The sequence below is a fragment of the Citrobacter sp. Cm038 genome, assembly GCF_030333105.1.
Lineage (GTDB): Bacteria > Pseudomonadota > Gammaproteobacteria > Enterobacterales > Enterobacteriaceae > Citrobacter > Citrobacter murliniae.
This window is the reverse complement of sequence record NZ_JAOWGO010000018.1, coordinates 115,344-230,686: the sequence shown is the minus strand read 5'-3', so window position 1 is coordinate 230,686 and position 115,343 is coordinate 115,344. Positions and strand designations below refer to the sequence as shown.

The following is a 115,343-nucleotide window of genomic DNA, read 5'->3' as shown; positions in this document are numbered from 1 at the left end:
GCGCATTGATTGCTTTATTCATCACCAGAAAGCAAAGGACTGCTGCCAGACCCGCAGTGCCTTTGTCACTGCGCACCAGTCCCACGGCAATACCGACGGAAAATAGCAGTGATAAGTTATCAAACACGACACTACCGCAAAGTCGCATAACGGTAAAAATAGCCTGCACAATCTCATTGTTGAGGAAAGGGTAGGTCGAAATGGTCACTGGGTTGGTAAATACGCCGCCAAATCCCAGTAACAACCCCGCAGCGGGGAGAATGGCAATTGGCAACATAAACGACTTACCCAGATTCTGTGCTCCAGAAAATAATCTGCTCATACGAATCCCTGATACTGGCGAATGAAGTTTTAATTTCACGATTAACATGCTTTAATGAAATTATTGTTCCGATCATTCGTTCACTTTGTCAACATAAGACGTTGGAATAGTGACCTTGATCACCAAAAACTTTCTACCGCCTTGAGGGAGAACGCCATGAAACGTCCATTTCATTTAATGGCAAAACCTGTTAGTTATCAGTGCAATATTGCTTGCGACTACTGTTTTTATCTGGGGAAGGAACACGGGACATTGAAACCTGCTCACCAGCAGCGCCATATGGATGAGAAGACGCTGGAGCAGTACATCAAACAGTACATCAATGCTCATCCGGGTAACGAAATTGAGTTTACCTGGCAAGGAGGGGAGCCCACTCTGGCAGGGCTACCCTTTTATCAGCGTGTCGTTGAACTTCAGCAGAAACACGCCTGCGGCAAGACCATCCGCAACAGTATCCAGACAAACGGTGTACTCATTAATGAAGTATGGGCTAACTTTCTGGCCCAAAACCGTTTTCTTGTTGGGTTGTCTATCGATGGACCCGCGTACTTACATGACCGCTACCGCAAAACACGCAGCCAGGACTCAGTATTTGAGAAGGTGATTAACGCTATGCGTGTGCTGACTCAATATGGCGTGGAAGTGAATGTACTGTGCGTAGTCAACAACGTCACAGCTGAACATCCTGTTGAAATCTATAATTTTTTGAGCCGCGATTTAGGGGCGACTTTTATTCAATTCATTCCGGCAGTAGAACAGTTACCCCTTGCACAACGCTACGGTGAACTACTGTATCCACAATCAATGGCTCAGCGTGCTGTCACTTCGTGGTCCGTTTCAGGTGAGCAATGGGGACGATTTATTATCCAGGTTTTCGATACCTGGGTACGAAGAGATGTCGGACGCGTCTTTATCCAGTTATTTGACAGCGCACTGGCCGCCTGGCTGGGTGAAAAACCTTCATTGTGCGTGATGCAATCGACCTGCGGATTCGGTCTGGTCGTAGAGCAAAATGGTGATGTCTACAGTTGCGATCACTACGTTTACCCTGAACACCGACTGGGCAATCTGCGACGCGATAATTTAGAAAAAATGGTGAACAGTAAGCAACAGCACAAATTTGGAATGGCAAAAGCACAAGTTGCTGCCCAATGTGAACGCTGTGAATGGCGTTTTGCCTGCCATGGGGGTTGCCCAAAACATCGGATTCATCCTTCAGGTAAACGCTGGCATAACCATTTGTGTGAGGGCTATCAAGCCATGTTCAGCCATATGGACCCGTATATGCAGTTTATGGCGGCGCAAATACGACGCCAGCAACCACCTGCAGCGGTAATGGATATAGCTGCAACTCTCAGCAACAAGACAACGTAATCACTCAATGATCCAAATAGAGGTAATGCATCCAGCTGGTCATGCGTAGCAAAACTTTACGCATCACGGAGACATGCGCGAAGTGGTCGGAATAGACCGCCACCTGGGCATAAATACCATCCGGTAAAGCGTCTACTTCAGCATTTGGCTCCAGCTCAATTGTCGCCAGTACGCCATCGGTGCCCGGCACAACCGTTAAAGACTGTAACGCGCCTTGTGCCTGATAAGAGCCACCAGGAACAACCGGCAAAATGCTGGTTAGCTTGCCAGAGAATACCTGGCCAGGCAGAGCATTAAACACCACCTCCGCCTCATCGCCCGGTTCAAGACGTAGCAGTGAGTTTTGGCGGAATTGCGCCACTATTTGCCGTTTTTGTTCGGGAATAAACACCATTACCGGTCGCAGCGGCAGCGCGGCAGCATAGGTGCCAGGTCGGATAAGCACCTGCGTCACGTAACCATTACTGGGCGCACGAATAACGGTCTGATCCAGATTGTATTTCGCTTCTGTCAGTTGAGCCCGCAGGCTAACAATCTGCGACTGCTCACCGTTGACCATACTGTCTAACTGACTTTGAATTTGTGCCTGTTCAGCGACAGAGCCTTTGACTAAGGCATCCTGAGCCAGAAAGTTTTGCCGGGCGTTGTCGATATCGCTTTCAGAGAACGGATTCACTCGCGCCTGGCTACCTTTCAGATAACGTTGGTAATCTTTGTACAGACGGTCACGTTCTGCAGAAACCTGGGTGGTATTGGCCTGCGCTTCGGCTAATTGCGCTTTCAAAGTCTCAATATTATGCGTTGCCGTCACCAGGTCAGCCTGTAATCTGTCGACGCGTGCCTGATAACGGACAGGATCGAGCTTAAAGAGCACCTCGCCTTTTTTAATCAACTGGTTATTTTTGTCTGTTACCTCGCTAACAATCCCAGTGACCTGCGGCGTAATGGGAATTGAGATAACGGCTTTCTGCGCGGTAAATGTGTACGGGTGGTTATAGTTCATTAATAAGATAAGTCCCGCGACAATAAACACCCCACCCAATGCTGCGGTAGCTAATGTCCACTGATTGACCGGAATTCGAAATATCTTAAATATCGCCCACGCGAACGCGACGTAGGTCAAAACAATCAACAGATCCATGATCAAATCTCCGGAAAGGTGGAGTCATCGGTTTTATTCGCCTCTGCCAGCTTTTTTTCCAGCAGAGTGATGCGCGCTGACAATGCGGCAATCTCAGGATCTGGCTCCTTTCCGGCCGGCGTGATGTGTGACTGCATTCCCCAACCCCGTTCAGGCTGGTAGAGCGTGGCCCATATCCACAGGAATGGCCAGATGACATGCAGCGTAAACAGACTCACCCACCCTGCGGTATGAATAGCGTCGGCATGTGGATGATTGCGCTTTTTCGCCATGTTATAGGGGATATCATGGATAGCGATGATTCCGTAGAACAGAACCAGAAAAACGAAGATCAGCACGCCCAATGCAAAATAGTTTAGAAACATAGCTGCCTCGGATTCACGCTAATTAGAATTTTGTATGTGCTGGCAGCCGTACGCACCCTGGCTGATATTTTGAACATAACTGCAGATAGGCATTTCCGCCATATCACAAATAAAATATTTTTTCTGGTGAGAAATTGCTCTATTTTGCGGAAAAACAGGCCAGAGAAGAATCAGCTATAGATCACATTTGGATTTATTCAAATGAAAATATCTTGCGATCAAGATCACAAAAACTCAACAAACAGAGAAATGAAAAACGTGAACTAATTCACATTTAACCGCCTTTTTTAGCGAATTCTTGCGCATCGATGTTTTTATGTACTGATATTTTGTGATCATGGTCACATTAACTAATACCACACACCCTATATTTACGTGACGCGAATCACATAAAAGCCCGTCGACTGGACAGTTGAACGATTCAGTGCCAGATTTCGCAGTATCTACAGGGTCCGGCTACCTCCTGCCGCTACATTAACAAACCTCGGGCTTTCAGCCTGCGCGATAGCAAACATAAGAAGGGGTGTTTTTATGTCATCCGATTTTAAGATCAAAGTGCAAAGCTTTGGTCGATTCCTCAGCAACATGGTGATGCCAAATATCGGCGCGTTTATCGCGTGGGGTATTATCACCGCATTATTCATTCCGACAGGGTGGTTGCCGAACGAAACGCTGGCGAAGCTCGTCGGTCCAATGATCACCTATCTCCTGCCGCTGCTGATTGGTTACACCGGCGGTAAACTGGTTGGCGGCGATCGTGGCGGCGTGGTCGGTGCTATCACCACTATGGGTGTTATCGTCGGTGCGGATATGCCGATGTTCCTCGGTGCAATGATCGCGGGCCCGTTGGGCGGCTGGGCAATCAAACACTTCGACGGCTGGGTAGACGGTAAGATCAAGTCCGGTTTTGAGATGCTGGTGAATAACTTCTCCGCTGGCATCATCGGTATGATCCTCGCCATTCTGGCATTCCTCGGCATTGGTCCATTGGTTGAAGCACTGTCCAAAATTCTGGCGGCAGGCGTTAACTTCATGGTTGTCCATGACATGCTGCCACTGGCGTCTATTTTTGTTGAACCGGCGAAAATCCTGTTCCTGAACAACGCCATCAACCACGGTATTTTCTCACCGCTGGGTATTCAGCAGTCCCATGAGATGGGCAAATCCATCTTCTTCCTGATTGAAGCAAACCCGGGTCCGGGTATGGGCGTCCTGCTGGCGTACATGTTCTTTGGTCGTGGCAGCGCTAAACAGTCTGCTGGCGGTGCGGCTATCATCCACTTCCTGGGCGGTATCCACGAAATTTACTTCCCGTATGTACTGATGAACCCGCGTCTGATTCTGGCTGTTATCCTCGGCGGTATGACTGGCGTCTTTACCCTGACTATCCTGGGTGGCGGTCTGGTTTCTCCGGCATCTCCTGGTTCTATCCTGGCCGTGCTGGCAATGACGCCGAAGGGCGCATACTTTGCCAACATCGCTGCAATCTGTGCGGCAATGGCGGTCTCCTTTGTGGTCTCAGCTATTCTGCTGAAAACCAGCAAAGTGAAAGAAGATGACGACATTGATGCAGCAACTCGCCGCATGCAGGACATGAAAGCGGAATCTAAAGGCGCATCTCCGCTGTCTGCTGGCGATGTCACCAACGACCTGAGCCACGTGCGTAAAATCATCGTAGCCTGTGATGCCGGTATGGGGTCCAGCGCGATGGGTGCCGGCGTACTGCGTAAGAAAGTACAGGATGCGGGTCTGTCGCAGATTTCCGTCACCAACAGTGCAATTAACAACCTGCCGCCGGATGTGGATCTGGTCATTACCCACCGTGACCTGACCGAACGCGCTATGCGCCAGGTTCCGCAGGCACAGCACATTTCACTGACCAACTTCCTCGACAGCGGTCTGTATTCCAGCCTGACTGAGCGTCTGGTGGCGGCACAGCGCCACAACGTCAACGAAGAGAAAGTACGTGGTCATCTGAAAGACAGCTTTGATGAGGGCGATAACAACCTGTTCAAACTGGGTGCGGAGAATATCTTCCTTGGCCGTAAAGCCACCAACAAAGAAGAAGCGATTCGCTTTGCCGGTGAGCAACTGGTGAAAGGCGGCTATGTTGAACCTGAGTACGTTGAAGCCATGCTGGACCGCGAAAAACTGACCCCGACCTACCTGGGTGAGTCCATCGCTGTACCGCACGGTACGGTTGAAGCCAAAGACCGCGTGCTGAAAACCGGGGTGGTGTTCTGCCAGTATCCGGAAGGCGTACGCTTCGGTGAAGAAGAAGACGACATTGCTCGTCTGGTAATTGGTATCGCCGCTCGTAATAACGAGCACATTCAGGTCATTACCAGCCTGACCAACGCGCTGGATGATGAATCCGTGATCGAACGTCTGGCGCATACCACCAGCGTGGATGAAGTTCTGGCACTGCTGGCTGGTCGTAAGTAAGTCCCATGGCCCGATGGCGCTAGCGCTTATCGGGCCTGCGTCCCACTCTCTCCGATGGCGGGAGAAGGTTGGGGTGAGGGGGAACGTATCGCTGTCCCTCACCCCAGCCCTCTTGGGTAAAAACATTAATGAAGGTTAATACTATGAAAGCATTACATTTTGGCGCAGGTAATATCGGTCGTGGCTTTATCGGCAAACTGCTGGCTGAAGCGGGGATACAACTGACGTTTGCGGATGTAAATCAGGTGGTCCTCGATGCCCTGAATGCCCGTCATAGCTATCAGGTTCATGTCGTCGGTGAAAACGAGCAGGTCGATACTGTTTCCGGCGTCAACGCCGTTAGCAGCATCGGCGATGATGTCGTGGAACTGATTGCCCACGTTGATTTAGTGACTACCGCCGTGGGTCCGGTGGTACTTGAGCGTATCGCTCCGGCCATCGCCAAAGGCCTGGTCAAACGTAAAGCCCAGGGTATTACCACCCCGCTGAATATCATTGCCTGCGAAAACATGGTGCGCGGAACCACGCAGTTGAAAGGTCATGTGATGAATGCGCTGGCAGATGCCGATAAAGCCTGGGTTGAAGAGCACGTCGGCTTTGTCGATTCCGCCGTAGACCGTATTGTTCCGCCTTCCGCTTCCGCAACCAACGATCCGCTGGAAGTCACCGTGGAAACCTTCAGTGAGTGGATTGTCGACAAAACGCAGTTCATAGGCGAACTGCCGAATATCCCGGGAATGGAATTAACTGATAACCTGATGGCATTTGTCGAACGTAAACTCTTCACGCTGAACACCGGGCATGCTATAACCGCGTACCTCGGAAAATTGACCGGCCATCAGACCATTCGTGACGCGATTCTCGACGAGAAAATCCGCGCAGTGGTAAAAGGTGCGATGGAAGAGAGCGGCGCGGTGCTGATCAAACGCTATGGCTTTGATGCAGCAAAACATGCGGCATACATTCAGAAAATCCTCGGTCGTTTTGAAAACCCGTATCTGAAAGATGACGTTGAACGTGTTGGCCGTCAGCCACTGCGTAAACTGAGCGCTGGCGATCGTCTGATTAAGCCGCTGCTGGGCACAATGGAGTACGCTCTGCCGCACGTTAATCTGGTCAAGGGTATTGCTGCGGCGATGCACTATCGCAGTGAAGAGGACCCACAGGCGCAGGAACTGGCGGCATTAATTGACGAAAAAGGGCCACAGGCCGCACTGGCGCAAGTGTCCGGGCTGGATGCCAACAGTGATGTGGTGGCGGAGGCGGTTAACGCATACATCGCGACCAAATGATAGAGAATCTGGCGCAGCTCAGCCTGCGCCCGAATAACAGATTGTCAGATATGCAGGCAATAATGGAACAAACGCAGGCCTTTGAAAATCGTGTGCTTGAGCGTCTGAATGCTGGCAAAACCGTACGCAGCTTCCTCATCACCGCCGTAGAATTACTCACCGAGGCGGTGAATATTCTGGTGCTCCAGGTATTTCGCAAAGACGACTATGCGGTGAAATACGCAGTAGAACCGTTACTCGACGGCGACGGTCCGCTGGGCGATCTTTCCGTCAGGTTGAAGCTTATCTACGGCCTGGGCGTACTCAGCCGCCCGGAGTATGAGGATGCAGAACTGCTCATGGCTCTACGTGAAGAGTTGAATCACGACGGCAATGAATATGCATTCACCGATGACGAAATCCTCGGACCGTTTGGTGAACTTCACTGCGTAACAGCACTTCCTCCACCGCCACAGTTTGATACCTCAGACTCGGGTTTGTACGCAATGCAAATCCAGCGCTACCAGCAGATGGTACGCTCAACCATGGTACTTTCCCTGACCGAGCTGATTTCTAAAATCAGCTTAAAAAAAGCTTTTCAGAAATAAGCGATGTCGATTTACTTTTCATCCTGCTGTGGCCGGTACAGCTGGCGATAGTACTCCAGACGCTGCAAATACAGCTGCACATTTTCCTGCGGGACTTCAGAAGGAACAACATTGCGCGGCGGTGTTTTATTCAGATACTCGCGAAAAGCCTGGCTTGACGCCATAAAATCGATGGTCTTATCAATAAGAATTGAAACGTTCTCGCCTAGTTTCGCCATAATGACCAATCCTCCATGTATTATCCGCATCCAGCCTGTGTGGCCGTTGATTTAAGTTTAGGATCAGAGAAAAGATTGTATTGAGGAAAACGTGCTTCGCGATAAACCCGCCAACAAAAGCGCCATCATTGATCTTATTACTTAAAATCCATTACCAATCAAACAACTAGTATTATTGTTAGCGATAAAATACTTGCGGCATTTGATTATTTATCTTCGATTAGTTGAGAATAATCCCGCTCTGCGCGCATACTATAGGATATTCATCCTATTTTTATCAGAAGCTATCCTATGAAAGAAGTCGAAAAAAACGAAATTAAACGTCTGAGCGATCGCCTGGATGCCATCCGCCACCAGCAGGCTGATCTCTCGCTGGTTGAAGCCGCCGACAAATACGCCGAGCTGGAAAAAGAGAAAGAAACGCTGGAAGCCGAGATCGCACGTCTGCGTGAAGTGCACGGTCAGAAGCTGAGCAAAGAAGCGCAAAAGCTGACGAAACTCCCGTTTCGCCGTGCTATCACCAAAAAAGAACAGGCAGACATGGGCAAGCTGAAGAAAAGCGTGCGCGGTCTGATCGTCGTACACCCGATGACAGAACTGGGCCGTGAAATGGGCCTAAAAGAGATGACAGGCTTTTCAAAGACCGAGTTTTGATAACAAACCGGGCAACATCCGCTTGCCCGGCCTTCCTTTCCTGCAAATTGGCCCTACCAATTCCAGCCAGTTCCGAAAACCACCTCACATTTCATTAAAATTAGCCTACAATACCGTTGCCAATAAATAACATTTGATTAACCATTCATTGTCATTATCCCTACACAACAATATTGGCAGGGCCACTTTTACACATAATGTGACCAGCAGATGAGCACAGACTCATCCCATTATGTCGGAGGCCCTCAGGAGACCTGCAATGAATCTCTGGCAACAGAACTACGACCCAGCCGGTAACATCTGGCTCTCAAGCTTGATCGCATCACTCCCGATCCTTTTCTTTTTCTTCGCGCTGATTAAGCTCAAGCTGAAAGGTTATGTCGCAGCATCGTGGACGGTGGTGATTGCCCTGTCGGTTGCCCTGCTGTTCTACAAAATGCCAGTCGATCACGCCCTGGCTTCGGTGGTGTACGGCTTCTTTTATGGCCTGTGGCCGATAGCCTGGATAATCATCGCGGCGGTATTTGTCTATAAAATCTCGGTCAAGACCGGGCAGTTCGACATCATCCGCTCCTCAATATTGTCGATTACACCTGACCAGCGCCTACAAATGCTGATTGTCGGTTTCTCATTTGGTGCATTCCTCGAAGGGGCCGCAGGATTTGGCGCTCCGGTCGCAATAACCGCCGCGCTACTGGTAGGTCTGGGCTTTAACCCTTTGTATGCAGCAGGTTTATGCCTGATTGTGAACACCGCACCAGTCGCTTTTGGTGCGATGGGCATTCCGATTCTGGTCGCGGGTCAGGTTACCGGACTGGACAGTTTTGAGATCGGCCAGATGGTAGGCCGTCAGCTGCCATTCCTGACAATTATCGTGCTCTTCTGGATTATGGCGATTATGGATGGATGGCGCGGGGTGAAAGAAACCTGGCCTGCAGTCATGGTCGCGGGCGGTTCCTTTGCCATCGCTCAGTACCTCAGCTCTAACTTCATCGGGCCGGAACTGCCGGATATCATCTCCTCTCTGGTATCACTGGTCTGTCTGACGCTGTTCCTGAAACGCTGGCAACCTGTGCGCATCTTCCGCTTTGGCGATATGGGTGCTTCACAGGTCGATCAGACGCTGGCCCGCACCAACTACACTGCCGGACAAGTTGTCCGCGCCTGGTCGCCGTTCCTGTTCCTGACGGCAACAGTAACCCTCTGGAGCGTACCGCCGTTTAAAGCGTTATTTGCACCAGGCGGCGCAATGTACCACTGGGTAGTCAATATTCCGGTTCCGTTCCTCGACAAGCTGGTTGCCCGCATGCCGCCCGTGGTGCATGAAGCAACGGCCTATGCGGCGGTGTACAAGTTTGACTGGTTCTCGGCAACCGGCACCGCCATTCTGTTTGCCGCCTTGTTGTCTATCGTCTGGCTGAAAATGAAGCCGTCCGCCGCTCTCCAGACCTTTGGCAGTACGCTGAAAGATCTGGCGCTGCCAATCTACTCCATCGGTATGGTGCTGGCATTTGCGTTTATCTCTAACTACTCCGGGCTTTCTTCAACGTTGGCATTAGCGCTGGCGCACACAGGCAGCGCTTTCACCTTCTTCTCACCGTTCCTTGGCTGGCTGGGGGTATTCCTGACAGGTTCGGATACATCGTCAAACGCGCTGTTCGCGGCCCTGCAGGCAACAGCAGCCCAGCAAATTGGTGTCTCAGATGTTCTGATGGTGGCAGCAAATACCACCGGCGGCGTAACAGGAAAAATGATTTCTCCACAATCTATCGCCATTGCCTGTGCGGCTGTGGGACTGGTGGGGAAAGAGTCTGACCTGTTCCGCTTTACCGTGAAACACAGCCTGATTTTCACCTGTATGGTGGGTGTTATTACCACCCTTCAGGCTTATGTCTTAACCTGGATGATTCCATGATTGTGATGCCCAGACGCTTGTCAGACGAGGTTGCTTCTCGTGTGCGGGCGCTGATTGAAGAGCAAAGACTGGAAGCGGGCATGAAATTGCCCGCCGAGCGCCAACTGGCCGTACAGCTGGGTGTGTCGCGCAACTCACTGCGCGAAGCACTGGCAAAACTGGTGAGCGAAGGCGTACTGCTCAGCCGTCGTGGCGGCGGGACGTTTGTCCGCTGGCAGCATGAAGCCTGGTCTGAGCAAAATATTGTTCAGCCCCTGAAAAGTCTGATGGCGGACGATCCCGATTACAGTTTCGATATTCTGGAAGCCCGTCACGCCATCGAGGCCAGCACCGCCTGGCACGCCGCAATGCGTGCCACGGTCGCTGATAAAGAGAAAATCCGGCTCTGTTTTGAAGCAACGCAAAGTGAAGATCCGGATCTCGCTTCACAGGCAGACGTTCGCTTTCATCTCGCCATTGCTGAAGCCTCACACAACGTGGTGCTGTTACAAACCATGCGCGGTTTCTTCGACGTCCTACAGTCTTCGGTGAAACAGAGTCGTCAGCGTATGTACCTCGTCCCCCCCGTATTTTCAAAACTTACGGAACAACATCTGGCGGTACTGGATGCCATTGTCACCGGGGATGCCGACGGGGCACGCAAAGCGATGATGGCGCACCTCAGTTTTGTCCACACCACGATTAAACGATTTGATGAAGATCAGGCCCGCCAGGCGCGTATCACACGCCTGCCCGGTGACCATAATGAGATTAGCAGGGAGAACAACACATGATTATTTCAGCAGCCAGCGATTATCGCGCCGCAGCCCAACGCATTCTGCCCCCTTTCTTGTTCCACTACATTGACGGTGGTGCGTATGCGGAGCATACCCTGCGTCGTAACGTGGCAGATTTATCAGAGGTGGCACTCCGCCAGCGCGTGCTGAAGAACATGGCAGACCTCAGTCTGGAAACTACCCTGTTCAACGAAAAACTGTCGATGCCGGTCGCTTTAGCGCCGGTTGGTTTGTGTGGCATGTATGCACGCCGGGGTGAAGTTCAGGCCGCCGCCGCTGCTGATGCCAAGGGTATTCCGTTTACCCTTTCGACGGTTTCCGTTTGCCCAATTGAAGAAGTCGCCCCGACCATTAAGCGTCCAATGTGGTTCCAGCTGTACGTCCTGCGCGACCGCGGTTTTATGCGTAACGCCCTGGAGCGCGCCAAAGCAGCAGGCTGCTCCACGTTGGTCTTTACCGTTGATATGCCTACGCCCGGCGCACGTTATCGTGATGCCCATTCTGGTATGAGCGGCCCGAATGCAGCAATGCGCCGCTACTGGCAGGCAGTAACTCATCCACAGTGGGCGTGGGATGTCGGTCTGAACGGCCGTCCGCACGATTTAGGCAATATCTCAGCCTATTTAGGTAAACCAACTGGCCTTGAAGATTATATCGGCTGGCTGGCGAATAACTTCGACCCTTCCATTTCCTGGAAAGACCTGGAGTGGATCCGTGAATTCTGGGATGGCCCGATGGTGATCAAAGGGATCCTCGATGCGGAGGACGCCCGCGACGCCGTGCGCTTTGGCGCGGATGGCATCGTCGTCTCTAACCACGGCGGCCGCCAGCTTGATGGCGTGCTGTCTTCTGCACGCGCGCTGCCCGCCATTGCCGACGCAGTAAAAGGCGATATCGCGATTCTGGCAGATAGCGGCATTCGTAACGGTCTGGACGTCGTGCGTATGATCGCACTGGGGGCCGACAGCGTTTTGCTGGGTCGCGCGTATCTGTACGCTCTGGCAACCCATGGCCAGGCGGGTGTGGCGAATCTGCTGAATCTGATTGAGAAAGAGATGAAGGTGGCGATGACGTTGACCGGCGCGAAATCGATCGGTGAAATCAGCAAGGACTCACTGGTACAAGAGCTTAGTAAACTTCCGATGGCGCTGGCACCGCTTGCCCATGGGGACGCGGCGTAGTGAAAATGCTATGCTGCCCCCCGCAATTAAGGGGGCAGCATGCTTAACATCGTTTTATTCGAACCAGAAATTCCGCCGAATACCGGCAATATCATCCGCCTGTGTGCTAACACCGGGTTTCGTCTGCATATCATTGAGCCGATGGGTTTTACGTGGGACGATAAACGCCTGCGCCGCGCAGGGCTGGATTATCATGAGTTTACGGCGGTGGTTCGCCATCACGATTACGCCGCGTTTATCGAAGCCGAAAAACCGCAGCGCATGTTCGCCCTCACCACCAAAGGCACCCCAGCACACAGTGCTGTGAGCTATCAGGATGGTGATTATCTGATGTTTGGCCCGGAAACACGCGGCCTGCCAGCGACTATTCTGAACGCCCTGCCAGCCGAACAAAAAATCCGTATTCCAATGATGCCGGACAGTCGCAGTATGAACCTGTCAAATGCGGTATCGGTGGTGGTGTATGAGGCCTGGCGCCAGTTGGGCTATCCTGGCGCAATATTGCGAAGTTGATTTTGAAGGATGGCGGCTGGCGCCTTATCCGACACGAATTTGCCATTTATTTTTCGAGCGTTATCGGCGCAGTCAGGTTGGACACGGACTGCGCGCAGCCACCGGAGCGTACACGCAGTACGTGAGGATGGCGAGCACAGCCCGGGTTCAAGATGAGCTCGAAATCAGATGCCGTCGCCGTACTCGAACGTATGGTGTATGCCATTGAAATGCTGATCCATATCCATAGATGGCTTATCACTGTCGGGTTTGCCGACAATCCGTGCTGGAACGCCTGCGGCGGTGGTGTGTGGCGGTACAGGCTGTAAGACGACAGAGCCTGCGCCAATCTTCGCGCCGCGTCCAACCTCTATGTTGCCGAGAATTTTCGCTCCCGCGCCAATCATCACGCCTTCACGAATTTTCGGATGGCGATCGCCCCCCGCTTTCCCCGTCCCGCCAAGCGTCACGGATTGCAGGATGGAAACATCGTTTTCAATTACCGCGGTTTCACCGACCACAATACCGGTAGCGTGATCGAGCATAATCCCGCGGCCAATTTTTGCCGCCGGGTGAATATCGACCTGGAAAGTGACTGACACCTGATTTTGCAGGAAGATCGCCAGCGCCTGTCGCCCCTGATGCCACAACCAGTGACCGATGCGGTAGGCCTGCAACGCATGAAAGCCCTTCAGGTACAGAAGTGGGGTTGAGTATTTATCAACGGCCGGGTCACGAGTGCGCACAGCCTGAATATCGCAGGCCGCTGAAGCAATCATTTCTGGATCAGCCGCGTAAGCTTCTTCCACGACTTCGCGGATAGCAATCGCAGGCATTATTGGAGAAGCAAGTTTGTTCGCCAACATATAACTCAGCGCACTGCCGAGGTTTTCATGCTTGAGCAGCGTTGCGTGGTAAAAACTGGCCAGCATTGGCTCACAGTCAGCCAGTGCCCGGGCTTCCGCTTTAATATTTTTCCAGACAATATCCAGTTCTTCACACGGCATTGCATACTCCAGAAGGTAGCAAAACGACCGACCCGTTCTATGCGGGTCGGGCCGTTATAGTAAAACAGATCCTGATAGCTAGTGGTTACTACGCTCGTCCTTGCGTGCACGACCTAATAACGTCAATGCTGCCTCGCGCGCGTTTTTTCCGCAATACAATACTTGATAAATTTCCTCGGTTATTGGCATTTCGACACCAAAACGGTGCGCCAATTCACGAACTTCTTTCGTATTACGGTAACCTTCAACCACCTGGCCAATCTTGTCCTGCGCGCCCTGCACATCCATACCCTGACCAAGCATCATGCCGAAACGACGGTTACGTGACTGGTTATCGGTACAGGTCAGCACCAGATCGCCTAAACCTGCCATTCCCATGAAGGTGGCAGGATCGGCCCCCAGCGCCACGCCAAGGCGCGACATCTCGGTGAGACCACGGGTAATCAATGCCGTACGCGCATTGGCGCCAAAACCGATGCCATCAGACATCCCCGCGCCAATCGCAATCACGTTTTTCACCGCGCCGCCAAGCTGAACACCAATGAAATCCGGGTTGCTGTAGACACGGAAGCTTTTGCCACAGTGCAGCAATTGCTGCAGATCGTCAGCAAAGGTATCGTCCGTCGAAGCCAGAGAAATCGCGGTAGGCATACCCGCCGCCAGCTCTTTAGCAAACGTTGGGCCGGAAATGACCGCCAGCGGGATAGCATCCCCCAGCGCTTCACGCGCGACGTCCTGTAACAGGCGTCCCGTTTCCGCTTCCAGACCTTTTGTCGCCCAAACCAGGCGCGCATCAGAGCGCATCAGCGGTTTGATCTGTCGCAGCACTTCGCCAAAGACATGGCTCGGCACCACTACAAGAATATTACGGCTGGCTGCCAGCGCCGTGGCTAAATCACTTTCCAGGCGCAGCGTTTCAGGAAAAGGCACATCAGGGAGGAACGCGACGTTGCAACGATCGTGCTCAAGAGTCGCGATATGTTTGGGATCATGGCCCCACAGAACAACCTGATGGCCATTTCTTGCCAGGGTGATGGCAAGAGCGGTGCCGTACGAGCCGGCACCAATCACAGTCATTGAAGCATTACTTTGGTTCATCAGGCATCCTGATGTTCTTCAGTACCTTCACCAGCCTGCTGCTGTAAATAGTTCATGAACAGCGCATCGAAGTTGACCGGCGCAAGGTTCAGTTGCGGGAACGTACCGCGTGAAACCAGGCTGGTGATGCATTCGCGGGCATATGGGAACAGAATGTTCGGGCAGTATGCACCCAGGCAATGCGCCATCTGAGTCCCTTCAATACCACTGATGGAGAAGATACCGCCCTGCTGAACTTCGCACAGGAACGCAGTTTCTTCACCCAGAGAAGCCGTTACGGTGACACGCAGCACAACTTCATACACATCATCTGCCAGTTGGGTAGATGCAGTATCAAGATCAAGTTTAACCTCTGGCTGCCAATCTTTCTGGAAAACATGCGGTGCATTTGGCGCTTCGAAAGATACATCCTTGGTATAAATACGTTGGATCTGGAAAGCCATTTCAGTGTTGTTTTGTTCTGACATGTTTAGAAAACCCTTTAGTGTTGTCCTTTAAATACTTTCTGTACGCCTTAACGCAGCAGGGGATCCAGTCCACCACGCGCATCCAACGCATACAAGTCGTCACAACCGCCAATGTGCTGTGCATCAATAAAAATCTGCGGAACCGTCGTACGGCCACTGCGCTTGATCATCTCTTCACGCTTCACGGCATCACCGTCAATCGGAAGTTCCTGGAAACTCACACCCTTGCTGTTCAACAGCGCTTTTGCGCGGTGGCAAAACGGGCAGGTTGCTTTGGTATAGATCTCGATGTTGGCCATGACTTCTCTCCGATATTACCTTACGGTGCTATTTGCCGCGAACCAGTGGCAGGTTTTCACCACTCCAGCCTGCTACGCCGTCTTTCAGTACAGATACCTGCTCAAAACCAGCTTTGATCAGTGCGGTTGCAGATTCCTGACACTGCATGCCGGAGCCATCAACCACAATGACCGGTTTGGCCTTGTGTTTTTCAAGCTCACCAAAATTATTGGCTTTGATTTCGCTTGGCAGCAGGTTCGTGGAGCCTGCGATATGACCTTTGCGGAAGTCATCGCGCTGACGTAAGTCCACAATAACCGCATCTTCTTTATTGATAAGACGCGTAGCTTCACCACGTGTGATTACCTTCACTTTCGAGGTCAGGCTTTTAAACGTAGTAAATAATACAGCCGCCAGTAACGCAATCCAGGCGATACTCAATACAGGGTGGCGACTAACAAATTGCATAATTTCTTGCATGGGGGGTAACAACTCCCGACTTAGTGATTAAAAAACAGGGAAAGAGTATACCTGCGCGTTGGCGCAAATACAGCCAGAGCGTGCATTGGATTGCATTTTTGCGGAGCGCTACCGAAAAAAAAACGTAAATCAGAGCGCTCCCCGGACCGCTCTACCCCATTATTTGATCTTCTGGGGCTATTTTATCGATTCAGCTGTAGTAAAATTACGCAATTACTTTTGTCTATTGAGTGTGAGGTTGTCGCAATGTCGGTTTCTAAAAAACCTATGGTACTGGTGATTCTGGATGGCTATGGCTATCGTGAAGACAGCCAGGATAATGCCATCTTTAATGCCAAAACCCCGGTGATGGATGCTCTGTGGGCAAAACGTCCGCATACCCTGATTGATGCGTCTGGTCTGGAAGTCGGGCTGCCTGACCGCCAGATGGGCAACTCCGAAGTGGGCCACGTCAACCTGGGCGCGGGCCGTATCGTGTATCAGGACCTGACTCGTCTGGATGTTGAAATCAAAGAACGTACCTTCTTCGCTAACCCGGTGCTGACCGACGCGGTTGACCAGGCAAAAAATAGCGGAAAAGCAGTACACATCATGGGTCTGCTGTCTGCTGGTGGCGTACACAGCCACGAAGATCACATCATGGCGATGGTTGAACTGGCTGCAGAACGCGGCGCAGAAAAAATCTATCTGCACGCCTTCCTCGATGGCCGCGATACCCCACCGCGCAGCGCTGAAAAATCCCTGCAAAAATTCGAAGAGAAATTTGCTGCACTGGGCAAAGGCCGCGTAGCGTCCATCATTGGTCGTTACTACGCAATGGACCGCGACAACCGTTGGGATCGCGTTGAACAAGCGTATGACCTGATGACGCTGGCACAGGGTGAATTCCAGGCTGATACTGCGGTAGCCGGCCTGCAAGCTGCTTATGCCCGCGATGAAAACGACGAATTCGTGAAAGCGACCGTGATCCGTGCTGAAGGCCAGGCTGATGCCGCAATGGAAGACGGCGATACGCTGATTTTCATGAACTTCCGTGCTGACCGTGCGCGTGAAATTACCCGTGCGTTTGTTAACACTGACTTCGATGGTTTCGCACGTAAGAAAGTCGTTAACCTCAACTTTGTGATGCTGACCGAATACGCGGCTGACATCAAAACTGCCGTTGCCTATCCACCAGCATCTCTGGCTAACACTCTTGGCGAGTGGATGGCGAAACACGACAAAACGCAGCTGCGTATTTCCGAAACCGAAAAATATGCACACGTCACCTTCTTCTTCAACGGCGGCGTAGAAGAGCCGTTCAAAGGCGAAGAACGCATCCTGATCAACTCCCCGAAAGTTGCTACCTACGATCTGCAGCCAGAAATGAGCTCCGCAGAACTGACCGAGAAGCTGGTTGCCGCGATTGAGAGCGGTAAATACGACACCATCATCTGTAACTACCCGAACGGCGATATGGTCGGCCACACCGGGGTGATGGAAGCGGCAGTTAAAGCAGTGGAAGCGCTGGATCACTGCGTTGAGCAGGTAGCCAAAGCGGTTGAATCCGTTGGCGGCCAGTTGCTGATTACCGCAGACCACGGCAACGCTGAGCAAATGCGCGATCCGTCTACCGGTCAAGCACATACCGCACATACCAACCTGCCAGTTCCGCTGATTTATGTGGGCGACAAAAACGTCAAAGCAGTCGAAGGCGGTAAACTTTCCGATATCGCCCCGACCATGCTGACGCTGATGGGTATGGAAATCCCGCAAGAGATGACTGGTAAGCCGCTGTTCATCGTGGAATAATCCCTCCCCATGAGGGGAAAGGCGATTAATACCATCACATGGGCCGTGAAATTGCGAAAGTTTTCAGTCAGGCCCTTGTTCTACGCCAGCGCGCTTAGCGCTGGCGTATTGTTGTGCGCCTTTTCCGCCCACGCGGACGAACGCGATCAACTCAAATCTATTCAGGCCGATATCGCGGCAAAAGAACGCGCGGTACGCCAACAGCAGCAGCAGCGCTCCACCCTCCTCGCCCAGCTTAAAGTCCAGGAACAGGCTATCGCCGTTGCCGCGCGTCAATTGCGCGAAACGCAAAATTCGCTGGTGCAGTTGAATGCACAAATCGCTGAGATGAATGCCTCAATAGCAAAACTGGAAAAACAACGCGCAGCGCAGGAGCGCAGCCTTGCGGCCCAACTGGATGCCGCGTTTCGTCAGGGTGAGCATACCGGTATCCAGTTAATCCTCAGCGGTGAAGAGAGCCAGCGTGGACAACGTCTACAGGCCTATTTTGGTTATCTGAACCAGGCGCGGCAGGAAACAATCGCCCAGTTGAAGCAAACTCGCGAAGAAGTCGATGCGCAGAAAGCCGAACTGGAAGATAAGCAGAGTGAACAACAGACGCTGCTGTACGAACAGCGCGCTCAGCAGGCTAAGCTGGAACAGGCCCGTAATGAGCGCAAAAAAACGCTCGCAGGGCTGGAGTCATCCATCCAACAGGGTCAACAGCAGTTAAGCGAGTTGCGTGCCAACGAATCCCGTCTGCGCAACAGTCTTGCCCGGGCTGAAGCCGCCGCCAAAGCACGCGCTGAACGTGAAGCTCGAGAGGCGCAGGCTGTACGCGATAAGCAGCAGGAAGCGTCACGCAAAGGCTCTACGTACAAGCCGACCGAAAGTGAAAAATCACTGATGTCTCGTACCGGCGGTTTGGGTTCACCACGCGGTCAGGCATTCTGGCCTGTACGCGGCCCGACTTTGCATCGCTATGGCGAACAACTGCAAGGTGAGCTACGTTGGAAAGGGATGGTTATCGGCGCTTCCGAAGGTACCGAAGTAAAAGCCATTGCTGATGGCCGCGTTATTCTGGCGGACTGGCTACAAGGCTACGGTCTCGTCGTCGTGGTTGAACATGGTAAAGGCGATATGAGCCTGTACGGTTATAACCAAAGCGCACTGGTCAGCGTGGGTACGCAGGTTCGCGCCGGGCAGCCGATTGCCCTGGTGGGTAGCAGTGGTGGTCAGGGCAGACCTGCACTCTATTTCGAAATTCGTCGCCAGGGTCAGGCGGTCAATCCACAGCCGTGGTTGGGAAGATAAGTTTTGCCTCAGTTTCATCGCATATTGTTCTCACTCGCCAGCCTGCTGGCATTCGCAACCCCTGTTTTTGCTGGCAAACTCGCTATCGTCATTGATGATTTCGGTTATCGCCCGCACACTGAAAATCAGGTACTGGCGATGCCGTCAGCGATCTCCGTCGCCGTATTACCTAACGCCCCACATGCACGTGAGATGGCGACCAAAGCGCATAACAGTGGCCACGAAGTCTTGATCCACCTGCCAATGGCGCCGCTGAGCAAGCAGCCGCTGGAAAAAGATACTTTGCGTCCGGAGATGAGCAGCGACGAGATTGAGCGGATAATTCGCGACGCGGTGAACAAAGTGCCGTATGCCGTCGGACTCAACAACCATATGGGCAGCGCGATGACTTCCAGCCTGTTTGGGATGCAGAAAGTAATGCAGGCGCTGGAGCGCTACGATCTCTACTTCCTGGACAGCATGACCATCGGCAATAGCCAGGCCATGCGTGCGGCTGCGGGAACGGGTGTGAAGGTCATCAAACGCAAAGTCTTCCTCGACGACACACAAAACGAGGCGGACATTCGCCGTCAGTTTAATCGCGCAGTCGATCTTGCCCGCCGCAACGGTTCCGCTATTGCCATTGGGCACCCTCACCCTTCTACAGTACGTGTCCTGCAGCAGATGGTTTATAGCCTGCCAGCTGATATTACGCTGGTGCGCCCGAGCAGCCTGCTCAATGAACCGCAGGTGGACACCTCCACGCCAAATCTGACGACACCGAAAAACGGCGCGCCTGATGCACCGCGAAATCCTTTCCGCGGAGTAAAACTGTGCAAGCCGAAAAAACCGTTAGAGCCGGTTTACGCCAGCCATTTCTTTAACGTGCTTGGAGAAAGCATCACCCAAAGCACGCTGGTGCAGTATATGCGACTGCAGTGGCAAGGCTGGCAGTAATCAGTCTTTCAGATTGAGCGTTAAATGGGCCAGTCGGCGCGGAGTCAGTGATGTATCGCGCCACTTGCTAAACCGGATGGCCCACAGAAGCACCTGATAACCCAGTTTGACGCTGCAAATATTACTCACCATGCGCTTAAACATACCAGAGGCGAAAACCTCGGCAATCATGCGCTGACGAATCTTTTCGTCAGGCTCTTTACGTATGCAATGACAAACACGCAGCGCTTCGTAAATCACCTGCTGTTTGAACTCTGGATAAATCGGGATCCGTCCGGCGTAATCATGATTCATCTTATCCAACAGACGGGTAATTTTTATGTAATGACGCTGATAGGCCAGGTTTTTCAATCCCGTACGTTTCAAACGGCTAACAGAAGCGCCGTGCAGGAAGTATTTATACAGCGGAACTTCCGTGTAGCGCGCACGTTTAGCGTTAAACATAAACTCCGTAGTCCAGATAATATCCTGATGGTGGAGGCCGGAAAGAAAAGTCAGCCCAGCGTCACGGATGGTTTGATGGCGGTAAACGCCCATCCAGACCACATGTCGCCAGCGGCGACTGGCTAACGCTTTTCGCAACCAATCCGGCCCGGTCATCACCTCGGTAGAGCGAATACGATCGGTTGGAATAGATGCCCAGGTATGGCCTGTTTCCGCAATACACCAGTCCGCGTTGCACTGCGCAACATCCAGATTGTCCTTCAGCGCCATAGTCATCAGCGTTTCGTACATTTCCGGATAGGCAATATCATCGCCGTCAACGTAAGCGATGTATTCACCTTTCGCAATCTTCATGCCGGTATTTCGCGCCGCCGAAACGCCCCCATTACGCTGGTGTAACAGATGAACGTGCGGATAACGATCCGCATAAGTCTGAGCGAGCTCCGCCGAGTTATCCGTAGAGCCATCATTAACAATAATGATTTCCAGATTTTTCCAGGTTTGCGCAATCAGCGAGTCCATACACGCAATGAACGGTTCACCCGTGTTGTAAAGCGGCATAATGACGCTCAGGAGACCAGGGGTATAGGTCATATAAAATCCTGTCAGACAGTATAATTAACGGCAATTTTAAACATATTAAGCGGCAAATGATCAGAGATAATGAGTCATATCTTTGACGGAAAATGCGCCGGACATGTGGGATCGTGCAAACAAAAAAATCCCCGGAGATTTAACGATAATAAATATCCGGGGACAACACACAGAATCCATTGAATGGATATGGTTAATCCCAGCTCAGGATCACTTTCCCTGACTGACCTGAACGCATTGCGTCAAAGCCCTGCTGGAACTCATCGATAGAGAATCGATGCGTGATGATTGGCGACAAGTCCAGGCCAGACTGGATCAGGGCCGCCATTTTGTACCAGGTTTCAAACATTTCGCGACCGTAGATACCTTTAATAAACAGTCCCTTAAAGATAACCTTTGTCCAGTCGACTGACATGTCTGACGGTGGGATCCCCAGCATGGCAATACGGCCACCATGGTTCATGGTGTCTAACATGGCGCGAAACGCTGGCGGCGCACCGGACATCTCCAGACCCACATCAAACCCTTCAGTCATCCCCAGTTCGGCCATCACATCGGTCAGATTTTCTTTCGATACATTGACCGCGCGAGTGATACCCATTTTGCGCGCCAGATCCAGGCGATACTCATTAACATCCGTAATCACCACGTGGCGTGCGCCAACATGCTTCGCTACCGCTGCGGCCATAATACCGATAGGGCCAGCACCAGAGACCAGCACGTCTTCACCCACCAGATCGAATGACAGAGCCGTATGCACGGCATTGCCGAACGGATCGAAGATAGATGCTAAATCATCGGAAATATTATCCGGGATTTTAAACGCGTTAAACGCCGGGATCACCAGATATTCTGCAAAGCAACCAGGACGGTTCACGCCGACACCAGTCGTATTCCGGCACAGGTGAGTACGCCCACCGCGACAGTTACGACAATGTCCACAGGTAATGTGACCTTCACCGGAAACACGATCGCCGATTTTAAAACCTTTAACTTCCTGGCCGATACCGACAACTTCGCCGACATATTCATGCCCTACTACCATCGGAACCGGGATGGTTTTTTGCGACCATTCATCCCAGTTATAAATGTGAACGTCAGTCCCGCAGATGGCTGTTTTACGGATTTTAATCAGCAAATCGTTATGACCGACTTCCGGTTCAGGAACGTCAGTCATCCAAATGCCCTCTTCCGCTTTCAGTTTGGATAACGCTTTCATTTCACATCCTCAGGCAATAACGCCCAGTTGTTTACCAATGCGTGTGAACGCGTCGACAGCACGCGTAATCTGCTCAGGAGTATGCGCCGCAGACATCTGGGTACGGATACGCGCCTGGCCTTTCGGAACCACCGGATAGAAGAATCCAGTAACGTAAATCCCCTCTTTTTGCAGCTCGCGGGCAAAGTCCTGTGCTACCACAGCATCACCCAGCATTACCGGGATAATGGCGTGATCGGCACCGGCCAGCGTAAAGCCAGCAGCTGACATTTGTTCACGGAACTGACGTGCGTTCGCCCACAGACGACCACGCAGTTCGCTACCTGCCTCGACCATCTCCAGCACTTTGATGGAAGCAGCAACAATTGCCGGGGCCAGAGAGTTAGAGAACAGATACGGGCGCGAACGCTGACGCAGCCACTCCACCACTTCTTTACGTGCCGCAGTATAACCACCAGATGCGCCACCCAGTGCTTTACCCAGCGTCCCGGTGATGATGTCCACACGCCCCATCACGTCACAATACTCATGAGAACCGCGACCGTTTTCGCCGACAAAGCCAACCGCGTGGGAATCATCAACCATCACCAGCGCATCGTATTTGTCTGCCAGATCGCAGACGCCTTTCAGGTTTGCAATCACGCCATCCATGGAGAAGACGCCGTCGGTGGCGATTAGCACATGGCGAGCCCCCGCTTCACGAGCTTCTTTCAGGCGAGCTTCCAGCTCCTGCATATCGTTATTGGCGTAACGGAAACGCTTCGCTTTACACAGACGAACGCCGTCGATGATTGATGCGTGGTTCAGGGCATCGGAGATAATCGCATCTTCTGCACCCAGCAGCGTTTCGAACAGGCCGCCGTTGGCGTCGAAACAGGAAGAGTAAAGAATGGCGTCTTCCATCCCCAGGAATGTAGCCAGTTTTTGCTCCAGTTGCTTATGGCTGTCCTGGGTTCCACAAATAAAGCGCACCGACGCCATACCAAAGCCGTGAGAATCCATACCCGCTTTTGCTGCCGCAATCAGTTCCGGGTGGTTAGCCAGTCCCAGGTAATTGTTCGCACAAAAGTTAATAACGTGGCTTCCGTCTGCCACGGTGATATCCGCCTGCTGGGCAGACGTAATAATGCGCTCTTCTTTAAACAATCCTTCCGCACGTGCGGTTTCCAGATCGTTCGTTAACTGCTTGTAAAAATTCCCACGCATTGCAATTCTCCAGACTGGGCAAATTTCAGCACATATTACCCAAAGCTATACGTTGATACGAGATGACGCATCATCACTTCTTTAAAATGAAGCATAAATCACGTGTACCCGCACAGCTTATCTGTGAATGGCTGAAGCCAGAGCCATGTAGTGATATGATTAGAGACATTCGTGTCTGAGATTGTCTCTGACTCCATAATTCGAAGGTTACAGTTATGATCATCGTTACCGGCGGCGCGGGCTTTATCGGCAGCAACATCGTTAAGTCCCTGAATGATAAAGGCATCACCGATATTCTGGTGGTGGACAACCTGAAAGACGGCACCAAGTTTGTGAACCTGGTGGATCTGAGTATTGCTGACTACATGGACAAGGAAGACTTCCTGATCCAGATTATGGCCGGAGAAGATTTCGGCGATATTGAGGCGATTTTCCACGAAGGCGCATGCTCCTCCACCACCGAGTGGGACGGCAAGTACATGATGGACAATAACTATCAATACTCTAAAGAGCTGCTGCACTACTGCCTGGAACGCGAAATTCCGTTCCTGTACGCCTCTTCTGCCGCCACCTACGGCGGTCGTACTTCTGACTTCATCGAATCCCGCGAATATGAGAAACCGCTGAACGTCTACGGCTACTCAAAATTCCTGTTCGACGAATATGTGCGTCAGATCCTGCCTGAAGCAAACTCCCAGATCGTTGGCTTCCGTTATTTCAATGTCTACGGACCGCGTGAAGGCCATAAAGGCAGCATGGCAAGTGTGGCTTTCCATCTCAACACCCAGCTCAACAATGGCGAAACACCAAAGCTGTTTGAAGGCAGTGAAAACTTCAAACGTGATTTCGTCTATGTCGGCGATGTTGCAGCGGTAAACCTGTGGTTCCTGGAAAATGGCGTTTCCGGAATCTTCAACCTCGGTACTGGTCGGGCAGAATCTTTCCAGGCCGTCGCGGACGCTACGCTGGCGTACCACAAAAAAGGCAGTATTGAGTACATTCCGTTCCCGGAAAAACTGAAAGGCCGTTACCAGGCATTTACCCAGGCGGATCTGACTAACCTGCGTGCTGCGGGCTATGACAAACCGTTTAAGACCGTTGCCGAAGGCGTAACGGAATATATGGCCTGGCTGAACCGCGACGCGTAAGTATGAAAATTTTGGTGATAGGCCCGTCATGGGTGGGCGACATGATGATGTCGCAAAGTCTCTATCGCACGCTCAAGGCGCGCTATCCCCAGGCGATAATCGACGTGATGGCACCTGCATGGTGCCGTCCGCTGCTGTCGCGTATGCCTGAAGTCAACGAAGCCATCGCCATGCCGCTGGGACACGGTGCGCTGGAGATCGGCGAACGCCGTAAACTCGGTCACAGTATGCGTGAGAAACGCTATGACCGTGCTTACGTGCTACCAAACTCTTTTAAATCCGCTCTGGTGCCGTTCTTTGCAGGCATTCCCCATCGTACCGGCTGGCGTGGCGAGATGCGCTACGGCTTACTCAACGATGCGCGCGTGCTGGATAAAGAGGCCTGGCCGCTGATGGTCGAACGCTATGTGGCGCTGGCCTACGATAAAGGCGTGATGCTTTCCGCCAAAGATTTACCGCAACCGCTGTTATGGCCACAACTGCAAGTCAGTGAAGGCGAAAAATCACTGACCTGTAACCAGTTCTCCCTCTCTGCTGAACGCCCAATCATCGGCTTTTGCCCTGGCGCAGAATTTGGTCCGGCGAAACGCTGGCCTCACTATCACTATGCTGAACTGGCGAAGCAACTGATCGACGAAGGCCATCAGATTGTGCTGTTTGGCTCGGCCAAAGATCATGAGGCCGGCAATGAGATTCTGGCAACGCTGAACACCGAACAGCAGGCGTGGTGTCGTAACCTGGCTGGCGAAACGCAGCTGGAACAGGCCGTTATTCTGCTTGCCGCCTGTAAAGCTGTTGTCACCAATGACTCCGGCTTAATGCACGTTGCCGCGGCGTTGAACCGACCTCTGGTAGCATTGTATGGCCCAAGTAGTCCTGACTTTACCCCGCCGTTGTCTCACAAAGCGCGGGTCATTCGTCTGATTACGGGTTATCACAAGGTTCGTAAAGGGGATGCAGCAGAAGGTTATCACCAGAGCCTGATTGACATCACTCCCCAGCGTGTACTGGAAGAACTCAATGACCTGTTGTTACAAGAGGAAGTCTGACGGATGCGGGTTCTGATCGTTAAAACATCGTCAATGGGCGATGTACTGCATACGTTGCCCGCATTAACGGATGCGCAGCAGGCCATTCCGGATATTCAATTTGATTGGGTAGTGGAAGAAGGGTTCGCCCAAATCCCCGCCTGGCATTCGGCCGTTGACCGCGTAATTCCGGTGGCGATTCGCCGCTGGCGCAAGGCCTGGTTTTCCGCACCGATTAAAGCGGAGCGTAAAGCCTTTCGCGATGCAGTTCGTTTGCAGCAGTATGACGTGATAATTGATGCGCAAGGCCTGGTAAAAAGCGCCGCGCTGGTCACGCGTCTGGCGCGTGGCATCAAGCATGGTATGGACTGGAGCACGGCACGCGAGCCCCTAGCGAGTCTTTTTTATAACCGCAAACATCATATTGCCAAACAGCAGCATGCCGTTGAACGAACCCGAGAACTGTTCGCAAAAAGTCTGGGATATGCCAAACCACAGTCACAAGGTGATTACGCAATCGCGCAGCATTTTCTGAATGAACTTAATGCCGATGCGGGACAGTATGCAGTCTTCTTGCATGCCACTACGCGTGATGATAAGCACTGGCCAGAAGCGAACTGGCGGGAGCTGATTGGCCTTTTAAATAATGCAGGCATACGCATTAAGCTCCCCTGGGGTGCTCCTCATGAAGAGGCGCGGGCCAGGAGACTGGCTGAGGGATTTGATTACGTAGAGGTTCTACCGCGAATGAGCCTGGAGGATGTGGCTCGGGTATTAGCAGGCGCTAAATTTGTCGTCTCAGTTGATACCGGATTAAGCCATTTGACTGCCGCACTGGATCGACCGAATATTACGCTGTATGGCCCGACGGACCCTGGGTTGATTGGGGGATATGGGAAGAATCAATACGCGCAGAAGAGCCATTCCGGAAAGTTACAGGATCTGGATGCCAGCGCTATCAAAGTATTGCTACTTGATATTAATTTGCTTTAATTTTAAGAGACGAATCATGCTTCGCCAACACATGTTTTCTCGCCTTATCTGCAGCATAAGAAGTAATCCATATGATTTTATATACGTACTATTTTATGCTGGGATCCTTGCAACCCTTGCAATGGTATTGGTCAACCCAGATGAAGCGCTAAAGGTATTTATTGTCTGTGCGATCCTGTCTCTACCATTGATTGGTAAAAATATTAAGCATGTGCTTAGCCACAAACAAAATCTATTTTTACCATTTATGTTGCTGCTCTTCGGTTTAGTCCAAATCATTTGGGTGGAAATCTTTAAGCAACCCGGTTCTGCTTTTACCGGCGCTTATCGTTCATACCAGAACGGCGGCAAGGTCATGATTTTTGCCGCACTGGTTATTGCCGCATTGACATCACAACCATCACGCGCAATAAAAAACCACATTGTCAGCATCTGGGTGATTATTACAGCGATTGGCCTGTATTTTTACGCTGGCTATCAGCTTGCCGGTGCCCCCGATCTTTCGACCTACCGTGTTGCACTCGGTTTTGAGCACCCAACCGGAGCGGCCTACGGCCTGACGTTTATCGCGTTATTAGCATCACAGGCGATTCTCAACCTGCGTTTAAAACATACCGTCTCACTTTACCTGCTACATTTCTTAATATCATTGGCCGTTATCATCACCACACAAACCCGGGCAGCTATTCTGATCTATCCGCTCCTGAGTATCGGTCTTTTTTTCATACACTATCGCCATAACCGCACTATATTATTAAGGGCACTGCTGGCCTTCGCGGTATTAGTCGGGCTGGCAGCGATCCCCCTGAAATCGGTTATTGAAAATCGCTACCAGAATATGATGGTTGATCTGCATTCTTATAGCCAGAGTAATAGTAATACTTCCATTGGCGCGCGATTTGCGATGCAACGAGTAGGAATTGATGCCGGCAAAGCACACTATTTGGGACAATCACTTGAACAACGTGATGCTGAAATCAAAGTATCCGCTTTACAAAATGTCTCACTGCAAGGGGCACTCGCGTATGTTGACATCCACCTGCATAATGAAGTCATTGATACGTTTTCACTTAAAGGCATCCCAGGGGTTGTTGTGCTAATCTTGCTATATAGTGCTATGTTTTTAATAGGTTACACGCAACGTAGTCCTTTACTATTCGCCATATCAGGCGCTATAGCTATCTATGGCTTAAGTGATTTATTATTATACGCTAAAGGCGAAGCCTTGAGCAGCGTTCTGACGTTATGCGTAGCAGTAATGCTGGTACCGGGTCCAACGAGAGAAAGATGCCATGATTAACGCTTCAGGTTATTTACTAAGCATTATTATACCTGTATACAATAATGCTGAGTTTATTACAGCTACGCTGACGTCTATACATCAGAGTATTACTGAAGATGTTGAGTTAATAATTATTAATGATGGCTCTACAGATTTGACTGATGAACGTATCAATGCGTTTTATCGCGAAAAAAACTGCAATAACATTAAATACATCAATAAGGAAAATCAAGGTGTTGCGATCACCCGCAACGTTGGGCTTGCGCATGCTACAGGGAAATATATTGGCTTTGTAGACAGCGATGATATCATCAGCCCAAATTATTTTTCTGTTCTTCTCCCTAAATTACGAGAAGAAAAATATGATATTGTCGAATTCAATTTAACTCGTGATATCAATAAGTTGTATCAGGCTCCATCAGATAATGAGAGCACTATAGCCCAGCATGAAATTATTTTAACTGACGACAACTACGCGCCCCTGTTACCAACATTCCGTGCCGGGCAATGGCATCTCATGACAAAGATCTTTCATCGCGACATTATCGGCGAAGATCGTTTTGAAGAACATCGCCGCTACGAAGATGTTATTTTCTGCCCTTTTCAGTATTTCAAATGTCATCGTATTTTAAAAATTGATAGCAAGTTATACTATTACCGGGTAAATGATAAAAGTATCACCGAGAATATTATCGATAGTGATGCTGATAATATCTTCTTTGCCATGAAAAAAATGAGCAACTACATAAGTAAAAATGATGAAAAGCGAGCTGTTGCTTCATTAATGATTATTAATTGTTTTTTAGAAGGGCGCAAAATTTTACGCAAAAAGAGAGGGTATTATCGCTATGACGAGGATATGATTAATAATATTCAGAATGCACTGGCTAACTGTGACACCAGAGTCGTTAAGAAAAAAATTATTTATAAAATGAAATATCCACATATTGATCGTTCCATTTCTGAATTGAGATATAAAATAATAACAGCTTGCAAAAATTTGTTTTTTGGAAAGGGAGCTAAAAATGTTTGATAAAGTAGAAAGAGTTCTCATTTGCAAGCTAAAATTTTATGGTGATGTACTGTTAATCACACCTGTAATTAACAGTATTCAGACTCGGTATCCGCACGCTAAAATTGATCTTCTTCTTTATAAAGATACCAAATCAATCTTAGCCGCTAATGAAGGTATCAACGATTTCTATCTCATTGAGAAAAAGAAAGGTCCACTGACAAGCGTAAAAAATTACATATCAATACGTCAGCAACTAAAAAAGAACCAGTACGATCTTATCATTAATTTAACCGAACAATGGCCGATTGGTGTACTTATCGCTTCGTTACACCGTCCATCTGTTGCGTTTGAACGCGACAAGAAACAATGGAACAGACTATTTTCACGAGTTACACCACTGACTGGCACACATATTGTCGAACAAAATTTATCAATCCTCAAAGGCATTGGCTTTAGCGAAACAGAACTAAAGAAAAAAATGAGTCTTCGCTATCGTCAGAATGACTATCAATATTTGGTATCTCAACTCCCGGCATTACCTACGCAAAAATATGTTGTTATTCAACCGACTGCAAGACAAGAGTTTAAATGCTGGGATGATGATAAATTTGCACACGTTATAGATCATCTGCATCAACTTGGCCTACATGTTTATCTTACCTGCGGACCAGCATTAAGTGAGCAACAGCAGGTCCAACGCATTGCTGCACTGTGTAAATTATCTCCTGACCTGACACTGGCTGGTCACACCACTTTCCTGCAGTTAGCCGCATTAATCGACCATGCCATTCTCTATATTGGTGTCGATTCGGCACCCATGCATATGGCAGCGGCATTAGGAACACCACAGGTATGTTTATTTGGTGCGACCAAATATCAACAATGGAAGCCATGGTCAGATAAAGCGATTGTGATTTGGGCTGGTGATTATCACCCTATGCCTTCCAGAAAGGAGCTCGACAGGTCAAAAAAATATTTAACATGGATACCAGAACAAGCTGTGATTGACGCTATCGATACGGTACTTCATGATAGTGATACTGACAAAGGTAATGAGAAAGAATAAATGGATAACAAAAATAACGTCATTAATATTGCTTACTGTACAGATGCTAATTATCTGGAATATGTAGCAGTGTCCATTATGTCGGTCATAATGAACAATCCAGGACAATCTCTTTCATTTTTCGTCTTTGTCTATGATGTCAATGATGAGGATATTGATAAATTACGTTCAACCAGCGAAAAAATTCAGGTTGTAAAGATCGATAAAGAAGAAATTGAAAAATATAATAACGACTTTGCAATCAAACATCTTAACCGCTCGACTTATATGCGTTTGGCCGTGCCGCGCTTACTAAAAGATAAGGTAGAGCATTTTATCTATTTAGATGCCGATACTTTGTGCTTTGATAAGCTCAATGAGATTAATAACATTGATATTAGTGATGTCATCTGTGCTGTTAGCCATGACTCGCTCGATATTCATGATAATAAAAATGCAAAACGTTTAGGTTTGCGCACTGATCACTATTTTAATGCCGGGTTCCTGTACATTAATGTAGCCAATTGGATCAAATATGATATTGAGCATAAAGCAAATACTGTCCTATTTGAACAAGGGAAATCATTACCTTATTTCGACCAGGATGCATTAAACATTGCTATGGATGGCAACGTTGCGTTTATTGATAACCGATGGAATTTTTTATTCAATTGGTTCAACGATGAACAAAGGGAGTCTTTTTTCTACAACTCAGAGTTCCTCCCTCGAATTGTCCATTTTACCGGCGGAAGAAAACCATGGTATAAGGAACATACAGGGCTTTCACAGCAACTCTATCTTTTCTATCATCATTTCACGCCATGGCGAAATACAGAATTGCGCTCATATGCACCACGTATGAGACCTACCGATTATAGGGTTTACTCTCGCCAGGAAGCCAAAAAAGGGAATTATTTCACCGCAATAAAATGGTATATGAAATATCTCAAAACTAAATTGCAATAAAAAAACTCCCTCACGGGAGTTTTTTTATTTTTGCTTTAATTTTTGTATTAAATAACCTGCATAACTTATCAGCGAGGCGAAAAATTTACCCTGTAATCGCTCATGCCGAGATTTCTTTTTATATTGTTTTGGCGTTCTGGCTGGTAACAGGGGAACATCAGCCCATGGTGATGCCTTCCATGCCTCAACAAAATACTGTGCAGAGGGGTAGTTAGCCCAAGAATTCCATGGTTTAGTTACGCCAACATAATGAATAAGGATTGTATCATCCGTAATATATTTTTTATATCGAGAAAGATCTTTGCTTTTCAATTCTTGTTTAATACCATAAATGGCGTTAAATTTTCTCGGTAAAAAAATAACTTTATTTAAAAAAATAATATTTAAAACATCCTGGTCAGGGAAAGATAGTTTATTTCTTTTATCTAACAGAATATCAAAAGCAGCATTAATAAAATTCTGTTCTTTCCACTTTTTAAGATTTGCGTAGATAACTCCAGAATTAAAATATTCACTGTTTTCTGTAACATCTCTGGCGGGACTATCATCCACATCGGTAACTACAGCGGCAACATGCTGATTAATATCAATTTGACTAAGTTCAATGAGCGAACCTTTACACATCACATCGGCATCGATATATAACAGAGAATCTATTTTTTCGCCCAAATATTCGAATGCAACAAATCTAAAGTACATTGCATGGGACCAGGCATGGCCGCTCGGCAATACTTTTAATCCTTCGGCATCCATAACATAAATTGAGATATTTGTGGAAAATTGTTTTGCTAGTTTTATAATTCTTTGTTGATAATCGTCGTCCAGATAATCTGTAAAGAGATGGAAATGTATATTTAAACCTCTATTATGTAACAGTACTGATGTCATCGAGATCGCAGCACCAAACATAAAATTTTTATCAACACCCCAGGCAATGTTAAATTCTGTTTTTTGTTCAGTGGGTGCCTGATTAAATTCAAGTATCTTTTTTATGGATCGATGACAATCAAAGTTCATTCGCTACACCTATTTAATCTTATTATCAATAAATTACAGTTAGTGTTTTCAGTGCACTTTAGGACTATGTAACTTAGTCTTTATATACATCACATGACTAAGAACTGATCGGATATATTTTCGCTGTACTCTCTCATGCCGCGATTTACGTTTATACAGTTTTGCTGTATTTGCGTTAAGTAAAGACTTTTCCGCCCATGCCGATTTTTCATAAGCGTCAATGAAGTATTTAGCTACTGGGTATTTAGCCCATTTATGCCATGGTTTAGTAACACCAACATAATGAATCAACACCGTATCATCAGTAATATAATCTTGATAGATTTCATCATTTTTATTCTGCAGTTCCTGATCCACACCGTAGATACAGTTAAAATCTCTTCTCAGAAAAATGACATTATCCACGAACAATATATTCAGAACATCCTGATCAAAATAAAGGAGTTCCTTCTGGCGCTCCTCTAAAATAGAAAACGCCTTAGTCAGGAGCTGTTGTTCTCGCCAAACATCTAAATTCGCATATACAACACCAGAATTAAAATAACCATTACTCAGCGCTGGTATACCGAGCCGGTTACCTGATTTGATACGCACTTCATCGATATCATTGATAACAGCAGCATATTCCCCACAGAAATTAACCTCAGTAAACTCTCGCAAAGAACCTTTGCATATAACATCAGCATCAAGATACAGTACGGAGCTTAATTCTGCGCTTAAATATTCAAAGGCAAAATAACGATAGTACATTGCATAAGTCCAAGCTTTCGTGCTCGGTAGCTTACGAAATGCAGCGTTATCGAAAACAAGAATCGTCACCGTCGTACTATACATTTGGGTCAGTCGATTTATGCTTTCCAGATAGTCATTATCAATATAGTCTGTTGCTATATAAAAATTGATATCGATATCAGGATTATTAACTAATACTGATGTCATTGAAATCCCGGATCCAAATAAAAAATTGCGATCGACGCCATACGCAATATTTAATTTCTTATCTTTATCGTGCGTAGAGCTGTCAATAACATGCTTTTGAATAATTACTTTTTGAAAATCAATGTTCATAATAAAATGGCCTCAAACTTTTTATGCATTTTATAGCGCTTTTCTTATTGTTCTTTGTCTTATTTTTTGCGCTTTTGTGACAGCTTGTTGAAACAATCTGGCTTCGTGGCGGAGAATTTCACGCAATGGCATTGCGAAATATACACGTAAGAAACGATAGATATCCCTGGATGTCAATCCGATCTCCAGTGAGGAGAAATAGAGCCCAATTAAATCCTTGTCACGCCAACGGCGCGGTACATGCTGACGTATTTGTGCACGATGCAGGTCAATTACAGAAAGTTTAATATCCGCGATTTCTGTTGGCATCGGCTGTTGAAGCAGAAAGTGACAGATATAACAGTCCCGATGGTTCACCCCACCACGATGCATTTTTCCGACCATCTCTGCTACACGGGTAATAATGGCCTGTTTTAAGACAAAATCAGGGCGCTCGACACCCCATCTGGCGCAAAAATCTTCAAGGCTGATTGCAGGAGACAGGTCTTCAGTGATGATAAATGACGTTCGCTCTAACGGGTTAAGTCCTTTCTGACCAAATGCAACACCGTTCATTGTATCAACATTCAGCTCTTTCAAACGGTGAATAGCTAACCATTCTCGATCTGCGCCAAGAACAGGCATGCGGAGAGAAATGAGGTTCTTCACCACTTCTTTTAGCGTGGTTCCGTGATGATATTTAAGAAAATACCCCTTACCCATCATCTCAAAACGCAGGGTACGCCGTGTTTCCAGAGCGCGGAAGACTTCACCATCCAGCTTAGACACTTCCGCGAACGGATCTTTTCCTTGCCATTGCGTGGCAAACGGTTCTTTTAGTTCAATCATTCTCAATGACCTAAAATGATATCTGCAGCCCTGTCCGCCAGGCTGAAGAGATCCTCTGTATCAGCAAAATGCCGGGCATGGCCTGCCCAGCTATTTCTCTTCTCATTATTTTGCAGCGCATCGAAAAGTGCTGTATTCAGATTTGTCTGCTCGAACGGTTCAGAAATTACCACTCCACATTGGGCGGCATTGATGTAATCGGCATATCCGCATACTTCCGTGGTTAATACAGGCAAACCTGCAACCACAGCCTCTAACAATACAATACCAGCGGCTTCCTGAACGGCAGGATGGAGCAATAAATCAGCAGCGGACATCAATTCAGCAATATCATCTCGCCCCGAGAAAAATTGTACGAGCTCTTCAATACCCAATTGGCGGGCCTGAGCACGGTAGCGATCGGCTTTATCCTGGCCTACTACCATCAATCGCGTCCGCTGGCGTATTGACTCTGGTAAAGACGCCAACGCCTGCAATGTTCTCGATACACCTTTGCGCTTAAAATCTGATCCCACTTGCAGGAGAAAAAACTGATCGCGTTGTATACCATTTTTATTCCTGACATTCTGCCTGCTGTTTTCAGGTTGCTGGCTATATTTCCGATCAGGGTAAATCCCAGGGGGAAGAATATGAAAACGCTGGTTCTCTGTTCGATAATGATGTTTGAAATCGCCAATTTGCTTGTTGGTTAACATCAATAACGCGGTGCGGGATCCTTGCTGAAATACGGCTTTTTCAAATGAAGAATAATGCCGATATCGCTGCGTCAGCTTGTAAAAAAAACCTTTTTCCCGGGCAACTTTTTCGGCATAACAGACGTCAGCTGCATAATAAACATCCAACCCCGGCATTTTATTAAACCCTACGATCCGATCAACTGGGTGCTGGCTTAAATATTGCTGAACCCACTGATAATATTGCTCATTTTTTCCATGGTTAGTTCTGGATGTTACTGGGACGAGTATAATTTCAAGCCCCTCAGGACGCTCCCCCTGCCAGCTCTGGGTAAAAACCTGAACACGGTGGCCACGTGCAGCAACCGTAAGCGCAACCCGCAGGAAATCACGTTGTAACCCGCCATAGGGAAAATACTTGTACAAACAAAAAGCAATGATCATCCATTAATATCCGCATCGCGTCGCCAGCCACACCAAACCTGATGCATAAGAGTACTGTAATCTCTGCTTGCGCTATCCAAAGATTGCCTCCCATGGCTCCGAAGCGTTGATGGCTGCTAGCTACCTGAAATTATGCAGCAGTATACCATTTATTATCACTCAATCCGAAATGAATATTTTTTAACCATATAAAAAATTTATCAATTAAAAACAATCAGATAATAAGAAACGCAATTCACCAAAAAAGTCGTACCGCACAAGACGCTAAGCCTTACAAATGGGAATATGTGCCTTTTTGATACAGTCGCAGCTAAAACAAGGCATTGCCAATTCAATCCTTTTGATACAACCTGGATAAAAATGATGGTAAAGCCATAGTTAAATACATAGAATCCCCAGCACATTCATAAGTCAGCTACTATTATGCTCGAATTGCTTTACACCGCCCTTTTCTACCTTATTCAGCCCCTGATCTGGATACGGCTTTGGGTGCGCGGACGTAAGGCTCCGGCCTATCGTAAACGCTGGGGTGAACGCTATGGATTTTATCGCCGCCCACTGAAACCTGGCGGCATCATGCTTCATTCCGTTTCTGTAGGCGAAACGCTGGCGGCGATCCCTTTAGTTCGCGCTCTGCGACATCGTTATCCCGATCTACCGATCACGGTAACGACCATGACGCCAACAGGTTCCGAGCGCGTACAGTCTGCTTTCGGTACTGACGTTCAACACGTCTATCTCCCTTACGATTTACCAGACGCACTGAACCGCTTCCTGAACAAAGTTGACCCCAAGCTGGTGTTAATAATGGAGACTGAGCTATGGCCAAATCTGATTGCTGCACTGCATAAGCGTCATATCCCTCTGGTCATTGCCAACGCACGTCTTTCTGCCCGCTCAGCTGCCGGCTATGCGAAACTGGGTAAATTTGTTAGCAGGCTACTACGTCGCATTACGCTGATTGCTGCACAAAATGAAGAAGATGGCGCACGCTTTATTACCCTTGGCGCAAGAAACAATCAGGTAACGGTTACTGGCAGTCTTAAGTTTGATATTTCCGTCACTCCGCAACTGGCTGCCAAAGCGATTACCTTGCGCCGCCAGTGGGCACCACATCGCCCGGTATGGATTGCAACCAGCACGCACGATGGTGAAGAAAGCATCATCATTGCTGCTCATCAGGCGCTATTAAATCAGTTTCCGAACCTTTTACTGATTCTGGTTCCCAGACATCCAGAGCGATTCCCGGATGCTATTAACCTCGTACGCCAGGCTGGGCTAAGCTATACCACACGGTCCTCGGGTGAAGTCCCGTCCTCAGCTACCCAGGTCGTTATCGGCGATACTATGGGCGAGCTGATGCTTCTGTACGGCATTGCCGACCTTGCTTTTGTCGGTGGCTCACTGGTGGAACGTGGAGGTCACAACCCATTAGAGGCCGCAGCGCATGCCATTCCGGTACTGATGGGGCCACATACCTTTAATTTTAAAGATATTTGCGCGCGACTGGAGCAGGCAAGCGGATTGATCACCGTTACCGACGCCACCACGCTGGTTAAAGAGATCTCTTCTTTACTGACAGATGCAGATTATCGTAGTTTTTATGGTCGTCATGCGGTTGAAGTTCTGTATCAAAACCAGGGTGCGCTACAACGTCTGCTGCAGCTGCTGGAACCTTACCTGCCACCCAAAACGCATTGAGGGTTGTCATGCAAAAACGGGCGATTTATCCAGGAACCTTTGATCCAATTACTAATGGCCACATTGATATCGTGACGCGCGCAACGCACATGTTTGATCACGTTATCCTGGCGATTGCCGCAAGCCCCAGTAAAAAGCCGATGTTTACGCTTGAAGAGCGCGTTGAACTGGCACAACAGGCAACGGCACATCTTGGCAATGTGGAAGTTCTGGGATTTAGCGATCTGATGGCAAACTTCGCCCGCGATAATCAGGCTAACATTCTGATACGCGGTCTGCGTGCGGTCGCGGATTTTGAATATGAAATGCAGTTGGCGCACATGAACCGCCATCTGATGCCCCAGCTGGAGAGCGTCTTTTTGATGCCTTCCAAAGAGTGGTCATTTATCTCATCATCGCTGGTTAAAGAGGTCGCCCGCCATCAGGGTGACGTGACCCACTTTTTACCAGAGAACGTTCATCAGGCGTTAATGGACAAGCTAAAGTAAAATGCGTTATTCAGCCTGCTGATTAACTTTATTTCTGACAGCGGCGACAATAGAACGTCGTCCGCTGGGCATGTTTAGTGGCGACAACGGGCGCACCACATGCGCGGCAGGGCTCACCTTCACGCCCATAGACTTGCAATTCTTGTGCAAAATAGCCCGGCTTACCGTCGCTTTGCAGGAAATCCTTCAGCGTCGTCCCGCCCTGCTCGATAGAGCGCAGTAAAACCGCTTTGATAACGCGCACCAGCAATTCACACTCGGCTTTTGACAGTGACGATGCCAGACGGTCAGGATGGATGCCAGCCGCAAAGAGCGACTCACTGGCATAGATATTACCCACGCCCACCACCAATTTGTTATCCATCAGCCAGGGTTTAATCGCCGTTTTCTTCTTCGCACATCTGTGCTGGAGATAATCGGCGTTGAAATCATCGCTCAGAGGCTCGGGACCAAGATGTGCGAGAACATTGTGTCCTTCCAGCTCTTTTGTCCACAGCCAGGCACCAAAACGACGAGGATCGGTGTAACGCAGGACTTTGCCATTACTCATCACTAAATCGACATGGTCATGTTTTTCTGCCGGAAGCTCTTCAGGGAGGATACGCAGGCTGCCTGACATGCCCAGATGAATGATAATCCAGCCATCCGGTAGCTCCAGCAACAGATATTTCGCACGGCGCTGTACGCTAATGACGGGTTTATCACTAAGACGATAAATTTCCTCTGATACCGGCCAGCGCAAACGACCATTCCGAACATTGGCATGCAGAATCATTGCCCCTACCAGATGAGGTTCAATACCACGGCGACTGGTTTCGACTTCAGGTAATTCAGGCATAGCATCTCCGGCTGTATATCAGGTTTTATTAATATGGGGACGGCCAGAAAACAAAAAACCCCGCCGAGGCGAGGTTTTTCGTGACATCGAAACTAAAATTATTTGATTTTAGCTTCTTTGTACAGAACGTGCTGACGGACAACTGGATCGAATTTTTTCAGTTCCAGTTTTTCCGGCTTAGTACGTTTGTTCTTCGTAGTGGTATAGAAGTGACCAGTACCAGCAGAAGAAACCAGCTTGATTTTCTCACGAATACCTTTAGCCATGATTTATTTCCTCTTAGTACTTAGTACTTTTCGCCACGGGCACGCAGTTCAGACAGAACTGTTTCGATGCCTTTCTTATCAATTACACGCATACCTTTAGCAGATACACGCAGGGTGACAAAACGCTTCTCGCTCTCAACCCAAAAACGGTGAGAGTGCAGGTTAGGCAGGAAACGGCGTTTAGTCGCGTTCAGTGCGTGGGAACGGTTGTTACCGGTCACCGGACGCTTGCCAGTAACTTGGCAGACTCGGGACATGTCTATTCTCCAAAAATCAAATTAGCTCGAGCTTCGTATGGGGTATTGGCGCCTCGTCAGGCTTCTCAGCCCGGTTATCGCAGTTCAATACTCTTAATCGTTCATACTGCATCATCATTGGACGCCGAATGAATGATCTCATGTATTCGCGAACTCTCGATTGCCAGGCCCAAATGCCAAACCCGAGATTCTCAAAGGTGGCGTAGTATACGCTGAGTCAGCGATGTGCTCAAGTCCCGAACAGACAAAGATCCCGATGGATCGCGTAAAGTGCGCTAAATCCAACCACGTTCCGCAAAAGAAACGTACTCTCCACGCCCAATTACAAGATGATCAATCACCCGGATATCCATGAACTGACAGCATTTCACCACACGCTCGGTGATGAGTTTATCTGCTTTGCTCGGCTCTGCACACCCCGAAGGGTGATTATGTGCAAGGATCACCGCTGACGCATTCATTTTTATCGCCTCACGGACAATCTCTCGCGGATGCACCTCTACGTGGCTAAGCGTACCGGAAAAAAGTTTGCTGTGTTTAATTACGCGATGCTGAGCATCCATAAAGATCACCAGAAAGATCTCCCGCTCCTCTTCCGCAAGCTGACTTTGCAGAAATTCTCTCGTCATTTCCGGGCTAAGTAGCGCCCTTTCCTCAATCACACGCACGTTGTAGTAGCGCCTCGCCAGTTCGGCAATCCCCTTGAGTTGCGCATACTTCGCCACGCCAATACCCTGAACGTGACTAAACTCCATGTAATCTGCAGACAAAAGGCCATAAAGCGAATCAAAATGCTGAAGCATTTCTTTCGCCAGCGTGAGTACATCAGTACCGCGTAATCCGGTGCGTAAAAAGAGCGCTAGTAGCTCAACATCCGTAAGAGAACGTACTCCCAGCTTCATCATCTTTTCCCGGGGCATCAAACATCCTGTATTTTTCATGCCTCCCTCCTTTGGCGTCAGTATGGTGGCATAACGCCAACAACGAATCGACGCTCAGTTCTCACTTCTTCGTAGCGCCTCGCAAAGTGGATCGCGGTCAAAAGCACGACAAATGGTGGATTGTGATAAAATATCCGCCTTCTGGTGTAACCCAACAGGAAAGATCATGATGAGCCTGGCCGGTAAAAAAATCGTACTTGGCGTCAGTGGCGGCATTGCTGCATACAAAACCCCTGAGCTGGTGCGTCGTTTACGGGAGCGTGGCGCAGACGTCCGCGTGGCAATGACCGAGGCGGCAAAAGCGTTTATTACTCCCCTGAGCTTACAGGCGGTTTCGGGCTATCCCGTTTCCGATAGCCTGCTTGACCCCGCAGCAGAAGCCGCGATGGGCCATATTGAACTGGGAAAATGGGCAGATTTAGTTATTCTTGCCCCCGCTACGGCAGATCTGATTGCACGCGTCGCCGCAGGCATGGCTAACGATCTGGTTTCAACGATCTGTCTGGCAACACCAGCGCCTGTTGCCGTTCTGCCCGCCATGAACCAACAGATGTACCGTGCCGCTGCTACGCAACACAATCTGGGGATTCTCGCCTCACGTGGATTACTCATCTGGGGGCCAGACAGCGGCAGCCAGGCATGTGGCGATGTCGGCCCTGGGCGCATGCTGGATCCGTTAACGATTGTCGATATGGCTGCTGAACATTTCTCATCTGTCAACGATCTGCAACATCTCAACATCATGATTACGGCTGGCCCGACACGTGAACCACTTGATCCTGTACGTTATATTTCCAACCACAGTTCAGGGAAAATGGGATTTGCCATCGCAGCAGCAGCGGCAAAGCGTGGTGCAAACGTCACGCTGGTATCGGGTCCCGTTACGCTATCAACCCCCCCCTTTGTACAGCGCATAGATGTGATGACAGCGCTGGAAATGGAGGCCGCCGTACAATCTACGGCACAACAGCAGCATATTTTTATCGGCTGCGCCGCAGTTGCTGATTACCGGGCAGAAACCGTCGCCAGTGAAAAAATCAAAAAGCAGGCCACGCAGGGTGATGAATTAACAGTAAAAATGGTCAAAAACCCGGATATTATCGCTGGCGTTGCCGCACTGGATGCTAATCGTCCTTTTGTCGTTGGATTTGCCGCAGAAACGAATAATGTGGAAGAATACGCCCGGCAAAAACGTATTCGTAAAAACCTTGATATGATCTGTGCAAACGATGTTTCACTGTCTACTCAAGGGTTTAACAGCGACAGCAATGCATTACACCTTTTCTGGCAGGATGGAGATAAAGTCTTACCGCTTGAGCGCAAAGAACTCCTGGGCCAATTATTACTCGACGAGATCGTGACCCGTTATGATGAAAAAAATCGACGTTAAGATTCTGGACCCGCGCGTAGGGCAACAATTCCCACTCCCGACGTACGCAACTTCTGGTTCTGCTGGACTTGACCTGCGCGCCTGTCTGGATGACGCCGTAGAGCTGGCACCTGGTGCAACGACACTGGTACCGACCGGATTAGCCATTCATATCGCCGATCCCTCGCTGGCGGCAGTGATGTTACCGCGCTCCGGACTGGGTCATAAGCACGGCATTGTGCTGGGCAATCTGGTCGGTCTGATTGACTCCGACTACCAGGGACAACTGATGGTGTCCATCTGGAACCGTGGTCAGGATAGCTTCACTATTGAGCCTGGTGAACGCATTGCACAAATGATCTTTGTACCAGTCGTGCAGGCTGAATTTAATCTGGTGGAAGAGTTTGAAGCCACCGATCGTGGCGAAGGTGGCTTCGGCCATTCCGGGCGCAAGTAACCCGTAGAGAAGTATCCCACAGCGCAATAACGCAATAACAAACCGCAAACAGCAGTTTGCGGTCGCTGTGTGGATGCCTGCCTGGCAAGTGCTTATTTTCAGGGGTATTTTGTAACATGGTAGAAAAGCAAACTGCGAAAAGGAATCGTCGCGAAGAAATACTTCAGTCTCTGGCGCTGATGCTTGAATCCAGCGATGGAAGCCAACGCATCACGACAGCAAAACTGGCGGCCTCTGTTGGCGTTTCCGAAGCGGCATTGTATCGCCATTTTCCCAGCAAGACCCGCATGTTCGATAGCCTGATTGAGTTTATCGAAGATAGTCTGATTACCCGTATCAATTTGATTTTAAAAGATGAAAAAGACACAAGCGCACGTCTGCGTCTGATCGTACTGCTGATTTTAGGTTTTGGTGAACGAAATCCCGGCCTGACGCGTATTCTGACCGGACACGCGCTCATGTTTGAGCAAGACCGCCTGCAAGGTCGTATTAACCAGCTTTTTGAGCGCATTGAGGCGCAATTGCGCCAGGTTCTGCGAGAAAAAAGAATGCGTGAGGGCGAAGGTTACGCTGTGGATGAAACGCTGCTGGCCAGCCAGTTACTGGCTTTCTGCGAAGGTATGCTGTCTCGCTTCGTGCGTAGCGAATTTAAATACCGTCCAACGGACGATTTTGACACCCGCTGGCCGCTACTGGTTGCTCAACTGCAATAACGTCTTAGCCAGACTGCGGCGTTGCCTTATCCGGCCTACTGCTTTGTAGGCCAGGTAAGCGCAGCACCGCCGGCGATTAAACCCCAAACTCTTCGCGATACGCCCGCACAGCGGCCAGGTGTTCCGCCATTTCAGGCTTCTCTTCCAGATACGCAATCAGGTCTTTCAGGGTAATTATTGAAATCACCTTGCAGCCATAGTCACGCTCTACTTCCTGGATTGCAGAAATCTCACCACGACCACGTTCCTGGCGATCAAGAGAAATCAGTACCCCAGCCAGCGTCGCACCATTGGCCTGGATTATCTCCATCGACTCGCGAATCGCTGTACCGGCGGTGATCACATCATCCACCAACATCACTCGACCCTGTAGTGCACTGCCTACCAGGTTTCCACCTTCGCCGTGGGTTTTCGCCTCTTTACGGTTAAAGCAGTACGGCAAATCTTTATCGTGGTGTTCCGCCAGCGCAACGGCCGTGGTAGTGGCAATAGGAATCCCTTTGTATGCGGGGCCAAACAGCAGATCAAAATCAATACCGGAATCCACAAGCGCTTCAGCATAAAAACGACCTAACAGTGCCAGATCGCGCCCGGTATTAAACAGCCCGGCGTTGAAGAAATAGGGGCTCTTGCGCCCGGATTTCAGCGTAAACTCGCCAAACTTTAGTACCTGCTTGCCAAGCGCAAACTCAATAAACTGGCGCTGATATGGTTTCATGGATTCGCTCCTCTTTTCACTTTCATCATTTACGAAATCTGCAGACAAAAAAAAGGGCGACTACGTCGCCCTTAAAATCAATTTTCTAACGCCGCCTTCTGCGTCGCTACAATGGATTCGATCCCCCCTCTGGCCAACGCCAGTAGGGTGAGTAGTTCTTCATGGCTGAACGGTTCACCTTCTGCAGTACCCTGCACTTCGATAATGCGACCATCTTCAGTCATCACCACGTTCATATCGGTTTCTGCCGCAGAGTCTTCAACATACTCCAGGTCACAGAGCGCTTCGCCATTAACAATACCTACTGAGACCGCAGCGACCATCCCTTTCATTGGGTTGGTTTTCAGTTTACCGCTCGCCACCAGCTTGTTTAGCGCGTCAGCCAGCGCAACACAAGCACCTGTAATCGATGCGGTTCGCGTGCCACCATCTGCCTGAATAACATCGCAATCCAGGGTAATAGTAAATTCGCCGAGAGTCTTCAGGTCAACGGCTGCACGCAGCGCACGTGCAATCAGACGCTGTATTTCCATGGTACGGCCACCTTGTTTACCCTTCGCCGCTTCACGTGCGTTACGGGTATGAGTGGCGCGAGGCAGCATGCCGTATTCGGCGGTGATCCAGCCCTGGCCCTGGCCTTTCAGAAAACGCGGAACGCCTTCATCAATAGAGGCAGTGCACAGCACTTTAGTATCACCAAATTCGACCAGTACGGAGCCTTCAGCGTGTTTTGTATAATTACGGGTCAGGGTGACAGGACGCACCTGATTGGCACTACGACCGGCTGGACGCATGATAAAATCTCCGACTTGAAACGAATGTGGCTGCGCATTATACGGACTTCCGACGGTTATTCCTATCCTGACAAGACGTGGATGGCTATAATCCTCCCATCTCATCTTTAAAAACAGGAACGTCTATGATCCGCAGCATGACCGCCTACGCCCGGCGTGAAATCAAGGGTGAATGGGGTAGCGCCACCTGGGAAATGCGCTCGGTAAACCAGCGTTATCTGGAAACCTATTTTCGCCTGCCGGAGCAGTTCCGTAGCCTTGAACCTGTTGTACGCGAACGTATCCGCTCACGTCTGACGCGCGGTAAAATCGAATGCACACTGCGTTTTGAGCCTGACGCCAGTGCGCAAGGTGAGCTGATTCTGAATGAGAAGCTCGCTAAACAGCTCGTTACCGCCGCAAACTGGGTCAAAATGCAGAGCGATGAAGGTGAAATTAATCCGGTTGATATCCTGCGTTGGCCGGGTGTAATGGCTGCCCAGGAGCAAGATCTGGACGCTATTGCCGCCGAAATCCTCGCCGCACTTGACGGTACGCTGGATGACTTTATTGTCGCGCGTGAAACCGAAGGCCAGGCGCTGAAAACACTGATCGAACAGCGTCTGGAAGGCGTCAGCACCGAAGTGGCGAAGGTCCGCGCGCACATGCCGGAAATTCTGCAATGGCAGCGCGATCGTCTGGTTGCCAAGCTGGAAGATGCACAGGTGCAGCTGGAAAATAACCGCCTTGAACAAGAGTTAGTGCTGATGGCACAGCGTATTGATGTGGCAGAAGAATTGGATCGTCTCGAAGCCCACGTTAAAGAAACCTACAACATCCTGAAGAAAAAAGAAGCGGTCGGCCGCCGTCTGGACTTCATGATGCAGGAATTTAACCGTGAGTCGAACACTCTGGCATCTAAATCCATCAATGCTGAAGTCACTAACTCCGCGATTGAACTGAAAGTATTGATCGAGCAAATGCGCGAACAGATTCAGAACATCGAGTAAATTCTTTCAAAGTCCACAAAAATCCATAAGCCCATGTTAAATGGGCTTTTTTATGCAAATCATAGTCTATTAAAGACCACTTAGATACATTAAAAACCACCAATAAGTGGGGAGTAAAACGGGGAGCGCTTTTGCTTTACTAGTCTCATCTGGCAGTTTATAACCATATACCCCCCACAACGATTTTTCATCAGGATAGGTATATGGCCTCACTCACTGTCAGGACGGTTCAGGCTCTCATCAAAGCAAGAGAACCGGGGAAGTTTGGAGATGGGCGAGGCTTGTACCTGAAAGTCCCACAAAAAGGTGAGGCGTATTGGATGCTTCGATACACAATCGGCTCTAAGAGACGAGAAATCACCTTAGGTAAGGTATCTCATCTATCTCTGTCCGAGGTACGTAGCCTCGCTGAAGATACGCGCAAAAAAGTTGCCACCGGAGATGATCCTATTGCTGAACGGAAACTTAACCGACCCAAGCAACTCACAACGGTAGATGGATTGTTTGAAGACTGGCACAAAGACCTGGTTAAGCGGTTGAAGCATCCACAAATCCCAGAAAGAGTATACAGGAAAGATATTGCTCCGACGATTGGTCAACTTTCTTTGACGAAGATAACCCCCATTGATGTCCGAGCCATTCTGCAAAAAATTACAGATAGCGGAAGACCAACTATTTCAAATGATGCCCTACTCTACATGAAGCAACTCTTCGACCATGCAATCAAGCTTGGATTATTGTTAAACAATCCAGCTTCTGCGTTTAAGGTCAATGATGCTGGTGGAATCGAAAAAAGCAGAGAAAGAGCATTGAGTCTGGAAGAAATTGGGCAGGTGTTTAAAGTTTTCAGAGAACACTCTGACAGCTTCTCTCGTGATAATTACCTTGCCTGTGCCCTGCTACTACTCCTTGCAGTTCGCAAAAGTGAACTAACCGAGGCTCCTTGGGCAGAATTCGATTTGGATGAGAAAAAATGGTCTTTACCCAAGGAAAGAAGTAAGTCTGGTGTAGCAATCGTCATCCCGCTTCCCCCGCTCGCTATGAAGATTCTTGAAGAGCTAAAGGTCAGAGCTTTTGGTTCTGATTATGTCTTTCCTAACCGCAGATCCAGTAAGAATCTACACATGGGAAAAGACACGCTCAACAGAGCCATAGCGAAGCTGTTCGGTATCGAGCCTGGCAGGAAGCAGCAGCCACCAAATGTTATGGGTGATATTGAATATTTCACAGTCCATGACTTACGAAGGACTTGCAGAAGTTTACTTGCATCACTGTCTGTTCCCCCACATGTCGCAGAAAGATGTCTGAACCACAAACTCAAAGGAGTCGAAGGGATTTATGACAGATATGATTACTATCAAGAACGAAACGAAGCTCATTTAAAAGTGTCAAAATCACTTAAGCCATTTATTTAGCATGAGAGTTCTACGTTTAAACTTTCTAAAGAAAGTTTATGCAGAACTAGCTCCCTGACATACCTGAAGTTATTGAACCTATAAAAATTATTTTCCTTATCAAGTAATTCTATATATCGATCAAATACTTTTTTTACTATCGAATTACAAAATATATCCTCACAAAGAATATACTGAATTACTTGCAGAGCTTTTTTACAATCAAATAATTGAATCAAAAGAACAACCTCTCTTACAATATCATCCTCATCAAGCTCAATTTTATTCAATAATATTTTCTTTAGCAAACTGTGGTTCTCAAGAAAAAGGAAATAATCTTTTCCAATTAGGTATGCACATGGACACTCAATTATCTTAACAATATTGAAATCCATTTCGATGTATAGATTCTGTAAATTACATTCATTTTTGTACTCAATGATTTTTTGTAAAATATCAACATTATTATTTATAAACCTGCTGTTGTCTTTAATATATTCAAAAGGAATACAAAGTAAATTCAAATGAGTAGTGTTTTTCTCGTCTATATATATCTTCTGAAATGGGAATGGTTTCACCATACTCTTGCATATAAAGTTAATTTTATATTTAAACTCGGATAAAATACTTGTCATATAAAAACCTTTTTATTTTTTTATACAAGGTTTTAACGACTAGTCAATATAAATAGAAAAACATTGATTAAATTAATCATCAGATATAAAATATTAAGCGACACTCATATTATTAAAAGGTAATCCAATGTTATCCAACAGGTATTATATTTTGAGAGTATGTATTCCTACTTATTTACTTCCTTTTTTACCACCGATAAGAGAACAATTCATACTGGAAAGTGAATGTGCTCATGATTACATTAGCATTTATATAATTATTGATAAGTACAAAGTTAAAAATCCTATTATCTTCTATGGACTCTTCGCGGCCACTTTAAAATGCAATAAATTAAACGATGAAGAATTAAGTGAAGAAGAAAAACAAAGAGTAAAAGAGAAAACACTGGAGACGGCGAAGATATCTATAATATTTTCAGGTAGCACTGAACTTGCAGATAAAATACATCTAACCCAAGCAGCGTTTAATAGTAAAGAGACTAATCCTCAAATTTCTGATGAAGAATTATTATATAACGAATTTGAAGTATACAAGGATATTAGTGCTGGCGATTTTGAAGTAATTATATTGGATGATGAAAAGCACAACTTAATTCCCACTGAAAATGAAGAACAGACGGAATTATTTAAAAAATGTATTGAGTGCGTCTTTGACCATAGAATTAGTTTACTTTCTAGCATTAAAAATTTAGCGACAGCGCAAGAAAAAGCAAAACCGAACAATCCTCTTTTTAGATTTAAATAATAAATTACAGCGCTCTTTTTTATAAACTTAATTTATAATTCTGCGCACTCGATAAAACCAAGGGCAAATAAGTCATAATTAGATTATTTGTCCTCTATTGTTTAACAAGCATAAAGTCCTTTTTCTGATAAGCAGAAAACAAAACCTTGATCAGTTCGCCCATAATGTTAATAGAACAATCGTAATACACTTTATACTCATCATATTCAATCTTAGCTTTATCAACACCATGAGATATATCATTCCTTTTATTCTTCAAGCGTGTTAATGGACCAATAACATTATTTAAAGATGTATGAGACAATCCAACTTGATATAACAATTTTTGGAGAACTTCTTTTCCCACATTACTTTCGGTATTAACATAACCATCTTCAATAAAAATTGTCTCATCCATAACATTAGAAATTTTCTCAAAAAATTCTTCATATCGACAAATTCGATGTAAGTGGGAATCATCGGGTAAAACTTTTTTAAAAATTCTATTTTTAATATCGGGATTGTTCATTTTTAATAAATCAGAATAATGAACTGCCGCTGCTAGAATAGGCTTAACTTGGCTACATTTTAGTTCCATTTTATTTATGCCATCAATATATAGATTGAAGGAAAACTTAACAAACCCCTCAATGTGAGCATACAATAAACAAACAACTGCTCTTCGCATCATATATGCGTTATTATCATCAGATCTCTCCATAATATTATTGAGAGAGCGAATCTCTTCCTCTCTCCAGCTACGCTCTAACTCTACTTGAGTAAGAAAATCTTCAGGACTCATTTCAAAGCTTCCTCAAGGTATTTTGTAGCTACATCAATTCTACTTTTAAGCGGGCCTGGAGAGTTTTTTCCACCACCAGTTGTTTGAGCTTTGAAAACTTCATCTTTCTTAAGTGAAAGAATACCATCTCTAATCTTAGCGATTACGGCATCATCATGCTCATTAATATTATTAATTACAGATTGGATTCCTATTGTAATAGACTCGAAATGATAAATATTGAAGTTTGATTGTAATTTGTCCTCGGCACCAAGACGACCAAAGATCCTCTCGCCATGTGCTTTTGAGAGCACTTCGAATACCTTTTTGAAATTCCTTTCATTATCATCGTAATCAAAAGGAATGTTTCCAGACGATACGTTTTCCATATATTCAGTTAAAAAATCAGAAATATCGTGCTTGAAAGCAGCTCTGTTATTTTTAAATGTAAAATACCTCAACACTAATTCTTGGTCAAAAGCACCAAGTCGTTGAGACTCTGATAAATAAGAAATACATTTTTTAAAATGATCATAAGTCGAAAGTTTAATGATGAAATCATTAAATTTCGGGTCCAGCATCCTAATAGTACAATTTCTTACCTGCTGTTGAGTTAGAGCTTCTCCGCCAGTATTTAATCTTTTGAACATATGATATTTAAATTTATTATCACTACCTTTCCTAACAACTTCGACACGAACAAAAGAACGCTTAAGTTTAATTTTTAATGCCAAAGGAAGATCATCATAAGTTAGATCATTAAGACTCTTAACGATATCACAATCAGAAAAAACAAGTTTATCCCCTTTGGCTATATCCATATGTTCAGCACTAAGTTCCCCTCTTAAATGTAAATAAGAAGAGAACCGTTGAAGCCCATCAATTAATTGATAAACTCCATTTTCTGTTTCTACCACATATATAGGAGGAACAGGCATCTCAAGTAATAATGATTCTATAAATCTTGATCTTGCACCTTCAGTCCATCTAAAAAGTCTTTGATAGTCAGGACTGATATCAAGCTCACCATTTTCATACATATCCATCAACTCATTAAAAGAGAGATCAAGACTCTGTGTATGAACCTTATCCATCTCTGATTCTATTTCGACAAGAATATCTTCAGGATTCATTATATGCCTCTATTTTGATTGAAAAACCAGAACTGTCTCGTTAGCGGTCATTTTATCTCTATACTTTTTTGCTTTATTATTTATATTAGCCATTAAAAATTTTGACATAAAATCTTGACGATGAATAAGTTGAAGGTCGTTTTCTTCTGCCATTTCTGTAAAGATAGTAGCAAGATCACAATAAATTTCTTTATAGTATGAGTCTTGAACGACACATACAAAATATCCGTTTTTTTTGATAACTCTTTTTATCTCTGCAAGAGATTTTTTTATTTCGATAAAATATTGTGCGAAGTTTTTATAGTAATAGGATGATGAAGCATGAGAGTCATGCTCTAATATTTCTTTTAATATACTGTTGGCCATAGGGCCGACACAATTAACTTCAAGTTCTTTTTTATCAATAGTTGTCCTACCTGTTAACTTTCTTCTAAGTTCATCTATTGCTTTGGGGTAATTACCAATTAATACGCCTAACTCTGGAGATGTAGCAATTCCATAGTCAATACGCGTACAATATGGTGGGGAAGTAATAATTGCATCTATACTATTGTCATCTAAAGGTAAATTAGTTGAAGATGAACAATGAAAGATTTCGTTTCCAACGGTTATAGCTTTATCAATATAAGTTGAACATAACTTCCCATTAATAAAATCGAGTAAATCAGATTTTATTTTTTTATTATTGATGCTAACTTTTTCATCATCTAACTTTGACTTTTTAACCCAAGTGGGATTTGAAGCTATAAATTTCCCAACATATTTTCTTACCAAACTAAAAAGTGCTAAAAATATTAATGAATAAACACTCGAAAGAGATATATCTTTGCATCTTTTTTGTAAATAGTGAGAAATATAACGAATATATGATGCAGTATTAGAATCAAACCAGTGAAGAAGAAAATCTGATTTATCAAATGTATTTTTTGGATAGCAGTTTACTCGTAAACCTTTAACTATTTTTAAAGCAGAAAAAACATCATTAGAATCAGAAAATTTTGACTTCGCGATAATATTCATAACTGGATTAAGATCAATTCCAATTACATTATAACCTGCTAACGCACAATTTAAAGTTGTAGTCCCGGAACCATTCCAAGGATCAAGAATAATAGCATCCTTAGGCAATTCTAAAGACTCTAAAATTTCGCTGACAAAACTATCAGAAAATCCAGCATAATAATTATACCATTCGTCACCACTATTTTTATTGGTAAGCCTTTTAGGATTACTTATTGAAGGTGTGATTGATATATCTTCCATACCATACCTAATTAGACTAAAAACTGAGCCTATTTTACCATAAGGAAATTGAGATAGCACCATCATTGTTAGTTAAGATTCACCAAAAAGCAAGGGCTAACTCATCGAAGCTACGCTTCTTTGAGTTCCCTTGTTTTTCGCCCTACGGTTGAAAAAGAAAAGCCGGATCAAATTCCAGAATATTGACATATCACAATTTTGAAATATAAATGTACAAAGTGCTGCAACGGAATTGCTCACAATAAAAGTAATACAAAACCTAATATACGAAAAGGAGCTTCTATGAAAGAAACTATAGGATTACCATTCTGTAAGAAAAACAACAAAGTCCCAGCTAAATCATTGCGAACTCATTGTGTCAGCGCCCGATTCAACCATGAAGAACTACAGCTTCTCAACACGAAACGCGGTGATAAAAGCAAGGGAGAGTGGCTTCGCTTAGCGTCCCTGGATAAGCTACCTTTGTCCGTTCCTGCCATCAACATAGAAGCCTGGAAATCATTAGCCGAAATATCTCAGAAACTGAATAACCTAATATGCCATCTTGATACTAAAAGCAGCGGAGGTGAGCTTACCAAAACAGAAATCTTCGCTATAAAGCGTCAGATATCAGAGCTTCGCTCATGCCTCACAGCTTCTGATTTGCCAAGTGGTAAATAGTTTTCATGAAGGGAATGCAAAAAATCAAAAGAGGAAAAACCTTTAACGGGCTTATTTCTTATTTATTAAAACCTGCTTCGCACCACAAGTCAGATCCGTATGTAGTAGGTGGTAATGTCATTGAGAGCTTCGCAGAAACGTTGAGTGCAGAGTTCAACGCTACGAAGCTCCTACGCTCCGATGTCAGCAAACCTGTATGGCATAACTCTTTACGTCTGCCTGCTGGTGAAAGTTTACCAATACAGCAATGGAAAAAGATAGCTGATGACTACATGAAGCGTATGGGCTTCTCTGAAACGCATCTACGTGCATACGTCCTACATGACGACGAAAATGGCCAACATATCCATATAGTAGCAAGTCGCATCGATGCAACATCCGGGAAGCTCTACTTAGGTAAAAATGAAAACCTTATCAGCACTCGTATCATCCAGGATCTTGAAAAAGAATACCAGCTAACAAGAACCAAAGGAACTGATGCACTGAAACCTTCTTCCTCACCTGCCAAACGTAAAAAATCACGTAATGAAGCAATGTTAGAAGAGAGAACAGGCGAGAAAGGTGCAAAGACGATCATACAAGAAGCTATAGATACACTGCTCACAAGCCAGATTTCAGAACACGAGTTTGTGCAGCAGCTTGCAGCTCAGAAGATAAAAGCTGTACCTAACAGAGCGTCAACAGGAAAGATGAATGGTTTTTCCTTTGATTACGCCAACATTTCATTCAAGGCTTCTCAGCTTGGGAAAAAGTATTCATGGAAAAACTTAGAGCCGTTAATCATCATTGATTCCCCGACCATATTTAACAGAAAAACCGAGACATCTAGTTTTTTCGTTGGAATGGATGTGGAAGACATAAAGCTTGCCTCACCTGAGGCTGTCTCATTTGTAGTTGATGATAAAACCCGTGGTAAAAGCTATGTGGACGTAGCGATGCGATGGATAGAAACCATTCCTTGGGTAGACAAAATAGTTAACACTGTCAAAAAAATACGTAATCCATTGTTAAGGGCGTTTAAACAGCCTCCCAAGATTTTTTCTGCTTTACCACTTTCTATAGACCTACCATATCTTCCGTCTGTTGAAAAACCTGTGAAAACAAACATTTTTAGACTGAAAATTTAGCTTAAAACAACCCAAAAACCCATATGCTGTTGATTTTATGAAAAAATAATTGATCGTTATAATCGATCGATTAATCAATCGTGATAGCTATAGACTATCAAAGTACAAAATATCGATCGGTACAAATGATTTGATAACTTTACAGCTTTGTACAAAATGTACGTTGAAGGCACTATCGGCTAATAGACTGATTTTACTAGCCTATTTTTAATATCGTTCTATCATACAGGAAAAACCGTATGAAATTCTTCATGATGAAGCGTGTATTGCTGGCAATTGCACTCCCTGTTCTTGTTGCTTACTTTGGGGGTTCTAAAGTGATGTCAGTATATTGGGTTCCCCTTTTTTTTATCAGCGCTATGTTATGTGCAACAGCTTTTGGTAAATATGTTGTCAGGAAAAACAATGATGCGACATTCAATTACCTGAATGAAAATAATGATGGGATCTATCTTCATAAATTCAGCGATTGTGAAATCCGGTTAGATACAAATAAAAAAGAAGTTTTTCTCAAGAATAATGAAACTGCTAAGACGTATTCTTTTGATGATATTAAAGAATGGAGCTACAACATTACCTATGGTGGTGAAGTTGCAGGTGGTGGTTTAAGTAGTATCAGAGAGAACGGTAAAACAGCAGGTCAAAACATCGCTGATACAGGTTTCTTTATCCGCGTAAAGGACGTTCGTAAACCAGAGTGGCATATCCGGTTCTATCCTCGTAATGATTCTTTTAATTCACGCAAGGGCATTAATGATCTCAAAGCACAACTTAACCAATGGATGGAGATCTTTGACCAGAATTTGAATGCTGCATGAAATCAAAACACATCTTGCTTAAAACAGAGTCTATATCGAAGTAGATTCTGTTTAAGCATTTTTGTTATAGTTATTTATATAGTTTACATTCCTATCTCTTAATGATTTTGCTAACACGGAACGATCATATTTTCTTTTTTCTGTTATAAAAACAGTTTCTGAATTAGCTTTATTCTTCATGATGAAGTGAATGAGTAATCCACACATTCTTCTTATTTTATCAGCATCGATTACTCTTTTTTCAACATTGTTAATAAAGCAGTAATAAGAGGTAAGCATAAAAGATAAAACAACATCTCTATTAGCTAACTCTATATTATCAATGTCATTTTTATACTTGATATAGAAACCAACACAAAAAAGGTAAGATTTATCAATTATATCTGATTCTGATAGTCCAGACTCTTCGAGTTTCTTCACGAAACGTTCAAAAAGAATTAGAAAACGCTCCATGCTATTTAATTTTTCCATAATATGCATCCTTGCAATTTATTTTGGTCATCCTGACAATCAATAAATAACAGTATTAGTTTAAAAATCAATACCTCAGTAAAAATATATTTACAGCATGTAATATTAAATTTACTTAATTGTCGTTTTTTGCACGTAATGGTTCATTTAGCTGGTGTGGCTTAAGTCCATATTTATATGAATTGTACTGCCATAGTGTAAACTGTTCTTTATATCTATTATTCTGCTTTTTAAGTATTTCAATTTCGACCTCCAGCCCCTTAATTCTCTGGGCTGCAATATTCAGATTGGCAGGTTTTCTAAAAACCTTCCCATTAATTTTTAACCTTTCCTTTTTCAATAAATACGCATGAACTATCTCTTTATGCATATTCAATGACTGACGAGTAGGTTTCTTCCCTATATGGGATTTTACTGACTCACATAACAATTCCCATGTTAACTTTCCATCCCAAGTATTTATAGTGTTTTTTATTTTATTAATGTCATTTTGTGTTAAGTGTTTCGCCATAACATCCTCCAATATTTTTATAATAAATTATTTACCTGTTTTGAAATGGTTTCTTTTCTCAAGATTATTTAATACGTCTTCATGAAATGAAACCCATTTGTCTGCGCCATAAAAGCCATCATCTACTGCTTGTTTTGCCATTTTAAGAAACAAACTAATTTTATTGATAACTTCTTTCTGCTGTTGCTCATTCATCTCACCATAATCTTCCCATCCATATGCCTGAGCTTCTGCCAATTTTCGGCAAGGGGGAATGACATAGTTATGAATACAATAACCCTCTGATGTCAAGTGAACCGCACCATGAGCCAGATTCTCTAATACAACCATATTATTAGATTTGTTATCCATAGGGGAGCAATAACGATTACTTCCGAGTTTTAAACTATTTATCTTTTCAAGTATCTCTTCCTGAGATGTGTGATTATAATTTTTGTTTTGTAAAACACTAACTCTTCCTGACCATTTTGCTATATTTAATTGAGATAAATCACCCAATTGTGCGATTGTGTTTAGTAGATGCCTAGGTTGATGAGTGCGTAAGAAAAGACATTTGCCAAACTGATCAAAGTAGCCATGACGTTTAAAAATATTGTTAACCTCAGGTTTCATCTTTCGAGATTTCTCTATATCTCGTGATAAATCACTATAACTAGGTTTGTAAAGTGTATAGCAAGCTGTCATTTTAACTTCATGGCATTGATGCAAATTCAGCAAACATAATGCATTACTATACCTAACTGACTTTTCTTTATCTAACCAAGGGAAATCCTGCGGTAAATTTTTTCTTATCAACTTCCAGAGTTTATGTAGCGTATAGTATCTATCAGAGTAATTCAGAAACGAGACTCCGCCATCAAGACTCGTGCGCTTTAATTTATTAATACATTGTCCTTTATCATCCAATCGATAGCCAAGAGCATGACAAACCTGACGAACATCAAGTGGTTCATGTTCATCCACTTCAGGACAAAGCGGGTGTCTATAAAATTTATCAGGTGAGCGTTCACACCATCTGGCAAGAGAGCGGGCATTTTCAGAAAGTTTAAGTAATCTTGAAACAGCTTTTTGGGCGACAGGGATCATGACATCAGGTATCCACTTAATAGTCGCACCACCACCTTTCGCAGCATAATAACGAAGCCCATAACGCTCCACACCATTTCTATCTTTCCTTGTTATTTCACAGTCAGCAGGTAAAGCCAAAATCTCTGAGGCACGACTTGGTGAACACATTAATAAAGCAATAACAGATGTAGTAAAAAGATCTCTTGAGCTAAGTTTTTCATCTGGCCTTGAAAATATCTCCGCTATTGAAAATAGGGCACGCTCATCTGGTAATTTGTGTATCCTATCTTCATCTTCTTTTTCTGGGAGGTAGTTGTTTTTAAATCTTGGTTTAACTGGATTTGTCCAGCTAATAAACCCACACCTGACAAAGCGATGTTCAGATAAAAAAATACTTAATTTTTGAAGTTCATAACCACATTGATGAAGAACATTGCTCTTATAATGTTTACTTGCTATCTGTAAAGCTTCATCCAGAACTATGGTAGAAACATTATATACATGTGCATTATGACAAGTTTGCAAAAGAGCTTTTTCAAGACATCTTAATGCCAATATTTTTCTTCCAGGTGTCTTAACTGAACTCAAAGCCTGATTGTACCTTATATAGCTTTTAGCGAAATCAATAAAATCACTATCCAGTCTATCTTTACTTTCTACCAATCCGTATCCTGCTTTCAATTTTCGAAAGGCTGCAATTCCTTTCCACGAACTGGAATTCCAGTCTATAATATCATCATAAATAGTTAATTTATCACGACAGAATGTTATAAAATTTCTGACATTTTTGATTGCATCCAATTCATGACTTGCTTTAAATTCAACAAGATTATTCATCTATACCTCCTTAACTGATTTTTTAAAATAAATACACCCATGACATGGCATTGCGGTTTTTTTTATGCAAGATAAACTCGTTTTCCCTGTTAATAAATCACCGCTATTAAGTTTAGGTGCAACTCCACTAATCTTGGCTTTACCAAGAAAGGCATCTGCAATAAGTGCCAAACCATTAGAAACTGCCTGATTGATTTTTTCAGCATTATCAGCAAGGTTTTCTGTATAAATACCCACACTCAAGATTGACGAATGATCTAATAACTCTGCAATTATCTCGTCCCTATACCCTTCACGAGCAAGTTTTGTTCCTAAGGTATAACGTAACCTGTATGCGTTTACTGTTATACGTTCTCCAGTTCTTTCTGAAATTACATTTTCTTTTTTGACAATTTTTTTTAAAGATACTCCAAATATATTTTTGGGTGCATGAAGCCTATCAGAAACTAACAAATCAAAAACATCTACCTTTCCACTTAATATTTCATATTTTCTGGTATCAAGAAAAACCGGTACTTCATTTTTTTCTTCCAATAGAAGATGTCTATCAATGAAAGCCTCTACAAGAGATATAGAATTATTCGCCTGTCGCATCATCACGTTATAAAGATTACCATCAATTCTCAATTCTCTGAAAATCTGCCTGAATCCAAAACCTTGTTTCACCCTGGGGATTCTCAAAAAGAATACTTCACTTCCATCTGATTTTTCATTTTTAATTATATCCTTAAATTTCAATGCGATAAGCTGTGATGCCCTTCGTCCTGTAAAACTAACTAACAACGCCGATGAGTATTCTAAAAGAGTTATTTTTTTATCTTTGTATGCACTATGAATAGCCTGATTTAACGAATTGTGTTCATTATCAGTCATAGCCCCCTTATTTGGGTCCTCTTGCTTAATAACAGAGCCTCGTGTTTTTACCTTTAACACCATTGATTTCATCAAAGTTATTACACTATCATCAACACCATAATAACCAATAGAATGCCATTTTTTTAAAAACGCCCTCAAAACAATTAAGTCTTTTATCTTTGAATATGAAATGAGTGATCTATAATTCAAAATATCAAATTCGGAAACAAATATAGAATTAGTCCTTATAAAAAAATCTTTCATAATGACATTAATTCTTCTAACATACCCAGCACTATAGTTGCTTGCATAAAAAGCAAGCGTGTTTATATACCCTTCAATAAGTGAGGAATGAATGAATTTTAATATACCCCCAACATTTACACTAGAACCACTATCTAATTTCCATTTAGCTTCATCAATGTTAAAAAAATAACCATACTGTTTCGCTTGTCTATTACTATTATCCGATTTGCATTCTTTCTTATTCATTACAACAATCCTTTTATTAGTTCTTGTTGCATAGCAAGAGATGCTTTATGAGCTTCCTCAATAACATGTCTCCTGTTATATATTTTTGCAGTTCCAGATCCCTCTTTCCATCCCATTAGATAAGACCTAATTTGCTCTTCTTTTTCCTGGGAGATACCTTCGCTCAATCCATCCATTTTCTTGGAAAACTCGTAATTCCAAGTATGCCTTAATTGGTGTCCACATAAACCCGATAGCTCTGGATGAGAGTTTCTGATTAGTTTGATTATCTTATGATATGCTGAAATTGATAGCGGCATACCATGAGTATTACCAGATTTGTAAGTAATAAACATAAAGTCGTTGAATTTTGATTTATTTATTTTATTTCGATTTACCGTTATATAATAATATATTTCACTCATTAAATCCTTCTCCACTGAAAATATTCGCTCACTCGTTTTTACAAGTGGTTGATTCACTCGCGGGTCAAAATTATCATCAGGTCTTCTTTTAATCACAATGGTGGAATTAATAAAATCAATATCACTTACTCTGAGGTTTAACACTTCACCAGCTCTAATGCCGAATGAAAAAAGCATGATTATAATTAATCTATTTCTTGGTTGAACTAAATCTGAGAAAGGATTTAATTCCGAACCCGGCTCGATAATATTAAATAAAAGATCACGTTGTCTTCGGCTTAGAGACTTATCAGGCATCTCCTTTTTATATACATTTGAACCCAAAGGTCTTTTATGATTTAACTCAGCTATAAAAGCATCTACCCTATCTTTATTTTTTTTACCGTCTGATAGAGCCAAATGCATCTGGCAAAGCCACTTCATATAATCGATAACCACACCCTGCCTAAAATATTTAGTTGGATTTTTTACAGAGGATGGATGACTTCTAAGACTACCTTTTTTTGAATTCTTTGACATATAATCAGAAAGACTATCTATCTCATTGGATTTCATAAATTCTTGGATTAATATTCTTTTATCTATATCTATATTATTTAAAGAAAAATAATTCATTAGTAATGCTAAGACCCCTGCAACAGCTCGCATAGTGTTAATGGAGTTTGCTCTATTTCTTATATGTGTGGTTAGATAAAGATTAGGATAATAAATTGGTTCTCCTGTTTTCTTATCAATCACATGACAGAACCTCTCACCATTTTTAAAAATAAAATTATTAACGCCATGCTTTTCCATATCCCCTCCTAGAAATTTTACAAAACTTTATTGGAAACAGATATTATTAAATTAATATTTAATTTTTTACAAAAATAATTAACTTTAATTCTATTCTTTTTGTTTTATATCAATAACAAAGCAATATAAATTTTCGCACCTTATATAAGGTGAATCTAGCCTATTTTATAAATACCAAATACTTAATAGTTAACCTCAGAGTCTTATAAAAACTAAGTTAGTTCTAATCTGTAATTTTTTTTGTAAAATATATAGGGTTTTTATTAATTTATTTTTTACATTATAGATAAAAAACAGTTTATCATATGCCATAAAAAGATTTTAGTTGATTGACTCATTCAACATTATTTCTTGAATTTTTAATAGCCAATTGAATCCACTCTTCAACTTCACTTTCAATGAAAGCAACAGCACGAGAGCCAATTTTGATAGGTGCTGGGAAAAGATGTTGATTGATAAGATGATAAATCCAGGCTTTTCCATAACCTGTTCGATTTAGAACTTCGGGAAGGCGAATAAGGCGTGTATTGAGCTGATTCATAGTCGTTTCCTCTTGTGTTTCTTTGATGAAAACGACTATACGAATGAATCAGCAAAAAAAGGAGTGAGGTTCAGAACACCAGGGCTATGGAAGCTAGGTTCAGTCAGAATCAGTGATTTTCATCACCTCTGAAACTCTGATCTTTTTCAAATGGCTGTTCTTGTTGATAAACAGATGAAACTGCCGGATGAACGGTATACTCGCAGCTTTCAAAGCAAGTGGTCTGTCCGTGTCCCTGATTTGGTGGTTCATCCGGGTATCACTTTCGTCATCATCATCGGTATACAGCAGACGCGAGAGGCGGTTTTCTGATATACGTACCTTGTGTAGGTTTGACCATACTAGGATATCAATTAGTGGTATCAGTCTGTAGTTGATGATTTTCTTAATCGTTCCATAACCGAAGCGGATCGAGTCAGTAGTGTCAGCCTCGATACCTCTGACCTTACGCCACTGAGGTAGTGCGGCTTTCAGGGATTCAGCTATTTCCTCGTCAGTTCCATTCGCCAAGTCGATTTCGACCATGACAGTATCTCTGAACAGGCGAGGTAGGGACTCTGATACAGGGCTTTCGAGGAATTCACGGTTAACCGAGTACTCATCACCGCCATCCCAAAAGAAAAGTGAATTTCGCATCCCCACAATACTGAGTTGCGCCAATCTTTCAGTTGTTGTCAGAAAGAAATGTGGTGGCTGGTAAAGGGTATCCTCTCTTGTGAGATAGCCGAGATGCTTTTCTGTGATGAGAAAGGGGTTGCCACTGAAGATCCTGTCGATGTAGAGTCTTACGGCTTGTGCTTCAAATTCTTCATGATATGGTTTGAAGAACAATGTCCTTGCAAGCAGTTCATGATAAAGCTGTATGAGAGTCAGATCTTCAAATCTGCGATAAGTATCGATATCTAACCACTTCTTGATTTCCTTGGTATGCGCGGCTGACCAATTTTGCATATATCACCTAATTTATGTTTTTGGTAGCTAGAAAAAGCTATACTATAACCTCATGGTAGATAACTGTATAACTAATTATCAATGCACTCCCTTGCTTAATTAGTAAAATAAAAGGAGTTTAAAATGAAAAAATATATTTATATTGACACTAATATTATAAGTGATTTCAAATCCTTCACACCTGACAAATGGCAATCATTCAATAAAGTACAGAAGAAATATCACTTCCCTTTTTCACACGCTCATTTATTCGACCTAAAAAATAGCCCAGAAAAATACTTAATTGAAGACTTGGACCTACTTGAACGCATATCTGATAGGTATGGAATAAATGAAATAGACGAAAACGGTAAATTTGTAATTAAAAAACTAAACTCAAAACTATATCCATTTTTTAATTCTGTTATAGAAACTGAAATAAAAGATGAAGAATTAGCTAAAAAGAACAGGATTTTTTTCTTACCTGGTTATGATAAGCATAAAATCGAATTATCGAAAATGCACAAGGATTCATTCCTAACCCAAATGATTGATAAAAATAACGGAGTTTTAGATGGAAACTTTCCCAATTTACTAATGACTTATTTAACTGAAAATATGGATTCTCCAAATATTTATAAAAGCTTAAGAAAACAAGTCCAAGACTTGATTTCTCATGCAAAAAAATACAATACATTAAAAAATCTCCCGAAAGAATTCGTCGGATTTCTTGAGATATTTTCAGGTTCAATTAAAGAAGACCAGATTTTTGAAAAGTTAGTTGACTATAGAAAATGGACATTGAATTTTACAGGTAAAGATTTCAGTAAACTTTCACAACCAGAACAGATAGTTGATATATATATGTCTTTAGATATAGTGAAGGGTTTTAGTGAAGATATTTCTAAAAAAAACCGTTGGGTAAATATGTATAGAGATGCACAACATTGCGGCAATGCAAGTCAATCAAAATATTATATTACCAAAGAGCAAAATAATAAAAATAAATTTAACTTCATAATGAGAGAGTTTAATTTAAAATGCAGAGAAATTACTCTTGAAGATCTCTTGAACCGAATTTCGTAGAGATTTTACATAAACTCTCAAAACTTGAGCGGGGGTTACAACGGGGGTTAAACACATAAAACCCGTATAATTATAGTTTTAATTTATTGAAAAACATCAATTTTAATAATCCAATCAATATTCAGATTCAGAATATCGAGTAAGTTCCCTTACACGTAGCGTGTCGATAAACGGTGGCGCTACGTGTAATTCTCTTTTGTCAGCTATTCTTTGCTCTAATTGGATTATATTTTCTCATCAATTATTATCCTAATTAACGATCAAAAGTCCGTTATCTCTGGCATTTCCAATAAATTCGCATTAGCTATTTTTATTAAAATCACTTCGCCTTAGAAAATCTCAATCGTGACATTGCGCACAAATCGTTAACCTTAGCCCCAGCAAATCAGGGGGAAGGCATGCTGCTACACGTTTTATATTTAATTGGTATTACTGCTGAAGCTATGACAGGTGCGCTTGCGGCAGGCCGTCGTCGTATGGATACATTTGGCGTAATTATCATTGCCACCGCGACTGCCATTGGCGGCGGGTCCGTACGCGATATTCTTCTCGGTCACTATCCGCTCGGCTGGGTCAAACACCCTGAGTACGTCATTATCGTGGCAACCGCCGCTGTACTGACCACGATTATTGCTCCCGTCATGCCCTACCTGCGCAAAATATTCCTGGTGCTGGATGCTCTGGGTCTCGTAGTTTTCTCTATTATTGGCGCTCAGGTGGCGCTCGATATGGGGCACGGACCGATTATTGCCGTTGTCGCCGCCGTCACCACCGGTGTCTTTGGTGGCGTCCTACGAGACATGTTCTGCAAACGCATTCCGTTAGTGTTCCAGAAAGAGCTGTATGCCGGTGTGTCATTTGCCGCCGCCGTGCTTTACATTGTGCTGCAACATTATGTCTCCAGCCACGATGTAGTGGTTATCTCTACCCTGCTATTTGGTTTTACCGCCCGATTATTGGCGCTGCGCCTGAAGTTAGGGCTGCCGGTATTTTATTATCGCCATGAAGGTCATTAAGGCGTAAAGCCCGTAATACGCTGAGCTGCTAACCAGTTGCTCAGCGCTTTTACTTTCTGATTCTCCAGCCACTGAATTAACTGTCGGGTACGGCGCTCCCCCATCGACGGAAGCTGCCGCCAGCTTTTTTCATCGCGTTCCTGTAGTTGCCGCCATGATCGGTCACGACTGGCATCCAGTGTCACCTGTGTTAACGGTATTCCCATAGCAACTATCCAGCGAGTAAAAGGATGCTGACGCGACAGGTTAAACTGATGCCACAACTTCTCGCCTTTACGGACTCCAAGCGTGGACTGTAGCTGTTCCTGGGTTAAGGCGAGCCAGGAAAAGATATGTTCAAAGCGATGTGCATGATGGAGTTCCCGCCACCCTGCCTCACCGATACCGTCAAAATTCAACGCCTCTTTTGCACTCAGCCAGACCAGCCTGGCAACAAATTGTTGCTGGCATTCCCGTGTTGCATAAAAACAGGTTAATGAATTGAAATGACCTTTTGGAGGAGCGGGTTTAGTCCGCTGGGTACTGCGCCAGACCACATCGTCTATGCGGGGAATCCCCTGTCCGGCCAGACTGACAAGGAGATGATCGCCAGGTGCGATATCCCATTCATTCCACCGGCGAACAGAGCCAATATTGACGCGCTGCACTCGTTTATCATCCAGCATAACCGGAGCCAACAAGGCGACTACGGCAATTTGCCCACTCTTGCCGACAGAGAATTGAATCCCCGTCACCTCGGACACCCGAGCAACCGGAGGATATTTCCAGGCCACCAGCCAGTCTCCCTGGCCAGGTAACCAGTTTCGTGCTTCTGGCTCCTTTCCCGTTCGTACCACAACACCATCGGTCACAAAAGGCAATCCCGAGGTCCACCAGTGTGTACGGGCACGCTCAACCTCATCGGCATTTTTAACAGGCTGGGTAAATTGCCGGGTCAGACTGAAACCTGCATCAGCAAGCTGTCGCAGTCTGTCCGGCATGTTCACCGGACCATCGGGCCAGGCCCAGATAAAAATGGCTAAAGATCGCAACAACTCTGGATTATCCTTGCGCATCATCATCCCAGCCACCTTAGAGCGGGCATTCATTCCGCCACTCTTTTGTTGGATATGACCGTCCTGCGGCAAAAAAATCTCACCCTGCAACGTACTGTTAGCCAGCTGGCCTTTGGTCATTTTTGGCACGGAAGGGATCTGGCGAACTTTGTTCGTCCAGTCTTCTCCTTTCAGCCCATTACCGCGACTAATTGCCCTGACCAGATTACCATCCCGATAGACCAGCGTAACCGCCACTCCGTCCACCTTCGGCTGTACCCAGAGATCGCCACGAGTACGCATCCATTGTTGTACAGATCGCTTATCTGCAAGCTTACGTACCCCCGTGTGGGGGACTGGGTGCGATATCGTTCCACTAATGGGTGGAACTGACTGGTCTGCATGTGAATCATCGCTAAAACAGCGGTGCCATTGGGCCAATTGCGCATCAAGCTGGTCATAGACACTATCATCTACAGCACTGATGCCTTGTTTCCAGTAGCTGTCATTCCATTGAGCCATTTGCTGCTGTAGCCGTGATATTTCCGCGTTTGCCCGGGCAGGCGACCAGACAGGACATACTGTCCATGCCGGAAAATGCCATACCAGTAAAACCAGCGCTACGCATTTCCATAACCTCATCACCACCTCCGCTAAACATTACGTTGCCCGGCAGGTATAGCGCGAAGCGTCAGCGAAACAGAGTGGCAAAAGATCATCCTGCGAACCGCTTTCCAGACATTTTTGTTTATTGCAGCAAATCCCCGGTAAAACAGGAAAAAGGTATACAAAACGCAATAATCATGCGCAAAAAGTGTGACAAGGGCTACGTCGTATAGCGGCTACGTGTATAATAAGCCCGTATGTAGGCTCTCTTTCGACAATCACATACATAAGATACTCATGGCTCAAGGCACGCTTTATATTGTTTCTGCCCCCAGTGGCGCGGGTAAATCCAGCCTGATTCAGGCTTTATTAAAGACCCAACCGTTGTATGACACCCAGGTTTCTGTTTCGCACACTACCCGCGCACCGCGTCCCGGGGAGGTGCATGGTGAACACTATTACTTCGTAAACCATGATGAATTCAGAAGCATGATTGGCAGAGATGCGTTCCTGGAACACGCTGAGGTATTTGGCAATTATTATGGCACCTCGCGTGAGGCAATTGAGCAAGTGCTGGCATCGGGTGTAGATGTCTTTTTAGATATCGACTGGCAAGGTGCGCAGCAAATTCGTGAAAAAATGCCGCATGCGCGCAGTATTTTTATTTTGCCGCCCTCTAAGATCGAACTGGACCGCCGCCTGCGCGGTCGTGGTCAGGATAGCGAAGAAGTCATCGCAAAACGTATGGCGCAAGCTGTTGCAGAAATGAGCCATTACGCCGAATATGATTATCTTATTGTGAATGATGATTTCGATACTGCCCTGGGCGATTTGAAAACTATCATTCGCGCCGAACGTCTGCGCATGAGCCGCCAAAAGCAGCGTCATGACGCTTTAATCAGCAAACTGTTGGCAGACTGAACTCACATTCAGTATCATGCCCAGTCATTTCTTCACCTGTGGAGCATTTTAAGTATGGCACGCGTAACTGTTCAGGACGCTGTAGAGAAAATTGGTAACCGTTTTGACCTGGTACTGGTCGCCGCGCGTCGCGCTCGTCAGATGCAGGTAGGCGGAAAGGATCCGCTCGTACCGGAAGAAAACGATAAAACTACTGTAATCGCGCTGCGCGAAATCGAAGAAGGTCTGATCAACAACCAGATCCTTGACGTGCGTGAGCGCCAGGAACAGCAAGAGCAGGAAGCCGCTGAATTACAAGCCGTTACCGCTATTGCTGAAGGTCGTCGTTAATCACAAAGCGGGTCGCCCTTGTATCTGTTTGAAAGCCTGAATCAACTGATTCAAAACTACCTGCCGGAAGACCAGATTAAGCGTCTTCGGCAGGCGTATCTCGTTGCACGTGACGCTCACGAGGGCCAGACACGTTCAAGCGGTGAACCCTATATCACGCACCCGGTAGCGGTGGCCTGCATTCTGGCCGAGATGAAACTCGACTATGAAACGCTAATGGCCGCGCTGCTACATGACGTGATTGAAGATACTCCTGCCACCTACCAGGACATGGAACAGCTTTTTGGTAAAAGCGTTGCTGAGCTGGTAGAAGGGGTATCAAAGCTTGATAAGCTTAAGTTTCGCGATAAGAAAGAGGCGCAGGCCGAAAACTTTCGCAAGATGATTATGGCGATGGTGCAGGATATCCGCGTCATTCTCATCAAACTTGCCGACCGTACCCACAATATGCGCACGTTGGGCTCATTACGCCCGGATAAGCGTCGCCGCATCGCCCGTGAAACCCTCGAAATCTACAGTCCGCTGGCACACCGTTTAGGTATTCATCACATTAAAACCGAGCTGGAAGAGCTGGGTTTTGAAGCGCTATACCCGAACCGCTACCGCGTGATTAAAGAAGTGGTTAAAGCCGCTCGCGGCAACCGCAAAGAGATGATTCAAAAAATCCTCTCTGAAATCGAAGGACGTTTACAGGAGGCAGGCATTCCGTGCCGCGTAAGTGGTCGCGAGAAACACCTGTACTCTATCTACTGCAAGATGGTACTCAAAGAGCAGCGTTTTCACTCAATCATGGATATCTACGCATTCCGCGTTATCGTCCATGACTCTGATACCTGCTATCGCGTACTCGGGCAGATGCACAGCCTGTATAAACCTCGTCCTGGCCGAGTAAAAGATTATATTGCGATTCCGAAAGCGAACGGATATCAGTCTTTACACACCTCAATGATCGGCCCGCACGGCGTTCCAGTCGAAGTACAAATTCGTACTGAAGACATGGACCAAATGGCGGAGATGGGGGTTGCTGCACACTGGGCGTACAAAGAGCACGGCGAAACCAGCACAACGGCACAAATCCGCGCCCAGCGCTGGATGCAGAGCCTGTTGGAACTGCAGCAGAGCGCCGGTAGCTCATTTGAATTTATTGAAAGCGTCAAATCTGATCTCTTCCCGGATGAGATTTATGTTTTCACACCGGAAGGGCGCATTGTTGAACTGCCTGCCGGTGCAACGCCTGTCGACTTCGCTTACGCGGTACACACCGATATCGGCCATGCCTGCGTCGGCGCGCGCGTCGACAGGCAGCCATACCCGCTTTCACAGCCACTCTTTAGCGGTCAGACCGTTGAAATCATCACTGCACCGGGCGCACGTCCCAATGCGGCGTGGCTCAACTTTGTTGTCAGTTCGAAAGCACGCGCCAAAATTCGCCAGTTGCTGAAAAACCTCAAACGCGATGATTCCGTCAGTCTTGGGCGTCGTCTGCTCAACCATGCCTTAGGCGGTAGCCGTAAGCTGGCTGAGATCCCGCAAGAAAGTATCCAGCGTGAGCTTGAGCGTATGAAGCTCGCCACACTTGACGATCTGTTAGCGGAAATCGGACTGGGGAACGCCATGAGCGTTGTGGTGGCAAAAAACCTTCAGCAAGGTGAAGTACCGGCGAACGCTCCCGCACAATCCGGTCATGGGCATCTGCCAATTAAAGGCGCAGATGGCGTGCTGATTACCTTCGCGAAATGCTGTCGCCCGATTCCTGGCGATCCGATCATTGCCCACGTCAGCCCGGGTAAAGGTCTGGTTATCCACCATGAATCCTGCCGTAACATCCGTGGCTACCAGAAAGAGCCAGAGAAGTTTATGGCGGTGGAATGGGATAAAGAGACAGAGCAGGAATTCATCACCGAAATTAAGGTGGACATGTTTAACCACCAGGGTGCACTGGCTAACCTGACAGCGGCAATCAACACAACCACCTCTAATATTCAGAGTCTGAATACCGAAGAGAAAGATGGTCGCGTCTACAGCGCCTTTATTCGCCTGACCGCACGCGATCGTGTGCACCTGGCAAATATCATGCGCAAAATCCGTGTTATGCCGGACGTGATAAAAGTCACCCGTAACCGAAACTAGTTTTATGAATAAACAACGTTATGCTCGAATCTGCGAGATGCTCGCCAGGCGTCAGCCTGATCTGACCGTCTGCATGGAGCAGGTCCATAAACCTCATAACGTTTCTGCGATCATTCGAACCGCAGATGCAGTCGGCGTACATGAAGTTCACGCTGTTTGGCCAGGGAGCCGTATGCGCACCATGGCCTCTTCTGCCGCAGGTAGCAACAGTTGGGTACAGGTTAAGACCCACCGCACGATTGGCGATGCGGTAACGCATTTAAAAAGCCAGGGCATGCAGGTTCTGGCGACGCACCTCTCTGATAAAGCCGTCGATTTCCGCGAGATTGATTACACGCGTCCTACCTGCATCCTGATGGGTCAGGAGAAAACCGGTATTACTCAGGAAGCGCTGGCTCTGGCGGATCAGGACATCATCATTCCTATGACCGGCATGGTACAGTCGCTGAATGTCTCAGTCGCCTCCGCGCTTATTCTGTACGAAGCACAGCGCCAGCGACAAAACGCCGGGATGTACCTGCGAGAGAACAGCATGCTGCCGGAAGATGAACAGCAGCGGTTGCTGTTTGAAGGCGGCTATCCGGTGCTGGCAAACGTTGCTAAGCGCAAAGGTCTTCCCTATCCCCACGTCAATTCGCAGGGCGAAATTGAAGCCGATGCAACGTGGTGGGCCACTATGCAATCTGCGAGATAAACGCGATGAAAGGCCGTTTACTGGATGCTATTCCACTCAACTCTCTGACGGGCGTTGGCGCAGCGCAAAGCAGTAAACTGGCGAAAATCGGCCTGCACACCGTGCAGGATCTTCTCTTACACCTTCCCCTGCGCTACGAAGACCGCACGCATCTGTATCCAATTGGCGAACTGCTGCCTGGCGTATATGCGACCGTAGAAGGCGAAGTGCTGAACTGCAACATCACCTTTGGCGGCCGCCGAATGATGACCTGCCAGATAAGCGATGGCTCCGGCATTCTGACAATGCGCTTTTTCAACTTCAGCGCAGCAATGAAAAACAGCCTTGCGACAGGAAGACGGGTGCTGGCCTATGGCGAAGCCAGGCGCGGGAAATACGGCGCAGAGATGATCCACCCGGAATATCGCGTGCAGGGAGATCTCAGCACACCGGAACTCCAGGAAACACTCACGCCTGTTTATCCGACCACTGAAGGTGTAAAACAGGCAACACTGCGCAAACTGACCGATCAGGCTCTGGATTTGCTTGATACCTGTGCCATTGCCGAACTGCTGCCGCCAGATTTATTACAGGGTTTGATGAGCCTGCCAGAAGCTTTACGCACGCTGCACCGCCCGCCGCCATCACTACAGCTCAGCGACCTTGAAACCGGGCAACACCCGGCGCAGCGACGTCTGATCCTTGAAGAGCTACTAGCGCATAACCTCAGCATGCTGGCATTACGCGCAGGCGCTCAGCGCTTTCATGCTCAGCCTCTCAGTGCCAATGATACCCTGAAAAACCAGCTACTGGCCGCGCTGCCATTTAAACCTACCGGCGCACAGGCTCGCGTAGTGGCTGAGATCGAACGCGACATGGCGCTGGATGTCCCGATGATGCGTCTGGTTCAGGGCGATGTCGGTTCCGGTAAAACTCTTGTCGCCGCACTCGCGGCGCTAAGGGCTATCGCACATGGCAAGCAGGTAGCGCTCATGGCACCAACCGAACTTCTGGCCGAACAGCACGCGAATAACTTCCGTAACTGGTTTGCGCCATTGGGTGTTGAGGTGGGCTGGCTGGCGGGTAAGCAGAAAGGTAAAGCGCGTCTTGCGCAACAGGAAGCTATCGCCAGCGGACAGGTGCAGATGATTGTCGGCACTCATGCGATTTTCCAGGAGCAGGTGCAGTTCAACGGTCTGGCGCTGGTTATCATCGACGAACAACACCGCTTTGGCGTTCACCAGCGTTTGGCGCTGTGGGAAAAAGGTCAACAGCAGGGTTTTCACCCGCACCAGTTGATCATGACCGCTACCCCGATCCCCCGTACGCTGGCAATGACCGCCTATGCCGATCTCGATACCTCGGTGATTGACGAACTGCCTCCGGGCCGTACACCAGTCACTACTGTCGCCATCCCGGATACCCGTCGCAGCGACATTATTGACCGCGTGCGTAACGCCTGCACTCACGAAGGGCGTCAGGCATACTGGGTCTGCACGCTCATTGAAGAGTCTGATTTACTGGAAGCACAGGCTGCGGAAGCCACGTGGGAAGAACTTAAACTCGCCCTGCCAGAACTCAATATTGGCCTGGTACATGGGCGAATGAAACCCGCAGAGAAACAATCGGTGATGGCCGCCTTCAAACAGGGTGAACTGCATCTGCTGGTCGCCACCACGGTGATTGAAGTTGGCGTGGACGTGCCAAACGCCAGCCTGATGATTATCGAAAACCCGGAGCGCTTAGGCCTGGCCCAGTTGCACCAGCTTCGTGGCCGCGTAGGCCGTGGCGCGGTGGCCTCTCACTGTGTGCTGCTCTACAAATCGCCGCTTTCAAAAACTGCTCAGAAGCGTCTGCAAGTGTTGCGGGACAGCAACGACGGATTCGTTATTGCGCAAAAAGATTTGGAGATCCGCGGCCCGGGCGAATTGTTAGGTACGCGTCAGACCGGAACTGCAGAATTCAAAGTGGCGGATTTGCTGCGCGATCAGGCGATTATTCCGGAAGTTCAGCGCATTGCCCGTCACATTCATGAACGTTATCCACAACAGGCGATGGCGCTGATAGAGCGCTGGATGCCGGAAACAGAGCGCTACTCCAACGCATAACAGATCAAGATCAATAGCAGCGGCGGTTATCACACCGCCGCACAGCCTTTATTGCGCAAAAATCGGCAACAGTAGATACAGCTTAATCACCAGCGCGTTGACAATATCGATAAAGAACGCCCCCACCATTGGCACCACCAAAAATGCCATATGCGACGGACCAAAACGCTCAGTAATTGCCTGCATATTGGCAATCGCCGTCGGCGTCGCGCCAAGACCAAAACCACAGTGTCCTGCCGCCAGCACCGCTGCATCATAGTTCTTACCCATCATGCGCCAGGTCACGAATACAGCGTACAGCGCCATGAAAATGGTTTGTACAACGAGGATAGCCAGCATCGGCAGTGCCAGTGAAGCCAGCTCCCACAGTTTCAGGCTCATCAACGCCATCGCGAGGAATAGCGACAGGCTAACGTTACCCAACACCGAAACCGCACGCTCAAATACCCGATAAAAGCCCATTAACGCCAGGCCATTGCTGAGGATCACCCCCACAAACAGCACGCAAACAAAAGTCGGAAGTTCCAGTACCGTTCCCACCAGCAATTGCGCAACGATTTTTCCGACCGTCAGACAGATAGCAATCAGCGCGATGGTTTCAATCAGCACCAGAGAGGTGATTATGCGCCCGACATCCGGTTTTTCAAACGCGGTCGGAACCGCCTGATCGTCCGGCATACCGTCCGGCGTCGTGGAGTGCTTTACCAGATAGCGCGCCACCGGACCACCAATCAGTCCGCCCAACACCAGGCCAAACGTTGCGCACGCCATCGCCACTTCGGTGGCATTGGTGAAACCATAGCGTTCAATAAACAGTTTGCTCCACGCTGCTCCGGTGCCGTGGCCGCCAGAGAGCGTTATCGAACCGGCAATCAGCCCCATCAGCGGGTCAAGGCCGAGCAGACTTGCCATCCCAATACCAATGGCGTTCTGCATCAATAGCAAACCTACCACCACAATCAGAAATATTCCCACCACGCGCCCACCGGCTCGCAGGCTGGCGATATTGGCGTTCAGGCCGATAGTCGCAAAGAACGCCAGCATCAGCGGATCGCGCAGCGTCATATCAAAATTGACTTCCCAGCCCATACTTTTTTTCAGTACCAACAGCGCGATCGCCACCAGCAATCCACCCGCTACAGGTTCGGGAATGGTGTATTTCTTCAGGAAGGGAACAGACTGGACGAGCTTGCGCCCCAGCAGCAACACCAGGGTTGCAGCAACCAGTGTTGATAAAGTATCGAGGTAAAACATATACAGCTCCATTAGTGCGTTTAGCACAGTCACGCACGATGCATTCCAGATCGATTTTTAGCTCTTAATGAGTTATCGGGGTGGATTTTAAGCAGAAAATGATGAAAAGTTATATAAAAATGTTTGTTTATCCGTTTTAAATATTAGCAATAGTTACTGGCAAACGTTTGCTTTTACGCCCTGGTCAGATAAAATCACCGCTTTTCCACCATGGGATTGCCTCTGATGTCCGTTAACGCCGTAGAGTCAGCAAATGCGCAACCGGTTGCGCAGACTCACAACAGTGAACTGATTTACCGTCTTGAAGATCGCCCTCCGCTAGCCCAGACCCTGTTTGCCGCCTGTCAGCACCTGCTGGCGATGTTCGTCGCGGTTATCACGCCTGCCCTGCTCATCTGCCAGGCGCTCGGTTTACCGGCTCAGGATACTCAACACATTATCAGTATGTCGCTGTTCGCATCTGGCGTAGCTTCCATCATTCAGATTAAAGCCTGGGGGCCAGTTGGCTCGGGGCTGTTATCCATTCAGGGCACCAGCTTTAACTTTGTTGCGCCGCTGATTATGGGCGGCACGGCGCTGAAAACCGGTGGTGCCGATGCCCCTACTATGATGGCAGCGCTGTTTGGCACGTTAATGCTGGCAAGCTGCACTGAAATGGTTATTTCTCGTGTACTGCATCTGGCGCGCCGTATTATTACCCCGCTGGTCTCCGGCGTGGTGGTGATGATCATCGGCTTGTCGCTGATTCAGGTCGGCCTGACATCGATTGGTGGCGGCTACGCGGCGATGAGTGATAACACCTTTGGCGCACCGAAGAATTTGATGCTGGCAGGTGTCGTACTGGCACTCATTATCATTCTGAATCGCCAGCGCAACCCATACCTGCGCGTTGCGTCACTGGTAATTGCGATGGCCGCGGGCTACCTGCTGGCCTGGTTTATGGACATGCTGCCGCAAAATACCGCACCGGTAAGCCAGGACCTCATCATGGTGCCAACACCGCTGTACTATGGTCTGGGTATCGACTGGAACCTACTGCTGCCGCTGATGCTGGTCTTTATGATCACTTCGCTGGAAACCATCGGTGATATTACGGCCACGTCCGATGTCTCCGAACAACCCGTCTCCGGCCCGCTGTATATGAAGCGTCTGAAAGGTGGCGTACTGGCTAACGGTCTGAACTCATTTGTCTCCGCCGTATTCAACACCTTTCCGAACTCCTGCTTCGGGCAGAACAATGGGGTCATCCAGTTAACCGGCGTCGCCAGCCGCTATGTCGGCTTTGTAGTCGCGCTGATGCTGATCGCACTGGGCCTGTTCCCGGCGGTAAGTGGTTTTGTGCAGCACATTCCAGAACCCGTTTTGGGCGGCGCTACGCTGGTCATGTTTGGTACCATTGCAGCATCCGGGGTACGCATTGTTTCACGCGAGCCGTTGAATCGCCGCGCCATTCTGATTATCGCGTTGTCGCTGGCGGTCGGTCTTGGCGTCTCCCAGCAGCCGCTGATCCTGCAGTTTGCTCCTGACTGGGTGAAAAACTTACTCTCCTCCGGCATTGCCGCTGGCGGTATCACCGCTATCGTCCTGAACCTGATTTTCCCGCCAGAGAAAGCCTAAGCGAAGTGCGGCGTTGATTCAGAATCAACGCCGCTGTAACGCTCTTTCACCATTCCCGCCTTGAGCATTGCGCATAAATCGTGCATAACTTGACTATGTGCACTTCGCGGGATGGAAGACCATGAAATTTATTGGAAAGCTGCTTCTTTACGTGCTGATCGCTTTTGCAGTGGTGATCCTCGGCCTTTATTTTCTACTGCAAACCCGCTGGGGCGCAGAGCATGTCAGCGCCTGGGTATCGGAGAATAGCAGCTACCACCTGACTTTTGATGCCATCGATCACCGGTTTTCCGCACCCTCCCACATTCTGTTGGAAAACGTCACCTTTGGTCGGGACGGGCAGCCTTCCACTCTGGTCGCAAAAATGGTCGATATTGGGCTGAGTAGCCGTCAAATCACCGATCCATTGCACGTTGACACCATTCTTTTGCAAAACGGTACGCTCAATCTTTCCCAGCAAACTGCGCCGCTTCCATTTCAGGCCGATCGCCTGCAATTGCAGGATATGGCGCTTAACAGCCCCGGCAGTGCGTGGAACCTGAGCGCCCAGCGCGTGAACGGTGGCGTTATCCCCTGGAGTCCTGAGGCAGGTAAAATTCTCGGCAACAAGGCGCAAATCCAGCTCAGCGCCAGCTCGTTGACGCTGAACGATGTTCCCACCACTAACGTGCTGATTGAAGGCAGTATCGACCATGAACGGGTGACGTTAAGCAACATTGGTGCAGATGTGGCACGCGGTGCATTAACCGGTGTGGCACAGCGGAATGCCGACGGCAGTTGGGTAGTGGAGAATCTGCGTCTGAATGATATCCGACTACAGAGCGATAAATCACTGGCCGATTTTTTCGCGCCGTTAACCACCATTCCTTCTCTGCAAATAGGTCGCCTTGAGGTGACGGATGCCCGTCTGCAGGGCCCTGACTGGGCGGTAACGGATCTCGACCTTAGCTTGCGCAACATGACCTTCAGCAAGGACGACTGGCAGACACAGGAAGGTAAACTGTCGATGAACGCCAGTGAGTTCATCTACGGTTCACTGCACTTCTACGATCCTATTCTGAACGCCGAGTTCTCACCGCAAGGCATTGCACTTCGCCAGTTCACAACCCGCTGGGAAGGCGGCATGGTCAGAACGTCCGGCAACTGGCTGCGCAACAACAAAGCGCTGATCCTCGACGATGCCGCGATTGCCGGGCTGGAATACACGCTTCCGGAAAACTGGAAGCAGCAGTGGATGAAACCGCTGCCAGCCTGGTTGAACAGCCTGACCCTGAAGAAATTCAGCGCCAGCCGTAACCTCGTGATTGATATCGATCCAGCGTTCCCGTGGCAACTTACCGCGCTGGATGGCTACGGCGCTAACCTGGGGCTGGTGCAAAACAATCAATGGGGGATCTGGAGCGGTAATGCCACGCTCAATGCCGCTGCTGCTACATTCAACCGCACCGACGTTCGCCGTCCTTCGCTGGCACTCACAGCGAACAGCAGCACGGTTAACATCAGCGAGCTAAGCGCGTATACCGAGAAAGGGCTGCTGGAAGCCACCGCCAGCATCTCGCAGCTACCACAGCGCCAGACAAAAGTCAGCCTGAACGGGCGCGGTGTGCCAATGACTATCCTGCAACAGTGGGGTTGGCCTGCACTGCCGCTTTCCGGTGACGGCAACATCCAGCTCATCGCCAGCGGTAACATTCTGGCAGATGCACCGTTGAAGCCAACAGTGAACGGTCAGTTGCATGCGGTGAATGCGCAACAACAACAGATGACGCAAACCATGCAGGCAGGCGTCGTGTCTGGCGGGGAAGTTACGTCCCCGTCGCCTGCGCAATAAAACCAGATTGCCCGGTGGCGTTTGCGCTTACCGGGCCTGCGATTTTGCCTCCTTGCCAGCCGAATAAGACCAAGCCACCATCCGGTGACGGGCTATTCCCGTAAACCATCATATTCACTGCATAACAACCATTTTACTGGCTCATCCTCAGCTATCGCCGGGAAGCGCCCGCCTGGCTCAAGGAAGTGGTTATCCTGCAGGTCGTCATTCACCATCGAAATTTCCCAACCCAGCACAAACGCTTTCTCAGCCCAGAAGCGATGGTACAAACGCGGCGGCAGGCAGACACTCTGCCCCGGCTTCAGCACCAGAGTGTCGCCGGGCTTGAAAGTACGCCGTTGACCATCCACGCTGACATCAACTATTCGCTGACCGTCGTACTGTGCATCGGGCGTGGCCCACGCCAGCTGCATGCATAAATCACCACCGCCGCGATTCACGATATCTTCCATTTTATGCGTATGAAAATGCCACGGAGTTTGCTGATCCTGCTGAATTTGCAGCATCTTTTCGGCATACGGTTTGGGGTAGTTGGCTGAACCCAGCAAGCCATTGCGCAACGTCAACAACGTCAGCCCCGTTTGCGAAAAATCCCCGCGACCAAAGTCGGTAATATCCCAGCCCAACCTGAGATCGAGTACTTCACACCACTCCGCTCTATCCTGCTGTCGCCAGACATCGGCGGTAAAATAGGCAAAATCAGGCAGACACACCCGAAAGGTCTCGGCGATGGCATGCGCTTTATCAACGGCATAATTTATTTGAGAACGCTTCATTCCACTTTTCCTTGTTGCGAAAGAGGCGGGTCACCCCGCCTGCATGCGGTTAGTAAAGTGACGCTTTTCCGGTGGAGCCGAACAGTTTCATTTTGTGACGGATCACATCCCGTGCGGCGCTGATCGCTTCCGGATAGATTACATTTGGGTCCCACCAGGTCTCTTTTGCCAGGATTTCACGGACTTTCTGGAAATAGGCGTATTTCATATCACTGGAAATATTGATTTTTCCGACCCCCAGCGTGACGGATTCGGCAATTTCCGCATCCGGATTCGCTGAGCCGCCGTGCAGAACCAGCGGAATATCCAGCCGTCCAGCGATGTCGCGCAGGATGTTCATTTGCAGTTCAGGCTGCATACCTTTCGGGTAGATCCCGTGTGCGGTACCAATCGCCACCGCCAGCGTGTCGGCCCCCGTACGGGCAATAAAATCCTCTGCCTGAGCAGGATCGGTATAGGTAACTTGCGAGACACCGCCTTCTACTGACGTCCCGGTCTGACCAATCGTTCCCAACTCACCTTCAACAGAAACACCTACCGCGTGCGCCAGTCTGACCACTTCCTTCGTCAGTGCCACATTCTCCTCATACGGCAGCAGCGAGCCGTCAATCATCACGGAGGTAAACCCGCATTGAATTGCGCGCAGGACATGCTCTACCGAGGCACCGTGATCCAGATGCAGAGTGAACGGTACCGGGCTGCGCATCGTGATATCACGAACATAGCTAAAAAACGCATCACCGAGGAAATCATGCTCGCTAGGGTGGATGGAGATAATCGCAGGTGTGTTGGTCGCTTCCGCTTCTTCCACCACAGCACGCACAAAACAGCTATCTGCAACGTTAAAGGCGCCAATGGCAAAACCGTGCTGACGGGTAGGTTGCAGTAATTCTTTCATCGAAACTAACATGGTAATTCTCCAGTTTCAGGGTGTAGAAAGCCCTGCCAGTGCGTTATCGCAGAGGCATAGAGGGCGTTACAGAAAACGAATCAGGCTTTGTCGATAGCGCCGCTGGCCTGCAGGTACGGAATTATGGCTTCCTCGCTGGCCTGCTCCATCACCGCCAGAGCATCAACCAGTTCACAGGATTTGTCCCGACAGAGGGTATGCAGCAATGCCGCTTTTCCTGCCTCAAAGACAGCCGCCCCAACGTTGATCTTGGCAACGCCAAAGGCCGGGCAACGCTGGAGCTGGTCAAACGGCGTACCGCTACCGCCATGCAGAGCAAGCGGCACGGTCGACATACGGGCGATCTCCTCAAGACGCTGGAAATCAATGGCAGGGGTAATGCCAGGCGCGTACATGCCGTGCGCCGTTCCGACTGAAACGGCCAGTAAGTCGATACCTGTCTGCTGGATAAACGGCGCAACATCTGCGACCTGAGTCATCAAATCGACGTTCGTCGCATGGTCATAGCGCGGCGCATCGGCCAGATGGCCCAGTTCCCCCTCAACGCAAAGTTTTGCGCTGGCGGCCAGTTCCACCACCGCCCTGGTCTGGCGAATATTCTCTTCCAGCGCAAACGCAGAGGCGTCGATCATCAAACCGCTAAATCCGGCGCGGAAAGCCTGGCGAATGCGTACAGGATCCTTTCCATGGTCAAGTGCTAACGCGACAGGTACAGAGGCTTCTTCTGCTAGTGTTTTAACGACCGCTGCCGCCAGTGAGGCAGGGAAATGATCCAGATGTCCCTGGTACAGATTCAGAATGATGGGCGCACGGTGTTTCTCAGCAACCCGCACCGCAGCTCTGGCACTTTCCAGGTTCATACAATTGATCGCCAGCAGTGCGTACTGCCCACGCCAGGCTTTCGTCACCATGCTTTTCATATCGGCAAACATACGGCCTCCGGTTATTCCAGGGTGAAGGTGATATCTTCGTCTTTCAGTTTTTGATCGCTAAGTTCGTCAAACTCTTCGTCACGCTCGGTCACTGGTTTCTTCCACAGCGACAGCATGACGCCACAGATAACTGTCCCGATGCCCAACGCCAGGCAAAACAGCAGTGGATGCGTGAAGAGTGGGACAACAAACATGCCGCCGTGCGGGACAGGACTTTCTACGCCCCACACCATAATCAGGCCGCCCGCCACCGCGGAGGCCACCACACAGGACCCCACCACGCGCAGCAGGTCGCGCGCCGCAATCGGAATGACCCCTTCGGTGATCATGCAAATCCCCATCGGGAACGCCGCTTTCAGCGCTTCGCGTTCAGCACGGGTGTACTTGTGACGCGTCAGCAGGAAGGAGAGCGTAATGCCGAACGGCGGGATAATCGAACCGACAAACTTCACGGCCTCCGGGCCATATACGCCACTTACCAGCATGCCATCGGCGAACAGTGACATGGTTTTATTCACCGGGCCGCCAAAGTCGAATGTCGCCATTGCGCCGAGGATTGCGCCCATCAGAAAACGCGAGCCGCCCTGCATGGACTCCAGCAAATGAATCAGCGCTTCCTGAAGCCAGGCAATTGGCTTGCCAATCAGCGTCATCATCAACAGACCGCCAATCACGGTGCTCAATACCGGCAACACCATAATGGGCATCAACCCCTGCATCGACTGCGGCAACCGGATATAACGCTTAAGCAGCAACACGGTGTAGCCGACAAGAAATCCGCCCAGCATCCCGCCAATAAAACCGGTATGAATTTCACCGCAGACAAAACCGACAATCAGACCCGGCGCGAATCCGGGGCGGTCGGCGATAGAGTAAGCAATTGCCGCACTAATCAGCGGAACAATTAATCCCATCCCCCAACCGCCAATCTGGTTAAGCATCCACGGTATTGTCCCGGTTTTTTCACCAACATTTGTGCCACCGAGTATTTGCCCAAGGGCAATACAAATCCCTGCGGCAACAATTAACGGGATCATCCACGAGATTCCCGTTAACAAATGTTTTTTTATTTCCTGAGATAGCGGTATTTTATTTTCATTCATGTGAGATCCCTCCAGAATGAGGATCGCTACTGGTTCAAATTAACCAATGATTTTTCGACCTTTTCAAGAAACTGAATTGGCGACTTTATCACTATTTCTGTTTTCACTCGCACAATACGTTTATTTATAAAACGTTCCTCCCCTTTTATTTTGACATCCACAGCCAGAATGACGACATCAGCGGCAGAAATATCACCTGCCAACAGTTCGTTTTCCGTGCCGATGGTGCCCTGGGTTTCAACTTTGATATTATGGCCAAGCGCTTTTGCGCCTTTTATTAACTTTTCACGGGCGATATAAGTGTGCGCAATACCCGCCGTACAAGCGGCAACACAAACAATATTCATAAGATGCTCCACATTTTATTTAGCAGACATTCGACTCAGCATATTGGCTAAACAACTCAATAATTTTTTGTGGACTGCGCTCGATCAGTAACTGCTCAATAATCTCGTCATCTGCTAACGCCCCGGCAACCTGAGAGAGCAGACGAATATGTGTTGTGTTTTGATCTTCAAGACGAACGGCAAATAAAATAATGCACCGCACGTTGCTGCCATCAAGCGTTTCCCACGGGATATCATGACGAGTACGCCCGATAGCCAGAGTAGTATTGACCACCGCCGAAGATTTACCGTGCGGGATAGCAATATGATTTTCAAAACCAGTCGAGCCTTCAGACTCACGCTGCCAGACGTCCTGAATAAACGTATCCCGGCAGCTAATCGCACCATCTTTTTGCAGCAGGTCAGTCAGTTCCTCAATGGCCTCCGTTTTATTTGTAGCCTTCATGTCCAAAATAACGCGATTTGTATTGAGTATTTTCGTTATGTCCATCAATCATACCTCATGGAGTTCAGACATTAATTTTCAACGACCAGCGACGTCGCACGATGTAATTTTTCAGTAATAACCGTTTCAGTAACCCGTTTAATATCAGCATCATTGAAGAACGCGGTAACATACACGACAGGCATCGCAATGGTGGGTAAATTTATTGTTGAAACCACCAGTTCAATATCTTCCGTCAGTACGGAGGGCAAACTTCCTGCCGACACCACACCCACAATGGTCCAGTCCGGAAAGGCGCGTAAAATGCGGCTTTTGAGTAAGTGAGAAGTACCGATACCCGTTGAGCAGACCAGTAGCACCCGCTTGCGGGCAATCTGGCGTTCCATTGCTGCCTGAAAATGCACAGTTAAGTACCCAACTTCATCTTCCGATACAGCCCGGTCGCCCCAGCCGCTAAACACCCGATTCACCGCGCACTGTGTTAAACGCCAGACATCCTCCAGCTCTCCTTTGATGTCATCCAACAGCGGGTTACGAATACGAATATGGTAGTTCAGCCGGTTAATCAACGGCTTAATATGAATCAGTAACCCGTCATACAGCGCAACGTCCTGACTGAGGTCGCTGTCGACCATCTCTGCAAATGTCGCTATCAGCCGCCAGGTAATCAACCGCGCCTCATCGCTGGAGTGCATATGGCCAATTACGCTCACATCGTTATGTTCTTCAATCATCACGCCAGAAGAGATAATGTACTGATAAATAAACCAGACTTCGTCTTGCGGCAGCGGGTGCGCAATACGTTTTTCGATATGCTGGATCATGCGGCTGGCAATGGAAAAGATGCTCTCGTCAAATGAGGTAATATTTTCATCTTTTCTCGGTAACGCATTCCCCCGTGTGATGCGGTACATCATGATCAGAATATGAGTAAAAATATTGACGTAATAAGGCTCACCCAACGACCAACACAGATCATTCTCCATTTCCTGCAACAGCGTTTGTACAAATAAAACGTCTTCTTCACCGAAGTAATGCACTAGCGCTTTATAGCTACCTGAATCAAGGCGAGAATAAACGACGCTGCCGGGTTCATTATGGTTAATCACACCATTAATCAACGAGGCCATCGCCTGACGCACACCACTCTCGCTGCCTTCAATGTGCGTTCCGCTTTGGCTACGAATCAAAGATAATCCCAGCGGGGTTATCCATGATTCAATGACTTTCAGATCGTTAACAATCGATGCGCTACTGATAAAATAACGTTCAGATAATTTGCTGATAGATGTTTCATGCGGCGTTTCGCTTAATAATTGTGATGCTATCTTTACGCGCCGTGAATTATTCATCATTCCATCAACATCATCGCCCTCGGCACCTAATAACTGATCCAAATATAAAATATCAGTAATATTATCGGCAATCAGCATCACACCTGCGCCAGTACGTTTATCAATGGATATTTTCCATTCCGATAACCACTGCTCCAGCATCCGCAGATCGCGTTGCACAGTTTTTTCTGAAACAGCTAAGTATTCAGCGATTTTCAGCAGCGTGACATATTCCTTCCGGGGCAGAAGAAATTTTAATAATCTGTTTTGTCGCGAGGTAATCATTTGCATTATTTACCCTTATCACACACCAGATTAAATATCTAACGAAGCACTGACGCTCCACTTGCAATCCGTGATGATAAATATAAAAGGCCTACGATGTTGCAACAATACTAAATCGTGTCCTGTATTCCGGACAGAAATAAGACAAAAAAGAGAAATAGTGAGATATTTACAGCGCAGATCACATTTTTTGCCAGAGTTATAGTGATAACGCTCGCAAAAACCCTCCCTCTTTATCAGAGAGAGGGAGGATAAAAAATTTATAACGTGATGGTTAATTCATTGCTGTCAGGCGTCACAACCACGCCCCATTCGCTGCCCGCAGATGAACCGCCCTTCACGCCACTAATCTGCAGGATATTTCGCAGGCACAGCGTCCAGTTACGCGCTTCGCCGACACCTTGCACAGTAATTGTGTTACCCGCACGCGTGGCCTTCAGCGTGAAGATAACCGAGCCGTCAGCCGCCGGGACTTCACAGATGGCTTCCCGGCCCTCCTCCAGTTGGAATAACTGGAATGCCGTCCCTTCGTGCCAGGCATAGTCAGGCTTCTGGCTATTGCAGCCTAGCGCCAGCAGGGTGTTGTCTCGCACATAGACCGGCAGGCTCAGGAAGCCATGCTGTTGCTTATGCCACCGGTTGCCCTGCACGTCGTCATTATGCCACAGGTGTGTCCAGCGTCCTTCCGGCAGGTAAAACTGTACATCCCCTGCCTGCGAGAACACCGGTGCGACCATGATGCTATCGCCCAGCATGTACTGACGGTCGAGATAATCACACGCCGGATCGTCCGGAAACTCCAGCATCATCGCGCGCATCATCGGCGTACCCTGTTCACTGGCGCGGGCGGCTTCACGGTACAGATACGGCATCATGCGGCATTTCTGTTCGGTGAAGTAACGCACCACATCACAGGACTCGTCGTCATATGCCCACGGCACACGGTAGGATTTACTGCCGTGCAGGCGGCTGTGGCTGGAAAGCAGTCCAAACGCGCACCAGCGTTTATAGACGTGCGCGGGCGCTGTATTTTCGAAACCGCCGATATCGTGGCTCCAGAAACCAAAGCCGGAAAGGCCGATAGATAATCCACCGCGCAGGCTTTCCGCCATGGATTCGTAGTTGGCGTAGCAGTCACCCCCCCAGTGCACCGGGAATTGTTGCGCGCCCACGGAGGCGGAACGGGCAAACAGCACCGCTTCTTTCTCACCCACAGTTTCTTTCAGCACGTTCCACACCAGTTCGTTGTAGATGAAAGCGTAGTGATTGTGCATTTTCTGCGGATCGGCACCGTCGAACCACTGTACATCCGTGGGGATCCGTTCGCCAAAATCGGTCTTGAAGCAATCCACACCAATATCCACCAGACCTTTTAGCTTGCTGGCGTACCACTCGCAGGCTGCGGGATTGGTAAAATCATAAATCGCCAGGCCGGGCTGCCATTTATCCCACTGCCACAGAGAACCGTCAGGCCGCTTGAGCAGATAACCTTTCTCTTTCAGCTCATTGAAGAGAGGGGATTTTTGACCAATGTACGGGTTAATCCATACGCAGACCTTCAACCCTTTCTCTTTCAGGCGGCGAATCATCCCTTCCGGGTCCGGGAACGTCACCGGGTCCCATTCGAAATCACACCACTGGAATGCTTTCATCCAGAAACAGTCGAAGTGGAAAACGTGCAGTGGCAGGTTACGCTCCGCCATACCGTCAATAAAGCTGTTTACTGTCGCTTCATCATAGTTGGTCGTGAACGAGGTGGTGAGCCACAGGCCGAATGACCAGGCTGGAGGCAGCGCCGGACGGCCAGTAAAGCGGGTATATCGCTCCAGTACCGCTTTAGGCGTTGGCCCGTCGATCACAAAGTATTCCAGATACTCACTCTCCACGCTGAACTGCACTTTTGAGACTTTCTCGGAGCCGATTTCAAACGATACGCACTGCGGATGGTTCACCAGTACGCCGTAGCCACGGTTGGTGATATAAAACGGGATGTTCTTATAAGACTGCTCAGTACTGGTACCGCCATCGCGGTTCCAGGTATCTACAGTCTGACCATTACGCACCAGCGCGGTAAAGCGCTCGCCCAACCCGTAGACCGTTTCACCGACGCCCAGATCCAGACGCTCAAACATATAGTTGCGCCCGCTGTTGGTATCCTGCACATAGCCGTTATTTTTCAACTGGCTGCCGGTAATACGCACGCCGTTACGTAAAAAATCGAGTGACCAGAACTCCCCTTTGGTAACGCGCACGCTCAAATTACCGCTCTTCAGTTCGGCAAATTCGGCATTGTTCTGCATTACTACCGGCACATCCTGCTGCACATGCAACGGATAATGCGGACCTGTATCCAGCGCGCCCTGGAAGTGCTCCATACGCACGCCTACAACCCCTTCCTGCGGCGAGAAGAAGCGCAGGGTAAACAGTGGAGTATCGAGTTGCCAGGTGCGCTCACGTACATCGCGCGGCGCAACGTAGACCACCATCTCACTTCCCTGCTGCTCAACGTCGAATACCTGAATCGGGTTTATCAAATTTAGCCCAGGCTGAATCAGCCAGTTTCCATCGCTAATTTTCATCGTCTGTTCCTTTAGTTCTGAAATTCTTTGGTCGTAAAGTCCTGCTGATTGCGACGTGCCCCCTGAGCCAACTGGCTCATAATTTCAGTCAGATACGGGGTTTTCAGGGTATAAAAGCGTTTGGCAATGACGGCACTCAACAGGTAGCAGATCGCCGGGGCGATGGTGAACAACGCAATAATGATGCTGATGGTGGCGCTGTTCTGGGTTTTCGCTGCGGCGTCGTAGCCACCGCCAGCCAGCATCCAGCCAATAAGCGCCCCACCGAGTGCGAGGCCCAGCTTGAGCACAAACAACGTCCCTGCGAAGCTGATACCCGTCAGGCGCTTGCCGTTGCACCACTCGCCGTAGTCAACGGTGTCAGACATCATTACCCACTGGATAGGCGTCACCAACTGGTGCAACACACCAATCGCAAAGATAAAGATGAACATGGTGATAGTGGCGTGCATCGGCACAAAGAACATCGCCAGGCTGATAACCGCCAACAGGGCGTTGGTCCACCAGAAGACGCTCACTTTGCATTTCCAGTCGGTAAGTGGTTTTGCCAGCGCAGAGCCGATCAGATTTCCGACACAATAGGTGGTGAGGAAGGCGACAAACACCTCCGGCGTGCCCAGGATCCAGGTGACGTAATACATCATTGCCCCGCCGCGTACGCAGACAGCCAGGATATTGAGAATGGTGAGCAATCCGACGATGCGCCATTGATCGTTCTTCAAGATATCGCGCAGATCTTCCCGCATTGAGTTATTACCCGGAGGTGCTGCAACACGTTCTTTGGTAGTAAAGAAGCAAAAGGTCAGCATCAGGAATGCAATGACCGAGAGCACAGCAATCCCGCCCTGGAAACCCAATGCTTTGTTTTCGCCGCCAATCAGGTTTACCAACGGCATCATCAGCACCGTGGAGAGCATGCCGCCCGCCGTCGCCAGCACAAAGCGCCAGGACTGCAGTGAGATACGTTGAGTCGGGTCTTTGGTAATAACGCCGCCCAACGCGCAGTAAGGGATGTTAACCACGGTGTAGAGCAGGGTCAGCAGCGTATAGGTGACGGCGGCGTAAATCATTTTGCCATTCAGACTGAGGTCCGGCGTGGTGTATGCCAGCACGCAAACGAGGCCAAACGGAATCGCGCCAAACAGGATCCACGGGCGGAACTTACCCCAGCGCGATTGGGTACGGTCGGCAATCAGTCCCATGCACGGGTCTGAGATAGCATCCAGTGCGCGCGCCAGCAAAAACATAGTGCCGACAAAACCGGCGGGGATACCGAAGATATCAGTGTAAAAAAACATCATATACAACATAACGTTATCAAAAATAATATGACTGGCGGCATCACCCATTCCATAGCCAATCTTCTCTGTGACGGACAATATCTCGCTCTTCATTGTTTTATCCTTTAACACCGTAAGGTAGCTGAAACCGGTTACAGACGTTGTAAACCATCCTTGTGAGCGCGAACATTCCAATATTTTGTAATCAATTTACGATTCTTGCTTTCTGTGATCGGAGTAGCGTCGAAAAAATATGTCTAAATGTAAGTATTGGATTTTGTAGAGGTTTATTTGAAAACGGTCATGGTAAAGAGAAAGGGAAGTTAAAAAAGTGAGTGGGGGGGTGTGGAAACTCCTGGAAGTAGCTATAATGCGCCCCGCCTCCATGTAGCAATCGAGGCGCGGAAGATCGTCATCTCCGGTGAGGTGGCTGGACTTCAAATCCAGTTGGGGCCGCCAGCGGTCCCGGGCAGGTTCGACTCCTGTGATCTTCCGCCAATTAACTTCTACTGAACTCTCCCGAAGTCAATAAATCCCCTTCTAATCCCTTATATATCAAGCTTTCCTTGTATCCCGAAGTCAACCGACTTCAACCCACATCAAGTTGTTTTTGGGGGTGCTTTAGGGGGTGTTATTTTCCCTTATAATATCAGCACCCCCATAATGTCAAAAATGTGATACATAACAATGGCTTTTAACAACATCTTTGTTATACAAGGGGTGCATTGGGGGTATCGGGTTAGTTTCTGGCAGAAATCCCCTCAGGAACATGAATTCATCATAAGCCGGAGGATGTCATGGCGCTAACCGATGTTAAAGTGAAAACCGCGAAGCCAAAAGAAAAGCCCTATAAGCTGGCTGATGGCGGTGGTATGTATCTGCTGATTAACGCTAATGGTTCAAAATACTGGCGAATGAAGTACCGCTTCGCCGGTAAAGAAAAGATGCTTTCTATTGGCGTATACCCCGATGTTTCGCTGGCCGACGCGCGCGAAAAACGCAGCGAAGCCAGAAAAATTCTCGCCGCTGGAGGCGATCCGGGTGAGACAAAGAAAGAGGAAAAAATCGCCCAGAAAATGACTCTGAAAAACACTTTCGAGGCCGTTGCTCGCGAGTGGCATCAGACGAAAGCCGATCGCTGGTCATTACGCTATCGTGATGAAATCATCGATACCTTTGAGAAAGACATTTTTCCCTACATTGGCAAGCGCCCTATTGCCGAAATCAAACCAATGGAGTTACTGGAAGCACTGCGTAAAATGGAAAAACGCGGAGCTCTGGAGAAAATGCGCAAGGTCCGCCAGCGTTGTGGTGAGGTGTTTCGCTATGCAATTGTCACTGGTAGAGCTGAATACAACCCGGCCCCCGATCTTGCCAGTGCTTTAGCTACACCGAAAAAAGTACATTTCCCCTTCCTTACTGCCAATGAACTTCCTTATTTCCTTAACGATCTGGCGGGCTATACCGGCAGTATTATCACTAAAACTGCCACTCAGATCATTATGTTAACCGGTGTTCGCACACAAGAACTGCGTTTTGCACGCTGGGAGGATATCGATTTTGAGAAGAAATTATGGGAGATCCCAGCGGAAGTGATGAAGATGAAACGACCTCACATTGTGCCGCTGTCGGAGCAGGTGATTGCATTGTTTAAGTTACTTGAACCAATCTCAAAACATCTCCCACTCGTCTTTATCGGCAGGAACGATCCGCGTAAACCAATTAGCAAAGAGAGCGTAAATCAGGTTATTGAGTTGCTGGGGTACAAGGGCAGGCTTACGGGGCATGGTTTCCGCCACACGATGAGTACCATTTTGCATGAACAGGGTTTTAATTCAGCATGGATTGAAACGCAGCTTGCGCATGTAGATAAGAATGCGATTCGCGGGACGTATAACCATGCACAGTACCTGGATGGGCGTAGGGAGATGATGCAGTGGTATGCAGATTACATTGGTGATTTAGGAAAAGAAGGTATTGTTACCAAAGGGGTATTTGGAAAAACAGCATAATAAAATATGCCACACATCCATCCAGACACCTGGATGGATGTGTAAACGATAGTGCTATCTAATGCAATAGTTGAAAAATCAAAGCAAGGTTAAATCGGACAGTTGAACTCACAGCATGAAGCGGACGTCATACCTAAGCGGTAAAGCTATAGTGTCCAAATAAAACATGCGGTTCAGAAAGCCATCAGGTGCGCAATTACTCTCGGGCAAATTCTGGACATGGGTAGTATTTTCCATAACATCAGAACACTATTAAGGCAGCAAAAACTGAATATTGATGACTTCACTGAAGTGCTGTTATCAAGCTATTTGGATATCCACTTATGGCATAATGCAGATTCACAGCCCAAAAACTCCATACTAAATCGCCTAAGATATGAGCAATTAATGCACAAAAAAACACAAATTTAAATATCGAAATGTAGTGCCTGTGACGAATAATATTCTGTCTTAAAATTATATGAAAAAAAGTGTTTATTTTCATAAAGATTGCCTAAGTCTTCTTTTGTTCCTATCATCCACTAGGTTGTAATTATAATATACGCAGTGTGACATATGCCTATAAGCCTTAACGACTTGCTGAAACAAAACGGCCCCTCTCTCAGCTCAACCTTATGTGATTTGCTATGCGAGAAAACATCCCTAAATCGGGTTACCGCAAGAAAACAGATCTCACGGGCAACAGCTGCAGGCACAATTAAAGCTCTGAATGGCCTGTTTCCAAGGCGAGAAACCTTCCTCTATTTGCCATCTCAGTTTGGCGCTGACTATTACTGGGATGCTTTAACCAATGCTCTTCAGTCAGTACAGTCCGGATATGGATACGCCATCGGCGCTTTGTTGGCGCGGGGAGGTATCATCCCAGTTAAGCATTTCGCAGCAGCCTGTGGCTCACCTGACTACATGAGCAAACGACTGTCACATAAAGCTATATTAGAAGGGTTGAGCAAACATGGTCTGATCAAGCGAATACCTGTGGCAGAGATGGGTGAATGCATCGCTCTGCGAGAAGCTGATGATGCTCGTTACGATGCAGCCAGCAAATATGTTAAATCACGCATCATCACAGAATCAATTCTGATTAAAGCGGCGTCGCAGTGGTTAAAAAACCTCGGAATGGTAAGCCACGATGCACTCAGAACTCGTGAGGATGCGGAAGCTGCCGTTCCTGCAGTTTCTGGTTTTCCGTTCGACCTGTCTGCCCCATGTTATCTTTCCCCCATGCTTCAGCAGAAAAGGGATGGTGGAATTTTATCCGGTTTTTTGGGCTGTGATGTGCTTCTTAACGGAAAGCTTGAACTTAACCATATAACCCCTTTCATCAACAAATGCAGATCAATAAACAGCCTTCCTAACGTCGGAAAGAGCCTGTTTATGTTTATTGCCGACGAGTATTCAAAGGACGCTTTTCAGGCTCTTAAAACACAGGGAATAATTCCCGCTACAGTTGATAATCTGTTCAGCCAAGAAACAGCTAAAGCATTGCGTATGCTTGGGGAGCTGCTAGTGTGGCTATCTTTACCATCAGCTTCCTCTTCATTTGAGTTAAGCACTCTTGAGGAGATAATGACGCAACTCTCTCACATTGCAGGTGCTACGCAGCAGCTGCAGGGTGACTTATTTGAGTATATTGTTGCACAGGCCGTCAGTGCGAGCGTTCGTGATGTTAGGTTAGGCGTATCGTGCAGATTGGATGATGGAAAAAGAGCTGACTGTGACGTTTTAGCTCAGGAAGGACATAAAAGAATCAGATTCATAGAATGCAAAGGCTACCGACCTTACTCAGAGGTGCTTCACAAGGATGTTTTACACTGGATAACTCGGCAGGTGCCCGTGTTCCATAAGTATGCCTGTAGTATTGATCCGAAGATTGATATTCAGGTTGAATTCTGGACCACTGGAAAGTTGAGTGAAGAGTCGCTGAATTCATTGAAAGTATTTAAGGATAATAATAGCCTTCGCAGACGCTATGAAATAATAATAAAAGATGCTCATGAAGTCCGTGAGTATATAACTCTTACGCGTGACTCTGCCTTAATACGCGTGTTTGAGAAGCACTTTATTGATACATTTAAAAAAGAACCACTGGCAAGTAAAAAATCACCGTGGAGATTTGCATCCGGTTTATAGTTCTAAAATGATAAACCTCAAAATACTTTAAAAATTCCTCAGCGGGTTGGCTGAGGAATTAAAATTGCAATATATGTAGAAAGTACTCAGTTTAACCAGTCTTACTTCTAGTTCATATTTAAAATAGAGTTCGCACATAATCCATCAGTATATCAATCCAGCGTGTAACCCAGACTTACGATAGAAATTATCTTTTCATCTGCAAAGTATTACATCACAGAGTACCTCTAACTGGGGGTAATCACTAGGGTGCATCCCCTGATGTTTACCTGACACTTAATCGGAAATTGTTACGAGGCTACCAGCCTATAAAATCCGGTTGATTACTTCAATAGTTCTTGTAGCATTGAATTATGAAAAAAGACACCGCAACTCAAGTTTTTGAATCCCTGGCTTCTGGCATCCGACTGGATGTCTATCGCTTGCTGGTGAAAGCCGGACCACAGGGGATGGTCGCGGGGCAAATTGCCTCAAGCCTTGCCATTGTTCCAAATAATTTGTCATTTCATCTCAAGGCTATGACCCGTGCCGAATTGCTATCGGTTGAGCAGGAAGGACGTTTCCAGCGTTATCGGGCCAACATCCCCTTGATGCTGGAATTGATAACTTTCCTGACTGAAGAGTGTTGTTCTGGTCATCCGGAAAAATGCATATCTCTGTACTCAGATCCCAGTTGCTCATCCACAGAACCACCGGCACCCACCAGGATAAATTGTGAGGACTAGTCTAATGAACGTTTTGTTTCTGTGTACCGGTAACTCTTGTCGATCCATTCTCGCCGAAGCGACATTCAACCATCTTGCACCAGAAGGCTGGCATGGGATGAGTGCCGGGAGTCATCCGACGGGTCAGGTGCACCCTCGCTCACTTGCTTTACTGGCTCGTGAAGGCATCGCCACCGAGGGATATTCCAGCAAGTCGTGGGAAAACCTACCTGATGTACCGGATATCGTAATCAGCGTCTGTGGCAATGCTGCCAATGAAACCTGCCCGGCCTATTTGGGGCCTGTATTGCGAACTCATTGGGGAGTTGAGGACCCTGCTCATGTCACAGGGACGGACGAGGAAATCGATGCGGCTTTTGTCACGGCATATACCATTCTGCGTGCGCGTATCGAGGCGTTTTTTGCTCTTCCACTGGCAAAATTGCGGCAGGATAAAACCATGCTGAAAGCCGAGCTGGACCGTATCGGTAATCTGGCGGGTTAAGTATTTAGTCTATTTTTTTAATTTATTAGGAGCGAAAACAATTACATGAGCAAGTTATATCATGCACTAATACCGGGCCATATTTATTGTGGCGGCGCTAATGATATCCAGCAGATGGTGGATGAAGATGGCATCGAAGTGGTGGTTGATTTACGTGCCGAATCAACGGGCTGTGCTGCACATCAACCAGAGGTGCAGTGGGTACATATTCCATTGAGTGATCATGCCGAAGAACCTGAAGAGCAACTGTTCCGTGATGCAATTCTCGCGGTAGTGGATGCCTATCAAAATGGTCATAAAGTGGCATTTCATTGTGGCGCAGGCAGGGGACGGACTGGAACTGTGGCAGCGGGCGTCTTGCTGGAATTAAAAATCAGCAAAACCTTACCGGAAGCGGTTGAGCGGGCTAAATCTATTCGACCGGTACTCAATATCAAGCCAATTCAGTATCAGGCGTTAGGTCTGCTCTACCCTGAGCCCAACTAAAGAAAATACTCCAGTTTTCTGCTGCTCATACTAGCGTCATGCTGGAGTTTTTCGTTCTTAATGCAAGCTGAGTCACCCAATACACATATGGATATCCAAATATAATTTTGACATCATGCAGCAGTGGGAGGACACTACTTCATAAAAGCAGGAGGACTTATGCCACCAATTTCATCACTTCAACTCTTCAAGAATCTGTCCGATGAAACCCGTCTGGGTATCGTGTTGCTGCTCAAGGAAATGGGAGAGCTGTGCGTATGCGATCTTTGCTCGGCGCTGGATCAGTCACAACCTAAGATCTCCCGCCATCTGGCGATGCTGAGAGAAAGCGGGATTCTTCTTGATCGAAAACAAGGGAAATGGGTTCACTACCGCTTATCTCCACATATTCCTTCCTGGGCTGCTCAGATTATTGAGCAGGCCTGGTTAAGCCAACAGGACGACGTTCAGGCCATCGCCCGTAAGCTGGCTTCAGCTAACTGTGCTGGTAGCAGTAAGGCTGTTTGCATCTAAAAATTTGCCTGAACATATATGCTTTATCAAATGTGAGGTATTGAAATGAAAACGTTAACTGTATTTGACCCAGCGTTGTGTTGCAGCACCGGTGTCTGCGGTACAGATGTTGATCAGACTCTGGTTGATTTTTCTGCAGATGTGCAATGGCTGAAAGGGCGTGGTGTTCAGGTCGAACGTTACAACCTGGCACAACAGCCGATGAGCTTCGTTCAGAATGAGAAGGTGAAAACATTCCTTGAAGCTTCTGGAGCAGAAGGTCTTCCACTGTTGTTGCTGAATGGCGAAACGGTGATGGCAGGACGTTACCCAAAACGCGCTGAACTGGCTCGCTGGTTTGGCATTCCGCTGGAGAAAGTGGGATTAGCGGCTTCAGGCTGCTGTGGTGGTAATACTTCTTGTTGTTAAGTGTGTCAGGAGGACATATGAAATTCTTACAGAACATCCCCCCTTATCTGTTTTTTACTGGTAAAGGAGGCGTGGGTAAAACCTCTATTTCCTGCGCCACGGCGATCCGTCTGGCAGAACAGGGTCAACGGGTGCTGCTTGTCAGTACTGACCCGGCCTCAAACGTAGGTCAGGTCTTTGGCCAGACTATTGGCAATACCATTCAGCCAATAGCCTCTGTTCCTGGATTGTCGGCACTTGAGATTGATCCGCAGGCCGCTGCTCAACAGTACCGGGCCAGAATCGTTGACCCCATTAAAGGCATCCTGCCTGATGACGTTGTGAGTAGCATCAACGAGCAGTTGTCGGGAGCATGCACAACAGAGATTGCTGCATTTGATGAGTTTACTGGGCTGTTAACTGACGCATCTCTACTGACCCGGTTTGACCATATCATCTTTGATACCGCACCGACCGGCCACACTATTCGCCTTCTTCAGCTTCCCGGAGCCTGGAGCAGCTTTATTGAAAGTAATCCGGATGGCGCTTCCTGCCTTGGGCCAATGGCTGGCCTGGAAAAGCAGCGCGAACAGTATGCCCATGCCGTTGAAGTGTTGTCTGATCCAGCGTGTACCCGACTGGTTTTAGTTGCGCGACTGCAAAAATCCACCCTGCAGGAAGTCGCCCGAACTCATCTGGAACTTGCCGCAATCGGCCTTAAAAATCAGTACCTGGTCATTAACGGCGTTCTGCCCAAAACTGAAGCTGCAAACGATACACTGGCTGCAGCAATATGGGACCGTGAACAGGAGGCGTTGGCCAATCTCCCTTCAGATCTTTCCGGGCTGCCAACTGACACGTTATTCCTCCAACCGCTCAATATGGTCGGCGTGTCTGCATTAAGTGGACTTCTCTCCTCTCAGCCAGAGACGGCATCTTCTTCTGAAGAATACATTCAGCAATGCCCTGATATTCCTTCGCTCTCAGCATTAGTCGATGATATTGCCCGTAGCGAGCATGGGCTGATCATGCTGATGGGTAAAGGTGGTGTAGGGAAAACTACGATGGCGGCTGCCATTGCCGTCAGACTGGCGGATTTGGGATTTGATGTCCATCTGACAACCTCAGATCCAGCAGCGCACCTCAGCACAACCCTGAACGGTAGTCTTAACAATCTGCAGGTCAGCAGGATAGATCCTCACGAGGAGACAGAACGCTATCGCCAGCATGTCCTTGAGACAAAAGGAAGAGATCTGGACGATGCAGGGAAACGCCTGCTCGAAGAGGATTTACGTTCTCCCTGCACCGAAGAAATTGCGGTATTCCAGGCCTTTTCACGTGTGATCCGCGAAGCGGGTAAACGATTTGTTGTTATGGATACCGCGCCTACCGGGCATACGCTGTTGTTGCTGGATGCTACCGGGGCGTATCACCGTGAAATTGCTAAGAAAATGGGAGAGAAAGGCCATTTCACTACCCCGATGATGCAATTGCAGGACCCGGAGAGAACCAAAGTGTTACTGGTCACGCTACCGGAAACCACGCCAGTACTTGAGGCGGCAAATTTACAGGCCGACCTTGAACGTGCAGGAATTCACCCCTGGGGTTGGATTATCAATAACAGCCTTTCCATAGCTGATACCCGTTCCCCCCTGCTCCGCTTGCGGGCTCAGCAGGAACGTCCGCAGATCGAGAGCGTTAAAAACCTGCATGCCAGCCGTGTAGCACTTGTCCCCGTACTGGCGTCAGAACCAACCGGTATCGACAAACTCAAACAACTCGCGGGTTAATTATTGCCATCATTCAGGGCAGCAATGCTGCCCTTTCAGGAGGTTTTATGTTACTGGCAGGAGCCATTTTTATCCTGACCATCATATTGGTTATCTGGCAGCCAAAGGGATTAGGGATTGGCTGGAGCGCCACGCTGGGGGCCGTACTGGCTCTGGCATCGGGTGTGATTCACATTGCTGATATTCCGGTGGTGTGGAATATCGTCTGGAACGCGACGGCAACGTTTATCGCCGTTATTATCATCAGTCTGTTGTTGGACGAATCCGGCTTTTTCGAATGGGCTGCGCTGCACGTTTCTCGTTGGGGGAATGGTCGTGGCCGCCTGCTGTTTACCTATATCGTTCTGCTCGGCGCGGCAGTCGCGGCACTGTTTGCCAACGATGGCGCGGCACTTATTCTGACGCCGATTGTCATCGCCATGCTGCTGGCGCTTGGCTTCAGTAAAAGCACCACGCTGGCCTTCGTGATGGCCGCAGGGTTTATTGCCGATACCGCCAGTCTGCCGCTTATCGTATCGAACCTGGTCAATATCGTTTCGGCTGATTTCTTCAAACTGGGATTCACGGAATATGCCTCGGTAATGGTGCCGGTGGATATCGCCGCCATTGTCGCCACGCTGGTGATGCTGCATCTGTTTTTCCGCAAAGATATCCCGCCCACTTATGATCTGGCACGACTGAAAGAGCCTGCAAAAGCCATCAAAGATCTGGCAACATTCAGAACCGGTTGGATTGTATTAATTCTTTTGTTAGTGGGCTTTTTTGTACTCGAACCACTGGGTATTCCGGTCAGTGCCATTGCAGCAGTAGGGGCAGCAATCCTGTTTGCTGTGGCAAAAAAAGGTCACGGCATTAACACCGGTAAAGTGTTGCGTGGGGCACCATGGCAGATCGTGATCTTCTCGCTGGGGATGTATCTGGTGGTCTATGGGCTGCGTAACGCAGGGCTGACAGAATACTTGTCTGACGTGCTGAACTTACTCGCAGATAAAGGCCTGTGGGCAGCCACGCTGGGAACGGGATTCCTGACCGCATTCCTCTCTTCTATCATGAATAACATGCCTACCGTATTGATTGGCGCATTGTCGATTGATGGCAGTACCGCGTCGGGCGTTATCAAAGAAGCAATGATTTATGCCAACGTCATTGGCTGCGATCTGGGGCCGAAAATCACCCCTATTGGTAGCCTGGCAACGCTGCTCTGGCTACACGTACTTTCACAGAAGAATATGACCATCACCTGGGGATACTATTTCCGCACCGGGATCGTCATGACTCTGCCTGTGCTGTTTGTAACGCTGGCCGCGCTGGCGCTACGTCTCTCTTTCACTTTGTAATGAGATACTGATATGAGCAACATCACCATTTATCACAACCCAGCCTGCGGGACATCGCGTAATACGCTGGAGATGATCCGCAACAGCGGTAATGAGCCGACCGTTATTCTTTACCTTGAGACTCCACCTTCACGCGATGAGCTGGTCAAACTCATTGCGGATATGGGCATTTCCGTCCGGGCGTTACTGCGTAAGAACGTCGAGCCGTATGAGGAACTGGGTCTTGCAGAAGATAAATTTACTGATGACCAGCTCATCGATTTTATGTTGCAACATCCGATCCTGATTAACCGTCCGATTGTGGTGACGCCACTGGGCACCAAACTTTGCCGTCCTTCGGAGGTGGTTCTGGATATCCTTCCAGAGGCTCAGAAAGCGGCTTTCACCAAGGAAGACGGTGAGAAGGTTGTTGATGCTAGCGGAAAACGAATCGACAACAAGTAATTTCATTTAATGAAAGGGCTGATTCCCCGGCCCTTTCATATCATCTTTTTTCTTCCCTCCAGAAAGTCAAATATACGCTTCCAGAGTCCATATTTTTTATGTTACCTTTCCCGTTATGTCATTTTTGACATAACGGGAAAGGTAAATACATGTCATCAGAATCGAAACGGAACGGAAAAGGTTTTTTATCAGGCACGTTAATAGGTGCTTTAGGTGGCTTGATTGGTCTTGGTGGTGCTGAGTTCCGCCTTCCCGTCCTGATGGGTAGTTTCAAAATGCCGACGCTGGAAGCGGTAATTTTTAACAAGGCAATGAGCCTTACTGTTGTCGCTGTTGCTTTGATATTCCGCACAAAATCCATCGCCGTCGACCAGCTGTTTGCTCATCTTGATATTGTCATCAATTTGCTGGCCGGGAGCCTTATCGGTGCATGGTGGGCAGCAGGACGAGCCATAAAAATGTCCCGTATTTGGCTGGACAGAACCATTCTGCTCCTGCTTGTTATCCTGTCATTCGTCATGCTTTCAGAAGCATGGATGCCTTTGCATGATAGCTCCGCTGGATTATTCCAGCCCGGAATCGCGACCATTATTGCGGGTGTTATTGCGGGTTTCTTCATCGGGAATGTTGCTGCTCTGCTGGGTGTTGCAGGAGGAGAGCTCCTTATACCAACCATTGTTATCCTTTTTGGGGCTGACATTAAACTGGCTGGTAGTTTGTCACTCATGATCAGTTTACCGACGATGATTGTGGGGTTTTCTCGCTACACCAATGCAGATGCTTTCCAGATACTGAGAAAAGAGAAAAAACTTTTTGTGTGGATGGTCGCCGGTTCCGTTATTGGGGCTGCTATTGGGGGACTTATGCTCGGTATGTTCCCGGTAAGAGTGCTTATGACGCTGTTAGGCGCGGTACTTCTAATTTCCGCGATCAAAACCTTTAAGCATACCCGGCAAAGGTAATGGTGGTTTACGCTTTGGACTATTCCGCATCACAGAGAAAATGATTTTGAAAAGGTAGCAAAATGAAAAATACGCCCCTTAAATCAAACTTAATATTAGTCAGGCCAAGGATCTATATTAACGACAACATCTCGCTGGGGCCGGGGAAGGTTGACCTTTTGAGGGCGATTGATGGCTTTCACTCTCTTTCTGCGGCAGCTAAAGATTTGGGGATACCTTATAAAAGAGCATGGCTCTTAATTGACACCTTGAATAAGGGAATTGGTCAGCCAATTGTAACCACTTCCACAGGTGGTAACAAAGGCGGTGGAACAGTTCTGACTCCATTGGGACGTAGCCTGCTGACCTGGTATGACCAAGCCGAGGCCCATCTCAATGAGCAATCTCAGCAACAGTTAATCGAACTCGAAAAGATTCTTTTTGGAAAATGACAGAGGCCTTGGTTATCAATCGGGAAAATAGAACGACAGCAAAGCATGAAGGGGGCTAATGCCCCCTTCATTGTTACTTCGCCATCTCTTCCAGCAGGTCAATACCAACCGGCTCTTCGCTCTGTAACGCTGTTAATGCAATACGCTTTGCATACTGCTCTTCTACATCAGAGATGAGAGGCAGCTCGCGGTTAGCCCTGGTCTTCAGGAAAGGTGAAGACGGTTTAGCTGCCGCCAGGCTGTTATTAACAACCCATGCCCACGGCTCGATGCCAGCTCGACGCAAATCCTGCTGCAGGTTTGCTGCTTCCAGAACAGGTGTCGTTTCGGCAAGCGTCACGATAATCACCTTCGTCTTCTCCGGGTCCTGCAATTGCATCATTGGCGTCATCACATGGTCTTGAGTTTGCCCCATCTGGCGCACCATTTCCCGGTGGTAGGCTCCAGTCGCATCCAGTAGCAGAAGTGTGTGACCCGTTGGCGCGGTGTCCATAATGACAAAATGGTCGTCGGCCTCTTTGATTACCCGCGAGAATGCCTGGAAGACGGCGATCTCTTCAGTACATGGCGAGCGGAGATCTTCCTCCAGCACCGCCAGTCCCTCAGCGTCTAATCCTTTGCCCTGATTTTCCAGTACAAAGCGGCGATAGCGCTCTGTCTCCACCTTCGGATCGATACGGCTGACCTGCAGATTTGGTAGTGAACCATCCAGTGTGTAAGACAGATGTGCCGCCGGATCGGATGTGGTCAGGTGGACTTTGTGGCCGCGTTTAGCCAGCGATACCGCCACCGATGCTGCAACGGTCGTTTTACCCACACCGCCTTTACCCATCGTCATGACCAGCCCTTTGCCAGTTTGGCTCAGTTCATCAACCAGTGAAGCAAGTTTCGGTAAATCCAGAGCATTCAGCGTGGTAGCAGGGAGTGCCGGTGCGGCTTTGCTCTCTGTAAATAACTCCCGCAGGGCTTCCAGACCGACCAGATTAAATGGCTTCAGATACAGTTGCGAGCGGGGAAGATTAGCCAGATTATCAGGCATTGCCTGTAATGCTTTTTCTTCCCGGGCCAGAATACTTTGCGCCAGTGGATCATTCTCACCCGCAAACGGCGGCATCACACCATTAATGGCAAGGTGTTGATGCTGCAAACCGATAGCAGACAGCTCATCGTGCGTATGCGAAACCTCTTTCAGCGTTGAAGCCTGGGCACGGGCAACCAACACTAAGCGCGTGAGAGTTGCATCAGACAGCGCTTTAACCGCATCGGAGTACTGGTGCTGTTGTTTCTCCAGCCCTACCAGAGGCCCGAGGTTTGCAGCGGCATCAGGGTTTGCTTCGAGATAACCGCTCCAGGCTCCCGGCAATTCAAGCATGCGGATGGTGTGACCGGTTGGCGCGGTATCAAATACAATATGGTCATATTTTTCCCGCAGCTCACGATTGGTCAGCAGACCGGTAAACTCATCAAACGCAGCGATTTCCGTGGTGCATGAGCCAGAGAGCTGCTCTTCAATGCTGCTGACCACATCGGCTGGCATCAGCCCGCGAACAGGATCGAGCACACGGTCACGATAGGCTTGCGCTGCTGCCATCGGATCAACTTCCATCGCGGCAAGATTTTCTACAGTACTAATATCTGTGATTCGGTGGCCGATAGTCTGGCTAAATACCTGGCCGACATTTGAAGCCGGATCGGTACTCACCAGAAGCGTTCTCTTACCCTGATCGGCCAGCCATACTGCAGTAGCACAGGCCAGGGATGTTTTACCAACTCCACCTTTACCGGTGAAGAAGATGAACGGGGGAATGTCTTTTAAAAATGGCATATTCATCAGTAATAGCTCCTCTGGAATTAAGGCATACGTGGAATGCTGCAGCAGCGTGGTTGCGTGCTGTCTTCACTCCAGTCCTGAGTAAGCGGAATACCTGCCCAACGGGCGATATCTTCACGAGTCGGCAGTTTGCCTGCCATCACCAGCTTGCCGTCGAGCAAGGTGACAGGGAGGGATTCCATCCCTGATGTGTTAAGAAACTCTTTGATGACAGGGGTATTCAGGAACTGCTGCGGGTTTTTCGCAAGGCTGTAGCGCTGAATATCAACGCCATTCTTTTTCGCCCATTCGGCGCTGGCATTCCATTTGACGGCTTCGTCGCTGACCACAACGCTGCTGGTTGCACAGCAGCCTGCTGCTTCAAAGATCTCAATTTTTGACATGGATTGTTTACCTCAGTGTTTAGTCATTTGGCTTTACACTGAGGTAAACGAAGGTGATGGGAAAAAGATGCGCGATTAATTCATTTTTTTGTGGCAGCAGACGGGAGAAGTGTCATCCGCCTCAATCTGGCAAAGTTCTGTCATCGCTTCTTTCAGGTGCTTTCTGGCCCGTAGCAAACGGGATTTAAACGCCGTAAGCGTGATACCCAGTTCATCGGCCAGGGACTGCTGGGGACGCCGGTTAAGGTCGGATTCTTCAATCAGCCACCGTTCATCGTCAGGCAATGCCTGCAACGTTTCAGACAGGCAAATATCCAGCGTTGAGATGGCATCAGGGGATGCGTCTGTGAATGGGGCATCTTCTTCCAGCTCAACGAACTCCCTGGTGGTGCGGTACTCATCAATTAGCAGATTCCTCGCTGCCCGATACAGCCAGGCTCGCGGATTCTCCATTTCACAAAAACTGTCTGAGTGAGCGCGAGCACGCAGGAAAAGCTCTTGCAGAAGGTCTGCAGCTTTTTCTCTATCACCTGTCTTCGAGGTAAGGAAGCGAGAGAGTTCGGCTTCATGTCGCCGCCAGAACGCGCTCATGCAGTTGTTGAATGCTGTTATATCACTCATATCAGCCCTCAAATTTTGTTCTGATTAACCCGCCGGGAAAGCTCTTCTGCTGACTCTTTTCGTTCGCTGTAGCGATCAACGAGATAGGTTGAGTTACCTCGGGTCAGCAGAGTAAATTTCACCAGTTCTTCCATCACATCCACAATGCGGTCGTAATAAGACGACGGTTTCATTCGTCCATCTTCATCAAACTCCTGCCAGGCTTTTGCCACAGAGGACTGATTCGGGATGGTGATCATCCGCATCCATCGGCCAAGAATACGCATCTGGTTTACGGCATTGAAAGACTGAGAGCCACCGCAGACCTGCATGACGGCAAGCGTCTTACCCTGAGAAGGGCGAACAGCGCCTTCCGAAAGTGGTATCCAGTCAATCTGGGCCTTCATGATACCGGTCATCGCACCATGACGTTCAGGGGAACACCACACCATCCCTTCGGACCAACGAACCAGCTCGCGCAGCTCCATGACTTTAGGATGCGAGTCAGGCGCATCATCAGGAAGAGGCAAGCCAGAAGGATTGAAGATCCGCACCTCTGCGCCCATGGCAGTCAGCAACCTTGCAGCTTCCTCAGTTGCCAGTCGGCTGTAGGAACGTTCGCGCACAGATCCGTACAGCATCAGGATACGAGGAGGATGGGGAACGGCAGGAACGCCGAATCTTGCCTCTGTGATTGAGGTGTCAAACAAACCTGAATCAACATTCTTAAGATCGCCTGTCATTTTACTTCTCCGTCTTCTGGGGCATGGTGAGGCAGTCGTCAGTCCCTGAGCAGCATTCTTCTGTCAGGAAGGTAATGAGAGCCTCAAGGTTCTCATATCGAGCATGGCAATAGAGCGTTCTACCCTGGCGCTCCTGGCGTACCAGAGAGACTGATATCAGCGATGAGAGATGATGGCTCAACGTAGACGCAGGGATTTCGAGCCGCTTCTGCAGTTCGCCAACCGGTAGCCCCTCATGCCCGGCTTTAACCAGCTCTCTGTATACGCTAAGGCGCGTGGGATGACCCAGCTCTTTCAGGGTATCTGCTGCTTTGAAAGCTCCATTTGTATCTCATTTCTATATTTCCGGAATAGTGGAAATATAGCGTATTTCATGGAAAACACCAAGTTCGAGTTATCTGACTCTTATAAGTTTTGATAGAGGGTGTATTGTTTAGGGACAGGTATTCGATTTGTCAGTTTCGGCGGTCACTGAAAGAACACCTTTTACCTCTACAAGGTTTAATTCCCTGGCTCAGGGTAGGGCTTGGTGGATGCGAAATCGAAGGTAAATGATCTTGATGTCTTAAGTATTGATGAAAACACATTATGACGATTTTGGTTTTCTAATTCTGAGCTAGAGCGCTTTACTTTCTGGATTCGTAAATACGGTAATATAACCATTCTTCCAGATCGCTTTTTAACCAACGGGAAGCTCTGCCCAGCTTAATTGGTTTAGGAAATGCCCCATCCTGTATCAGCTTATAGAACCATTTATCGCTCAGGCCAGTAAGCTGGGTAATGAATTTCATATCAATGAACTGATCTTCAAGTAGTGCAGGTTTTGTATACATGATGATGTGTCCGGTTAAGGATAAATAACCGGAGCCGTTAGTAAACTGATATTCACTGCCAGCTCCTCCACATCAATGGCTTCTGTTGTAAAAAAACTTCGGCTCAATGTTTACCTGTCGCTACTCCTTCCTGGGCCTGCCTCTGCGGCTTCGTGGTGGTATAGCGTTCATACCTGCAATAACCCCCCGCGATTTCTGCTCAGACTTGGCTAAGTAACTAATTACGTAACGTAGTTCATCAACTGCCTGCTTATTGCGGTGATCCACTATCGTTCCGGAACTCGCAACGAAATGCTTTTTCTTGGAACACAGATGAAAGAGTCCTTCATCGTCTGTTAAGATGCGCCATTCTTCCCCTATCGCACGCGAGGTCGGATAACATTTCCGATGCTTCTGCCCATCAAGATAAATCATGGCATGCACATGCAACCCCTTACGCTGTCTATATTCAATTACCCAGTAGTACCCAATAACCATCTTTCGGCCAATTGCCACGTCCATCAGGTGCTGTATCTCGCCCTCCATCTCATCCATGAGATTACGCTGCGAGCGTTCACTTCCTTGTTTCCAGCCAAAATCCATACGAAAAGCCAGTAAGCGGGAATAACGCTCAAACATTTCATCCAGGTGGTGGTTTATATCTTCGAGAAGAAAACGATGCATAGGGTAATTAGGGTTGGCATTGTAGGGTTCTTTCATGATCTATCCTCAAACTAAATGGGGTTCAATAGATAGATGTGTGATGTATTTTTTATACAGGGATGAGTATTGATTACAGGAGGGGAATGGCTAACTCCGGGTGATAATACTAATTAACCTTAAATCAGTAAGAACAGATGGTTTCAAGGATTCTATCGCAGGTTTGCAGGGTGGCCTTACACAGTAAGAAATGTGTGCGAGAAATCTGAAGTATTGCAATGCGATCTGGTGCTTTACGGGCCTTCGTGATAAGTTGTTATGCATAATCAATAAAATGCATAACAGTTATGATAAAGAGAATAACATTTAACACCGATGATAACTTAACGATTGATTCAATCGACAGGTATGCCGAATCCAATGGCACGTCACGTTCTAAAGTAATATGTGAGTTATTACGTTCTACTGCACCTATTCTTGATTTTGTGACATATCAAAATAGAATTACTCAGGAGGTTGAAAGCAGGCTTTTTAGCATGTTTTATCATGAGGTTCGTCACTTCGAAACCCAAAATACAAAGAACGAAATTACATTAAAACATTTGCATTTACTTTCAAAAAAACTCATTTTTAGTATTTCTCCAAAACCAGTCATGGAGTTTTCATTGCCTCCTCGTCAAGAGTGGGAGGGATGTCGAAAGGAGTTTTGTCAAAAAGTAAGCGGCCATATTGAATTGTTCGAGCCCGAATCAAAAGGTGATATTCGACATGTATATTTATGCGTCGAGAATAATCTCGGGGGAAATTTTAAATATGAATTAATACAGATTGAAATTCCCGAATTTATAGTCGATGATTATTTATTTGATTTGCATTCCTTGTGCTATGTGAAGCTTGTTGATTTCTGCAATGACGGGATTGCTGAATACATGAAAAAAAAGAAAAAGCACTTAAGTGCAGCATATCTTTCTTGGGTTCCTGTTGTGAGGTTTAGAGACGGTTATATATTCATTGCTGCTTTACAAATAAATAAAGCTTCTACAGAACAGTTATATCCATCTGAGTCAATTGTCAACTATCCCTACGATTGTTGGAAGTGATGCTATTTAAGTGCATTCCAATTTTTTTGAGATATATATCATTTTCATGAAAATACCAGCATAACGGCAGAACTTCACGGTTCTGCCGTTTCAGTTTTATTTATTGCAGGAGTAATCATGAATAACCCACGAGGTTTACAGCCACTAAACCATTCGCTTTCAGGCCTACCGCAATGGGTGTCTGAACGTATATTGCAGCAGATAAATCAGTTAACCCACTACGAGCCAGTGATCGGCATTATGGGTAAAACCGGGGCGGGAAAGAGTAGCCTTTGCAATGCCCTATTTGTCGGCGAAGTATCGCCGGTCAGCGATGTGGAAGCCTGTACCCGTGGACCTTTGCGATTTCGCCTGCAGGTTGGCGAGCGCTATATGACGCTGGTTGATCTGCCCGGCGTGGGGGAGAGTGGTGCACGCGATACTGAGTATGAGAGGCTGTACCTTGAGCACCTTCCCCGGCTCGACATGGTGCTGTGGCTGATTAAGGCTGATGACCGGGCACTGGCGACTGATGAGCATTTTTACCGTCAGGTGATTGGTGAAGCATACCGGCATAAGGTGCTGTTTGTTATCAGCCAATCAGACAAAGCTGAACCCACCAGCGGTGGAAATATCCTGTCCACAGAGCAGAAGCAAAACATCAGCCGCAAAATCTGCCTGTTGCATGAGTTGTTCCAGCCCGTGCATCCAGTGTGTGCCGTGTCGGTTCGTCTGCAGTGGGGATTGCGGGTGATGGCAGAGCGGATGATTAAGTGTCTGCCACGCGAGGCCAGCAGCCCGGTGGTGCCGCAACTGCAGCGGCCCTTTCGCACAACGGTAGTCAGGGAGCAGGCACGTGACGATTTCGGTGAAACCGTAGGTGCGGTACTTGATACCGTCAGTGCTTTCCCCCTTATTCCCGCTCCGGTGCGGGCCGTCATTCAGGCCGTGCGCACCACCGTAGTCTCAGTGGCCCGTGCCGTCTGGGATTTCTTCTTCTGAGAGTTTAATTCCAACCTGTTACTCCCTGAGCTCTGTCGCCTGCGCGACGGGGTTTTCTTTTATTGTTTTCCCGTTATGAGGAGTCTGCTTATGACCCGTCTGGCTTCGCGCTTTGGCGCAGCAAACCTTATTCGTCGTGATCGTCCGTTAACCCGTGAAGAGCTGTTTCGTGTGGTGCCCAGCGTATTCAGCGAGGAAAAACACGAATCCCGCAGTGAGCGTTATACCTATATTCCGACCATTTCCCTGCTCGACAGTCTGCAGCGGGAGGGCTTCCAGCCGTTCTTTGCCTGTCAGACCCGTGTCCGTGATCCGGGTCGTCGGGAGCACACAAAGCACATGTTGCGTCTGCGGCTTGAGGGGCAGATCACCGGTAAACAGGTCCCGGAAATCATTCTGCTCAACTCACATGACGGCACAAGTTCGTATCAGATGCTGCCGGGATTATTTCGTGCGGTTTGTCAGAACGGCCTTGTCTGCGGTGAGTCGTTTGGCGAGGTGCGGGTGCCGCACAAAGGGGATGTGGTGAGTCAGGTAATAGAAGGGGCGTATGAGGTACTGGGGATTTTTGACCGGGTGGAGGAGAAGCGGGATGCCATGCAATCGCTGCTATTACCACCTCCCGCTCAGCAGGCGCTGGCAAAAGCCGCGCTCACGTATCGCTTTGGTGAGGACCACCAGCCTGTCAGTGAATCGCAGCTACTATCCCCGCGCCGCTGGCAGGATGAGAGCAATGACCTGTGGACTACCTATCAGCGTGTGCAGGAAAACCTGATTAAGGGTGGACTCAGTGGGCGTAATGCTAAAGGCGGACGGACGCATACCCGTGCCGTGCGCGGCATTGACGGGGATGTGAAGCTCAACCGGGCGCTGTGGGTGATGGCGGAAACACTGCTTACACAACTGCAGTAGTCATTACCTTTGTTGCTATGTTGTTAATATCGGACACCACCTGTCCGCGTTACGACATGTCAGTAGGCCTCACTCTCCCTGGTATGGCCTGCAACCCCTGCTATATCTGACTTTCGCAGAAATGAAAAATAGTTTCTGCAGTGTCCATACCCTGTCCGCCCACCTCTTTAAAGTAATCACATTATTTTCAGTCAGTTAACTTAGACGGAGAACCTCTCATGACCCAGGCAGAACGCCGCCATGACCGGCTGGCTGTCAGGCTGTCACTGATCATCAGTCGCCTGGTGGCGGGGGAAACACTGAGCGTGCGCAAACTGGCCGTTGAGTTTGGCGTGTCGGTGCGCACGCTGCGGCGGGATTTTCGTGAGCGGCTGATGTATCTGGACCTGGAATATCAGTCCGGTTACTGCCGCTTACGCACTGCTGGCAGTGAGACACAGATGGTGCCCGACGTGCTTATCTTTGCCCACCGGAGCGGGCTGGCAGGTCTTTTTCCTGGCCTTGATCGTCGTCTGGTGAACGCACTGCTTATGTGTGACGAGTCTCCCTGCGTGATAGCACCCGCAAATTCGGTCCCTTCCCCGTCAGGGGCATTATCTTTCTGGCGGCTGATTCAGGCTATTACCGGGCGCAGGAGGGTGACGCTGCTTACCGATGGTCGACGCTGTGAGCGACTGGCACCTTGCCGCCTGCTCATCCACCAGCAGGCCTGGTATCTGGTTGCTGAATACGACGGACATATCGCCGTATTCACGCTGGATGAAATCCATCTGGTTCAGCCCCTGCAGGAGAGTTTCCGGCGCAATGACAGTCTGTGCCGCCTGGTTGAGGACCCGGTCTTCATTCAGGCCTTACCCCATTTTCGTTTTATCCAGCAGTCACTGCTTGCGTTTGTTTCGGCTGACAGCCCACCGGAATAGCACAGGCGTTGTTATCAACCCGGCAGCAGGGAGGAGCCCGATGCCCGTTATTGCCATTATCGCCATTGTTGTCATCGTCATCATTCTGAACAAAATCGGGGTGTCTGACAGTCTCATTGCCCTGACGCTTGCCACCGTTGCCGCTCTGCTTACGGGCGGCGGTGCAGCCGGTGCTGCCAGTGTTGCACTGACGCCGTTCGTTGGTGTGCCGGTGGGTATTTTTGTGGGGATTTATGTTTTCGCCAAAGTGGTTCGTCTGATTTCAGGAAAGAAAAAATGAAACGCAAAACACTATCTCTGCTGACGGTGCTTACCGCCAGCCTGTTTCTGGCCGCCTGCGATGACAGGAGTGATGACCTGAAGGCTATCAGTAAATTTAAGGACCTCACCCCGCCGCGTTTCAGCGATGTGGTTAATCGCAAGGATGATGTCAGGGAAGAGTGGTCGCAGATTACTCTCTCTGGCCCCGCTTTGAAGGTCTTACGTACCCGCCAGTCACCCGATGGTTGCGAGGGTGGCAATTACTACTATCTGGTGGATATGGAGGAAAAAACCGTTCAGCCGCTGATGAATGCGTTGTGCATAGCCGACAACATCACGCTGCAATATCACGAAGATACCGATCCACACACCCAGGAGCGATTCCTTGAGTATTCCCATGACGGCAAGCTGATGGGACGGCTGCTGATACCATCAAACCCTGATAACCGGGAATAAAGAAAATGTTAAAGGAGACAGAAATGAATACCCGTTCACTTACCCGGTTTGTGCTGGCAGGCGCACTGCTCGCGAGCTTTAATGCCTCTGCGGTTCCCGGGCTGTGGCAGCAGGGTTACGGCCAGGGCAATACGGAATACAGCGTAACCGATGCCAGCGGCAAGAGATTCACTATCAACTGTACAGAAAATCCGGACCAGAACGGTTTCTACCAGCATTCTGCTTTTCTTACCCTGGCGGATAACAGAATGGTCAGTTCGCACGATGACGGCACCACAGTCACCGTGGTGATGAATCATCAGCAGTACGTTATTCCGCCCAGCCTGGGCTGGCGTAACGGTGATAATGCCTGGTATGACTTCATCAGCGATATCCGTAAGGCCCGGCAGTTCGAAGTCTATGTCAATGACCGCAAAGCGGGCACTTTCAGCGCTGACCCGACAAACGCCGCGAAGGTCCTGCCCACTCCCGGAGACTGCGGTAACGACTGATACCTGCATTTTCTCCCGCAAACTAACCCCGACAACCGCCAGGCTGTCGGGGTTTTCTTTTATCAGGAGCCAGAAATGTCCCAACCTGTGTTACTGCCACCGGGTACTTTTACCCGGGCGCAGGCGGAAGCCGTCACCGCAGCATACCGCAATATCACCATTGAAGATGACCAGAGGAGTCATTTTCGCCTGGTCGTTCGTGACCGTGAAGGCTGCATGGTCTGGCGGGTCTGGAGTTTTGAGTCTGACGCCGGAGCCGGGCTTAACCCGTATATCCGGCAGTACGGCATTCTGAAGGAGCCATCAGCACACTAATTCCTCGCGCACTAAACCCAATAGCACGACAGCACTCTTCACACCACATCATTTATTTCCTGTCACGCCAGCCCGAGCCGCTGGCGTTTTCATTCCCGGAGAACACCATGACACAGCACACCCTTACACCAGCTAACGAGCCGCAGCTAATTATCACCGCCACGCCAGTACCCGATGAACAGCACATCGGCTTCTGGCCGCAGCACTTTGGCACCATTCCGCAGTGGATAACGCTGGAACCCCGCATCTTCGCCAGGATGGACCGCTTCTGTGAGGATTACGGCGGCGGTATCTGGAGTTTTTACACGCTGAGCAACGGTGGAGCTTTTATGGCCCCCGAGGCTGACAGCGATGAGGTATGGAGTTTGTTCAATAACATGAACGGTAATGGCACGGAAATGAGTGCAGAAGCCGCAGGCATTGCCGTCTGCCTGATTGAATACAGCCATCATGCCTGCCGTACAGAGTGTGACGCGATGACCGTGCATTATTATCGTCTGCGGGACTACGCACTGCAGCATCCTGAAGCTCACGCCATTCTGCGCATCATCGACTGACAGGAGGAGCAACGGATGAAACAGCTTTCCTTTTTACCCGGAGAGATGACACCACAGGACCGGCGTCTCATTCAGCGGGCACTCAGGGTGCTGGACCGGCATCTGCATGAGCCCGGAGTGGCTTTCACCTCCACCCACGCCGTCCGTGAATGGCTACGACTGCATATGGCCGCTCTTGAACGGGAAGAGTTCCGGGTGCTGTATCTGGACAACCAGAACCAGCTTATTGCGCATGAGGCGCTCTTCACCGGCACGATTAACCGCACCGAGGTCCATCCCCGGGAGGTGGTTAAACGCGCCCTGTACTTCAATGCAGCAGCAGTGATACTGGCCCATAACCACCCTTCCGGCGATACCACACCCAGCCAGGCAGACAAAACCATCACGCAGCGGCTGGTACAGACACTTCAGCTTGTGGATATCCGCGTCCCGGACCATCTGATTGTCGGTGGCAAGCAAATATATTCGTTTGCAGAACACGGCCTGTTGTGAGGAACCCTCATGAAAATTATCAGCAAATCCGTCTCTTTCGTTACTGCACCGGCAAATACCAGCGGCATGGCAGCATCCGTCACTACCTCGGTAAGGACTTCCCGGAAATCCCCGGCGAGCTGGCGGTGTACATCGAACGCCGTCAGGACCGTATGCCTGTCTGATGAGTATTACCCTGAACTGAAAATAAAGGAGAATAGTAATGAGCAACATCACATGGGGACTACAGCGGGATATCACGCCGCACCTGGGAGCTCGTCTGGTGCAGGAGGGCAACCGGCTGCATTATCTAGCTGACCGGGCCAGTATCACCGGTAAGTTCAGTGACGCCGAATGCCTGAAACTGGATGAAGCATTTCCGCTGTTTATCAGACAGATGGAATCAATGCTGACCACCGGTGAACTGAATCCCCGCCATCCACACTGCATCGCCCTGTATCACAACGGTTTTACCTGCGAAGCCGATACACTCGGCAGTTGCGGTTACATATACATCGCTGTTTATCCCAGCCAACGCTAAATACCGTCACGAGAGCAAACATGAAACCTCTACCTGCAACAACTTCGCGGGCGACAAAGCCCTGTCTGTCGCCCGTGGCTGTCTGGCAAATACTGCTTACACACCTGCTGGAGCAGCACTATGGTCTGACGCTAAACGATACGCCGTTTAGCGATGAAAGTGTTATTCAGGAGCATATAGACGCCGGTATCATGCTGGCAGATGCCGTTAATTTTCTGGTTGAGAAATACGAACTGGTCCGTATAGATCGCAGGGGATTTAGCAGGCAGGAACAATCGCCTTATCTGCGTGCTGTTGATATTCTGCGGGCACGACAGGCGGCTGGCTTGTTGAGACGGAACCGTAATAACGCTGTATTGTGAATATCGCAAGCAGCATTCCTGATTTAAATCACCAATTTTTCTTCCCGATTTATTCATCATAATGCGCCTGCTATTCACAGCAGGCGCATTTGCTTTTACGGACAAAATATCATGCAGAAAGAAGCTGAAGTCTTAGCCAGTCATAACGAACTTATTTGTTCGACCAACCTTAAACGCATAGGTGGTTGTTGGCAAACTGAATGTGCCGAACTTTAGTTGCTCGGTTTACCGAACAACAGCGGCACTTGAGAGAAGCAGTAGGTGAGAAGTAGATGCCGCTTTGCTACAGTGAAAAAAGAGGCTAAAAAAACAGCTCGTTGTACACCTGATCCACACAAGGAAAATCATTTGGGGGTACTTATGGGGGTTACTCATTTATAAAACACAAAACATGACATAAAAATCAATATGTTAAATACCAAATGCGACTCCTGTGATCTCCGCCAAAATGCCTCAAGTAAGCACGTCTTTAATCACATCTCTTTTAAGCTGTCTTTATCCCGTATTGAACTCTGGCCAACCTGTAAGTCTTACTTACAAGTTCCACAGGAAGGGAATTGTCAGGTAAGCCGCAATATTCGCGCCAGCCAGCCGGAATACAGTCAGTTTGCCGGGCAACAATGACGCTTAAAAGAAGCCGAAGGCGAGTAGGATATTGCCGGTTTACTACAGTGGAAAAAAGAGCCGAAAAAGTAGCTCAGAATGCCCCCACATCCCACAAGCAGAATCATTTGAGGGTGATTATGGGGGTTACTCATTTATCCAATACAAAACATCAATATTAAATCAAAAGACCAGAGGTATTTCATCCACGCTGTGCACAATCATTAATTACGTCATTTTGTGCCATTGTTTATCTGTAAGAAGTGAAATACAACAGATTGCAGAGTGATATAAATTTATAATATTCCGTTTTCAACTGGCTATGCACCATCCTCAACGAATTCCACCATGTCCGTCAGTCTTCCATTCCTGATACAAAATGCGCCTACCACCCCTTCAGTTGTGATGATCGGCTAAAAAACAACGTTTCTTTAACAGTTGATAATTTCTCTTTCAACTGCTTATCACTGACTGCGTCAATGCTAATTCCATTTACCTAACACATATTTATCTAATAATTCACTCTCCAGTACTGAATTTAAAAACTTTCTGGTAAGAATTTTATACTCTTAAGATGCCCTTTACTGATATCTATGTACTCTCCTTTTTTTAACTCACTAATGATTAATGAAATCATGCTTTTAGACAGCTTTGTATGCTTATGCAGATAATACAACGCACTCAATCTCTCTTTTACTTCCGGGCATTCAGAATTCAGAATATTGAGATAGTGACAGATAATCTTGTACGCATTACTGGACGATAGCAGCATCTCACGCGCCAACAACCTTCGGATAATATAGCTCAGGATAACAGAGACGTCATACCACAAGTCATTCTCAGAGATGAGCTGACCCACTTTCTCGGCAGAAAGATAGAACCCTGATGTTTCCGTCTCCGTGAAAAAACGCCCGGCGTATTCATTCGGATAGTAATAATCTACAAAGCCTAAGACCATGGGCGCTCTGACGGAAGACAACCAATAATCATCAGATAACTCATAACGCACCTGTCCCTTTACAAGATAAAAGAATAAAGGTTCGTCATCTGGTGATGTTCTTATTAATTCATTGCCTTCTGCAAGATGGAATGAATAACCATATTGAATAATCATATCGCCAAGTCGTTTAATTGACTCACGAGGGATTTCTAACATAAAGCACGTTACTCCGGTTATTAGCTAATTAAAATAAACAAAGTTAAGGCGCCGACAGCCTCACTGCGACAAATCGGCTGTAAAGTGTTTCAGTTTTGCCATTTCCAGTGTGGTGGTAATACTATGTCGTCTGTCTGCGTGCTGATATACTAATACCAGCAACAATAGTCCCTCCATACTCCTGTTCTTACCACTACCAGGCATCACTGACTGCTGCGGTATCTAATCTGCAACAAATTCTATCTGCTTTGTCTGGCTACTGTTACCGACCGTAGCCGTTACCTGCACTGGTTCCGCAACGGTGTCAGCGATATATACAGTGAATGTTCCTCCATTATTAGTTGTGAACTGCTCCTCACTTGCCGCTGCTGTCGATGCGAATCCGTCGCCTCCCATTGCAAATGTCACTGTACTCTTATCTGCGCTCATGGTGACCACGGCTCCGCCTACCGGGTTACTGTTGGCATCTACCACGGTGACTATCGCTCCTACCGTAGTCTTACCAGCCACGCCACTGCTATTACTGATCTCCATCTCTACCCTGGCCGTAGCGATATCACCCACAAATCTCGACGGACTGGTCTGGCTGGAACCGCCCAGCGTGGCGGTAATCTGGGCCGTTTCCGCTACGGTGTCGGTGAAGGTCACACTCACATGTCCGTTCGCATCCGTGGTGCCTTGCGTGCCGAAACTTACCGTACCTTTGTCTGCACTCCAGGTCACCACAGCCCCGGAGACCGGGTTGTTGTGCGCATCGAGTACTGTGGCCGTTGCAACATTGGCGGTTACACCATCCGCCACGCTACCATTCGGATCGATGACCAACGAACTGACCACCGCCGTTGCTGCATCCGCTATAAAGAGCGACGGTTCGGTCTGGCTGCTGCCGCCCAGCGTGGCGGTAATCTGTGCCGTTTCCGCCACCGTGTCGGTGAAAGTTACACTCACATGCCCGTTCGCATCCGTCGTGCCTTGCGTGCCGAACCTTACCGTGCCTTTGTCTGCGCTCCAGGCCACCGCGGCTCCGGCGACCGGGTTATTGTTCGCGTCCAGCACTGTGGCTGTCGCCGTGTTCGCCGTCGAACCATTCGCCACACTATTGTTAGTATTGATGGTCAGCGTACTGACCACCGCCGTTGCCGCATCCGCTATAAAGAGCGACGGTTCGGTCTGGCTGCTGCCGCCCAGCGTGGCGGTAATCTGTGCTGTTTCCGCCACCGTGTCGGTAAAGGTCACACTCACATGCCCGTTCGCATCCGTGGTGCCTTGCGTGCCGAAATTTACCGTGCCTTTGTCTGCGCTCCAGACCACCGCTGCTCCGGCGACCGGGTTATTGTTCGCGTCCAGCACCGTGGCTGTCGCCGTGTTCGCCGCCGAACCATTCGCCACGCTGCCGTCCTGGTTGATGACCAGCGTACTGACCACCGCCGTCGCAGCATCCCCCACAAAATGACTGTTCTGTGATTTAGCGCTACCATTATCCAAACCTGCGGTAACACTTATGGTTTCTGCCACTGTATCGGTGAAAGTGGCACTCGCCACACCACTCTGATTAGTGCTGGTAAATTTCGAGGAGAATTCCACCGTATTACTACTCGCACTGAGAGCAACTCTTAATCCACCAACCGGATTACCATTCGCATCCACTACCGTCACAGCAACACCATTTTTCGAAGCGCCATTTGCTGGACTATTATCGGGATCAATAACAATAGAGCCGATCCTGGCGGTACTTGCATCTGCAACAAATGTGCTGCCCTGCACCTTACTACTGCCGTTTTCCAGAGTAGCCGTGATCTCTACATGCTCCGCTACGGTGTCCGTATAGGTCAGGCTCGTCTTACCACTACTATCGGTCACTCCTGAAGAGACACTGAGTTTCGCCGTGCTCTTATCTACCGTCCACGTCACAATCGCCCCGGCAATTGGGTTATTGAGAGCATCGACGACCATTGCCGTTACACCATTAGTAGCAATGCCATCTGCAATACTACCGCTATGATCGGGTAGCAAAGTGAGTGTTGCCGTCGCCGCATCCCCCACAAATTTCGACGGTTCAGTCTGACTGCTGCCGCCCAGCGTGGCGGTAATCTGTGCTGTTTCCGCGACGGTGTCGGTGAAGGTCACGCTCACATGCCCGTTCGCATCCGTGGTACCTTGCGTGCCAAAATTTACCGTGCCTTTGTCTGCGCTCCAGACCACCGCGGCTCCGGCGACCGGATTATTGTTCGCGTCCAGCACCGTGGCTGTCGCCGTGTTCGCCGCCGAACCGTTCGCCACGCTGCCGTCCTGGTTGATGATCAGCGTACTGACCACTGCCGTTGTCGCATCCGCCACAAATTTCGATGGTTCGGTCTGACTGGAACCTCCCAGCGTAGCGGTGATTTGCGCCGTTTCCGCTACCGTGTCAGTGAAGGTCACGCTCACATGCCCGTTCGCATCCGTGGTGCCCTGCGTGCCGAACCTTACTGTGCCTTTGTCTGCGCTCCAGACCACCTCTGCTCCGGCGACCGGGTTATTGTTCGCGTCCAGCACCGTGGCTGTCGCCGTATTCGCCGCCGAACCGTTCGCCACACTGCCGTCCTGGTTGATGACCAGCGTACTGACCACCGCCGTTGCCGCATCCGCCACAAATTGCGATGGTTCGGTCTGGCTGGAACCACCCAGCGTAGCGGTGATTTGCGTCGTTTCCGCCACCGTGTCGGTGAAGGTCACACTCACATGACCATTTGCATCCGTGGTGTCCTGCGTGCCGAACCTTACTGTGCCTTTGTCTGCGCTCCAGACCACCGCAGCTCCGGCGACCGGGTTATTGTTCGCGTCCAGCACCGTGGCTGTCGCCGTGTTCGCCGCCGAACCGTTCGCCACGCTGCCGTCCTGGTTGATGACCAGCGTACTGACTACCGCTGTATCCGTATCGGCAACAAAGGTGGTGGTTTTTGTTTGCGTCGCACCACTGACACTTACCGTCACTGTTACGTTCACCGTTTCGGCTTTCGCATCCGTCAGCGTCATCACCGCCTGGCCCGAAGTATCCGTCGTGGATGTTGGCCCCGCCAGGGAGGCTGTTCCATCCACCGTCCAGTTCACTACAACATTCGCCTGCGGGGTATTTGCGGTATCTACGACAATAACCGTGGCGGTACTGACGGTACGCCCGTCGGCTTTTATCTGTTGCGCGACATCAAAACGGCTGATCTTCAAAGCGGTCAGATCAACAGAGAAATGACTGGGCTGCGACTGGCTGCTACCGTTCGCCAGTACCGCAGTGATGTTGGTACTTTCAGCCACAGTATCTGTAAATTGCACACTGACTTTGCCGTCTGCCCCGGTATTGCTCGAACCGGAACTGAATTTCACCGTTCCTTTATCCGCCTGCCATGCCACAGCAATCCCCGGTACCGGATGCCCCTGCGCGTCCAGTACTGTCACCGTCGCCGTATTGGTTGTCTTACCATCTGCCGGGCTGCTGTCCTGGTCCACCGTCAGGCTACTGATAAACGCCGTCGCCACATCCGCTGTAAACGTTGTATTTACACTACGGGACACATTATTCGCCGTCGCGGTCACGACAGTCGTGCCCATAGAAAGATTCGTCAGCGTGGTCGACGCCAGCCCTTTGGCATCCGTTACTACCGAGGTATTTTCCAGCACCGCACCGTTCCCGGCACTGAATGCCACTGTGATCCCCGCTACCGCATTGCCCCGCACATCGGTCACGCTGGCCTGTACCACGTTAGTCGCTTTCCCATCTGCCGCGGCATTGTCTTTCGTTATTTTTAGATCGCTGAGGGTGGCTGCCTCATCTGGCAAAAACGTCACGCTGACATCTGCCGCATTGCCGTTCTCCAGCGTCGCGGTGATTTTCGCTTCTCCGGCAACCACACTGGTGATCTCCGTGGTCGCCATTCCCTGTGCATCCGTCGTCGCACTTGCCGCCAACAGAGTTCCGGCACTGGTTGCAAATTTGACCGCCAACCCAGGTACCGGCTGGTTTGTCTGCGTATCAATTACCGTCAGACGTACCGTGTTTCGGGTATTACCGTCCGCCAGTGCGTTATCGTTTACCACCACAAATGATGAGATGTCGTTTCGCGCTTTGTGGACCATTACCACCGTTTCCGCGCTGTTTGATTTGTTATGGCGCGAGTCATACGCCACTGCGCTAATACGATAGGTATTCACACTGCCCTGCTCCGCTTTCCAGGCCGGCAGTGTGATAAGCAGTGATTCACGGGATTGTTGTGTAACGCTGCCTCCCGCATTGACAATACTGCTGTAGTCCCAGTCCACACTCTCTGTACCGTATTTTGCCCGTACGTCCGCGGTTAGCGACACGGTACTGTTCGCATCCGCAGATACTGTCGCTGGCAGCGACAGGGTAATAATATCCTGTTTTTTATACTGCATAACGATGGTGTTATTACGTTCAACCATATCGTAACGACTGCCTGCCAGCGTCCGGGCCAACCCGACCATATCCGGATCGGTCTGATCGGCCATTGATACGCCCAGACGATAGTTGAAGTTCAAAAACACCCGTGAATCATTCGTATTGCTGCCGCTACGATGCTCCGCTCCTAACGTAACCAGCGGGATCGGCGTGTAGTTCAACCCAACCGTCACCGCCGAAGGTGAGTCCGCCAGATCCGTGTGGTCATCAAGAGCGACATTCTTGCCAAAATATTTCTCATACGTTGCGTTCATGCCAACATTTGGATATGAAGGCAACCAGCCGGCCAGACGCACGTCGTATCCGTTGGCTGGTCGCTCATCGTAATCTTCCATATCTTCAACGCCAGACTGGTGCCAGTCGGTAATGCGCTGGTAAAGGTT

116 protein-coding genes, 1 tRNA gene and 1 pseudogene (2 of these 118 cut by a window edge) are annotated in these 115,343 nt (G+C 48.0%); 65 read left to right on the top strand and 53 right to left on the bottom strand.

Annotated features, from left to right (window positions below):
• Positions 1-322: the beginning of a PTS transporter subunit EIIC gene (locus OGY01_RS09995; protein WP_286493040.1), read on the bottom strand. Its footprint begins 1,217 nt before the window's first position; 322 of the gene's 1,539 nt are visible here — the first part of the coding sequence; it begins with the start codon at positions 320-322; its stop codon lies off the left edge, out of view.
• A 156-nt stretch (positions 323-478) separates the two neighbouring features.
• Here OGY01_RS09995 and OGY01_RS09990 point away from each other — a divergent pair, with 156 nt between their 5' ends.
• The gene (locus OGY01_RS09990) at positions 479-1,696 is read left to right on the top strand and encodes an anaerobic sulfatase maturase (RefSeq protein ID WP_286493039.1); all 1,218 of its coding nucleotides are present in this window, start codon (positions 479-481) and stop codon (positions 1,694-1,696) included.
• Positions 1,697-1,700: 4 nt separating this feature from the next.
• On the opposite strand, the gene OGY01_RS09985 is transcribed toward OGY01_RS09990, so the two are convergent.
• Positions 1,701-2,837: an HlyD family secretion protein gene (locus OGY01_RS09985; protein WP_045448766.1), complete on the bottom strand. Its 1,137-nt coding sequence runs from the start codon at positions 2,835-2,837 to the stop codon at positions 1,701-1,703.
• Between the two features lie 2 nt (positions 2,838-2,839).
• Positions 2,840-3,202 carry a DUF3302 domain-containing protein gene (locus OGY01_RS09980; RefSeq protein WP_045448768.1) on the bottom strand — a complete coding sequence of 121 codons (363 nt, stop codon included), beginning with the start codon at positions 3,200-3,202 and terminating at the stop codon, positions 2,840-2,842.
• 531 nt (positions 3,203-3,733) lie between these two features.
• On the opposite strand from OGY01_RS09980, the gene mtlA reads away from it, so the two are divergent.
• From mtlA to mtlR, 3 genes are all read left to right on the top strand, one after another.
• A complete protein-coding gene (gene mtlA, locus OGY01_RS09975) occupies positions 3,734-5,647 on the top strand; it encodes a PTS mannitol transporter subunit IICBA (protein WP_048223087.1) in 1,914 nt (637 codons plus the stop codon).
• Between the two features lie 143 nt (positions 5,648-5,790).
• A complete protein-coding gene (gene mtlD / locus OGY01_RS09970; RefSeq protein WP_286493038.1) occupies positions 5,791-6,939 on the top strand; it encodes a mannitol-1-phosphate 5-dehydrogenase in 1,149 nt (382 codons plus the stop codon).
• Complete coding sequence (gene mtlR / locus OGY01_RS09965) at positions 6,936-7,526, top strand: mannitol operon repressor MtlR (RefSeq protein WP_045448772.1); 591 nt, start codon at positions 6,936-6,938, stop codon at positions 7,524-7,526. Before mtlD ends, mtlR begins: the two co-directional genes overlap by 4 nt.
• 11 nt (positions 7,527-7,537) lie before the next feature.
• On the opposite strand, the gene OGY01_RS09960 is transcribed toward mtlR, so the two are convergent.
• On the bottom strand, positions 7,538-7,744 hold the full coding sequence (locus OGY01_RS09960; RefSeq protein WP_045448774.1) for a hypothetical protein: 207 nt from the start codon (positions 7,742-7,744) through the stop codon (positions 7,538-7,540).
• A 291-nt stretch (positions 7,745-8,035) separates the two neighbouring features.
• Here OGY01_RS09960 and OGY01_RS09955 point away from each other — a divergent pair, with 291 nt between their 5' ends.
• The 5 genes from OGY01_RS09955 (at position 8,036) to trmL (ending at position 12,783) form a co-directional block, all read left to right on the top strand.
• Positions 8,036-8,398, top strand: a complete 363-nt coding sequence (locus OGY01_RS09955; protein WP_048223092.1) for a YibL family ribosome-associated protein — start codon at positions 8,036-8,038, stop codon at positions 8,396-8,398.
• A 259-nt stretch (positions 8,399-8,657) separates the two neighbouring features.
• Positions 8,658-10,313 (top strand): L-lactate permease, encoded by a 1,656-nt coding sequence (gene lldP, locus OGY01_RS09950; protein ID WP_045448778.1) that lies wholly within the window; start codon positions 8,658-8,660, stop codon positions 10,311-10,313.
• Positions 10,310-11,086, top strand: coding sequence for a transcriptional regulator LldR (gene lldR, locus OGY01_RS09945; RefSeq protein WP_286493037.1), 777 nt, complete (start codon positions 10,310-10,312; stop codon positions 11,084-11,086). The genes lldP and lldR overlap by 4 nt, the downstream gene beginning before the upstream one ends.
• Positions 11,083-12,270: an FMN-dependent L-lactate dehydrogenase LldD gene (lldD, locus tag OGY01_RS09940; RefSeq protein WP_045448781.1), complete on the top strand. Its 1,188-nt coding sequence runs from the start codon at positions 11,083-11,085 to the stop codon at positions 12,268-12,270. Before lldR ends, lldD begins: the two co-directional genes overlap by 4 nt.
• 39 nt (positions 12,271-12,309) lie before the next feature.
• Positions 12,310-12,783, top strand: a complete 474-nt coding sequence (gene trmL / locus OGY01_RS09935) for a tRNA (uridine(34)/cytosine(34)/5-carboxymethylaminomethyluridine(34)-2'-O)-methyltransferase TrmL (protein WP_286493036.1) — start codon at positions 12,310-12,312, stop codon at positions 12,781-12,783.
• Between the two features lie 164 nt (positions 12,784-12,947).
• Here the strand turns inward: trmL and cysE are convergent, their stop codons facing one another.
• The 5 genes from cysE to OGY01_RS09910 form a co-directional block, all read right to left on the bottom strand.
• Entirely contained in the window at positions 12,948-13,769 is an 822-nt protein-coding gene (gene cysE / locus OGY01_RS09930; RefSeq protein ID WP_045448784.1) for a serine O-acetyltransferase, read from the bottom strand.
• Between the two features lie 78 nt (positions 13,770-13,847).
• Positions 13,848-14,867 (bottom strand): NAD(P)H-dependent glycerol-3-phosphate dehydrogenase, encoded by a 1,020-nt coding sequence (gene gpsA / locus OGY01_RS09925; RefSeq protein WP_045448786.1) that lies wholly within the window; start codon positions 14,865-14,867, stop codon positions 13,848-13,850.
• Positions 14,867-15,334: a protein-export chaperone SecB gene (gene secB / locus OGY01_RS09920; RefSeq protein ID WP_003024155.1), complete on the bottom strand. Its 468-nt coding sequence runs from the start codon at positions 15,332-15,334 to the stop codon at positions 14,867-14,869. The genes gpsA and secB overlap by 1 nt, the downstream gene beginning before the upstream one ends.
• A 47-nt stretch (positions 15,335-15,381) precedes the next feature.
• Positions 15,382-15,633: a glutaredoxin 3 gene (gene grxC / locus OGY01_RS09915; protein WP_003024152.1), complete on the bottom strand. Its 252-nt coding sequence runs from the start codon at positions 15,631-15,633 to the stop codon at positions 15,382-15,384.
• A gap of 28 nt (positions 15,634-15,661) precedes the next feature.
• Positions 15,662-16,093, bottom strand: a complete 432-nt coding sequence (locus tag OGY01_RS09910) for a rhodanese-like domain-containing protein (RefSeq protein WP_045448788.1) — start codon at positions 16,091-16,093, stop codon at positions 15,662-15,664.
• Positions 16,094-16,339: 246 nt separating this feature from the next.
• Between OGY01_RS09910 and gpmM the strand changes: the two genes are divergently transcribed.
• From gpmM to OGY01_RS09895, 3 genes are read left to right on the top strand one after another with little or no spacing between them, the layout of a single operon-like run.
• The gene (gene gpmM / locus OGY01_RS09905; RefSeq protein WP_045448790.1) at positions 16,340-17,884 is read left to right on the top strand and encodes a 2,3-bisphosphoglycerate-independent phosphoglycerate mutase; all 1,545 of its coding nucleotides are present in this window, start codon (positions 16,340-16,342) and stop codon (positions 17,882-17,884) included.
• Between the two features lie 33 nt (positions 17,885-17,917).
• Positions 17,918-19,177, top strand: a complete 1,260-nt coding sequence (gene envC, locus OGY01_RS09900) for a murein hydrolase activator EnvC (RefSeq protein WP_255351284.1) — start codon at positions 17,918-17,920, stop codon at positions 19,175-19,177.
• A 3-nt stretch (positions 19,178-19,180) separates the two neighbouring features.
• Positions 19,181-20,113, top strand: coding sequence for a divergent polysaccharide deacetylase family protein (locus OGY01_RS09895; protein WP_048223104.1), 933 nt, complete (start codon positions 19,181-19,183; stop codon positions 20,111-20,113).
• On the opposite strand, the gene OGY01_RS09890 is transcribed toward OGY01_RS09895, so the two are convergent.
• The 3 genes from OGY01_RS09890 to kbl all read right to left on the bottom strand — a co-directional run bounded on the left by OGY01_RS09890 (position 20,114) and on the right by kbl (position 23,576).
• Positions 20,114-21,151 carry a glycosyltransferase gene (locus OGY01_RS09890; protein ID WP_045448796.1) on the bottom strand — a complete coding sequence of 346 codons (1,038 nt, stop codon included), beginning with the start codon at positions 21,149-21,151 and terminating at the stop codon, positions 20,114-20,116.
• A 193-nt stretch (positions 21,152-21,344) separates the two neighbouring features.
• Complete coding sequence (gene tdh / locus OGY01_RS09885; protein WP_045448798.1) at positions 21,345-22,370, bottom strand: L-threonine 3-dehydrogenase; 1,026 nt, start codon at positions 22,368-22,370, stop codon at positions 21,345-21,347.
• 9 nt (positions 22,371-22,379) lie between these two features.
• On the bottom strand, positions 22,380-23,576 hold the full coding sequence (kbl, locus tag OGY01_RS09880) for a glycine C-acetyltransferase (RefSeq protein WP_045448800.1): 1,197 nt from the start codon (positions 23,574-23,576) through the stop codon (positions 22,380-22,382).
• Positions 23,577-23,791: 215 nt separating this feature from the next.
• Between kbl and rfaD the strand changes: the two genes are divergently transcribed.
• Genes rfaD through OGY01_RS09845 form a run of 7 tightly spaced genes read left to right on the top strand, consistent with a single transcriptional unit; the run spans position 23,792 to position 31,053 of the window.
• Entirely contained in the window at positions 23,792-24,724 is a 933-nt protein-coding gene (rfaD, locus tag OGY01_RS09875) for an ADP-glyceromanno-heptose 6-epimerase (RefSeq protein ID WP_286493034.1), read from the top strand.
• A 2-nt stretch (positions 24,725-24,726) separates the two neighbouring features.
• Positions 24,727-25,773, top strand: a complete 1,047-nt coding sequence (gene rfaF / locus OGY01_RS09870; RefSeq protein WP_045448802.1) for an ADP-heptose--LPS heptosyltransferase RfaF — start codon at positions 24,727-24,729, stop codon at positions 25,771-25,773.
• Positions 25,774-25,776: 3 nt separating this feature from the next.
• Positions 25,777-26,745: a lipopolysaccharide heptosyltransferase RfaC gene (gene rfaC, locus OGY01_RS09865; RefSeq protein ID WP_045448804.1), complete on the top strand. Its 969-nt coding sequence runs from the start codon at positions 25,777-25,779 to the stop codon at positions 26,743-26,745.
• A 16-nt stretch (positions 26,746-26,761) separates the two neighbouring features.
• Positions 26,762-28,045 (top strand): O-antigen ligase family protein, encoded by a 1,284-nt coding sequence (locus OGY01_RS09860; RefSeq protein ID WP_286493032.1) that lies wholly within the window; start codon positions 26,762-26,764, stop codon positions 28,043-28,045.
• Positions 28,038-29,060 (top strand): glycosyltransferase family 2 protein, encoded by a 1,023-nt coding sequence (locus tag OGY01_RS09855; protein WP_286493030.1) that lies wholly within the window; start codon positions 28,038-28,040, stop codon positions 29,058-29,060. Before OGY01_RS09860 ends, OGY01_RS09855 begins: the two co-directional genes overlap by 8 nt.
• Positions 29,053-30,108 (top strand): lipopolysaccharide core heptosyltransferase RfaQ, encoded by a 1,056-nt coding sequence (gene rfaQ, locus OGY01_RS09850; protein ID WP_286493028.1) that lies wholly within the window; start codon positions 29,053-29,055, stop codon positions 30,106-30,108. Before OGY01_RS09855 ends, rfaQ begins: the two co-directional genes overlap by 8 nt.
• Positions 30,109-31,053, top strand: coding sequence for a glycosyltransferase family 8 protein (locus OGY01_RS09845; protein ID WP_045448810.1), 945 nt, complete (start codon positions 30,109-30,111; stop codon positions 31,051-31,053).
• A 24-nt stretch (positions 31,054-31,077) separates the two neighbouring features.
• Here OGY01_RS09845 and OGY01_RS09840 read toward each other — a convergent pair whose 3' ends face one another.
• The 4 genes from OGY01_RS09840 to OGY01_RS09825 are packed head-to-tail and all read right to left on the bottom strand — an operon-like array spanning position 31,078 to position 35,084.
• Positions 31,078-32,070 carry a glycosyltransferase family 8 protein gene (locus OGY01_RS09840; protein WP_045448812.1) on the bottom strand — a complete coding sequence of 331 codons (993 nt, stop codon included), beginning with the start codon at positions 32,068-32,070 and terminating at the stop codon, positions 31,078-31,080.
• Positions 32,071-32,118: 48 nt separating this feature from the next.
• Positions 32,119-33,138, bottom strand: coding sequence for a glycosyltransferase family 8 protein (locus OGY01_RS09835; RefSeq protein ID WP_286493027.1), 1,020 nt, complete (start codon positions 33,136-33,138; stop codon positions 32,119-32,121).
• A gap of 30 nt (positions 33,139-33,168) precedes the next feature.
• A complete protein-coding gene (gene rfaP / locus OGY01_RS09830; protein ID WP_045448815.1) occupies positions 33,169-33,966 on the bottom strand; it encodes a lipopolysaccharide core heptose(I) kinase RfaP in 798 nt (265 codons plus the stop codon).
• A gap of 2 nt (positions 33,967-33,968) precedes the next feature.
• Positions 33,969-35,084: a glycosyltransferase family 4 protein gene (locus OGY01_RS09825; RefSeq protein WP_286493025.1), complete on the bottom strand. Its 1,116-nt coding sequence runs from the start codon at positions 35,082-35,084 to the stop codon at positions 33,969-33,971.
• Between the two features lie 423 nt (positions 35,085-35,507).
• Between OGY01_RS09825 and waaA the strand changes: the two genes are divergently transcribed.
• A complete protein-coding gene (waaA, locus tag OGY01_RS09820; RefSeq protein WP_048223116.1) occupies positions 35,508-36,785 on the top strand; it encodes a lipid IV(A) 3-deoxy-D-manno-octulosonic acid transferase in 1,278 nt (425 codons plus the stop codon).
• 8 nt (positions 36,786-36,793) lie between these two features.
• Complete coding sequence (gene coaD / locus OGY01_RS09815) at positions 36,794-37,273, top strand: pantetheine-phosphate adenylyltransferase (protein WP_045448820.1); 480 nt, start codon at positions 36,794-36,796, stop codon at positions 37,271-37,273.
• Between the two features lie 28 nt (positions 37,274-37,301).
• Here coaD and mutM read toward each other — a convergent pair whose 3' ends face one another.
• The 4 genes from mutM to radC all read right to left on the bottom strand — a co-directional run bounded on the left by mutM (position 37,302) and on the right by radC (position 39,575).
• A complete protein-coding gene (gene mutM / locus OGY01_RS09810; RefSeq protein ID WP_286493023.1) occupies positions 37,302-38,111 on the bottom strand; it encodes a bifunctional DNA-formamidopyrimidine glycosylase/DNA-(apurinic or apyrimidinic site) lyase in 810 nt (269 codons plus the stop codon).
• A gap of 98 nt (positions 38,112-38,209) precedes the next feature.
• Positions 38,210-38,377: a 50S ribosomal protein L33 gene (gene rpmG / locus OGY01_RS09805; protein WP_003024094.1), complete on the bottom strand. Its 168-nt coding sequence runs from the start codon at positions 38,375-38,377 to the stop codon at positions 38,210-38,212.
• Positions 38,378-38,397: 20 nt separating this feature from the next.
• Entirely contained in the window at positions 38,398-38,634 is a 237-nt protein-coding gene (gene rpmB, locus OGY01_RS09800) for a 50S ribosomal protein L28 (protein WP_003024071.1), read from the bottom strand.
• Positions 38,635-38,909: 275 nt separating this feature from the next.
• Complete coding sequence (gene radC / locus OGY01_RS09795; protein ID WP_045448824.1) at positions 38,910-39,575, bottom strand: RadC family protein; 666 nt, start codon at positions 39,573-39,575, stop codon at positions 38,910-38,912.
• A gap of 169 nt (positions 39,576-39,744) precedes the next feature.
• Here radC and coaBC point away from each other — a divergent pair, with 169 nt between their 5' ends.
• The 3 genes from coaBC to slmA all read left to right on the top strand — a co-directional run bounded on the left by coaBC (position 39,745) and on the right by slmA (position 42,114).
• Positions 39,745-40,965, top strand: a complete 1,221-nt coding sequence (gene coaBC, locus OGY01_RS09790; RefSeq protein WP_136345383.1) for a bifunctional phosphopantothenoylcysteine decarboxylase/phosphopantothenate--cysteine ligase CoaBC — start codon at positions 39,745-39,747, stop codon at positions 40,963-40,965.
• The gene (gene dut, locus OGY01_RS09785) at positions 40,943-41,401 is read left to right on the top strand and encodes a dUTP diphosphatase (protein WP_045448827.1); all 459 of its coding nucleotides are present in this window, start codon (positions 40,943-40,945) and stop codon (positions 41,399-41,401) included. Before coaBC ends, dut begins: the two co-directional genes overlap by 23 nt.
• A gap of 116 nt (positions 41,402-41,517) precedes the next feature.
• Positions 41,518-42,114, top strand: coding sequence for a nucleoid occlusion factor SlmA (gene slmA, locus OGY01_RS09780; RefSeq protein ID WP_045448829.1), 597 nt, complete (start codon positions 41,518-41,520; stop codon positions 42,112-42,114).
• A gap of 76 nt (positions 42,115-42,190) precedes the next feature.
• On the opposite strand, the gene pyrE is transcribed toward slmA, so the two are convergent.
• Positions 42,191-42,832, bottom strand: coding sequence for an orotate phosphoribosyltransferase (gene pyrE, locus OGY01_RS09775; protein ID WP_045448830.1), 642 nt, complete (start codon positions 42,830-42,832; stop codon positions 42,191-42,193).
• Positions 42,833-42,909: 77 nt separating this feature from the next.
• Positions 42,910-43,626 carry a ribonuclease PH gene (rph, locus tag OGY01_RS09770; RefSeq protein WP_003024054.1) on the bottom strand — a complete coding sequence of 239 codons (717 nt, stop codon included), beginning with the start codon at positions 43,624-43,626 and terminating at the stop codon, positions 42,910-42,912.
• A gap of 125 nt (positions 43,627-43,751) precedes the next feature.
• On the opposite strand from rph, the gene OGY01_RS09765 reads away from it, so the two are divergent.
• Positions 43,752-44,615, top strand: a complete 864-nt coding sequence (locus tag OGY01_RS09765) for a YicC/YloC family endoribonuclease (RefSeq protein ID WP_045448832.1) — start codon at positions 43,752-43,754, stop codon at positions 44,613-44,615.
• Between the two features lie 203 nt (positions 44,616-44,818).
• Entirely contained in the window at positions 44,819-46,030 is a 1,212-nt protein-coding gene (locus tag OGY01_RS09760; RefSeq protein ID WP_286493021.1) for a tyrosine-type recombinase/integrase, read from the top strand.
• On the opposite strand, the gene OGY01_RS09755 is transcribed toward OGY01_RS09760, so the two are convergent.
• Positions 46,027-46,644, bottom strand: coding sequence for a hypothetical protein (locus OGY01_RS09755; protein WP_286493019.1), 618 nt, complete (start codon positions 46,642-46,644; stop codon positions 46,027-46,029). The two genes, OGY01_RS09760 and OGY01_RS09755, sit on opposite strands and share 4 nt — an antisense overlap.
• 127 nt (positions 46,645-46,771) lie before the next feature.
• On the opposite strand from OGY01_RS09755, the gene OGY01_RS09750 reads away from it, so the two are divergent.
• The gene (locus OGY01_RS09750; RefSeq protein WP_010617516.1) at positions 46,772-47,389 is read left to right on the top strand and encodes a hypothetical protein; all 618 of its coding nucleotides are present in this window, start codon (positions 46,772-46,774) and stop codon (positions 47,387-47,389) included.
• A gap of 94 nt (positions 47,390-47,483) precedes the next feature.
• Here the strand turns inward: OGY01_RS09750 and OGY01_RS09745 are convergent, their stop codons facing one another.
• Genes OGY01_RS09745 through OGY01_RS09735 form a run of 3 tightly spaced genes read right to left on the bottom strand, consistent with a single transcriptional unit; the run spans position 47,484 to position 50,611 of the window.
• Positions 47,484-48,170, bottom strand: coding sequence for an MAE_28990/MAE_18760 family HEPN-like nuclease (locus OGY01_RS09745; RefSeq protein ID WP_064504737.1), 687 nt, complete (start codon positions 48,168-48,170; stop codon positions 47,484-47,486).
• Positions 48,167-49,282: a DUF262 domain-containing protein gene (locus OGY01_RS09740; protein WP_286493018.1), complete on the bottom strand. Its 1,116-nt coding sequence runs from the start codon at positions 49,280-49,282 to the stop codon at positions 48,167-48,169. The genes OGY01_RS09745 and OGY01_RS09740 overlap by 4 nt, the downstream gene beginning before the upstream one ends.
• 9 nt (positions 49,283-49,291) lie before the next feature.
• Positions 49,292-50,611 carry a DNA methyltransferase gene (locus OGY01_RS09735; RefSeq protein WP_286493016.1) on the bottom strand — a complete coding sequence of 440 codons (1,320 nt, stop codon included), beginning with the start codon at positions 50,609-50,611 and terminating at the stop codon, positions 49,292-49,294.
• A 216-nt stretch (positions 50,612-50,827) separates the two neighbouring features.
• On the opposite strand from OGY01_RS09735, the gene OGY01_RS09730 reads away from it, so the two are divergent.
• From OGY01_RS09730 to OGY01_RS09720, 3 genes are all read left to right on the top strand, one after another.
• Complete coding sequence (locus OGY01_RS09730) at positions 50,828-51,205, top strand: hypothetical protein (RefSeq protein ID WP_286493012.1); 378 nt, start codon at positions 50,828-50,830, stop codon at positions 51,203-51,205.
• A 5-nt stretch (positions 51,206-51,210) separates the two neighbouring features.
• Positions 51,211-52,332 carry a relaxase/mobilization nuclease domain-containing protein gene (locus OGY01_RS09725; RefSeq protein WP_286493010.1) on the top strand — a complete coding sequence of 374 codons (1,122 nt, stop codon included), beginning with the start codon at positions 51,211-51,213 and terminating at the stop codon, positions 52,330-52,332.
• A gap of 239 nt (positions 52,333-52,571) precedes the next feature.
• Positions 52,572-53,150, top strand: coding sequence for a DUF4755 domain-containing protein (locus OGY01_RS09720; protein ID WP_286493009.1), 579 nt, complete (start codon positions 52,572-52,574; stop codon positions 53,148-53,150).
• A 51-nt stretch (positions 53,151-53,201) separates the two neighbouring features.
• Here OGY01_RS09720 and OGY01_RS09715 read toward each other — a convergent pair whose 3' ends face one another.
• The 7 genes from OGY01_RS09715 to OGY01_RS09685 all read right to left on the bottom strand — a co-directional run bounded on the left by OGY01_RS09715 (position 53,202) and on the right by OGY01_RS09685 (position 60,075).
• The gene (locus tag OGY01_RS09715) at positions 53,202-53,621 is read right to left on the bottom strand and encodes a hypothetical protein (protein ID WP_286493008.1); all 420 of its coding nucleotides are present in this window, start codon (positions 53,619-53,621) and stop codon (positions 53,202-53,204) included.
• A 115-nt stretch (positions 53,622-53,736) separates the two neighbouring features.
• Positions 53,737-54,132, bottom strand: a complete 396-nt coding sequence (locus OGY01_RS09710; protein ID WP_046623967.1) for a hypothetical protein — start codon at positions 54,130-54,132, stop codon at positions 53,737-53,739.
• Between the two features lie 27 nt (positions 54,133-54,159).
• Positions 54,160-56,037, bottom strand: a complete 1,878-nt coding sequence (locus tag OGY01_RS09705; protein WP_046623964.1) for a DNA-binding protein — start codon at positions 56,035-56,037, stop codon at positions 54,160-54,162.
• Entirely contained in the window at positions 56,038-57,384 is a 1,347-nt protein-coding gene (locus OGY01_RS09700; RefSeq protein ID WP_286493007.1) for a site-specific integrase, read from the bottom strand. It abuts the gene before it with no gap.
• Positions 57,384-58,583, bottom strand: a complete 1,200-nt coding sequence (locus OGY01_RS09695; RefSeq protein WP_286493005.1) for a site-specific integrase — start codon at positions 58,581-58,583, stop codon at positions 57,384-57,386. The genes OGY01_RS09700 and OGY01_RS09695 overlap by 1 nt, the downstream gene beginning before the upstream one ends.
• Before the next feature lie 334 nt (positions 58,584-58,917).
• Entirely contained in the window at positions 58,918-59,124 is a 207-nt protein-coding gene (locus tag OGY01_RS09690; RefSeq protein ID WP_016246690.1) for a helix-turn-helix transcriptional regulator, read from the bottom strand.
• A gap of 99 nt (positions 59,125-59,223) precedes the next feature.
• A complete protein-coding gene (locus tag OGY01_RS09685) occupies positions 59,224-60,075 on the bottom strand; it encodes a DUF6387 family protein (RefSeq protein ID WP_286493003.1) in 852 nt (283 codons plus the stop codon).
• A gap of 123 nt (positions 60,076-60,198) precedes the next feature.
• On the opposite strand from OGY01_RS09685, the gene OGY01_RS09680 reads away from it, so the two are divergent.
• A complete protein-coding gene (locus OGY01_RS09680; protein WP_286493001.1) occupies positions 60,199-61,140 on the top strand; it encodes a hypothetical protein in 942 nt (313 codons plus the stop codon).
• A 398-nt stretch (positions 61,141-61,538) separates the two neighbouring features.
• The gene (locus tag OGY01_RS09675) at positions 61,539-62,156 is read left to right on the top strand and encodes a trimeric intracellular cation channel family protein (protein WP_003024049.1); all 618 of its coding nucleotides are present in this window, start codon (positions 61,539-61,541) and stop codon (positions 62,154-62,156) included.
• Here the strand turns inward: OGY01_RS09675 and ligB are convergent.
• On the bottom strand, positions 62,153-63,832 hold the full coding sequence (gene ligB / locus OGY01_RS09670; protein WP_048223120.1) for an NAD-dependent DNA ligase LigB: 1,680 nt from the start codon (positions 63,830-63,832) through the stop codon (positions 62,153-62,155). The genes OGY01_RS09675 and ligB overlap by 4 nt on opposite strands.
• Before the next feature lie 261 nt (positions 63,833-64,093).
• On the opposite strand from ligB, the gene gmk reads away from it, so the two are divergent.
• From gmk to recG, 5 genes are read left to right on the top strand one after another with little or no spacing between them, the layout of a single operon-like run.
• Positions 64,094-64,717, top strand: a complete 624-nt coding sequence (gene gmk / locus OGY01_RS09665) for a guanylate kinase (protein WP_048223121.1) — start codon at positions 64,094-64,096, stop codon at positions 64,715-64,717.
• A 54-nt stretch (positions 64,718-64,771) separates the two neighbouring features.
• Positions 64,772-65,047: a DNA-directed RNA polymerase subunit omega gene (gene rpoZ, locus OGY01_RS09660; protein WP_000135058.1), complete on the top strand. Its 276-nt coding sequence runs from the start codon at positions 64,772-64,774 to the stop codon at positions 65,045-65,047.
• Positions 65,048-65,065: 18 nt separating this feature from the next.
• Positions 65,066-67,177 (top strand): bifunctional GTP diphosphokinase/guanosine-3',5'-bis pyrophosphate 3'-pyrophosphohydrolase, encoded by a 2,112-nt coding sequence (gene spoT, locus OGY01_RS09655; protein WP_048223122.1) that lies wholly within the window; start codon positions 65,066-65,068, stop codon positions 67,175-67,177.
• A 4-nt stretch (positions 67,178-67,181) separates the two neighbouring features.
• Positions 67,182-67,871 carry a tRNA (guanosine(18)-2'-O)-methyltransferase TrmH gene (trmH, locus tag OGY01_RS09650; RefSeq protein WP_045448840.1) on the top strand — a complete coding sequence of 230 codons (690 nt, stop codon included), beginning with the start codon at positions 67,182-67,184 and terminating at the stop codon, positions 67,869-67,871.
• 5 nt (positions 67,872-67,876) lie between these two features.
• The gene (recG, locus tag OGY01_RS09645; protein ID WP_200011223.1) at positions 67,877-69,958 is read left to right on the top strand and encodes an ATP-dependent DNA helicase RecG; all 2,082 of its coding nucleotides are present in this window, start codon (positions 67,877-67,879) and stop codon (positions 69,956-69,958) included.
• A gap of 48 nt (positions 69,959-70,006) precedes the next feature.
• Here recG and gltS read toward each other — a convergent pair whose 3' ends face one another.
• Positions 70,007-71,212 carry a sodium/glutamate symporter gene (gene gltS / locus OGY01_RS09640; RefSeq protein ID WP_045448843.1) on the bottom strand — a complete coding sequence of 402 codons (1,206 nt, stop codon included), beginning with the start codon at positions 71,210-71,212 and terminating at the stop codon, positions 70,007-70,009.
• Positions 71,213-71,437: 225 nt separating this feature from the next.
• Between gltS and xanP the strand changes: the two genes are divergently transcribed.
• On the top strand, positions 71,438-72,829 hold the full coding sequence (xanP, locus tag OGY01_RS09635) for a xanthine/proton symporter XanP (protein WP_286492998.1): 1,392 nt from the start codon (positions 71,438-71,440) through the stop codon (positions 72,827-72,829).
• 121 nt (positions 72,830-72,950) lie between these two features.
• Positions 72,951-74,660, top strand: a complete 1,710-nt coding sequence (locus tag OGY01_RS09630) for an AsmA family protein (RefSeq protein ID WP_045448846.1) — start codon at positions 72,951-72,953, stop codon at positions 74,658-74,660.
• Positions 74,661-74,752: 92 nt separating this feature from the next.
• Here OGY01_RS09630 and OGY01_RS09625 read toward each other — a convergent pair whose 3' ends face one another.
• From OGY01_RS09625 to OGY01_RS09585, 9 genes are all read right to left on the bottom strand, one after another.
• Positions 74,753-75,436, bottom strand: coding sequence for a D-lyxose/D-mannose family sugar isomerase (locus tag OGY01_RS09625; protein ID WP_045448848.1), 684 nt, complete (start codon positions 75,434-75,436; stop codon positions 74,753-74,755).
• Positions 75,437-75,485: 49 nt separating this feature from the next.
• Positions 75,486-76,346: a ketose-bisphosphate aldolase gene (locus OGY01_RS09620; RefSeq protein ID WP_048223132.1), complete on the bottom strand. Its 861-nt coding sequence runs from the start codon at positions 76,344-76,346 to the stop codon at positions 75,486-75,488.
• A gap of 80 nt (positions 76,347-76,426) precedes the next feature.
• On the bottom strand, positions 76,427-77,278 hold the full coding sequence (locus OGY01_RS09615; RefSeq protein ID WP_045448851.1) for a class II fructose-bisphosphate aldolase: 852 nt from the start codon (positions 77,276-77,278) through the stop codon (positions 76,427-76,429).
• An 11-nt stretch (positions 77,279-77,289) separates the two neighbouring features.
• Positions 77,290-78,381, bottom strand: coding sequence for a PTS fructose transporter subunit IIC (locus OGY01_RS09610; protein WP_045448853.1), 1,092 nt, complete (start codon positions 78,379-78,381; stop codon positions 77,290-77,292).
• A 26-nt stretch (positions 78,382-78,407) separates the two neighbouring features.
• Positions 78,408-78,728: a PTS fructose transporter subunit IIB gene (locus OGY01_RS09605; RefSeq protein WP_045448856.1), complete on the bottom strand. Its 321-nt coding sequence runs from the start codon at positions 78,726-78,728 to the stop codon at positions 78,408-78,410.
• A 19-nt stretch (positions 78,729-78,747) separates the two neighbouring features.
• The gene (locus tag OGY01_RS09600) at positions 78,748-79,218 is read right to left on the bottom strand and encodes a PTS sugar transporter subunit IIA (RefSeq protein WP_045448857.1); all 471 of its coding nucleotides are present in this window, start codon (positions 79,216-79,218) and stop codon (positions 78,748-78,750) included.
• Positions 79,219-79,244: 26 nt separating this feature from the next.
• Positions 79,245-80,798, bottom strand: coding sequence for a BglG family transcription antiterminator (locus OGY01_RS09595; RefSeq protein WP_045448858.1), 1,554 nt, complete (start codon positions 80,796-80,798; stop codon positions 79,245-79,247).
• A 254-nt stretch (positions 80,799-81,052) separates the two neighbouring features.
• Positions 81,053-83,371, bottom strand: a complete 2,319-nt coding sequence (yicI, locus tag OGY01_RS09590; protein ID WP_286492996.1) for an alpha-xylosidase — start codon at positions 83,369-83,371, stop codon at positions 81,053-81,055.
• A gap of 11 nt (positions 83,372-83,382) precedes the next feature.
• Positions 83,383-84,765, bottom strand: coding sequence for a glycoside-pentoside-hexuronide family transporter (locus OGY01_RS09585; RefSeq protein ID WP_286492993.1), 1,383 nt, complete (start codon positions 84,763-84,765; stop codon positions 83,383-83,385).
• A 289-nt stretch (positions 84,766-85,054) separates the two neighbouring features.
• Between OGY01_RS09585 and OGY01_RS09580 the strand changes: the two genes are divergently transcribed.
• The 13 genes from OGY01_RS09580 (at position 85,055) to OGY01_RS09520 (ending at position 96,352) form a co-directional block, all read left to right on the top strand.
• Positions 85,055-85,149, top strand: a tRNA-Sec gene (locus tag OGY01_RS09580).
• Between the two features lie 299 nt (positions 85,150-85,448).
• The gene (locus OGY01_RS09575) at positions 85,449-86,663 is read left to right on the top strand and encodes a tyrosine-type recombinase/integrase (RefSeq protein ID WP_286492991.1); all 1,215 of its coding nucleotides are present in this window, start codon (positions 85,449-85,451) and stop codon (positions 86,661-86,663) included.
• Between the two features lie 555 nt (positions 86,664-87,218).
• Positions 87,219-88,793: a hypothetical protein gene (locus OGY01_RS09570; protein WP_286492989.1), complete on the top strand. Its 1,575-nt coding sequence runs from the start codon at positions 87,219-87,221 to the stop codon at positions 88,791-88,793.
• A 353-nt stretch (positions 88,794-89,146) separates the two neighbouring features.
• Complete coding sequence (locus OGY01_RS09565) at positions 89,147-89,518, top strand: ArsR/SmtB family transcription factor (RefSeq protein ID WP_039186030.1); 372 nt, start codon at positions 89,147-89,149, stop codon at positions 89,516-89,518.
• Between the two features lie 4 nt (positions 89,519-89,522).
• Positions 89,523-90,002, top strand: coding sequence for an arsenate reductase ArsC (locus OGY01_RS09560; protein ID WP_286492988.1), 480 nt, complete (start codon positions 89,523-89,525; stop codon positions 90,000-90,002).
• Positions 90,003-90,047: 45 nt separating this feature from the next.
• Positions 90,048-90,488, top strand: a complete 441-nt coding sequence (locus OGY01_RS09555; RefSeq protein WP_286492986.1) for a protein-tyrosine phosphatase family protein — start codon at positions 90,048-90,050, stop codon at positions 90,486-90,488.
• Between the two features lie 159 nt (positions 90,489-90,647).
• On the top strand, positions 90,648-91,001 hold the full coding sequence (gene arsR / locus OGY01_RS09550; protein WP_286492984.1) for an As(III)-sensing metalloregulatory transcriptional repressor ArsR: 354 nt from the start codon (positions 90,648-90,650) through the stop codon (positions 90,999-91,001).
• 45 nt (positions 91,002-91,046) lie between these two features.
• Positions 91,047-91,409: an arsenite efflux transporter metallochaperone ArsD gene (arsD, locus tag OGY01_RS09545; protein ID WP_286492980.1), complete on the top strand. Its 363-nt coding sequence runs from the start codon at positions 91,047-91,049 to the stop codon at positions 91,407-91,409.
• A gap of 17 nt (positions 91,410-91,426) precedes the next feature.
• Positions 91,427-93,178 carry an arsenite efflux transporter ATPase subunit ArsA gene (gene arsA / locus OGY01_RS09540; protein ID WP_286492979.1) on the top strand — a complete coding sequence of 584 codons (1,752 nt, stop codon included), beginning with the start codon at positions 91,427-91,429 and terminating at the stop codon, positions 93,176-93,178.
• 47 nt (positions 93,179-93,225) lie between these two features.
• On the top strand, positions 93,226-94,515 hold the full coding sequence (arsB, locus tag OGY01_RS09535; protein WP_060683637.1) for an arsenite efflux transporter membrane subunit ArsB: 1,290 nt from the start codon (positions 93,226-93,228) through the stop codon (positions 94,513-94,515).
• A gap of 12 nt (positions 94,516-94,527) precedes the next feature.
• Positions 94,528-94,959, top strand: coding sequence for a glutaredoxin-dependent arsenate reductase (arsC, locus tag OGY01_RS09530; protein ID WP_286492977.1), 432 nt, complete (start codon positions 94,528-94,530; stop codon positions 94,957-94,959).
• A gap of 149 nt (positions 94,960-95,108) precedes the next feature.
• Positions 95,109-95,921: a sulfite exporter TauE/SafE family protein gene (locus tag OGY01_RS09525; RefSeq protein WP_286492975.1), complete on the top strand. Its 813-nt coding sequence runs from the start codon at positions 95,109-95,111 to the stop codon at positions 95,919-95,921.
• A gap of 62 nt (positions 95,922-95,983) precedes the next feature.
• Positions 95,984-96,352 (top strand): winged helix-turn-helix domain-containing protein, encoded by a 369-nt coding sequence (locus OGY01_RS09520; RefSeq protein ID WP_286492973.1) that lies wholly within the window; start codon positions 95,984-95,986, stop codon positions 96,350-96,352.
• A gap of 73 nt (positions 96,353-96,425) precedes the next feature.
• On the opposite strand, the gene arsA (OGY01_RS09515) is transcribed toward OGY01_RS09520, so the two are convergent.
• From arsA (OGY01_RS09515) to OGY01_RS09485, 7 genes are all read right to left on the bottom strand, one after another.
• Positions 96,426-98,183, bottom strand: coding sequence for an arsenical pump-driving ATPase (gene arsA, locus OGY01_RS09515; RefSeq protein WP_286492972.1), 1,758 nt, complete (start codon positions 98,181-98,183; stop codon positions 96,426-96,428).
• 20 nt (positions 98,184-98,203) lie between these two features.
• On the bottom strand, positions 98,204-98,566 hold the full coding sequence (locus OGY01_RS09510) for an arsenic metallochaperone ArsD family protein (protein ID WP_020839050.1): 363 nt from the start codon (positions 98,564-98,566) through the stop codon (positions 98,204-98,206).
• Between the two features lie 75 nt (positions 98,567-98,641).
• On the bottom strand, positions 98,642-99,187 hold the full coding sequence (locus tag OGY01_RS09505; protein WP_286492969.1) for a sigma-70 family RNA polymerase sigma factor: 546 nt from the start codon (positions 99,185-99,187) through the stop codon (positions 98,642-98,644).
• 8 nt (positions 99,188-99,195) lie between these two features.
• Entirely contained in the window at positions 99,196-99,909 is a 714-nt protein-coding gene (arsH, locus tag OGY01_RS09500) for an arsenical resistance protein ArsH (protein ID WP_286492967.1), read from the bottom strand.
• A 1-nt stretch (position 99,910) separates the two neighbouring features.
• Positions 99,911-100,207 carry an ArsR/SmtB family transcription factor gene (locus tag OGY01_RS09495; RefSeq protein ID WP_286493110.1) on the bottom strand — a complete coding sequence of 99 codons (297 nt, stop codon included), beginning with the start codon at positions 100,205-100,207 and terminating at the stop codon, positions 99,911-99,913.
• 328 nt (positions 100,208-100,535) lie between these two features.
• Positions 100,536-100,742 (bottom strand): helix-turn-helix transcriptional regulator, encoded by a 207-nt coding sequence (locus OGY01_RS09490; protein ID WP_032170432.1) that lies wholly within the window; start codon positions 100,740-100,742, stop codon positions 100,536-100,538.
• Between the two features lie 120 nt (positions 100,743-100,862).
• Positions 100,863-101,441, bottom strand: a complete 579-nt coding sequence (locus tag OGY01_RS09485) for a rolling circle replication-associated protein (RefSeq protein WP_286492966.1) — start codon at positions 101,439-101,441, stop codon at positions 100,863-100,865.
• 287 nt (positions 101,442-101,728) lie between these two features.
• On the opposite strand from OGY01_RS09485, the gene OGY01_RS09480 reads away from it, so the two are divergent.
• The 13 genes and pseudogenes from OGY01_RS09480 (at position 101,729) to OGY01_RS09420 (ending at position 108,748) form a co-directional block, all read left to right on the top strand.
• On the top strand, positions 101,729-102,481 hold the full coding sequence (locus tag OGY01_RS09480) for a YagM family protein (RefSeq protein WP_286492965.1): 753 nt from the start codon (positions 101,729-101,731) through the stop codon (positions 102,479-102,481).
• 117 nt (positions 102,482-102,598) lie between these two features.
• A complete protein-coding gene (locus tag OGY01_RS09475; RefSeq protein ID WP_286492964.1) occupies positions 102,599-103,462 on the top strand; it encodes a GTPase family protein in 864 nt (287 codons plus the stop codon).
• Between the two features lie 90 nt (positions 103,463-103,552).
• On the top strand, positions 103,553-104,374 hold the full coding sequence (locus tag OGY01_RS09470; RefSeq protein ID WP_286492962.1) for a DUF932 domain-containing protein: 822 nt from the start codon (positions 103,553-103,555) through the stop codon (positions 104,372-104,374).
• Positions 104,375-104,592: 218 nt separating this feature from the next.
• Positions 104,593-105,294 (top strand): DeoR family transcriptional regulator, encoded by a 702-nt coding sequence (locus OGY01_RS09465; RefSeq protein ID WP_286492961.1) that lies wholly within the window; start codon positions 104,593-104,595, stop codon positions 105,292-105,294.
• A 40-nt stretch (positions 105,295-105,334) separates the two neighbouring features.
• Positions 105,335-105,574, top strand: a complete 240-nt coding sequence (gene ypjK / locus OGY01_RS09460; RefSeq protein WP_199963550.1) for a protein YpjK — start codon at positions 105,335-105,337, stop codon at positions 105,572-105,574.
• Positions 105,571-106,011 carry a YfjS/YafY family lipoprotein gene (locus tag OGY01_RS09455; RefSeq protein ID WP_199963551.1) on the top strand — a complete coding sequence of 147 codons (441 nt, stop codon included), beginning with the start codon at positions 105,571-105,573 and terminating at the stop codon, positions 106,009-106,011. The genes ypjK and OGY01_RS09455 overlap by 4 nt, the downstream gene beginning before the upstream one ends.
• Positions 106,012-106,034: 23 nt before the next feature.
• Positions 106,035-106,502 (top strand): YfjT/YkfB family phage-associated protein, encoded by a 468-nt coding sequence (locus OGY01_RS09450; RefSeq protein ID WP_199963552.1) that lies wholly within the window; start codon positions 106,035-106,037, stop codon positions 106,500-106,502.
• Between the two features lie 75 nt (positions 106,503-106,577).
• On the top strand, positions 106,578-106,817 hold the full coding sequence (locus OGY01_RS09445) for a DUF905 domain-containing protein (protein ID WP_199963553.1): 240 nt from the start codon (positions 106,578-106,580) through the stop codon (positions 106,815-106,817).
• Between the two features lie 107 nt (positions 106,818-106,924).
• Positions 106,925-107,374, top strand: a complete 450-nt coding sequence (locus OGY01_RS09440; protein WP_199963554.1) for an antirestriction protein — start codon at positions 106,925-106,927, stop codon at positions 107,372-107,374.
• Between the two features lie 15 nt (positions 107,375-107,389).
• A complete protein-coding gene (locus tag OGY01_RS09435) occupies positions 107,390-107,866 on the top strand; it encodes a JAB domain-containing protein (RefSeq protein WP_286492960.1) in 477 nt (158 codons plus the stop codon).
• Between the two features lie 29 nt (positions 107,867-107,895).
• Positions 107,896-108,050, top strand: a pseudogene (locus OGY01_RS09430) (DUF987 family protein); the annotation flags it as partial.
• Positions 108,051-108,068: 18 nt separating this feature from the next.
• On the top strand, positions 108,069-108,386 hold the full coding sequence (locus OGY01_RS09425; protein ID WP_286492958.1) for a type IV toxin-antitoxin system YeeU family antitoxin: 318 nt from the start codon (positions 108,069-108,071) through the stop codon (positions 108,384-108,386).
• 20 nt (positions 108,387-108,406) lie between these two features.
• Complete coding sequence (locus OGY01_RS09420) at positions 108,407-108,748, top strand: TA system toxin CbtA family protein (protein WP_199963557.1); 342 nt, start codon at positions 108,407-108,409, stop codon at positions 108,746-108,748.
• A 1,141-nt stretch (positions 108,749-109,889) separates the two neighbouring features.
• Here OGY01_RS09420 and OGY01_RS09415 read toward each other — a convergent pair.
• Together OGY01_RS09415 and OGY01_RS09410 are read right to left on the bottom strand one after the other, a co-directional pair.
• The gene (locus OGY01_RS09415; protein ID WP_200011169.1) at positions 109,890-110,507 is read right to left on the bottom strand and encodes a helix-turn-helix domain-containing protein; all 618 of its coding nucleotides are present in this window, start codon (positions 110,505-110,507) and stop codon (positions 109,890-109,892) included.
• A gap of 222 nt (positions 110,508-110,729) precedes the next feature.
• Positions 110,730-115,343: the 3' portion of an Ig-like domain-containing protein gene (locus OGY01_RS09410; RefSeq protein WP_286492956.1), read on the bottom strand. 810 nt of this gene lie beyond the right edge of the window; the window shows 4,614 of its 5,424 coding nt (coding positions 811-5,424); the start codon falls outside the window, past its right edge — the gene reads right to left on this strand; it ends in the stop codon at positions 110,730-110,732.

Excerpts from the sequence above, each read along its gene's own strand:
- mtlR (WP_045448772.1), top strand. The coding sequence starts at position 6,936 with ATGATAGAGAATCTGGCGCAGCTCAGCCTGCGCCCGAATAACAGATTG.
- OGY01_RS09585 (WP_286492993.1), bottom strand. The coding sequence starts at position 84,765 with ATGAAGAGCGAGATATTGTCCGTCACAGAGAAGATTGGCTATGGAATG.
- gpsA (WP_045448786.1), bottom strand. The coding sequence starts at position 14,867 with ATGAACCAAAGTAATGCTTCAATGACTGTGATTGGTGCCGGCTCGTAC.
- OGY01_RS09510 (WP_020839050.1), bottom strand. The coding sequence starts at position 98,566 with ATGTCAAAAATTGAGATCTTTGAAGCAGCAGGCTGCTGTGCAACCAGC.
- ypjK (WP_199963550.1), top strand. The coding sequence starts at position 105,335 with ATGCCCGTTATTGCCATTATCGCCATTGTTGTCATCGTCATCATTCTG.
- OGY01_RS09450 (WP_199963552.1), top strand. The coding sequence starts at position 106,035 with ATGAATACCCGTTCACTTACCCGGTTTGTGCTGGCAGGCGCACTGCTC.
- lldD (WP_045448781.1), top strand. The coding sequence starts at position 11,083 with ATGATTATTTCAGCAGCCAGCGATTATCGCGCCGCAGCCCAACGCATT.
- gltS (WP_045448843.1), bottom strand. The coding sequence starts at position 71,212 with ATGTTTTACCTCGATACTTTATCAACACTGGTTGCTGCAACCCTGGTG.
- OGY01_RS09890 (WP_045448796.1), bottom strand. The coding sequence starts at position 21,151 with ATGACCTATACCCCTGGTCTCCTGAGCGTCATTATGCCGCTTTACAAC.
- OGY01_RS09720 (WP_286493009.1), top strand. The coding sequence starts at position 52,572 with ATGAAATTCTTCATGATGAAGCGTGTATTGCTGGCAATTGCACTCCCT.
- OGY01_RS09855 (WP_286493030.1), top strand. The coding sequence starts at position 28,038 with ATGATTAACGCTTCAGGTTATTTACTAAGCATTATTATACCTGTATAC.
- mtlA (WP_048223087.1), top strand. The coding sequence starts at position 3,734 with ATGTCATCCGATTTTAAGATCAAAGTGCAAAGCTTTGGTCGATTCCTC.
- OGY01_RS09765 (WP_045448832.1), top strand. The coding sequence starts at position 43,752 with ATGATCCGCAGCATGACCGCCTACGCCCGGCGTGAAATCAAGGGTGAA.
- OGY01_RS09630 (WP_045448846.1), top strand. The coding sequence starts at position 72,951 with ATGAAATTTATTGGAAAGCTGCTTCTTTACGTGCTGATCGCTTTTGCA.
- OGY01_RS09425 (WP_286492958.1), top strand. The coding sequence starts at position 108,069 with ATGAGCAACATCACATGGGGACTACAGCGGGATATCACGCCGCACCTG.
- mtlD (WP_286493038.1), top strand. The coding sequence starts at position 5,791 with ATGAAAGCATTACATTTTGGCGCAGGTAATATCGGTCGTGGCTTTATC.
- recG (WP_200011223.1), top strand. The coding sequence starts at position 67,877 with ATGAAAGGCCGTTTACTGGATGCTATTCCACTCAACTCTCTGACGGGC.
- slmA (WP_045448829.1), top strand. The coding sequence starts at position 41,518 with ATGGTAGAAAAGCAAACTGCGAAAAGGAATCGTCGCGAAGAAATACTT.
- OGY01_RS09690 (WP_016246690.1), bottom strand. The coding sequence starts at position 59,124 with ATGAATCAGCTCAATACACGCCTTATTCGCCTTCCCGAAGTTCTAAAT.
- OGY01_RS09725 (WP_286493010.1), top strand. The coding sequence starts at position 51,211 with ATGAAGGGAATGCAAAAAATCAAAAGAGGAAAAACCTTTAACGGGCTT.
- OGY01_RS09840 (WP_045448812.1), bottom strand. The coding sequence starts at position 32,070 with ATGAACTTTGATTGTCATCGATCCATAAAAAAGATACTTGAATTTAAT.
- arsA (WP_286492972.1), bottom strand. The coding sequence starts at position 98,183 with ATGAATATGCCATTTTTAAAAGACATTCCCCCGTTCATCTTCTTCACC.
- rfaQ (WP_286493028.1), top strand. The coding sequence starts at position 29,053 with ATGTTTGATAAAGTAGAAAGAGTTCTCATTTGCAAGCTAAAATTTTAT.
- ligB (WP_048223120.1), bottom strand. The coding sequence starts at position 63,832 with ATGAGGTTATGGAAATGCGTAGCGCTGGTTTTACTGGTATGGCATTTT.
- OGY01_RS09420 (WP_199963557.1), top strand. The coding sequence starts at position 108,407 with ATGAAACCTCTACCTGCAACAACTTCGCGGGCGACAAAGCCCTGTCTG.
- OGY01_RS09675 (WP_003024049.1), top strand. The coding sequence starts at position 61,539 with ATGCTGCTACACGTTTTATATTTAATTGGTATTACTGCTGAAGCTATG.
- OGY01_RS09570 (WP_286492989.1), top strand. The coding sequence starts at position 87,219 with ATGCCTATAAGCCTTAACGACTTGCTGAAACAAAACGGCCCCTCTCTC.
- waaA (WP_048223116.1), top strand. The coding sequence starts at position 35,508 with ATGCTCGAATTGCTTTACACCGCCCTTTTCTACCTTATTCAGCCCCTG.
- pyrE (WP_045448830.1), bottom strand. The coding sequence starts at position 42,832 with ATGAAACCATATCAGCGCCAGTTTATTGAGTTTGCGCTTGGCAAGCAG.
- coaBC (WP_136345383.1), top strand. The coding sequence starts at position 39,745 with ATGAGCCTGGCCGGTAAAAAAATCGTACTTGGCGTCAGTGGCGGCATT.
- arsD (WP_286492980.1), top strand. The coding sequence starts at position 91,047 with ATGAAAACGTTAACTGTATTTGACCCAGCGTTGTGTTGCAGCACCGGT.
- yicI (WP_286492996.1), bottom strand. The coding sequence starts at position 83,371 with ATGAAAATTAGCGATGGAAACTGGCTGATTCAGCCTGGGCTAAATTTG.
- arsH (WP_286492967.1), bottom strand. The coding sequence starts at position 99,909 with ATGACAGGCGATCTTAAGAATGTTGATTCAGGTTTGTTTGACACCTCA.
- OGY01_RS09860 (WP_286493032.1), top strand. The coding sequence starts at position 26,762 with ATGCTTCGCCAACACATGTTTTCTCGCCTTATCTGCAGCATAAGAAGT.
- OGY01_RS09610 (WP_045448853.1), bottom strand. The coding sequence starts at position 78,381 with ATGAATGAAAATAAAATACCGCTATCTCAGGAAATAAAAAAACATTTG.
- OGY01_RS09740 (WP_286493018.1), bottom strand. The coding sequence starts at position 49,282 with ATGAATCCTGAAGATATTCTTGTCGAAATAGAATCAGAGATGGATAAG.
- rfaF (WP_045448802.1), top strand. The coding sequence starts at position 24,727 with ATGAAAATTTTGGTGATAGGCCCGTCATGGGTGGGCGACATGATGATG.
- gpmM (WP_045448790.1), top strand. The coding sequence starts at position 16,340 with ATGTCGGTTTCTAAAAAACCTATGGTACTGGTGATTCTGGATGGCTAT.
- rfaC (WP_045448804.1), top strand. The coding sequence starts at position 25,777 with ATGCGGGTTCTGATCGTTAAAACATCGTCAATGGGCGATGTACTGCAT.
- OGY01_RS09730 (WP_286493012.1), top strand. The coding sequence starts at position 50,828 with ATGAAAGAAACTATAGGATTACCATTCTGTAAGAAAAACAACAAAGTC.
- rpmB (WP_003024071.1), bottom strand. The coding sequence starts at position 38,634 with ATGTCCCGAGTCTGCCAAGTTACTGGCAAGCGTCCGGTGACCGGTAAC.
- OGY01_RS09745 (WP_064504737.1), bottom strand. The coding sequence starts at position 48,170 with ATGAGTCCTGAAGATTTTCTTACTCAAGTAGAGTTAGAGCGTAGCTGG.
- OGY01_RS09475 (WP_286492964.1), top strand. The coding sequence starts at position 102,599 with ATGAATAACCCACGAGGTTTACAGCCACTAAACCATTCGCTTTCAGGC.
- OGY01_RS09990 (WP_286493039.1), top strand. The coding sequence starts at position 479 with ATGAAACGTCCATTTCATTTAATGGCAAAACCTGTTAGTTATCAGTGC.
- OGY01_RS09735 (WP_286493016.1), bottom strand. The coding sequence starts at position 50,611 with ATGATGGTGCTATCTCAATTTCCTTATGGTAAAATAGGCTCAGTTTTT.
- OGY01_RS09835 (WP_286493027.1), bottom strand. The coding sequence starts at position 33,138 with ATGAACATTGATTTTCAAAAAGTAATTATTCAAAAGCATGTTATTGAC.
- OGY01_RS09520 (WP_286492973.1), top strand. The coding sequence starts at position 95,984 with ATGAAAAATACGCCCCTTAAATCAAACTTAATATTAGTCAGGCCAAGG.
- OGY01_RS09445 (WP_199963553.1), top strand. The coding sequence starts at position 106,578 with ATGTCCCAACCTGTGTTACTGCCACCGGGTACTTTTACCCGGGCGCAG.
- xanP (WP_286492998.1), top strand. The coding sequence starts at position 71,438 with ATGTCCGTTAACGCCGTAGAGTCAGCAAATGCGCAACCGGTTGCGCAG.
- OGY01_RS09480 (WP_286492965.1), top strand. The coding sequence starts at position 101,729 with ATGATAAAGAGAATAACATTTAACACCGATGATAACTTAACGATTGAT.
- OGY01_RS09700 (WP_286493007.1), bottom strand. The coding sequence starts at position 57,384 with ATGAATAAGAAAGAATGCAAATCGGATAATAGTAATAGACAAGCGAAA.
- OGY01_RS09525 (WP_286492975.1), top strand. The coding sequence starts at position 95,109 with ATGTCATCAGAATCGAAACGGAACGGAAAAGGTTTTTTATCAGGCACG.
- OGY01_RS09715 (WP_286493008.1), bottom strand. The coding sequence starts at position 53,621 with ATGGAAAAATTAAATAGCATGGAGCGTTTTCTAATTCTTTTTGAACGT.
- rfaD (WP_286493034.1), top strand. The coding sequence starts at position 23,792 with ATGATCATCGTTACCGGCGGCGCGGGCTTTATCGGCAGCAACATCGTT.
- OGY01_RS09680 (WP_286493001.1), top strand. The coding sequence starts at position 60,199 with ATGAAAAAATATATTTATATTGACACTAATATTATAAGTGATTTCAAA.
- OGY01_RS09620 (WP_048223132.1), bottom strand. The coding sequence starts at position 76,346 with ATGTTAGTTTCGATGAAAGAATTACTGCAACCTACCCGTCAGCACGGT.
- cysE (WP_045448784.1), bottom strand. The coding sequence starts at position 13,769 with ATGCCGTGTGAAGAACTGGATATTGTCTGGAAAAATATTAAAGCGGAA.
- OGY01_RS09600 (WP_045448857.1), bottom strand. The coding sequence starts at position 79,218 with ATGGACATAACGAAAATACTCAATACAAATCGCGTTATTTTGGACATG.
- OGY01_RS09955 (WP_048223092.1), top strand. The coding sequence starts at position 8,036 with ATGAAAGAAGTCGAAAAAAACGAAATTAAACGTCTGAGCGATCGCCTG.
- OGY01_RS09695 (WP_286493005.1), bottom strand. The coding sequence starts at position 58,583 with ATGGAAAAGCATGGCGTTAATAATTTTATTTTTAAAAATGGTGAGAGG.
- OGY01_RS09440 (WP_199963554.1), top strand. The coding sequence starts at position 106,925 with ATGACACAGCACACCCTTACACCAGCTAACGAGCCGCAGCTAATTATC.
- arsC (WP_286492977.1), top strand. The coding sequence starts at position 94,528 with ATGAGCAACATCACCATTTATCACAACCCAGCCTGCGGGACATCGCGT.
- OGY01_RS09910 (WP_045448788.1), bottom strand. The coding sequence starts at position 16,093 with ATGCAAGAAATTATGCAATTTGTTAGTCGCCACCCTGTATTGAGTATC.
- OGY01_RS09755 (WP_286493019.1), bottom strand. The coding sequence starts at position 46,644 with ATGACAAGTATTTTATCCGAGTTTAAATATAAAATTAACTTTATATGC.
- secB (WP_003024155.1), bottom strand. The coding sequence starts at position 15,334 with ATGTCAGAACAAAACAACACTGAAATGGCTTTCCAGATCCAACGTATT.
- OGY01_RS09750 (WP_010617516.1), top strand. The coding sequence starts at position 46,772 with ATGTTATCCAACAGGTATTATATTTTGAGAGTATGTATTCCTACTTAT.
- radC (WP_045448824.1), bottom strand. The coding sequence starts at position 39,575 with ATGAAAAATACAGGATGTTTGATGCCCCGGGAAAAGATGATGAAGCTG.
- arsR (WP_286492984.1), top strand. The coding sequence starts at position 90,648 with ATGCCACCAATTTCATCACTTCAACTCTTCAAGAATCTGTCCGATGAA.
- OGY01_RS09565 (WP_039186030.1), top strand. The coding sequence starts at position 89,147 with ATGAAAAAAGACACCGCAACTCAAGTTTTTGAATCCCTGGCTTCTGGC.
- OGY01_RS09560 (WP_286492988.1), top strand. The coding sequence starts at position 89,523 with ATGAACGTTTTGTTTCTGTGTACCGGTAACTCTTGTCGATCCATTCTC.
- OGY01_RS09595 (WP_045448858.1), bottom strand. The coding sequence starts at position 80,798 with ATGCAAATGATTACCTCGCGACAAAACAGATTATTAAAATTTCTTCTG.
- OGY01_RS09465 (WP_286492961.1), top strand. The coding sequence starts at position 104,593 with ATGACCCAGGCAGAACGCCGCCATGACCGGCTGGCTGTCAGGCTGTCA.
- OGY01_RS09575 (WP_286492991.1), top strand. The coding sequence starts at position 85,449 with ATGGCGCTAACCGATGTTAAAGTGAAAACCGCGAAGCCAAAAGAAAAG.
- OGY01_RS09625 (WP_045448848.1), bottom strand. The coding sequence starts at position 75,436 with ATGAAGCGTTCTCAAATAAATTATGCCGTTGATAAAGCGCATGCCATC.
- OGY01_RS09455 (WP_199963551.1), top strand. The coding sequence starts at position 105,571 with ATGAAACGCAAAACACTATCTCTGCTGACGGTGCTTACCGCCAGCCTG.
- coaD (WP_045448820.1), top strand. The coding sequence starts at position 36,794 with ATGCAAAAACGGGCGATTTATCCAGGAACCTTTGATCCAATTACTAAT.
- OGY01_RS09505 (WP_286492969.1), bottom strand. The coding sequence starts at position 99,187 with ATGAGTGATATAACAGCATTCAACAACTGCATGAGCGCGTTCTGGCGG.
- OGY01_RS09485 (WP_286492966.1), bottom strand. The coding sequence starts at position 101,441 with ATGAAAGAACCCTACAATGCCAACCCTAATTACCCTATGCATCGTTTT.
- OGY01_RS09845 (WP_045448810.1), top strand. The coding sequence starts at position 30,109 with ATGGATAACAAAAATAACGTCATTAATATTGCTTACTGTACAGATGCT.
- rph (WP_003024054.1), bottom strand. The coding sequence starts at position 43,626 with ATGCGTCCAGCCGGTCGTAGTGCCAATCAGGTGCGTCCTGTCACCCTG.
- OGY01_RS09685 (WP_286493003.1), bottom strand. The coding sequence starts at position 60,075 with ATGCAAAATTGGTCAGCCGCGCATACCAAGGAAATCAAGAAGTGGTTA.
- OGY01_RS09825 (WP_286493025.1), bottom strand. The coding sequence starts at position 35,084 with ATGATCATTGCTTTTTGTTTGTACAAGTATTTTCCCTATGGCGGGTTA.
- lldP (WP_045448778.1), top strand. The coding sequence starts at position 8,658 with ATGAATCTCTGGCAACAGAACTACGACCCAGCCGGTAACATCTGGCTC.
- dut (WP_045448827.1), top strand. The coding sequence starts at position 40,943 with ATGATGAAAAAAATCGACGTTAAGATTCTGGACCCGCGCGTAGGGCAA.
- OGY01_RS09470 (WP_286492962.1), top strand. The coding sequence starts at position 103,553 with ATGACCCGTCTGGCTTCGCGCTTTGGCGCAGCAAACCTTATTCGTCGT.
- OGY01_RS09985 (WP_045448766.1), bottom strand. The coding sequence starts at position 2,837 with ATGGATCTGTTGATTGTTTTGACCTACGTCGCGTTCGCGTGGGCGATA.
- OGY01_RS09435 (WP_286492960.1), top strand. The coding sequence starts at position 107,390 with ATGAAACAGCTTTCCTTTTTACCCGGAGAGATGACACCACAGGACCGG.
- rfaP (WP_045448815.1), bottom strand. The coding sequence starts at position 33,966 with ATGATTGAACTAAAAGAACCGTTTGCCACGCAATGGCAAGGAAAAGAT.
- OGY01_RS09710 (WP_046623967.1), bottom strand. The coding sequence starts at position 54,132 with ATGGCGAAACACTTAACACAAAATGACATTAATAAAATAAAAAACACT.
- OGY01_RS09605 (WP_045448856.1), bottom strand. The coding sequence starts at position 78,728 with ATGAATATTGTTTGTGTTGCCGCTTGTACGGCGGGTATTGCGCACACT.
- trmH (WP_045448840.1), top strand. The coding sequence starts at position 67,182 with ATGAATAAACAACGTTATGCTCGAATCTGCGAGATGCTCGCCAGGCGT.
- kbl (WP_045448800.1), bottom strand. The coding sequence starts at position 23,576 with ATGCGTGGGAATTTTTACAAGCAGTTAACGAACGATCTGGAAACCGCA.
- OGY01_RS09615 (WP_045448851.1), bottom strand. The coding sequence starts at position 77,278 with ATGTTTGCCGATATGAAAAGCATGGTGACGAAAGCCTGGCGTGGGCAG.
- tdh (WP_045448798.1), bottom strand. The coding sequence starts at position 22,370 with ATGAAAGCGTTATCCAAACTGAAAGCGGAAGAGGGCATTTGGATGACT.
- lldR (WP_286493037.1), top strand. The coding sequence starts at position 10,310 with ATGATTGTGATGCCCAGACGCTTGTCAGACGAGGTTGCTTCTCGTGTG.
- OGY01_RS09490 (WP_032170432.1), bottom strand. The coding sequence starts at position 100,742 with ATGTATACAAAACCTGCACTACTTGAAGATCAGTTCATTGATATGAAA.
- OGY01_RS09705 (WP_046623964.1), bottom strand. The coding sequence starts at position 56,037 with ATGAATAATCTTGTTGAATTTAAAGCAAGTCATGAATTGGATGCAATC.
- OGY01_RS09980 (WP_045448768.1), bottom strand. The coding sequence starts at position 3,202 with ATGTTTCTAAACTATTTTGCATTGGGCGTGCTGATCTTCGTTTTTCTG.
- trmL (WP_286493036.1), top strand. The coding sequence starts at position 12,310 with ATGCTTAACATCGTTTTATTCGAACCAGAAATTCCGCCGAATACCGGC.
- OGY01_RS09555 (WP_286492986.1), top strand. The coding sequence starts at position 90,048 with ATGAGCAAGTTATATCATGCACTAATACCGGGCCATATTTATTGTGGC.
- OGY01_RS09960 (WP_045448774.1), bottom strand. The coding sequence starts at position 7,744 with ATGGCGAAACTAGGCGAGAACGTTTCAATTCTTATTGATAAGACCATC.
- grxC (WP_003024152.1), bottom strand. The coding sequence starts at position 15,633 with ATGGCCAACATCGAGATCTATACCAAAGCAACCTGCCCGTTTTGCCAC.
- arsB (WP_060683637.1), top strand. The coding sequence starts at position 93,226 with ATGTTACTGGCAGGAGCCATTTTTATCCTGACCATCATATTGGTTATC.
- gmk (WP_048223121.1), top strand. The coding sequence starts at position 64,094 with ATGGCTCAAGGCACGCTTTATATTGTTTCTGCCCCCAGTGGCGCGGGT.
- OGY01_RS09760 (WP_286493021.1), top strand. The coding sequence starts at position 44,819 with ATGGCCTCACTCACTGTCAGGACGGTTCAGGCTCTCATCAAAGCAAGA.
- rpmG (WP_003024094.1), bottom strand. The coding sequence starts at position 38,377 with ATGGCTAAAGGTATTCGTGAGAAAATCAAGCTGGTTTCTTCTGCTGGT.
- rpoZ (WP_000135058.1), top strand. The coding sequence starts at position 64,772 with ATGGCACGCGTAACTGTTCAGGACGCTGTAGAGAAAATTGGTAACCGT.
- mutM (WP_286493023.1), bottom strand. The coding sequence starts at position 38,111 with ATGCCTGAATTACCTGAAGTCGAAACCAGTCGCCGTGGTATTGAACCT.
- OGY01_RS09415 (WP_200011169.1), bottom strand. The coding sequence starts at position 110,507 with ATGTTAGAAATCCCTCGTGAGTCAATTAAACGACTTGGCGATATGATT.
- arsA (WP_286492979.1), top strand. The coding sequence starts at position 91,427 with ATGAAATTCTTACAGAACATCCCCCCTTATCTGTTTTTTACTGGTAAA.